Source organism: Micromonospora sp. C51 (genome assembly GCF_018070435.1).
In the GTDB taxonomy this organism is placed as follows: Bacteria; Actinomycetota; Actinomycetes; order Mycobacteriales; family Micromonosporaceae; genus Micromonospora; species Micromonospora sediminimaris.
The window spans coordinates 57672-173014 of record NZ_JAGPXQ010000008.1 but is presented as its reverse complement, the minus strand read 5'-3'; the positions used below and the strand labels follow the sequence as shown (position 1 = coordinate 173014).

Here is a 115343-nt window from a genome sequence, read left to right as displayed (position 1 = left end):
GCCGCGACGCCAGACCAGCATCCGTCACGCCCTGTCCGATGCCCAACTCCGATCCATCAACGAGGTAGCTATCACGACCGGCAACGACCCTGACCTCGACGGCCTGCTCCTGCGGTTCCACGAAGAGACGGCCTGCCGACGCGGTGGAGCGCTCGCCCTGTCCCGAGCCGACCTTGACACAGACCAGTGCGTGGTGGCCCTACGGGAGAAGGGAGACACGCTCCGCTGGCAGCCCATCTCACCGACGCTGTCCGCCCGACTGTCCGAACTCGCCGGTGAACGCGGCGGCGTAAACCCTGCCGACCGACTATTCAGATACCGATCAGGTAAGCCCATCACCCACCGCCGGTACGACCACCTATGGCAGCGCATCGGTAGACACCTGCCGTGGGTGCGCGTGCAACAAATCAGCACCCACTGGCTCCGTCACACCACCCTGACGTGGGTAGAACGGAACTTCGGATACGCGGTCGCCCGGGCGTTCGCCGGACACCAGGGCCGGTCGGACGCGGGCACGACCATCACGTACGTGCGGGCCGACATCTACGACATCGCCCAGGCCCTGTCGGCGCTCACCGGCGAGAATCACCCACTCGCCTGGCAGGCACTGGATGAGACCGCCAGGAAACCAACGCCACCTGCCTGAACGGCCGCACGATGGAAAGAGCGTTGGCGTCGGATGCGCCGGGTACTGAGGCGAATGTTTCGGCCCGTCCGGGGGATTCCACCGATTCATCGGCCGCGCGGACACTGGCGGCGTGAAGTCCGTCGCGTGGTCCGGGGATCCGGCCGGTGAGGTGGAGGGGCTCGTCACGCGGCTGGCGGCGCTTGACGGTGATGCCTATCGCGAGCGGCCGTTCGATCGGGTGAGGGTTGTTGTCGGATCCGACATGCCCGATGCGGAGCGGCGGTTCCAGGCGCTTGTCGGACGAATATCGGTCAGCGCCGATGTGGTGATTAGTGCGTGTCCGCTCGCACGGACGATCCCGGATGCCGACTCGTTGCTGGAGCCGATTCGGCCGATGCCGTCCACCGTCTGTGGTGGGAGCGTGTCAGCAACGACCTGTGGCCGCTGCCGCTGCACTACGACAATGCCGACACGTCTTGCGATCGCTCCTTCGCCTCGGCGTCGGCGTCGGCGTTGTTGGCCTGGTTGCCCGTAGAGCGCGACGCGGTCAACGCGGGCCAAGACCAAGCCACCGGGCACGGCCTGCGCGGCCTCACACCCGACGCGTCGGACCCGTCGAGAGGGGCAGGCGGGGATGTCGCCACGCTCAGGCCGCACATGCCGCCATGGCGCGCGTCGTGCGGTAGGTGCCCCGCGAAATCGGACAGCCCGACTACCGACGTGCAGTCCGTGGCAGCGGCAACCGCCGCAACTATGCCACGGCCAGCGCCGGGAGGAATGCGTCGCCCGCCCCACTGGCCTCGACCACGAACCACTGGGGCCGCTACCCTCCCCGACTATTCGCCACCGCAGTACCCGGCACCGTGCGGCCTCGCCAGCAAGGACCACGTGCGAGGACCGAGGCGATCGCCGCGGCACCACCAGCGGCTCTACCCGATCGAGGTCGAGATATGCGGCAGCTCCAGCCTGGTTCATCAGGAAGGCGCCGGACTCCCAGCCACCGGTCGACGTCAGGAGGCGGCAGAAGATTGCCGATCGAAACCTCGGAGCGCCGACGTCGGCAACCGGCGCTGTTCCTGCTGGCCGCCCAGGCAGGCGCTATCGGGTGATTTGTTCGTTGCTGGGTGTGACGTTGTGGCTGGTGCCGGACATAAACACGGTAGGAGGTGCCATGGACGTCGCGGAGAAGCAGTTCACCGAGTTGTACGAGCGCCATTACGGGGACGTGTGGCGGTACGTCGCTCGGCGGGTCGGCGGGTCGGACGTCGGTGATGTTGTTGCCGAGGTCTTTCTCGTCGCGTGGCGACGTCTGCGTGACGTTCCGGCGGGGTCGGCGTTGCCGTGGCTGTACGGGGTGGCTCGTCTGGTGCTGTCGAACGAGGCCAGGGGCCAGCGGCGTTGGCAGGAACTGGCGCTGAGGGCCGCGGCGGAGCCGGACCGGTCGGTGAGCGTGGATCATGCGGACGAGGTGGTCAGCCAGCGTGACGTCGCGGTGGCGTTCGGCCGGCTGTCCGCCGCGGATCAAGAGATCTTGCGGCTGGTGGCTTGGGAACGGCTGAGTGTCGCTGAGGCTGCGGTCGCTCTCGGTCAGTCCCGAGCGACGTGTGCGATGCGGCTGATGCGGGCTCGCCGCCGGCTTCGAATGCAACTGGACGTGGTGGGTGACGGGGTGCAGCGGGCAACGCGGGCGACGCCGTCGATGTCGAATTGGGGTGCATGAGATGAAGGCCGTCAATGAGGTGCGCCAGCTGCTGGGCGGACTGGATCCAGCACGACACGTGCGTCCAGCCGACGAGAACAGCCGCGTGCGGGATCTGGGCCGCATCCTTGCCTCTGATCGCGTTGTGGGCAGCGTCAGGCTAGGGCATCCGCGGCGCCGTTTCGTGTTGGCGGCGGCCGGGGCGGCGGTCGTGGCGGTGGCGGCTGGCGGGGTGGCGCTGGAGACGTTCCGGCAGCCGCAGCCAGCGTTCGCGGCTACGCCGGCGATCCTGAACTACGGGCCGCCCGTGAGCGAGGAGCCGGCCAGCGCCCGGTTGCGACGCCTGGCCGCGCTGGCGGCGGCACAGCCGGCAGCCCAGCAGCCGGCGGGGACGGTGGAGTACCTGGAGTCGACGAACTGGTTCCTGAACTCGTCGATCTCCGGCGGCCGGACGACGTCTGCTGTGGTGCCGCAGCAGTGGCGGTCCTGGCGAACCGATGACGACGCCGGGCGGATGGTCAAGAAGGAACTGCCGCCGACGTTCCGGACTGACGCCGACCGGCGGGAGTGGCAGCGGGGAGGTGGCCGTATCGACTCCTCAGAGGAGGTGCGCGACTTCACCACCGGTGGCTTCTACAGCCGCTTCCAGGGTTCGGTACCGACGGACGCCGGGGTACTGCGGCAATGGCTGACGGCGGGTGCCTCGGCGCACGAAGCGCCGGTGCAGTATCTGGAGGACGTCGCCGAGCTCGCCGGTGTGCGGTTGCTGAACCCGGCGCAGCGCGCTGCGGTACTCCGGCTGCTCGCTGACCTTCCGGGCGTCACGGTGAGCGGGAGCGTCACGGACCGGGCTGGGCGTCCCGGGGAGGCGTTCTCGATCGTGTCAGACGCTCACGGCCTGCCTGCCCAGTACACCGTGATCGTCGATTCCGGCACCGGCGCGCTGCTGGGGTATGAGGAGATGTTGACCACGACGGCGGGAAAGCTGAACGTGACCATTCCTGCGGTGATCAGTTACCGGTCCTACCTGGTCGCCGAGTACGCCGCAATGCCGCGTTGACAGGGCTCGGGTGGGTGGCGCCGAAGACGCCACCCACCCGAGGGTCGAGGCGGTGCCGCTCAGGTCAGCACGTCAGCCGTGGATGTGCTCGGCCCTGTCGTTGTAGCTGCCGAGGTTCGCCGACGCGGTGCAGGCACCCATATTGCGGTTGTCGCCCGCTCCGTCGCCAAGGGTGGCGTTGTCGCTGCCCGAGCACCCGGTCCAACTGCCGCCCTGATCTCTACAAGATCCGGGCGGTTCACTCAACCCCAGCCCCGCGAGGTGCTCGGAGCCAACAGCTGAAGTCTCCACAGAACCCGGGGCGGTTCAGTGTGCACCACGCCACCAGCCGCTGGTAGGGGGCGTGTGGCGGGTAGCCGGCCATACCGTCGGCGAGGTGGCACGTGATGGTGGTCAGCCCGCGTTGGCGGTGTAGCCGGTCGGCCCAGCTGATCAGGTGCTCGCTGATGTCGATACTGGTCACGCGACCGGACGCTCCGGCCAACGCGGCCAGCAGCGCGCCGGAGTATCCGGTCCCGGTGCCGATCTCCAGCACGCGAGCGCCTTCAACGACGTCGAGGGCGATCAGCTCCCGGTGGATCGACTCGGAGGCAGAGCGGTGCAGAGTCTCACCGCGGTGCTCGTTGTGGACGTAATAACGCTCGGGCACAGCGTGGAATACGACTGCGAGGTCCACCGTCCTGCACTCCCGTTCCTTCCGGCGGAGCGTAGACGAGATCGAGCACAGCAGAAGTCGTGAGAGGCCTTCCGTGACCTGCGCTCACGTGCCATAGCGGCGGATCAGCTCATGGCCCGGGCGTCGTCATCGTCTGGGAAGACGTTAGCGGCAGCCCGAGCTGCTCCGAAAGTCGGACGCGCAAGCATCGAGGCCGCCTCTGACCTGGTGGGTGAACGCCGGATACGCCGTCGGCGCGGACGTGACCTGGGTGGTGCCTCCTACTCGCAGACGGTGCTGCTGTGGGCGTCGATCTGGCCGGTGTGGATATCGCCGTCCTCGTCGGGAGGGATCACGGGTTCGGTACGACTCGCGTGGTCGTCGGACTGGCACCGACAGCGGGGCTGGACGTGCGTTACACCCGGTCCCGCGGTCCGGAGCCGGCCTGTGGTGTCGGTGCGTTCGAGGGCGGTGTTGGTGGTTACGGTCCGGGTGGGCGGCGGGTGTGCCGGTCGGTGACGGCGAGGATGTCGGCGATGGCGTCGCGCCAGTGCATCGACTGGCGTTCGGTGCCGAAGTGGAGGTGTTCGGCGCAGAACCAGTAGGCGCTTTCCGGGTGGCCGACCAAGCGGGAGGCCGCACGTCTGGCGAATGCCGCTTTCTCCTGCTCGTTGACGGCGAAGCGCACCAGGGTGAATTGGGTTGAGCTGCCGGTCAATCCACAGACGAGGCACAGCGGTGGCTTCATAGGGCGAGTCTCCCAGCTTCAATCCAAATCTCTGTACCAGGTTCCTGAGAGGCAGGCGTTTCACCAGGTGATGATTCGTCGGATGGTGGCGATCTGGTTGAGCCAGCCGTCGATGCGGATGATCGTGACGGTGGTGCCGGTCTCAGGCAGTTCGATCACACCTCCGGATTTCATGAATCGAGTCTGAGTCCGGATCGCCGGCGATCGACCATGCCTGCGGTTCGTGTGTCCATCACTGCGCGTGATAGCCATCTGGATCGCGTGACTCGTTCCAGCTTGGGTCGATTCCCTCGCTGGTCCTTGATCAACGTGTGGGAGTCCGAGTTAGCCTCGCAGCCGCCCTGTGTGTGAGGGCTGCGAGCCGAAGGGGCACCCGCGTTGGACGAGCAACGGCTGACTTGCTGGGCGGAAACGATCGAGGCGGCCGTCGAGCGTGCGTTGCGTGACGTCGTGTCGAGGTATCCGTTCGCGCCGGACGAGCACGCTGTGGGTCCGCCGGCATCGGAGTCGGATCTCGCCGCACTTCGGCAGCGGCTGCCGTGGATACCCGACGACCTTCTCGCCGTCGTCAGCTGGGTGGGCGCGGTCTCCTTGCCCGACATCGCCAACGGCTACTTCATGTTCTCGCCGAGCTAGATGCAGGGCGTGCTGTACCACGACGACGGGATCCCGGACCGCATCGGCGAACCGTTCGACGAGGACGTCGACGTGGTCATTTTCGGTGCCGACGGCGGCGGCGCCCTGTACGCCATCGGCGTCGGTGGCATCGGCACCGTCTACCGGCTGCGGGAATGCGGATACGAACAGGGCATCTATACCGGGTCCGCCGACTTCGGCGTCACCGTCGTCGCGGAGGATCTGGACGATTTCCTGGATACGCTGCTGGCCGCCGTGGCTGCCTTCGCCGTCAACGGCAGCATCACTGAACTCTGAATCAACCTCGCGAGCAATCGGACGACGGCTGCAACCCGCACCGTGATCCACGCCTGTCGTTTGAATCAGCGCCCGACTCGACATCCTCTCTTGCGGCTGAACACGCGCGAGGCGGTACCGACTGCTACCGCCTCTGCCTACGGCATTTCCGGAGCAATGCGGTGACCTTGTCCTGGTCGCGGTCACCGTTCAGCTCATCGAGTAACTCATCCGGACACAGCTCATAGAGGTCGCCCCACCACCGACAAGCCTTGTTGTCCCAAATGCGGTACCCGCCTGGGACCCCTCTTGCCACGTATCGCCGCCTGCCCATCGCCGTGCAAGGTAGCAAGCTACCTGCTGGTCCCGCACCGCGCTTCTGGGTTGGTTGGCGACATCCGGATCTACCGGCTGAGAACGCCCGCTCGGCCTCGTTTCTACCGCACCGGGCTCTCCCTCCGGCACCCGCTGTAGTCACCCTTGGGGACGTAGCGGCCTTGACCGCAGCGACACCGGATCTCCCGGGAGGTAAGCGGCAAGCTCAGAGGTCGCTCAGCTACCCGGTGAAGACCCCTGGTGCGACAGTTTGTCCAGGTCACGCTTGCAGAACCGGTGGTGTTCCCATTCCTCGTTGAGCACAGTGCCAAGGCACTGCCGCACTGTCCGCCCCTTGGCGTACGGGGGCCATCTGTCGTCGTCCGGAACCGGCGCGGTCTTCGCGAGCTGATCAGGCGTGACCTCGGCCAGCCATGTCTCGATCTCTGAAGCCTGCCGGACTCGTACGGCGAGCACCTCGTCGAGGCTCGGTTGGGCGGACGGGTCGAGCCCGTCCTCCTGGTTCGAGACCAACGGTGGACCCAGTCCCATGGCCGTGAACGGCTCGGTGAGCCCGAGCACGCAGCGTCGGAACCAAGAGTCGTGCACGAAGACAAGGTGGCGCAGGGTGTCGACCATCGACCACTCGCCGTCGACGCTGCGGTGTTCGCTGTCCTCGGGCATGGACCGAACCCGCTCGGTAGTCCTCGCCCAATCGTCGCCCAGTTGCTGCCAGGCATCTCGCAGATCGTCCGGCTGATTGGAGCGGATCAGCAGCCGTACCGGGTGACGACGGTCGAGTTCCGCCTCGACGTACGACATCACTTCGACCCCGTTGACCACAAGATTGGTGACCAGGCCGTCGATCTCGGCGTCCTGCATGACCACGCCGACCATCCGCGCTCTACTCAGATCGCACTCGCGGAACTCAGCGCCGGTCAGGTCCTCATCCTGGAAGCGTCGCATACATACAGGCTAGGTCGCACCGCACACGCAACGTCCGGACCTGTCGCGGAGCGCTCGTCGCTGGAGGTGACTTCATCGTCGGCCGCTGGTTGCGCGGCTGAGACGCGGATGCCTTTATCAGCAAGCGTCGTTGTTGGCGTCGGGACGGGCAGCGTCCAGAGGCCGGCCGCGGTGATGATGCGTCACTTCGGCTGGCTCAGCCTGCCGCGGTTACGGACTTGCGACGGGCCAGCGCCGTTGCGGCGAGGAAGGCGGCGAGGACGATCGCCGCTTCGGTCCCGATCGCCAGTGGGTGAGCGGGAAGTCGAGCGCCCAGCCGAATGCCGCTGCGGCGGCGATCGCGGCGGCGATCGTGGGTGGCAGCAGCAGTGCCATTCGTCTCCACGAGCCGCGGCACGAGATCCTGTCCGACAACATTCGCCTGGCCCGTACCGCCTGCAAGGGTTGCGGTGGGGAACTCAATCTCGACGCACCAGCGTTTCGGAAGTCGATCGACCTGTTGATGCGGGAGCATGCCCAGCACAAGGACTTCGTGCTCACCGAAGTGAACGCGCAGCGGGCACTGTACGGGCCAGCCGGCTCTACGCCGAGGCTGGCCGGTGCCAACAAGCCACCACCCGACATCTCCTTCCGGGATGCCAGCGGGCGAGTCACTGCGCTCGACCCCGATGCCGCGGGCCATTCGCCCTTGCTGTCGCTGTGTCCCGGCGGCGCGGCTGATACGCCAGCGGTGCTGCCGTCTTCCGGTCGGCTCGCCGGGCACCCTGGCTCAAGGCAGTGTCGTACGGGGGATGCCGACGGATCCAGCCCGCGTGTAAGGGCGGCGTCGGCGCGGTGCGGGTGGATACCCCGCGTTCGGGCGGAGCTTGATCAGCGGACGGACGGCATGCAGCGGTTTGTTGTAGCCCTGCAGCTGTGGCAGTTAGGGAACCTGGGACGAAAGGTGGATGCGGGTGTAGCAGATCCAGTGCTGATCATGCCCGAACATCGACCTCAGACTTTGGAATTGCTCGTCTAGCATGTTGGCTGCCGGGTTCCTTGATCTGATACGGGTCGGAAGGTTGGTTCCAGATGATTCAGCTCGTCGTCGAGGACGGGCCGGGCGTCGACGCCGCCCGTGCTGCGACAATGCTCGGCCGCGAGCTGGCACGCGAAGGAGTTCCGCTTGAGACCGCCGCCGTGGCCGGTCCCGAAGGCAGCAAGAGCGGGACGGCCGTGGCGGCTGGGACGCTGTTACTGGGCGGGGCACTCTCGGTGCCCGTCATGAGGGCAGTCGCTCAGGTAGTCATGGCGGCCATGCGGCGTGGGCTGGCCGGGAGGATCAAGCTGCAGGATGGCAAGCGGTCGATCGAAATCGAGAACGCGAGCCGCGACACCGAGCGGGCGCTCGTCGCGTGGCTGACGAACCCGGAGAGATAGAGACATGGGGCGGTATGCGCTGCTGATCGCGGCGGGAGAGTACGAGGATCCGGGACTCAGCCAGTTGAGGGCGCCGAGCCAGGACGTGAGCCGGCTCGCCGCGTTGCTCGAAGCGCCCGAGGTCGGCGGGTTCGACTCGGTCGAGGTGTTGCAGGACACCACCGATGCGGACGTACGGGCGGGTATCGAGAACATCCTCGCCGACCGGCTCCGGGACGACCTCGTCCTCGTCTACTTCTCCTGCCACGGCATCGTGGACCGGATGCACCGGCTCTACTTCGCGGCGACCAACACCCGGCGGGCGCGGCCGGCCAGCACGGCCGTGTCGCGGTCTTTTGTCAACGAGCAGCTGGAGTCCTCACCTGCCCGGGCAAAGGTTCTCATCCTCGACTGCTGTTTCAGCGGAGCGTTTGCCGAGGGGTTCAAGGCATCCACGCGAAACGCGCTCGACGATCAGCTCGGCAGCGGCTACGTGGTCCTGACCGCATCCGACGCCTACGAGTATTCGTGGGAGGGCGACAGCATCGCCGACTCGTCGCCGCACGCCTCGGTTTTCACCGACGTGCTGATCGAGGGACTGGGTGGTGCGGCCGATCTCGACGGCGACCACCGTATCGGCATCGACGAGCTCTTCCGTTATGTGAAGGATGGCGTCGGCATCCGGCAGCCCAACCAGTCGCCGAGGTTCTGGGCGCATGACGCCGAGCTGAACATCTACCTGGCCAACGTCGAGGAGCGGAAGCTGGCCGGCATACCGGGGCGACCGCAGCCGGCTGCGGTCGCCAAGCGGCCGAGCAACTACAACCGGAACCAGGTCGTTGTGGCCCGCGGGTTGCACCGCGTGTCTGAGCGGCTGCGGCTGATGCTGGGACCGCTGGGCCGCCGCATCGTCTTCGAGGACGAGGAGGGCCGCTTCGCCGAGACCGACGACCCTTCGGTGTTCGTGACCCGGTACAAGGCCGCGGACCCGCGGGACCGGCTCGGCGCCGAGTACGCCACTGAGATCGTCCAACAGGCACACCAGCGGGCCGGCGACGGGGCGGGGACGGCGATCGTGCTTGCGCAGGCCATGGTCGACGGCGCGGTGGAGGCGTTGAAGGACGGAGCCCACCCGATGGCGCTGGCTCGCGGCATCGAGGCGGGGGTCGCCCGGGCAATCGAGGCCCTCGCGCCCCTGGCTCGGCCGGTGGAGTACAAGGAACAGATCGCTGGGGTCGTCGGGTTAGCCGCCGGTGACCCGACAGCTGGCGACATAGTTGCCGAGGCGATGGACAAGGTTGGTGCCAACGGCGTCCTCACGGTCGAGGAGAGCAACACCGGCGGACTGGAGCTGGAGATCACCGAAGGCATGCGCCTCAATCAGGGTTACGTTTCGCCCTACCTGGTGACCGACGTGGACCGGAAGGAGGCGGTTATCGAGGACGCGTACGTGCTGATCGTCGATGGCAACCTGTCCGGCGTACAGATCGTGCTCCCGGTCCTTCAAAAGGTAATGGAGACCAAAAAGCCGCTTCTCCTGATCGCGCACAATATCGATGGGGAGACACTGGCCACGGTCATCGTCAACAAGGTGCGGGGCACGTTCCAGTCGGTCGCCGTTAACGCACCCGAGTCGGGAGCCCAGCGCGAGGCGCTGCTCGGGGACATCGCTGCCTTGACCGGCGGGCAGGTTCTCACGACCGACGCACTGCCGGGCGCGACACTGGAGTCACTCGGCGGCGTTCGCAAGATCGTCGTCACGGCGGACCAGACCTCACTGATAGACGGCGCGGGCGACAGTGGGCGAATCCAGGCCCGCGTCAACCGGATCCGGGCCGACATCTCGCAGGCCGGCCCGGGCTACGACCTGGAGAAGCTGAAGGAGCGGCTGGCCAGGCTCGCCGGCGGTGTGGCCGTCATCAAGGTCGGCGCGCCCACCGAGGCCGCGCTACAGCAGCGTATGGAGTCCTACCGCCGGAGCATCCAGCTCAGCCAAGTCGCGGTCGCCGACGGCCTCCTGCCCGGTGGGGCGACCAGCCTCTGCGTCATCGCCGACGAGGTCGCTGCCGCGGCCGGCACCGGTGACCAGGGCCTCGGCGTGCGGATCGTCGCCCGGTCGCTGAGTGCGCCCTACCGGCAGATTCTGACCAACGCCGGCATCCCGGCCGACGGGCGGCTCGGTACGCAGATCGACGTCACCACCGACCAACCCGCGGACCTGTTCGCGGCCGGCATCTACGACGGCTGCGGCGTGCTGATCTCGGCGCTCGAGGCGGCGATGGCTGCCACCATCCGTTTCCTCAAGATCGCTTGAGGTCGCGGTGCACCGGTAGGCCGTCGGCGACGCCCACTTCAGACCTCCTCCCGAGCCGTACTCGTTGGTTCCTGACGCACTGCCTGCTCGGGCGCTAGCTTCACGATGTGTCGCATTCCGTGACGCCTGGTCGACCGTGTTGTCGGGGGTTCCAATCGGCTGCCGGCGCCGAGGTTCGTCTGGTCAGGAGCAGTCGCATCGGACCGTCTGTCTCTTCCACTCATACCCGGACGCTGTACCGAGCCGACAGCGGTGCAATGCAAAGAGGGACCGGTTGATTACTCGGGTTGGATGGTCGCGCGGCGAGGCGCCGCCCGTCTGATCCACGTCGTCCGAGACAAGGGCTCTGACCTGCCGGAACGTCGGTCAGGCTCGTCACGTGTCGTGTCCCTTGTGGTCGGTTGGGTGCTCGCGTGACGGGCATCCCTCCTGTCCCGGTCGGTGCGGCTGCGTCCCCGCTGGGCGCAATGGCGCGGGTGCGCTGCCGGAGGACGAACGAGTGGATCTGGGTCGGCTGTCACCTGACCCGTGCGGCGGTTGCCGGATCAGGAGCAGGAGGTGTGCCGTGAGCGTCGGCGGCGCGCGGCAGGGCGTCCACTGTTTGTTTGTGCCTGGTAGCTGAGGGTAGCCAGACCCGTCCGGGACGGGAAGGCGGGGGCATGGCTGAGCTGAAGTTCTTCGAGAAAGTAGCAGCACGGGCGGGCGTTACTCCGGACACGGCGCAGTCCCTGACCGTGGCGACTCTGCGTACCCTCACCGAGCGGATCAGCGGCGGCGAGGCGGCGGACCTGGCCGACCGCGTGGCGTACGAGCTACGCCAGTTCATGGTCAAGGGTACGGATGAGCCGGAGGTTTTCGCGTACGACGAGTTCCTGCGGCGGGTGTCGGATCGCGCGGGGGTGGAGCGCGGCGTCGCAGAGCGTGGCGTGCGGGCCGTTCTGCAGACCTTGCACCGCGTGGTCGGGCACGACGAGTTCGAGGATGCGATGGCGCAACTGCCGGAGGACCTCCGGGCTCTGGCCCGGCCGGTGCCCCGCGGACCATGACCGGTGCCGACTCCGGTTGACGGCCGATGTGCGGGGCGTTCCTCGGGTAAGTGGCCCTCGTCGCCTTGTCACGTCATGGGGTGAGGAACAGCAGTCTTGCTCCGCTGCTTCACGGAGAGGGGATGCCCGCGCGGGTGCCTGGGCAGGCGGAGTTGAACAGGGCGCCGGTCGCGGACGTCGCGACATACCTCAACTGGTCGGGAAGGAGGAGCGGTGAACTACGCCGAGTTCCTCGAAGCGGTGAGGAAGCAGGCGGGGCTGCCACCGACGGAGGCGGCGAACGTCATCCGAGCCACGCTCACGACGTTGGCGGAACGGGTCAGTGGCGGCGGGGCCCGCGGTCTCGCCGCGCAGCTTCCCGAGGAGTATCGAGGGTATCTGCGCAAGGAAGTGGACTTCGCCGAACGGCTCGATCTTGTGGAGTTCCTGAGCGAGGTGCGGACGCGGGCGGGATTGGATGACCAGCGGGCGGCCGACGGTGCTCGCGCGGTATTGACGACGCTGCGTGAGGCAATGAGCGCCGACGAATTCGAGAACCTGGAGTCCGAGCTGTCCAAGGACCTTCGGCAGTTGTTCCATCCGGCGGGCCGAGTCTGGGCGTGACGCGAGCCGAACCCTGTCCGAGCGGCCCCGTTGTCTGTCCTGAGCGCCTCGACGGTGCCGGGCGGCCGCCGCCGGCCTCACCACCGGGTACCTGGTCACGGCCGTGCTGCTGGGGCGGGCGGGGCTGGCGCAGCTGCGGGCGGCCGGCGGCACCTCGGCGCGGCTCGCGGACGAGGTGCGGGACATGGTCACGGAGGCCGCTGGGCGGGTGCTGCCCTCCGGCGCCGACGCCTTTCGGGACGGACTGGACCGCTGACGGCGGCCAGGAAACCAGCAGGAGGATGCGATGCTGGACAAGCACGAGCAGGCCGAGGAGAGCTTCGGTGACGGCGAGCGGGCGCACCGCACGGCGTACGCGTCCTTGGGTGAGCTGGTCGAGGCCATCGAGAAGGCCAATGCCCGGGCCACCGCCCGCGCCCGGCGCAGGTGAGCCGCCGCCACCGCGAGCCGGCGCGGTCGGCGAACGACGGGGCGGCGGGTCGGCATGAGGCCCCTCCTGCTCGCCTATGCCCTCGTCGGCGGGCTCGGTGTCCTGCTCGCCTTCTGGTCGAGTGCCATCCGCCGAACCTTGCTGTCCGAGCCGCTGCTGGCCCTGTGCCTGGGGGTGCTGGCGGGCCCGGTGCTCGGTCTTGTCGACGTCGCCGATCAGCTGAACGCCGAGCTGATCCGTGAGGTGAGCCGGGCGTTGCTGGCCGTGTCGCTGATGGCGGTCGCCCTGCGTTTCCCGCTCTCCGACTACCGGGCCGTCCTGCGGCCGGTGCTCGTGCTGCTCTCCGCCGGCATGGTCGGGATGGCGCTGCTCAGCACCGGACTGTCCTGGCTGCTGCTCGGCATACCGCTCAGCCTCGCCGCGCTGCTCGGCAGCTGCCTGACTCCCACCGACCCGGTCCTGGCCTCCAGCATCGTCTCTGGAGGTCCGGCCGAGCGGCAGCTGCCCGACCGGCTCCGACAGGTGATCAGCGGCGAGTCCGGCGGAAACGACGGCCTCGCGTTCCCCCTCGTCGTGCTCGCGCTGGCTGGTTTGGGGGCGAAACCGTGGACTGACCAGGTGACGTCGGCGTTGTGGGGTGTGGTGGGGGCGGTGGTGATGGGCGTCCTGTTCGGATCGCTGGCCGGTCGGGCCGTACGCGCGGCAAGCCGCCGGGAGACCCTCGACAAAGGCTCGCAGGTGATCTTCGCCGTCCTGCTCGGTATCGCCGCACTCGGGGTCGCGCGGGTACTCGACACTGACGGCATCCTGGCCGCCTTCGTCACCGGGCTGGCCTACAACTGGATCATCGGCAATCAGCCGCGCATCGCCGAACAGACGCTCGACGACTCGTTGACCCGCTACCTGGTGCTGCCGCTGTTCTTCCTGCTCGGTGCCGAACTACCCTGGCGCGACTGGCTCGACGTGGGCTGGCGGTTGCCGCTCTTCGCCGTCGCGGTGCTGCTTCTGCGGCGGCTGCCGGTGGTGCTCGCGCTCAAGGTGCCGCTCGGGATGCGCTGGCGGGAACTGGTTTTCCTCGGCTGGTTCGGCCCGATCGGCGTCTCGGCGCTGTTCTACCTGACTTTCAGCATGGACGAGGGCGTCGAGGACCCGCTGCTCTGGGTCGCCGGCAGCTTCGTCGTGGCCCTGAGCGTTCTGGTTCACGGCGTCACGGCGATGCCCGGCCGGCGCTGGTACGCCGCCGTCGGCCGGCGCGTGGAGTGACCAGACCTGGCAGCGCCCGGCGTCCACCCGCCGGTGGCCGGCGGTGAGCAGGCCGACCGTGATCGATTCCCACGGCCTGGACCGCTGAGCCGTTTCGTTGCTGGTGGATCGGGTAGCCGGCGGCTGGTCGGAAGGGGGTGGCGCGTGAATCTCGGCAAGCTTGGTGACGTGGTGGTGGGCACGGCAGGCGACGTTGCCGGCAGCGTGGTGGATCCGAAGGCGGGGGTCGGCAAGCTACGTTCGGCGATCACCCCTCGGGTCGTGGTCACGCTGGCCGCCGGGCTGCTTCTGGGCTACCTGTTGGCCAGGTCCAGGCGCGGTGGTTGAGGCCGTCGAGGCACCGAGCAGCCGACGGATTTCCGTGGCGGCGGGGTGCGTTGGCGGAACGGCGAGGAACCGCCGCAGCGTCGCCGGTGCGTGCGCGGGTCGGGTGATCCGCTGGGCCAACCCTAGAACCAGAAGCCGTCGGGCGGCTCGGGCATGTGGTCGCGGACCTGCCTGGCGGCCTGCTCGACGCCAACGCGTCGTTCCCGCCAGGGTGCCGACCGAGCGGGAGGCGGTGGACCCGACCCAGCTCGCCTACCTCGGCGTCGACCACGTCAGGGTGCCGCGTCCGCCGGCGCCTGCCGCCCTGCGTCAGCGCCGGCAGCGGCACCGCGACACCGGCGGGGATCGGCCACGGCCGCGATGAACGGCGTCAGCGCGCTGATCGGCGATCCGGGTTTGCTGACTCGATGACAGGGTAAGAGCGCCTTCGTCCGTATTCGCCCGGTATGTCCCCGAGTGGTGGGTGGGCCCGCGGGTGAGCGGCGCCGGACGAGGCTGGGCAGCCCGCAACGAGGAGGACGACGTGCAGGAGATCGTGGGCGAGAGCCTGGCCCGACGGCTGGTGGAGTGGGGGGTCGACACCGTGTTCGGCCTGCCCGGTGACGGCATCAACGGTCTGATGGAAGGGTTCCGCCGGCAGCGGGAGAAACTGCGGTTCGTGCTGGTGCACCACGAGGAGGCAGCAGCCTTCATGGCCACCGGCTACGCCAAGGCCACCGGCCGGATCGGGGTGTGCGCGGCCACCTCGGGGCCGGGAGCGATTCACCTGCTCAACGGGCTCTACGACGCCAAGCTCGACCACGTGCCGGTGCTGGCGATCACCGGCATGCAGGAGACCTCGGTGCTGGGCGCGCACTACCAGCAGGAAGTGCACACCACCCAGCTGTACCAGGACGTGGCCGCATACAACCTGATGGTCACCAACCCGCAGCAGATGCCGGCGGTGGTGGATCTGGCGATCCGCACCGCGTTGAGCAGGCGGACGGTGGCGCACCTGACCTTTCCCAACGATGTCCAGGTCGCCCCCGCCGCCCAGGACCCGTACCGGCACGTCAGCCCAGGCAAGCCGCCGATGAGCGCCGCGGTGGTGTGCCGGCCGCAGTTGCCACCGGATCCGCGGGAGTTGGCCAAGGCGGCCGAGGTGCTCAAGGCCGGCCGGAAGGTGGCCATGCTGGTGGGGGTCGGTGCCCGCGGTGCCCGTGACGAGGTGCTCGCGGTGGCCGAGGCTCTGGCCAGCCCGATCGTGAAGACGCTGCCGGGCAAGGTGGTGGTGCCCGACGACCATCCGCTGACCACGGGCGGGCTCGGCCTGCTCGGCACCGCGCCGAGCGAGAAGCTGATGGAGGAGTGCGACACGCTGCTGATGGTGGGCACCTCCTTCCCGTACGGGAAGTATCTGCCTTCGCCCGGCCAGGCGACGGTGGTGCAGATCGACGTCGATCCGAGCCTGCTCGGGATGCGGCTGCCGGTCGAGGCGCCGGTCTGCGCGGACGCCCGGCTGGCACTGCGAGACCTGCTGCCGATGCTCGACTATGGCCCGGACCGCTCGTTCCTGGAGAAGTACCAGCGCGAGATGGCCGCCTGGCGTTCCGACATGACCAGCCTGGTGGACCCGCAGCGGTCGCCGATCGCGCCGCAGTACCTGATCGGCTGCATCGACTCCGCCGCCGCCGACGATGCCATCCTCACCTGCGACTCCGGAACCATTGCCACCTGGTCGGCCCGCCATTGGACGATCCGCGGCGGCCGCGAGTTCTACCTGTCCGGCAACCTGGCGACGATGGCCCCGGGCCTGCCGTACGCCATCGCCATGCAGCACGCCTATCCCGGTCGGCAGGTGATCGCGTACGTCGGTGACGGCGGGTTCGCCATGTTGATGGCCGAGTTCCTCACCGCGGTCCGGCACGAGCTGCCGATCAAGGTGGTGATCAACAACAACAACTCGTACGGGCAGATCCTCTGGGAGCAGATCATCCTCGGCTATCCGGAGTACGCGGTGCGGCACCGGCAGCCGGAGGCGGACTTCTCTGCCTGGGCGCGTGGCTGCGGCGCGTTCGGAATCAAGGTGACCGACGCGAAGTCCGTGCCGGGGGCCGTCCGGGAGGCATTGGCGTATCCCGGTCCGGCGCTGGTGGACTGCGACGTCAACCCGAACGAGCCACCGATGCCCGGCAAGGTCAAGTACGACCAGGCGAAACATTTCACCGAGGCGTTCCTGCGCGGCCAGCCGAACAAGATGGCAACGCTGGCCACCGTGGCCCGGGACAAGATCAACGAGTTGCGGTCATGACCGAGGCGTTGCCCGCACCGGTCCTGCGGCCACCCGAACCGGCCCACGAGGTCGACCTGGCGGCGCTCGCCGCCGACCTGCGGGCGGAGGTCGACGGCGAGATCCGCCTCGACGCCGGCTCCCGCGCCGCCTACTCCACCGACGCCTCCAACTACCGGCAGGCGCCGCTCGGTGTGGTGGTGTCCCGCATGGTGGAAGCGGCGGTGGCCGCCGTGGCCGTCTGCCGTCGGCACGGTGACCCGCTGACCTCCCGTGGCGGTGGCACCAGCCTCGCCGGCGAGTGCACCAACACCGGTGATCCTCGACGGTCCAAGTACTGTCACCGGCCGGCCACCCACGACCACTGCACTTTCGGCGGCATGATCGGCAACAACTCCTGCGGGGCCACCGCCCAACGCGCCGGCAAGGTGGTGGACAACATCGTGGAGCTGGAGGTGTTGCTCCACGACGGCACCCGGATGTGGGTGGGGGAGACCAGCGACGAGGAGTACGCCCGCATCCAGCGCGACGGCGGCCGCAAGGCCCAGATCTACCGGCAGCTGCGCGCCTTGCGTAACGAGTACCTGGTCGACCTCCGCACCCGCTACCCGGACCTCCCCCGGCGGGTCTCCGGCTACAACCTGGACAGTCTGCTGCCGGAGAGGAGCCTGGCTTGCGGGCGGTGCGGCAGGTCACCAAGGTCGGCGGCACCTGGCGCCGCTACCTGGTGGATCGCACCGCCCGCGATGGCAGTGGCATGCTGAGTCCGTGATCGTGCGTGACTGGCTCGTCGGCCTGGGCGTCGCGGTCGTGCTGCTGCTTGCCTCTTGGGCGCTGCTGATCCTGCTCGCCCGTCGCCTGCCACCCGGCATCATGCGCGATCTGGCCGCCTTCGTCCCCGACTGCGTCACCGCCGTCCGTCGCCTGCGTACCGACCCGCGGGTGCCCCGCCGAGCGAAGATCGCCGTGCTGATCGCCGGGATCTGGGTAGCCAGCCCCGTCGATCTGATCCCCGAGTTCCTGCCCGTCATCGGCCCCCTCGACGACATCGTCGTCGTCGCGCTCGCGCTGCGTTACGCCGCACGCCGAGTACCTCGAGATGTCATCCTCGCCGCCTGGCCCGGCGAACCGCGGCTGATCGAACGGCTGCTCGGCACGCCGCCACCCTGACCGACCCGACCACCCTGGCAGGCTGACCTCGTGCCGTTCACCGTGTGCCGGTGTTGCGACGCAGAACGGTCCGACCGAACGGGCAACCTTCTTTTCCCACCGTAAGAGCTGGCACGTCCGCTTGCAGGGCGGCGAGGCCGGGGTGTCAGGTCGTCGGGATGCCGGTGGCGATTCTCGATGGAAGGGGTGGGCCCCTGGTGGTCGCGCTACTGCCGAAGCGCTTCTGCGGCCGTTACTGTCGTCATCGTGGGCGATGACGGCGGGGCTTGGACGCTGCACCGACGCGGCGACAGTGAGGTAGTTGCGGAGCTCGTGGTGAACGGTGGCGACTTCCCGTGGTTGAACGCTCGTGTCGACCCGAGGGAAGGCCTGGCGGAGCTTCGGCCGCTGTTCGCCGAGGAACTGCGGCTGCTCGATAGCATCAATGAGGATGTGAAGTCCTGGGAGCACGCGTACGAGGCCGTCCGGAACGCCGTGACGCTTCGGTACCCGGATGGGCAGGAGGTTCCTGAGTTCCTTCTTCACATCGATGGTGACGAGGCGTGGTGGCGGTGGAGTGACGAGCCGTTCGACGAGCAGAATGCTAACCAGCGGGCCCGCCCGGCGGCAGATCCGGTCGTCTCCGGGTAGCTCACCTGTTGCTCTGCTTTGTCGAAAGACTGGACGTGCCGATCGGCACGAGTGCATGAGGCCGCGATAGCTGGGGAGGACGTCGCTGGAGGTGGACAGCATGACGCCGGCCACGCTCCTCCGTGTCCTCGCCCAGGCAGTTCGCCACTGGGCCAGCCCGCTCGGCCGACCGGAAGGGGCAGGTATGCCTGGAGGGTTCAGCCGCGGCTGGCGTACAGGTAGATGGTGACGGCATCGGGTGCGTCGAGGTCGATCAGGAGCGCTCGGCGTGTGCCGTCTGCAAGTGGCTGCTCCTCATCGAGGCCGGCGATGCTCGTGGCGGTTTCGGGGTCCCATGTGTTGCCGCCACCGACGTTGTGCGTGGCGTCGACTGCCCGAAGCCCTGGTGCGAGAGCCGTCGTGAAATTCGCCGCGGCGACGAAGGCGTCGAGTTCGGTGCGGGGTATGCGGAACTTGACCGAGAGCTGGGTTTCCAGGCCGTTGCGGTACACCGCGAGGAGCAGCACGCTGCCGGGCGGCAGGGTCACCTGAGCGATGGCTTCCACTTGGGCTGCGCTGGCGACCTCCGGCTCGGACTGCACTGGGAGCAGGTCCATGCCGTTGCTGCCGACGGACAGCCCCACCGCGCCGCACGCGATCAGCGACAGCAGCAGACTCACGCACGCGAACACGAGGGCGACCGTGCCTCTCCGATTACGCGTTCTCGGCGCAGCGGCCTCGATCATGGCCAACACGATACGGTGGACGTCCGTCGGCTGGGACCTGGACCGGCTCGGCGGGACGCTGCGGAGCGCGGGGCTGGCGGGCGTGAGCAGAGGAGCCGATCTAGCGATTGAGGGCGCAGCGGATCAGGCTGCCTTGTCTCGATGGTCGAGCCACTGCCGCACGGCCGTGAGGTCGGCGCCGGTCAGTCCCAGATGCGGGTCGACGCGGTGCAGCAGCGTCGGTTGTGGGTGGTGTGCGGCGACCCATCGCCGGTCGGCGTCGGTGATCTCGTCGTCGAGCCAGACGAACGGACGTTCTGTCGCCCACCGCACCAGCGAGGTGGTTTTCCAGTGCACACCGTACGGCGGCTGTTCGTCACCGTCGATCCAGTCGACCACGGGTAGAGCGGGTAGGCCGATCCGAGGTGCCACCACCTCGTTCGCCTCGGCCATCCACGTACTTGCCCAGACCAGTTCACCCGGCAAGGCGAGGAGCCGGCGACCGTCGTCGGGTTCGAGGCGATCCAGCAGAGGATTGCCGCAACACTCAGGACCGTCACCCACGCTGCCGTTGCGTTTACGACCGGCACCGATTGGTCGGGCCCGCAGCGGGATGAGCACGCCGTCGACGTCAATAAAGACCAACGGTCGTCTATCGATGGCAGACACCGCCGAACCGTATCGCTCATCGGCGGTCCGCGGTCAGCGGTCGTCGGCGTCAGCGAGCCGTACGTGACGCACTGCGCCAAGCGCGGCAGACGGGTGCACCTGATATTGGGTCAGGTGGCAGTGAAGATCACTGCACGTTCCGCTGCGGCAGCGCGGTCGTAAAATGCCTGAACATCAACGAAGTTGCGCCAGGTGTACTCGAAGTCTTCGTCGTCCTGGGCGCCGTCGTAGTCGTGATAGTCAACAGCATCGAAGCGGCAACGTAGCCAGGTCCGGTCGACAGTCCGCAGAGCCTCGGCCACATCCCGCACCTCGGCGGCGCTGACGTACACGACGTAGTAGTCATCGTCTAGGTGTCGGCCACCGAGCACCGCGTGGGACAACGGATATACGCCGCCGTCTGGATCGAGCGTGCCATCGGTCAGGCAGCGATGGATGGCGTCCCAGGCTTTGTCGGTGTCGACCTTCGAGGCGTCATCGTCCCAAGACTCCTCGATGTCCTCAAGGAATTCGCGCACCTTGTCGCCGTCGTCGTCTGCCGCTAGCAACGAGCGCTCCTGCTCCGTTGTGATGGCGAAGTGCACCCCCAACATGCCGGCGATCCTACGGGCGGGCCGAGGGACACTCGCAGCCCAACCAGCCTCCCGCCGTCGCTAGGCTGCAGTGGGAGCTTTGGGAAGATCATGCCGGCGGTGCCATCCGCGGCCACCTGGAGAGTAGTCGCGGGCGTAGGAAGAGCACCGGCGAAACCGGCGGCGGCGCAGCCGATCAGGCGGCGTTGTTCTCCGTCGCCCAGGCACAGATAGCGGCGAGTGGTTCCCGCAGCGTCTTGCCGAGGGCGGTCAGCCCGTACTCGACGTGCTGCGGCGGTGTCTCCTTGAGCACACGTCGCTGCACCAGGCCGTCCCGCTCCATGTCGCGCAGCGTCTCGGTCAGGACCTTCTGAGTGATCCCTGCGACGCGGCGACGTAACTCGGCGTGCCGTTGGGGACCGGCGAGCAGCGCGTAGATGAGCAGGACCCGCCACTTCGAGGCGAGCCGCTCGAGCGCCTGCCGGGTCGTGCAGCCCTCTTCGAGCACGTCCGGAACGACCAGCGACATGAGCACTCCCGAGGATTGGACAGCGCCGCCCGAACTCGTCGAAGGGCACCGCAAAGTGCCTTCTGTCCGACGAGCGCCGTGCGACCTAGCGTCGAGCCAACAGTAGACGCCGAAGGGAACACCGCCGACATGTCCGACCGCACGTCCGAGTACCGCATCCACACGTACACCGCCGCCAAAGCGGGTCTGTTCGTCAACAGCTACCTGGTCGAGACGACCGAGGGTGTCGTGCTTGTTGACGCGAACCTGCTGCTGTCCGACGTCCGTGCCCTTGCCGCCCGTATCGCCGCGCTGCACAAACCGCTGCTGGGCGTGTTCGTGACGCACGCGCACCCGGACCACTTCAACGGCCTGCCGGTGCTCGCCTGCGACGAAGTGCCGGTGTACGCGGCGGCTGATGTGGCCGACACGATCGCGCAGATCGCCGACGCGAAACGGGCGCAGTGGCAACCGGTCTACGGCGACGAGTGGCCCGACCGGCACCGGGTCCCGGACCGGCGGCTATCCACTGGGGACGTGGTGGAACTGGGCGGCCTGCGCTTCGCATTGCGTGCCGTCGGCGCAGCGGAGAGCCATGCCGACTCCTACCTCACATTCGACGACCGGGCGTTCATCGGCGACCTGGCCTTCCACGGCACCCACCCGTACACCGCGGACGGGCATATCGGTCAATGGCTCGCGGCGCTGGACACACTTACCGGCGACTTGGAGGGGGCGACGCTGTATCCGGGTCACGGCGCGCCGGGCGACGTCGGCATGCTGGCCGATCAGCGGCGGTACCTCATGATGTACCGCGCGACGGTCCAACGCCTCGCGGCCGGTGCACCGACGCTGACCGACGGGCAACGTGCGGAGCTGACCGCCGTGATGACCCGGTTCCTGCCCGGCGCACCACTCACCTGGATGATCGGCCTCGGTGCCGACGCGGTCGCTGCGGAGCTGGCCGACGAGGCGACCGGCAGCGTCGGCACGGCGGCGAGCACAGAGGCGGTGGCGGCGTGAGCACCGAGCGCGTCACGTTCCACGCCGACGGCATCACGCTGGTCGGAAACCTCGCCGTGGCCGCCGATGGTGCGCCCGCCGTGGTGCTGACCGGGCCGTTCACCGGCGTCAAGGAGCAGGTCGTCGGCACCTATGCCGCCCGGCTCCACGAGCGCGGCCTGACCACACTTGCCTTCGACCACCGCGGATTCGGCGAGAGCGACGGGCGCCGCGCGCACGAGGACAGCCAGGGCAAGCTGGCCGACCTGCGTGCGGCGGTAGGCGTGCTTACCGCACACCCGGCTGTGGACCCCACCCGCGTGGCCGCGGTCGGCATCTGCCTCGGCGGCGGCTACGCGGTTCGCGCGGCTGCCGCCGATCCAAGGATCCGCGCGGTCGTGGGCATCGCGGGTGCCTACAACAGCCCGGTCCGCTTCAGCGCGAGCGACGCCGACGGCTACCGCCGTGCGCTCACCTCTTTCATCGAGCGCTACGACGACGAACTGCCGGCGGTCGCCCCCGACGGCGGTACGGCAGCGATGGGTGGCGACGAGCCGTTCGACTACTACGGCACCCGACGATCCACGGCCGCACACTGGGAGAACCGGGTCACCTACGGCTCCCTACACGCGCTCATGACGTTCGACGCCCTGAGCGCGGCGCGGCTGCTCGCCGCCACCCCGCTGCTGGTCGTACACAGCCGGAGCGATGCCTACTGCGCACCGGAACTCGCCGAGGCGCTCCACACCGACGCGACAGGACCGAAGGAGATCTGCTGGCTCGACGCCAAGCAGCACATCGACCTCTACGACGTGGAGCCGTACGTCAGTCAGGCCGCCGACACGGCCGCGGCCTTCCTGCACCGTCACCTCGGCGGCGCTACCACAGTGCCCTCCGCACCCGCGTCGGCCGCGAACCCATGACGCAGCGAGAGCCGGCACTTCCGGGAGCACGACACCCGCCGCTCGTTCTCCGCTGAGCGCTGCTTCGGTACGCCCGCTCATCAGCGCACATCCGGACGGAACCCAGGCCGGCGGGACGCTGCGTAGCGAGCGGCTCGCGGCAGATCCGCGCACGAGTGGATCTACGCTTACGGCCATGGGTGGCCGCTTCTACCGTCGTCGCTGGGACGAATCGCGCGGCGACGAGTTCGACGCTTGGGGGCACTCGGTCTGGTACTTCGAGGTGGATGACGACGGTTGGCCGGTTCGGCAGGTCCAGGTGTACGACCACGGCCCAGTCCTCCGGTACGGGCCTGGACATGAGGCAGACCGGTACGGCGGCCTCGGGCAGGCGAGCCTGGATGATCCTGAAGAAGACTGGAGCCCGTTCGTCGTCGCACGGGACGGGTTCGAGCACGTCTGGGACTCCGCTGGCGGATAGCCCGAGCATCAAGACCCGCGCGCCTCGGCGGCATTTCCGGACGTCGACGGTTCAGGGCGTCGTCCTTGCAGGACGATCTGCGGGTTGCTGTCGAGGGGCACGATTGCTTGATCCAGGCGGGATGCGAGGCTGGTCGAGTGACTTCCCGCTCGCGCGCCGCGTCTATGACACCTGCCACTTGACCGGACGGTTCCGTCTGCGATCCGGGCAGATCAGCGGGGGAGTACTTCGACAAGTACCTGTTCGAGGGGCAGCCGGACCTGTTGCGTGAGGTCGCCGAAGCGATGGTGGCCCTGCTGCCGGAGTGCGACGTGCTGGCGGGGATGGAGATGGGCGGCATCCCCCTTGCCACGGTGATGTAACAGCTGACCGGACTGCCCACCGTCTTCGTGCGAAAACACGCCAAGGAGTACGGCACCAACAAGGTCGCCGAGGGCGGTCCCGTCAACGGCCGTAGTGTCGTACTGATCGAGGACGTTGTGACCACCGGAGGCGCTCTACTGGCATCGTGCGGGCAACTGCGCTCCATCGGCGCCCAGGTGAAGACGGTCGTCTGCGCCATCGACCGCGAGCAGGGCGGCCGTCAGAATCTGGCGACCGAGGCGCTGCAGCTCCGTGCCGCGCTTACCCGCCGCGACCTGGAAACCTCCGTGATGGCGTGACAGCTTCAGGGGCCGCACGATCGGTGCCAGATGTGCGACTGCTTCTGCAACGCGGTCAGTTGCTGCGGGACTGGGTAGGCTCCCGAGATGCTTCTGCGCGACGTGAAGCCAGCCGACCTCGATGCCTATGTCCGCATGCGCTGCGATCCGGTCATGATGTCGGAGCTCGGCGGCCCGCAGCCGCGCGAGCGCATTGCCGGTCAGCTCAGGCGTGACCTCGAGACGGTCCGCAACGACAGCGCCTGGATCAAAATGATTGTTGCCGGTGACTCCGCGCAGGTGGCGGGGACGGTGACGCTGTACCCCCATGAGGGCATCTCCGAGATCGGTTGGATGGTCCTGCCAGAATTCCAGGGCAGAGGCTTGGCGGGCGAAGCCGTCCGCCACGTTCTCGACCTGGCCCGCGCGAATGGGCGTTGGGGGCTGATCCACGCGTTCCCGAGCACGACGAACGCCGCATCGAACGCCATCTGCCGCTCGGCCGGGTTTTCCCTCATCGGTCAAGAGGAGACGACCTTCGCCGGGCGCATCTTTCAGACCAGCCATTGGGTGTTCGATTCATCTGCGCACGCCTGATCACCTGGCCACTCAGCCTCCCGGCCCCTGTCCAGCACCCGCTCACCGGCACGTCCGGACGGCACCTGGCCGGCTCGGCTGACGCTGCGTAGCGCGCGGCTCGCGGCAAATCCGGTAAACGCACGGGTGCTGCTGCGGACGGCGGTCGATCAAGCGGTGCGGGCTTCGATTTCGCCGACGAATGTTGAGATCGCGACGGCAAGCTGTTCGGAAGAGTCCAAGTGAACGTCGTGGCCGGCCCCGTCGATGACGATCATGGCGGCCATCGGGTTGGTTGCCAGCATCTCGTCCGCTTCGGCCTGCTCCAGGAAACCTCGCTGGCCCTTGACGAGCAGGGTTGGCGTGCTGATGGCCGCCCAATCGGCCCACCGCGCTTCGGCGTTGACTGCATGGATCGCCTCTTGGAGGACCTCGAGCTCGAAGCGGGGCACCAGTCCCGTGGCGGATGGCGCGAGTCCTGCCGCCCAGGCTTCACCTGCCCTCCCCCGCCGAAGTACGTGGCGGCGGCCGTTGTGTCGGCAAACGGGGTCGGCCACGATGCGAACCAGTCGATGACCTCGTTGGTTGCCTCCTGCCCGCCGCCGCCCACGCCGCCCTCGACGAGGATGAGCGCCGACACCAGCTCTGGGCGACTTGCTGCCAGCAGGAGGGCCGTGTGGGCTCCGAAGGACTGGCCGACCACCATGACCGGACCCACATCTACGTTCTCGATCACGGCCACGGCGTCGCTGACGAACGCCGCCCTGCTGAGGTCATCCGGACGCGTGGTGCTCGATCCATGACCACGCTGGTCAAGGCTCACCACCCGGTACTCGTTGCCCAGGCGCGAAGCGACGGCAGAGCACTCCAACGCGTATCCACCAAGCCCATGCAGAAAGAGGATGACTTGCCCGGGCCCGCCTGAGTCGTACACGGCCAGCGCCACCCCCGGCACCGCCAGCTCCCGACTTAGCCAACCGATCTTCTCCTCCGACATGCAAGAACCCTGCCATCCGGCTGGAGCACCAACCGCGCGGGGGGCGGCATGTGCGTGCATCTGATCAAGCGTGGTCCCCGCGCAAGAGGCGGTGGCCGTGTTCCTCGCCGAGGTCGCCGATGTTGAGCCGGTGCGGGCTGCGAGGATCGGCCGGTGGACGGCGATCTGATTGTGGCGGTAGCACGACTCCGGGATGCGTTCGTTCGGTACCCGGACAGTGCGGTGCTCGATGGCTGCCCGCATTGCCGGGGGCAGGTGCCGGTCGACGGTCATGACTTGTTCTCTTTGGCCATCAGCCTCGGCAATACGGTCGGCAGCTGTGACGGCCTGAAGAGTCTGCTGCCCTTGCTGCTGGGGCGCTTGGCCACCTCCACGGAACTCGACCCAGCGATCATTTTGGGCAAGCTGCGTCGCGGGCAGTGGCGCAGCTGGCCCGGAGCCGAGCAGGACGCAATTGACGGCTACCTGGATGCGGTGTGGCGGTCATTGCTGGCGACGTACCCGTCGCAGGTCGGGTCGTTCCTCGACCCGACCACCTTCCTCGACGCGGTCGTCGCCGGCGGTGAAAGCGTCACGCGATTCCTCGGTATCTGGGACGTCACACACAACTCGGCGGCAGACCGCCACCTGGCCGACACTGTGAACGGACTCAACTTCGCGGACAGGAGGCCGGCCACGCTGGTCGCCTGGCTGCGCAGCGAGACGGTCCGCGACCGACTGTATCGGGCGTTCGAGCGTGACCACGCCATGTCGTGGGGTGACGACCTGGCGCGGGCCTACGATCTCGTCCGCTCGTAACGACACTCGGTCTGCGGCTAGATCAGTGCGTCCGGATGACTGCACGGCCACGTGCCCTGGCAAACTCAGCCGCGTGTTGACCACCATCACCCTCCGGAACGTCGGTACCGCCGCTATCGTGGTCGGACTGCTCATCGCCCTGTTGACTCTCGGCACAACCACCGACCGTCCATTTACGCTGGCCTGGCTGCTCGTCCTCGTCGGGACCGGCCTGCGGTTGGAGGCCGCCATCCGTGCCCCGAAACGCCAGGCGTGACAGCCCGACCGCTGACCTTCCCGGCAGGACAGCAGCCAGTACAGCAGCGCAGCTGTCGGTGCGGCAGGGGTGGAGGCTGGCGCAGTCCCATCGGTACGAGCGTGCTCCGACAGGTTGCCCGACAACGTGCCGAATATCGGATGATCTGTGCGTGGAGATCATCCATCTGCTGCAGGCGGGAGTGACCCGGCCGCACCTGGATCCGGCGGCCGGTGCCGCCTGGCTGGCCATGGTGTACGACAGCGCCAGGGCACTGCACGGTGTGGTCACGACGTCGGTCGAGGAACCGACGGTCGGCCGAAACCACTACCGGGTCGGTGTGCGACTGCGTGATGCCAAGCCGTTGAGCATCCTGTTCAACGCTGCGGTCTTCCTGGTCGCCGCAGCCGAACAGCAAGACCCCCACATGATCAACCTGGTGTTCGTTGACGTCCCCGGCGGGGACATCTACCGCCGCACAGGGCTGCGGGTCGCCACCAGGGCAGAGCTGAACCAGCCGCTCCACGAGCGGCACCTGCATCTTCTGACCGAAGACGAACGCCGGGATGTCGCCTACCACCAGCCGAGCCGGCTCGGTGACCTGCTGTTCAACTGGTTCGACTGAGCCGCCCTCCGCGCGCACCATCGGCGGCATAGCGGATGTCCTAATCGGCGCTGCCGGAATGAGCAACGCCAAGATCTTCGAGGCATGCCAGAAGTCCTACGATCTTCAGATCGTGGACAGCGACGAAGACCAGGGTGCAGCCGGACCTGCAGTGATCAGGTGTGTTCGACGCGCCTACCTGAAGGTGGCGCCGGCGGCGGATGCTGATGGGTTGGACTTCGATCCGGCACACGTAACGCGGCTGGTCGGGCTGGAACCCACGCGGGTCCACCGGCGCGGCGAAGCCGTGGGCCAGCGCATTCACAGGTCGAGCGGCTGGTACGTCGACGTGCCGCAGCGGGATGATTACGACACTGAACTCCTTCTCACGGAGTTGCTCGATGTCATCGAGCCTCACGCCGAAGGGCTTGCGCGCGCCCGGCAGATGCTGGCACTCCAGGCGGGCGTCAACGTCGTGATCGAGATGCACTCCGGACAGGACGGGGCCGGTGGCGTCCTGGTGACGACTCCCGCTCTCCACCTCACCGTGGGGACGGTACGGCGACTGGCCACCCTTCATCTGTAGCTCGACTGCGATCAGTACGTCTACCGACAGGCGACGCCCGTCATGCCCACCTTCACCGAAGCCGACGAGATTCGCTGTACCTGCGAGCCCTCAGCGCGGCATGAGCGTGCGTCGGCTCGGCTCGGCTCCAAATCGCGCCTCTTCCAAAACGGGTTGCTGAGCCCTGCAACCTTTGTGCCGCCAAGCCAATTGGGTGGTCGCACACGGATCAGTCGCTGGTGGTTTCTTCCCCGCTCAATTCGAAGCACGTCGCCGACGCCGACGGCGTCGTCCTCGGGTAGTCGCAGGCGGTGCGGGGGTGTTGCCCCCGCACCGCCTGCTATCGCCAGTCGCTGTCCGCAGCCTGCTTGCGGCCGACGGCCATTCGCATCACGATCACGGTGTACGCGCAGAGCACGGCGAGTCCGGCCCACCAGGGAAGTGGGAAGTACCCGGTCGACGGCGAGTAATGCGCGGTGACCTGCGGATACTCCTCCATTGTCTGTTTGACGGCGAAGCCGGCGGCCGGGGTGAGCCGCAGCAGCCACTCGGAGACCGTGTCGGGTAGTAGTGGGAACGCCGTGACGGCGTAGGGCAGGGCGACCAGCGACAGCCCGATGAGGATCGCCGCCGAGCCGCGGCGTAGCCACACGGCGAGCCCGTACGTGAGGACGGCGCAGAGGGCGAGCACCGCCGGAACGCCGACGATCACCCGAGTTCCGGTCAGTATCGGTATCGGTTGCATCGGGATGCTGTTGCCTTTCAGCATCGCGATGGACAGCGGCAGGACGATGCCGACGGCGACCAGACCGGTGACGAAGGTGGCCGCTCCGACGACAGCCGACCGGGTGGCGATCACCCGCCGGGAGGATGCCTGGCGAACTGTGCGAACGCCGTAGCGGACCGCGACGATGAGCACGATGACCAGCGCGACCGTCAGGCCGGGTAGGGCCTTCTCGACGCTACGCGCGCTCTCCTCGCCGAGCGGCCCGATGTCGCCGGTGCCGCTGACTGTGATGACGCCGTTTTTCTCGACGGCTCCCGACGCGTTGTGGTGCTTCTCCCAGTCGGTGTGGTTCATTTCGCCGACCGGGTCGCTGGCCCACCCACCGGTGGTGCCTTCCACGGCGACGTTGTCGAAGACGCCGACGGCCTGAGTGAACCGGACCTCCTCGACCGCACCGCCGAGGCCGACCTTCCGGAGCGTGAGGTCGCCGGGGGAGGTAGCGAAGAGACCGACCTGCACGGTGTCCGGCAGCCCGTCGAGCTTCGCCGTTGCGACGGTGTGCCATTGCTTGCCGTCGGCCGACTCGGAGCCCGTGATGGTGTCGCCCGAGCGGGTCAGGCGCAGCCAGCGCGGGGACTGCTCCGAGACGACTGTGGTTCCGGCGATGTCGTGTCTGTAGTCGTACTGGAACCGCACGCCGTGGCCGCCGGTCATCATCAGCGCCGCGTACTGGGAGCCCTGCCGCACGCCGTCCTTGACGATGATCCCAGCCTTCGCCCACGGCACCAGCCCGGACACGATCTGGTCATGGTTCGGCGGAGGGTAGGTGATCGTCCCGGTCATCGCGGTCAGCCGGACCGTGATGCTGCCCTCCCGGCCCAGGTCGCGATGCAGGAACCAGAACTGGTCGTTGACCGTAGCGCCGTCGCTGGCCACGGGAGCCGCCGGGCACGGCCCGGGGCAGGACGACTGGTTGCCGAAGGCGTACAACAGGCCCAGCGCGATGACCGTGAGGGCTGCGGCGGCCAGGGCGGTCAGGCGGTCCGGGCGGCGGAACGCGGCCCATTCCCGCCGGAGGAGTTCGGTGGTCGACATGCCGTCGGTTCTACGGATCGGCACGTAACGCCGCCCGAACCGCCACTGTCATGCTGTTGTTAGGTGGCCCAGGGCATCCTAAGGGACGTCTCGTAACTCGGTCGGTCGTCCATGGTGGATCATGTCGGGGTGCAGGTGATCTCGGCAGCCCGCCCGGAGTGGATCTTCCCGTTCACCGGGCTGCAGCCCGTCCAGTTCCGCCGGCTGGTCAAGTTGGTCGCTGAGCGGGGCGGTGACGCGATCGCTGATGGTCGGCCGGGGCGGCAGTGGTCGCTCGATCTGGCTGATCGGGTGCTGCTGGTGGCCGTGTACTGGCGGACGAACCTGACGATGCGGCAGATCGGTCCGCTGTTCGGGGTGTCGCACTCCGCCGCGCACAGGGTCATCGACACCCTCGGCCCGCTGCTCGCGTTGGCTCCGGTACGCCGACGTCGAGTTGACCAGATCGCCATCGTCGACGGCACCCTCGTCCCGACCCGCGACCACCGCCTCGCCGCACCGAGCAAGAACTACCGCTACTCGACGAACCTGCAGGTCGCCATCGACGCCCACACCCGTCTCGTCGTGGCCCTGGGCGACCCGCAGCCCGGCAACCGCAACGACACCATCGTCTACCGCACCTCCGGCATCGACGCCAAGCTCGCAGGTAGGCCGGTCATGGCCGACGGCGCCTACCGCGGCAACCCCGACGTGATCATTCCCTACCGCAAACCCACCGACGGCAGCGAGCTACCCGTCTGGAAGAAGGACCTGAACAAGCAGCACCGCACCGTCCGAGCGCAGGTCGAACACGCCCTGGCCCGGATGAAGACATTCAAGATCCTCCGTGACTACCGCCGCGCCGCCCACACATTGACCGACACCGCTTCCGGCATCGCCCACCTCCACAACATCATCCTGCTCGGCTGACACCAGCACCGTTGCCAGGCAACGCCTTCACCGAGTTACGAGACGTCCTTTAGACGACGTCGGGCTGGAGCCAGTGCTGCGGCAGCCCATGAGTGCCTTGGCAGGCTGGTGGACGCTGCCCTACCGGCGCGGGGATCGGACCCCGGCGACGGCCTTCGGCCTCCCATGCGTCACGGGCGACGCCGTGGACCGGGTGGGGCGTTGGGGTGCTGACGGCGAGGAGAATGTGTTGGGCGTGGACGAGGTTGTTGGTGGTGGCGGCCAGGATCATGGCGGCGTCGGCGGTGCCGCTGGCGGTGTTGGCCGGGACGACGAGTAGGTCGACGCGGTCGTTGCCGCAGATCGCGGTCAGTAGGCTGACGGGTTGGCTGGTGAAGTAGCCCAGACGCAGGACGCGGCCGTGCACGCCGAGGCGGCGGGGGTGGCTGTCCCAGCTTTCGGCTGCCAGGACCAGTCGGGTGACTGGTCCGCGGAGCTCGTCGATGGCCAGGACCAGGCCGGGCAGTTCGGCGGCGGGTCGTTGGAGCGGGGCCACCAGGCGCCGTCCAGCAGCGTGCGGCGCGAGCCGGTGGGTTCCATCCGTAGCCGCGGGGTCGATGGCGGGGGTCACCGAGGTGATGGTCATGCGTTCGGTGAAGGTTTCGACTGTCATGGTTGGCTCCTTCCGCCCGTCGCCGGTGTGTCCCCAGCCCGGGTTGGTCTTGCTCCTCGGAACCAAGCAGACTCGAACGATCTTCAGCTGGTCCTGCCTGGATCGCCTCGTCAGCGCTCGACCGGGTCCCGGGTGAGGCAGAGCAGGGCGATGTCGTCGCGCTGCGGCCGCGGACCGACGTCGCGGGCCAGAATGTGGTCCAGGATCTCGGCCGGGTCGAGGCGGGGTGCGCTGTGCACTGCCGCGCACAACTCCTCCAGGCCCCGGTCGAGGGGATGGCTGCGGTCCTCGACGAGTCCGTCGGTGTACAGCACCACGGTGGCGGCGGGCGGGAGGTCGAAGCGGCTCTCGCGGTAGACAACCGAGTCCGAGACACCCAGGGCAGGGTGCGTGGCGAGGCGGACCAGGCCGGTGGTGTGTGCGTCGCGCAGGATCGGGGCCGGATGTCCGGCAAGCACTCCGGTGACGGCACCTTCGGCGACGTCCAGTTGCAGGTAGCAGCAGGTGGCCATGGTGTTCAGCCGCAGCGCGCGGATGAGGTGGTTGACGTTGTTCATGACCACGGACGGCCGCTGCCCGGCGATGGCGTACGCGCGCAGCGCGTCACGGACCTGACCCATTGTCGCCGCGGCCGCGGTGTTATGGCCGGCGACATCCCCGATCACGACGGCGACGACGCCGTCACTTATGGGAATGATGTCGTACCAGTCGCCGCCCACCTCGGCGCCGCGTGTCCACGGCAGGTACCGGGCGGCGTGCCGCAGCCCCGTCGTCTGCGGCAGCGTCGCCGGCAGCAGCGCGTGCTGCAACTCCGAAGCGATCGACACGCTGGTTTCGTACAGCATCGCCCGCTGAAGGGCCTGGGCGCCCAGCCCCGCCAGTGCCGTCAGCGTCGATCTGGTGTCGGGATCGAAGTCGCGTGGTTCCCGATAGCCGACGACGAGCGCCCCCAGCACCTCGCCGGCCACGGTCAGCGGGAGAAAAGCCCACGCCTGGCGGGACCCGGGCGGGACGGCTGTCTCCGGGTCGGGCTGAGCGGTGTGGAACTGCGCCAGTGAGGTCAGGTAACGGGGCTGTCCGGTGTGGGCGACGGCCGCCGCCGGGTAGGGATGCTCGATCGGCAGGTCATGCAGCCGCGCGACGACCTCCGGTTCGTACCCGGCGTGGTAGGCAAGGCGCAGGGACCGTTCCTGGCGCAGAAGCAACGCCAGGGACTGCCCGCCGGCCGAGGGCCGCAGCACCGATCCGAGAGCGGTGTACACCTGCGCTGTCGTACTCGCCGCCACCAACGCCGCGGTCACGCTTTCCAGGCTGCGGGCGCGGGCGGCGGCCTGTTCGGCGCGGGCCACGCTGGCGGCCAGCTGTCGCTGTTTGTCGATCTGCTCAGTGATCTCCCGGAACGACACCGCGACATGACCGCCGCTGGTACGCCCCACCTTGATCTCCCACACCTGGCTGATCTCGGGATAGATGAGCTCCTGCCGCCACGGCTCACCGGTCTCGGCCACCGAGCGGTAGCGATCGAACAGCCCGCTGTCCCAGCTGTGGGCAGCGATCTCGCTGAGCCGGTGACCAATCACGTCCTCGACGCTGCGGCCGGTCATCTTGGCCCCGACCTGGTTGACGTATTCACAGACGAAGTCCACGATCTCTGCACTGACATCCCGCACCGGACGCAGCACCGTGAACCCGTCGAACGCGGTGTCGAGCATGTCGTACAGCCGTACCGCGCCGGCCGACTGCGGAGACACCGTCACCTGGCGCAGGTCCACGCACCGCACCATGATCCCGTCGCGGTACGGACCCACCCGGAACTCGAAATGTCCGGTGATGGACTGCCGCTCGTAGTAAACCGTGCGTAGGGCCGGGTTCCCCGTCTCCACGACCGACCGGTAGAACGGAAGCGTCCCGTCGTGCACGGTCTCCGGCCACAGGTGCCGGTAGCGGCGGCCGACCAACTCGACGCGCGGCCGTCCGACCAAGCCGCAACCCGCGTCGTTGATGTAGACCAGTTCGAAGTCAACGATCAGGCGACCGTCGTGCACCGCCCGGGCCAGCATCCAGCCCTGCGGCTCCAGGTCCAGCATGGCGAGCACCTGGGCATCCGGCAGCCAGTCGTCCACCCCGCCACCTCCCTCACACGCCATCGCCGCGCGCACAGGCATCATCGCCTGCCGCCATCACCTTCACCTAATGTCGTAGTCCGTCCGGCGCTTCCCGTGGCCGTTCGCGCCACGGCTCAATTGTCGTGGCGCGAATGAGCGCGGTCCGGGATAGCCTTGGCGTATATGGCTACCTATCGCAGCGCCTCAGTGCTTGTCTCCTCGGACGGCACCAGGACCCCCGGCACCGCCGCGCTCTTCGCCGAGCCCGCCCGCAAGGGTGGGACCCCGCCGTGGGCAGGTGACTTCCGACCCGCCAACAGCGCCGGCAATGGCCCCAAGAATGCGGTCGGGAAGACCTTTACGTTGGAGCTGCCCGACGGCAGCACCGGCAAGGTCGTGGTCCAGAGCCTCAAGAGCGGGAAGGGCGGCGTCGTGCTGGCGTTGATGGGCGAGGACGTACCCCCCTTCTGATCAGCACATTGATCGCCGCAGCTCATTGGACCCTGGCCAGCAGGATCGCCTGATCGTCTCGCTCCTTGGCCTCCGCACGCCGCAGAAGACGGCACACTTCCCGCAGGCCGACAGCCTCGATCTGGAAAACGACGTCATCCGCCGTGCAGAGATGGCGCTCAAGCTCGATCTCATGGCCGAACTGGCGGTACGCCCGGGACACGTCGCGCGTGCCTTGCCGGACTGGAATCCGACGAGCAGATGACCGGCCGGGCGGAAAACCCGGGCGGCCTCTGCGAATATGCGCGCTTGGCAGGCGGGAGGCGTGTGGATGATCGAGTACCACAGCATCACGCTGGCGAACTGGCCGTCCGGGTACGGCAGCTCGGTCAATGAGCCCACAGTGAACACCAGGCCAGGGTGGTGGCGTCGGGCCATGGCGACCATGCCCGGAGACAGGTCGACACCCTCCACCGAACAACCGCGTTCGGTGAGGTACTGACTCGTCCGGCCGGTGCCACATCCTGCATCAAGGACCCGCGCGTCGTTGCCCGCCGTCACCGCCATGGCGAAGGCGTCGACCATGCGTGCATTCGGTTCCGGAGGGTCGGATGCGTTCAAGGCGTCGTCCGGTGGCCCCTACACTGCCGATCGTGGCTTTGACGGCGTACGAGCAGGGGTTGTTGGCTGTTGAGCGGCGGGAGTACGCGGCGGCTCGGGAGCTGTTGGAGTTGGCTGGCGACGACCCTGACGCGCTGTTGCTGTCAGCTCAGCTTGCTGGAGAAGGGCTCGGCGGGCCGGTGGACACGGCCAGGAAGCTGTCGCTGTACGAGCGTGCCGCCGATCTGGGCTGCGCGGAGGCCGCATACAACCTCGGGGCGATCCACGCGAACGCGCGACGGTACGCGGTCGGGTTGAACTGGTACCGCCGCGCGGCGGATCTCGGCGATTCCGGGGGCCTTCGTATGGCCGGCATCATGTACGCCACCGGGCAGGGTGTCACGGCAGACTTCGTCGAAGCGGAACGGCTACTGCTGGCGGCCGCGGTGACCGACGCAGGTCAGGTCTCGTTCGACCTCGGGACGCTGTACGCCGGTCAGCGGAATGACCCGGTCCTGGCTGCGCAGTGGTTCCTGCGCGCGGTGAAGGAGGGGGACCCGCGAGCGCAGCGGCAACTGGAGTTGCTCGTGCCGCGTCTGCGTGAGCTGTCGGCGGATCAGAGCCGTGCCCGGACCATGCTCGGCGTCATTCTTGCGTTTCACCTCGACGAGCAGGTCGCCGGTGCTGAGCTGCTGGAGGCTGCCGCCGCCGACGGTGACCCGGAGGCGCAGCGCTCGCTGGCGTTTCTGCTTGACGGCGGCGCCGACGGGTTGGGCGACACGACCCGGGCGATGGCGCTGTATCGGGCGGCGGCGCAGGCCGGTGACGGTTACGCGGCCTACAACCTCGGCGTCAAGGAAAGCGATCACCACGAGGCTGTGCGGTGGCTCCGGCGGGCAGCGAGAACCGGAGTGCATGAGGCATACCCGCATCTCGCGAACCACCTCAGCAAGCTTGACATCGATGACGAAGCGTTGCGGTGGTACGTCCGGGGCGCCGAGATCGGGCACCAGGGTTGCATGTTCGCGGCAGCCTGCTGGTACCGCGACGGCTTCGGTGGTCCCGTCGACCTCGTCCAGGCGCTGCGTTGGTACCTCGCCATGCTCAGCGCAGGCAATGGCGACGGCATCCATGAGGCACACAAGATCGTCCCGATGATGACGGACGACCAGATCCACGAGGCCGGTCGCCTCGCTGGACGAATCTCGGAGGCCGACGTCTTCGTCGTTCGCCGACACGCGGTTTGACCGCTGCCCGACGTATGGCCGTCGGCCCACCAGCGATCCCGTCCGGGTGGTGCTGGACGGTGAGCTGATTGTCTGGGAGCGAGGCCGCACCAACTTCGCCCTGCTGGCAGCGGCGCGTCACCGCCGGTCGCGCGCCCCTGCGCTTGGCGCGCGAGTGCCCGAGCCCACTACGTGCTGTTCGACCTGCTCGCCGACGCCGACGGCCGGGTCACCCGGGCGTGAGTCGCAGCTCGCCGCGAGCACTCTCTTACGGTGTCAGCTGGCGACGGCCGTTCGTGGCGAACTCGTCGACGACCAGAAACGCTCTGCCCAGTTCGTTGAGGGTCATCTCCAGGCGATAAAAGTCGACTTCACCAGCTCCGTTACGGTACGGCCGGATTCTCGCCATCTCGCGGCTGGGTCGCCCCTCGCTGAACGGCTCGGCGAAGACTTGATCGCTCTCATCCCAGACCGAGCGCTCCTCCAGGTTCTGGTCGTATTCGGCGTCGTCGTACGTCTCCGCGTGCACGTCGAGGTCAGCCCACGCGAACAGCTGAGGCACCGCTTCGCCGTAATTGACCGGCCCGAAGAGGAACTGCCAGCTGACGAGTTCCTGGATACCGCTCCCGTCTTCACGATCAACTCCCACCGAGACCATGCCCCGGCCGGAGGACTTGTTGATCCACTCCTCGAAGTCGAGAACGAGCCGGGTGCCCTGCGCCAGCATCTCCATCCACGGACGGGCCAGCCGCAGCTCCCGCAGACGTAGCTCGTACGGGCTGCCGTCAGCGGCCGTGCGCCATGCAGGGATGGCGGTCTCGTCGAGCACGTTCGCCTCGGGCACGCGAATCTTCCATCCATCGGACGTAGTCCGCTGCAACGTCGCCTCGGAGACCAGTTGCCAATGGCAGACGGCGGTGGCCGGGTTGTAGAGGACCACGACGACCGGCAGTGCGTGGTTCGTCCAGTAGCGGACGTGGTCGGGGTCTGGCCGGTACCACCATCCGTCGGTCGCCTTTTCGCGGAACCAGCTGCCGCCGCTCTTGATCTGCAGGGCGAGCAGCCGGCCCCGCACGTCGCGGCCGTCGACGACCTCAACGTGGGCGTCGATGCCGTAGTCCTCGTCCAGTTGATCGCGGAAGATCCAGCCCAGGGTCTCCTGAACGTAGAGTTTGGTGCGGGTGACCCCGATGGCGCCGATCTCCGCTGATGGCTTCCGGGTAGGCATATGTCTATTCTTCACCGCCGCCGGCGCCATTGATCGAGGACGGCGAGGCCCCGCTACTGCTGCGGCGGTCCCAAGTGGCTGCGGACTGGTTCAGTCCGCAGCCCCGCACGGCGAGCGCGCGTACGACATTGGGGTGCGGCTGCTGAGGCTGCCTGGTTGAACGCCTTCACGGCAGCAGGCGGCGCGCAAGAAGGCCTGTAGTTCGATGGCGGTGAATCGCCGGGAGTGGTTTTGCTGGGTTCGGAGTCGGTTCTCGGCAGGGGGGTGGTTGATCCGTGTCGAGTGTGGAGGGTATCGCTGGCGAACGGCTACTGGAAAGCCGAAGCCGACGGCGAGGACCGGTGGGAATGGGAACCTGCGGCGTATGTGTCCGTCACCTTCTCCATGCGGGCCGACGACATCGCCGAGAAGGGGATCCCCAACATGGTGGCGGCGGTCGGAAGGGTTCTCGCTGGGCGTGACGAGGACGCGGCGTTAGTGCAGGACGGCAACTACCTTGTCCTGACCCGCACCGACGGTGTCATCCGCACCTACCGCCCGGACTGGTGGCACCACTACCACCTCGACCGGTCCGTCATCGGCTGACCTTCACCGCGTCGGGGACGCGGACGTCCGCAGGTGGGTGCCGTCTCAGCGCGGCCCGGCCTGGCGGTCAGTGCTGCTGTTGGTCTTAAGTCATACCGGGCTGGGCTCCCCGGCTGGGGACGATCAAAAAGGTAACGGGGGGGGGGGTGTGTTCCTGGAGCGGGTTACGGAGGGTGGTGGCGATGACAGTGAGAGCGACGCGCGTTGCCTCAAGTCGGGAGAGGCTCAGGACGCCTCTGTGTGTCGACCCGTGGGCGGGGACGCGAAGGGCGGTCAGGGGCGTTCGATGCGCACGGGATCGCCGCGGACCAGCTCGTCGTGGACGCGCCATCGGGCGGCAACGACTGCCCGCCCGGCCGCCTCGTCACCGGCCGTGAGCCGTTGCCGCAGTAGCCGCAGCGCGATGCTTCGGTTGAGGCCGAACTGCCGCTCGGTGTCGACCACCACGACGGTGCCGGTCGGGCGGTGGGTGGCCCGCACTGCGGTGCTGGCCTTGTTGCGGTGCTGGCCGCCGGGCCCGCCGGTGCGTACGGCCACCACCTTCACGTCGGCCTCGGTGAACGGATTGACCGCGGCGTCGACCTCGCAGCGCCGGGAGGCGACGTACCAGTTTTTCCGGCCGTGGCCGGCACGGTAGGGGCTGGGCGCCTGCCAGCACAACGTCCCGGTCCAGGCGGCGGCGAACGTCTCCGCACCCGCACCGGTGAGCCGGATCAGAACTGACCGGTAGGTGCCGGGCCGGTCGCCGGCGACGCTTTCCAGCCGTACCACGCCCACATCGTGCCGGTTGGCGTCGGCGTCCAGTCGGCGCAGCAGCCGAGCCAGCGCCCATGCGCACTCCTGCGGGCCCCGGCCCGCCGACAGCAGCAGGTGCGGGGTCACCGCCGCCCCCGCCGCCGGCGCTCGGGTCGCCGGTCGCTGCGGGCCGCGGCCCCCACGTCCGGCGTCTTGTAGGTGACCAGTGGGACCGTGGTCGCCACCGGGGTTGCCAGCCCGTGGCCGACCAGGTCGGCGATGACCTGCTCGATTCGCTTGTACGCGGTCGGGGCCTCCTCGAACAGCAGCTGCCGATCGCCGCAGACCACCAGCGAACCCACCGGGGTGCGGCGCAGCTCGTCGACCGTGTGCTTGGCCCGGCCCCGGCGCAGCGCGTCGGCCCGGGACATCTTGCGGCCCGCCCCGTGTGCCACCGAGTGGTTGGCCTGCGCGCCCGCGTGTGCGGCCACCAGGTATGACGGGGTGCCGCGGGTGCCGGCGACGAGCACGTCTCGGCTGTCGCCCGGGGCCGCGCCCTTGCGGTGCAGGTAGTGCCCGTCGCGTACCTCGACCAGGTTGTGGCACTGGTCGACGATCGGTGCTGTCGGCTTGGCGCCCAGCGCGATCGCGGTCCGGGCGGCCAGCAGCCGCCGGTTGAGCGAACCCCAGCGCACAGCGTCGTCGTGTCGGGCCAGGTACCCGGCCGGGTCGTCGGCGGGACCGGTGCCTCGCAGCTCAGTGTGCTCACGCAGGATCCGTTCGCCGAGGCCGCGCGACCCGCTGTGCGCGACGAGAACGGTGTCTCCGGTGGCGAGTTGGAGCCGCGCGGCGTGGCCCGGGTCGAGGATCTCGCCGACGCGGGCCAGCTCGACGAAGTGGTTGCCCCGCCCGACGGTACCGAGACCGTCGAAATGGCCGGCGGGGACGTCACCGTCCAGCACGGACCAGGCCGGGTCGTCGGCGTCCCGAATCGGGTCGAGCGGGCGGTCCAGGTCGGGAAAGCGGGCGGCGAGCCGCTCCGGCACGACCCGCTTCAGCGCGATCGGGAAGACGGCGATGCCGCAGCCGATGTCCGAGCCGATCAGGTGCGGGTAAAGCACCGTCGAGGTCATGGCGGCGCCGATAGGGGCACCCTTGCCGGGGTGCAGGTCCGGCATGCCGGCGACATGGACCATGCCGTCGAGGGTGGCTACCTGGTGGCACTGGTCGACGGCGTCGGACTCGACCCAGCTGGCCGGGGAGGCGAAGACGGTAACGGTGGCAGGAGTAGGTGCCGGCAGGGACTCCTGCCGGAAAGGCTTAACGGACAAGGACGCTCGCTTCTCGCCAAAGGGGGGATGGACGGCCACCGATCGCGAAGGCGTGGCGGCGACGAAGGTGCTCCCTCAGAACGTCATGCCCCCAGCGTCCCGGAACTCATAGTCGCCGGCAACAGACTTTCGGGTCCGTCCAAGCGAACCACCCCGCCGCCCGAGAACGTCCCCGCCCGGCCCAGCTAGGCACGGACGAGCGCGATGGTGCCGAAAATGCGCCGACCGGGTCGCTGCCGCGTCGTGTCGATCCTCGAAGATGAGTCGGGACAGCGGCGCCACCAATCGGCTGACGCGGTTATCTAGACCTGAGTTGCAGTTCGCCACGAACGGCGATCATGGATTCGTGGTCGACGTCGCCCCTCCGACACGAACTCCCATGGCTTGACCATCGGTGTCGTCGGGTCCTCGTGGCCAGTGTTTCGGTCGTTGCGTGGATGGGGTTTTCGGCAGGGCAGCACCGATTACCAGGCGCAGGGTGTGTAGTCCTTGAGGAAGCAGCCGTGCAGGTCTTCGCCCTGTTCGCCGCGGATGATCGGGTCGTAGACCCGGGCCGCGCCGTCGACGAGGTCCAGCGGGGCGTGGAAGCCGGCATCCGCCAGCCGCATCTTCGTCGGGTGTGGCCGCTCATCGGTGATCCAGCCGGTGTCGACGCTGGTCATGAGGATGCCGTCGGCAAGCATCTCCTGGGCGCTGGTGCGGGTCAGCATGTTCAACGCGGCCTTGGCCATGTTGGTGTGCGGGTGCCCTGGCCCTTTGTAGCCGCGGGCGAACTGGCCCTCCATCGCCGACACGTTCACCACGTACTTGCGGCGGGCGGTCGCTGCGGCCATCGCCGGTCGCAGTCGGCTGATCAGTACGAACGGCGCGGTCACGTTGCACAGCTGCACTTCGAGCAGTTCGACCGGGTCCACTTCGTGCACCCGCTGCACCCAGCTGTTGACCGGGTCGAGGTCCGGGACCAGACCGCCGGCGTCGATGGCGCTGGCTGTTGCGATCCGTGCCGGTGAGGCGGAGCCGCTGGTCAGCGCCAGCGCGGTGAGCGCGTGCGGGGTGATGGTGGGCGAGTTCAGTGGGGCTGTCAGGCTGCCCGCCGGGTCGCCCCGGCCGGCCGGTTTGGCGAATGTGATCATTTCCGGCAGTGGGCCGTCCGGCAGGGCCGCCGCCTCCGCGGCGACGAGTTGTGCGTACGCCGCAGGCGTGCGGCGGACGGTCTGCGCCGCGTTGTTGATCAGGATGTCGAGTGGTCCCTGGCCGCTTACCGAGTCAGCGAGGGCGATTACCTGGGCGGGATCGCGCAGGTCGATCCCGACGATCCGCAGGCGGTGGAGCCACTCCCCGCAGTCGGGCATAGCGGCGAATCGGCGGACCGCGTCGTGGGGAAACCGCGTGGTCACCGTGGTGTGCGCGCCGTCGCGCAGCAGCCGCAGCGCGATGTACATGCCGATCTTCGCGCGGCCGCCGGTGAGCAGCGCGCGTCGGCCGGTCAGGTCGGTGCGGGCGTCGCGGCGCTCCCGGTTCAGTGCGGCGCAGGGCGGGCAGAGCTGATGGTAGAAGGCGTCCACCTCGCGGTAGCGCTGCTTGCAGATGTAGCAGCCGCGCGGTTTGTGCAGGACGCCGGCCGTGGCACCTACGGTGGGGGAGGCGAGCGGGTTGCCCTGGGTCTCGTCGTCGATCCGGCCCGGGGCGGCGGTGGCGGTGGCCGCCGTCACCGCGCGGTCGGCCGCCGCGATGGCATCCCGCCGTTCCTCACGTCGCCGCTGCTTGATCATTTTGTAGAGCTTCGCGGTGGCCCGCTGCACCCGCACCACGTCGGGGTGATCGGGAGGTAGGTCCTCCAACGCTTCGAAGACGCTGAGACAGGTCTCCAGCCGGGCCGGTTCAATGCGGTATTGACCGGTTTCCGTAGTTTTGTCCGCCGTCATGCTGTCGCTGTCTCGTCCCGTTCCCTGCGCCGGATCTATCCGGCGCACCCCAAGTCCGACCCGGAACTGTACGCACCGCGCGGCCTCCGACGCATCCCGCGCCTGTTCACCAGCCCGAAGACCGTAGAGGTCACACCTCGACCAGGTCTATATGTTCAGGTCCGGTCCGTCTGTGGCGGATAGTAGGTGACGAGCCAGCACGTCCCATAGGGGAGCCGATCACTGGACCGACCAACTATGTCTACCTGCCCCCTTTCCCGGACGGAGGACCCTCGCTGCCGCCGGCACCGACTCCATCGTGTGGCTGTGGTGATCGTGGCGATCCGAGCAGACCCGAGCGGATCGCCACGATCACCACCCCCACGGCGCGGTCTACTCGGTGGATATCCCCGGACGGCCGGCCTCTCGCCGCCGGGGGCATCACCCAACAGACCTGGATCTACGACATCGATCCCGACGCCGCCGCCCAGAGAATCTGCATCACGACCGGTGACCTGGTGAGCCAAGACGAGTGGTGCTGCCTCGTCGGCGACCATCCGTACCGGAACCCCTGCGCCTGCCTGATCGGTGTCGTGGTGTCGACCGGCTTTTAGACCGTCGCGTGGCTGGTGGGGCTCGGTCCTCGCCGACCACGGCCGGTTGCCGCGGATCGAGGCGATATTCGATCTCCACGTGGGTGTGGTGGCGGGCAGAATGAGCGCCGTGCTCACCGCTACCCATAGCCTGCTGGCGTCGCTTGACCCGTTGCCGTACCGCGCACGGATGAACCGCCTGGCGCTGTGGGCGCGGGTTGCGTCTGATCGGGTGCAGGTGTGTGCCGACTTGCGCGAGCAGGGTCCCTACGAGCGTCATCTCGCGTTGGTCGCGGCGATGGTGGCTGGGGACAGCGATGGCATCGTCGCGGCGACGCGTGATCCTCAGCCGTCGATCAGGGGTGCCGCGCTCACTGCGGCGTTGCGCGCTGGTCTTCCGATCGGTGAGTTCACCGATCGGCCAGCGATGGAGCGGCGGCGGATCTATCGGGCTCTTCGCCGTCGACGCGCGCCGGGGGTCGCCGATGCGCTGATCGGGAAGGTCCGTGCCCAGTTCGGTGATGACGAGGCCGCCGCGTTGTTGCCGGCATGCAGTGCCGCGACGGTGCGGGCGTTGCTGCCCGAACTGGAGCATGCGTTGCGTCTGGAGCGGCTTGTCCGGTGGCATTCCGGTCCGCTCCTGGACCGAGTCCGTGAGCGGTTTGCCGCGGCCTCACCTGTGATGCGGCAGCGGATCTGGGGTGAGGCCGCCGCGGGGGTGTTGACCAGCGGCTACCCAACTACGCAATGACCCTGGATGATCCTGTGTTGGCAACGTGTCATTCCACAGTGGAGTAATTGCTTGGACAACGCGCCGCACGGTGCGATATCAGGTCGCGTCGTGCAGCCAGGTTCGGCAAAGCCACCAGGCGGTCATGGCACCGAAGGTGCCCGCCGGGTCGATGCCGGTGACGGCGGCGAAGCGCCGGACCCGATTGCGAACCGTGTTGGGGTGCACGAAAAGTCTCGCCCCGGCGAGGTCGACATCGCGGTCGCTCTCCAGCCAGGCGAGCACGGCGTGCGCCACCGATTCGGCAGTCGGTCCGAGTGTCGCCCAAGCGGGCGCGTACCGGTCGAGCAGCACCGTTGCCAGGTCTGCCCGCTCGGTCAACGCCGCCAGCCAGGCCACATCGGCAATGTGGATCAGTCCGGTGCGGCCGGTGGACTCGGCGGCGGTCAGGGCCGCGGTGGCGAGCCGCTGCACCGGCGCGAGTTTCTCCGGTTCGGCCGGACCGGCGAGCCCTGCCACGGCCCCGGTCCCCTTCAGGCGGGCGGACGGAGCCCGGGACAGAACTCCGACCATCAGGTCGTCCACGGTTGCGCACAGCACCGGCGGGTGCTCGCGCACCGCTCGCTCGATGCCGGCGGCGGTCTCCCCGGGCCGGGCGACGAGCACCCACAGCCCGTCGGTGACCGGAAGGCCGGCCTCGGCGGCTGCCAGCGTGGCCGCCGAACCACCCTGGAGCAGCCGCCGCAGCAGTGCCGTGTCCCGGCGCCCGGGAAGCGGATCCGTGCTGGCTCCGGTAGCCCGATGCGCGCTGATCAGCCGGGCCCGGACGGCCTCGGCCCAGTCGTCGTAAAGGTCCCGGACGTCCAGCAGTTGCTCGGCGCTGACGCCTTGGTCCCGGGCGAGTTCCCGGGCCCGGGCCCAGATCGCGCGCTCGGCGAAGTGGATCGCGCCCAGCACCGATTCGATCGGCACGCCCTGCCGGGCACGGGTGACACCGAGGTCCGCGACGAACGACAGCTCAGCTTCGGTGGGGCCGCGCCGTGCGACCAGTGCGCGGGTTGCGGCCACCAGCAGAGCGCGGGTGTGCCCGGCGATGTCGGAGGTGGGCAGTGCGGAGACCTCCCGCACGGTGGTACGGACTCCGGCGACCACCGACGGCAGCAGTTCGTCATCGCCCACGACGCGTTCGATCAGGTTCACCACCGTCGTCCAGCCGTCCGGATGCGTCATCCTGTCATGCTCCCCGCCGTTGTGGTGCGCTACAACAAGAACCCGAAACTGCGTAGTCCACGCCATGTATTCGCCCCCGTGCCAGGCCCTACGGTTTGGCGGAAGCTACAACCGTCGAGGAGCACCATGGCCGTTTCTTCGAGTCGGGTGGCGGTGATCGGTGCGGGAGCAGCCGGTCTCGCCACGGTGAAGGCGCTGCTCGACGCCGGCTGTGCGGTGGTGGCGTACGAGAAGGGTGACCGGCCCGGTGGCCTGTGGGTCAGGGACAACAGCAGCGGCCTGTCTCCGGCGTACGCCTCCCTGCACTTGAACACCAGCAAACGCCGCACCGAGTTCGCGGATTTTCCGATGCCCGCGGACTGGCCCGACTATCCGTCGGCCAGTCGCGTCGCCAGTTACCTGGCCGACTATGCGCAGTCGTTCGGGCTCATTCCGCACATCCGGTTCGGGAGCACGGTCACCCGCGTCGAGCGTGACCGGCTCTGGGCGGTGACGACCGAGTCCGGTGACACCGAGCGGTACGACGCCGTGGTGGTCGCGAACGGCCACAACTGGCATCCGCGCTATCCGGATCCGGCTTATCCGGGCACGTTCCACGGCACCCAGATGCACGCCCACGACTACCGCACTCCGGACGTCTTCCGGGATCGGCGGGTGCTGATCGTCGGCATGGGCAACTCGGCCATGGACATCGCGGTGGACGCCTCGCACGTCGCTCGGGGGCCGGTCCTGCTCTCCGCCCGGCGCGGCGTCCACATCGTTCCCAAGTACCTGTTCGGCCGCCCGGCCGACGCGACCGGCGGCGGCCTCGCCGCCCTGCCGTGGCGGCTGCGGCAGCGCATCGCCGAGACCCTGTTGCGGCTCGCCGTCGGGACCCCACAGAGGTACGGCTTACCCGCCCCGGCCGGTGGCCTGTTCCAGAACCATCCGACGATCAGCGACACGATCCTGCACCGGCTCACCCACGGCGAGGTGACCCCACGTCCCGGCATCGAACGGCTGGACGGGGAAGGGGTGATGTTCACCGACGGCAGCGCCGACCCGGTCGACGTGATCGTCTGGGCCACCGGGTACCGGGTGAGTATCCCGTTCCTGTCCCCTCAATGGCTGGGCCCCGACCCCCAGCAGCTGCCGCTGTACCAGCGGGTCTTCCATCTCGACGACCCCAGCCTGGCATTCGTCGGCCTGATGCAGTCCACCGGTGCCGCTCTGCCGGTCGTGGAGGTCCAGGCCAAACTGGTCGCCGCGTATCTCTCCGGCGGCTATGCCCTGCCCGGCATCGACGAACAGCAGCACGCCGTGCAGCGAGCCTTGCGCGCCGCCATCGCGCGGTGGGGCACGAACGCGCGGCCGCACATGCGTATCGATTTCGACCGGTACGTCGCCGACCTGCCCAGGGAGATCGCGGCTGGTCGGAATCGCCTCGCCCGGGGCGGACGCACCTTCACCGCCGAGGAGAGTGTGGTTTGAGCGCCCGAGACCCCCGCGGATTGCGTGTCCTCGTCACCGGTGCCTCCGGCACGTTCGGCCGGGCCATCTGTGCCCGGCTGGACGAACTCGGGGCCGAGGTCGTCGGGTTGGACCTGGCCCCCCGTGCCGATGACCCGGTCCGGGTCCTGGCCTGCGACATCACCGACGACGACGCGGTGCCGGAGGTGGTACGCGAAGCAATTGACCAGCTCGGTGGGCTCGACCTGCTGATCAACAACGCCGGGATCGGTGGGCCCGCCCCGGCCGAACTGGCGCCGGGCGCGGAAGTACGCCGCCAGCTCGACATCAACCTGCTGGGCACCTGGCGGGTCACCGCCGCATGTGTGGACGCGCTGGTCGCCTCTGGTGGCCGGATCGTCATGCTCAGCTCGCGGATGGCCGTCATGCAGTTGCCGCTGGCCGCTGCGTACGGTGCCTCCAAGCGCGCCCTGGTCGCGTACGCGGACGCGCTGCGTCTGGAGCTCGGCACCCATGTCGGCGTCACCTGCGTGTACCCGTCGGCGGTACGAAGCCCGATCCACGACTCGACGGCCGCGGCCGGGCTCTCGCTGGAGGGCATGAGCCAATACGAGCCGCTGGACGGGGTGGTCCGGACCGTGCTGCGCGCCGCGCTCAGTCGTCGTCCTCGCCGTGATCTACCCACCACCCGGCGGGGCGCGGTCGAGTTCTTCCTGGCCCGTCACCTGCCCGCGCTGACCGATCGGATCGTGGCGCGCATCCTCGCCGGCCGGGTCCGCTCCGGCGCGTTCCAGGGCGCCGAGCTGGCTGCGGGTGTGGTCGCACGGCACGAGGCGACCCGATGACGGCGCTGCGCGGGGCGGCGGGCGAGGTGCGGAGCAGGGCAGGTGACCTGATCGCGTACGCCACCGGTTCGGTCGGGATGGGCGTCTGGGTGACCGTTCCCGGCCTGCTGTTGCTCTATTTCCTCACCAATACGCTCGGTGTCTCGCCGTTCCTGGCCGGTCTCACCCTGCTGCTGCCGAAGATCATCGACATCATCGTGCATCCGATGCTGGGCAGCCGATCCGACCGGGAAGCGCGCAGCAGCGGACACCGGCTCGGCATGCTGCGGGTCGGTCTGTTGCTTCCGGTGGCCATGGTGGCGATGTTCTCGGTGCCCGCCGGTTTCTCCGGCGCATCGGCGGCGCTCTGGGTGGGCGGCTGGTTCATCGCCGGCAACCTGTTCTTCGCGTGTTTCCAGGTGCCCTACCTGACCACCCCGTCCGATCTTCGAGTCGGGTACCACGAGCGCACCCGGGTGTTCATGTTCCGGATGCTTTTCCTCACCCTCGGGTTGCTTGGTGCCGGTGTGGCCGCACCGGCGCTGGTGGAGTCGGGACGGCGCGGCGACTACGGCTGGATGGCCCTGCTGCTCTCCGGCGTCATGGTGATCTCCGGGCTGGTCGCACTGACCGGGGTACGGCGTCTCACTGCCCACGCCGGTTTTCGGATGCCCGACCAGCAGGCGGCCCACTCGACCATCGGTGACATCGCGGTCGCCTGGCGGGATCCCGACTTCCGCGCGCTGGTGCTGTCCTACCTGTTCACCGGCACCACTACTCACCTGTTCCTCGCAGCGCTGCCGTTCTACACCAAGTACGTCTTCGAGAACTCTGGGCTAACCGCCCTGTTAATGGGGGCGTTCCTCGGCCCAGCGGTCGTCGCCGGTCCGGTGTGGATGCAGGTGTCCCGGCGCATCGGCAAGCAGCGTGGCCTGCTGATCTGCCAGGCGGTCTTCGTGGCCGGTTCGCTGGCGCCGCTGCTCGGCTACGGCACCGGGCCGGCTGTCGCGGTGGTCGGCGTCCTGGGCATCGCGTTCGCCGGGCTGCAGCTGTTCGCGTTCTCGATGGTCCCGGATGCGGTCGCGGCCGCCGAGCAGCGTGGTACCGTCCGGGCTGGCGCCTACACCGGTGTCTGGACTGCCACCGAAGCCACCGGCACCGCAATCGGCCCGTACGTGTACTCGGCCGTGCTCGCCCTAGGCGGCTTCATCGCCACCACCGAGGGGCAGACCGTGACGCAGCCGGAGTCCGCCCACACCGCCCTGTTGATCGGCTTCACCGTGGTCCCGGCGGTGCTGATGGCCGCGGCGCTGACATTCCAAGTGCGCTGGAAGCTGGATCGGACACGCTACACCGGTTGAGCGTTGCGTGCTCAGGCTGGGCACCGTCGCCGAGCGAAAGCTTGCATGGCCAGCGTCCCGAGCATCGGGCGGGGAGCCAGCAGCCAGAATGGGGGCTGACGTTGCCGGCATCGCGCCGGTTCGGGTTCGGCGATCACGCGGTGCCACCGCTGCCATAGCGTCCCGCACCGCCGCATCGACGGCTGGTCAGTCGGCGACGCGTTCGATGAGGACCGGCGCACGCCGGCGTCGAGCAGCGCCTGGGCGCGGTGCTGGCCGTTGTTGTAGCCCTCCCGGCTCGGCCAGGGCGCATACGGACGGATCGTGTCGACCATGAGCGAGAACAAGGCCTCGTGATCCCAAGGGCTGCGGCCATGATCAGCCAGGGTCGATACAAATCGACCACAGGTTGAAGATCAAGCTAGGAGCGGCGCCGGAGCCAGAAGAACCCGAACGCGGTCAGCAAAATAGACAGGCCGAGGAACATTGACAGTTCGATCCACTGGAACGTCCAGTATCGGTGGCCCGGCTGGTGGAGGTAGTCGAAGTGCAGGTTCTGCGCGGTCGTGCAGGCGTCGCCGGCCTCCCGGTCGTCCGGGATGAGGCAGGGCTTCGCGTCCTCGCCGCGGTACGGCGTATCGTCCGCCTTGTACAGCGGTGACGAGAACTCGAGAGCCCAGCTCCCGTTGGCCGTGTATCCCTGGATGTCGAAGGTGTTGTCTTCCTTCAGATTCATCCCGACGCCGCTGTTGAGCACGTTGGCGTCGACGGCCACGGTGTCGGTGACCGGGGGCATCAGGTTCTGCCGGACAATCGTCGGGATCAGCAGCTGGAGCCCGGCAAAGATGATCAGGGTGATCGCCATGGCCGGCAGCGTGCGCTTGACGATCATGCCGACCACGGTGCCGAGCACGAAGGCGAACAGCGCGTACCCGATCGGTACGATGTTGCGGGAGCCGAAGCTCAGCGCCGCGAACCGCTCACCAATCACCTCGTCGTACCGGCTTGCGCTCCACGTCAGCAGCAGGCTGAACAGGCCGGCCACCGCAATGCTGGCCAGGCCGATCACGGTGAGCTTGACTGCCAACCACTTGGTGCGGGTGACGCTCTGGTTCCACACCAGCCGATCAGTGCGCTGCTCCAGTTCCTGGGTTACCAGCGGGGCGCCCCAGAAGACCCCGATCAGGCCGGGTACGGCGATGAGCAGCACCACCATGACCGAGATCGCGTCGTCGTAGGTGGCCCGCAGGTCCAGCCGTGCGAGATAGCACGCCTGCTGGGTGCAGTTGGCGATCCTCGTGTCGTAGAAGTTGCGGATCTCGCTGCCCAGGTAGATCAGGTAGATCGCGAGGAGCGCGAGCGCCCCCGCGGCCACCAGTGTCTGGGCGCGGAACTGCCTCCAGGCCAGCCAGATCATCGGTCGGCTCCCGTCATTGCTGCGGTCGGCCCGACCGGGCCGGTGGTGGTGGCCCGGGTCAGATAGGCGAGGGTCATGTCCTCGAGGTCCACGGCCTCCGCCCCGGGAATTGGCGAGGTGGACCGTACGATCACCGACGACTCGTCGCGGCTGTTCTCGGCGTGGATCAGCTCGGCGTCGGCTGGCAGCAGCCGGCAGGGGTCGCCCGCACGGCCGGTGATCCGGTAGTGGACGGCGAGCAGGTCCGACACGTCGCCGGAGACATGCACCCGGCCGTTGGCCAGCACGATCAGGTGATCGCAGACCTGCTCCAGGTCGCCGAGCAGGTGCGACGAGAGAATCACGCTCACCTCGAGCTCGTCGACGAAGTCGAGCAGGTCCCGCATGAACCCGCGCCGGGCCAGCGGGTCGAGCGCCGCCACCGGCTCGTCGAGGACGAGCAGTTCGCCCCGCTTGGCCGCGGCGACGGTCAGCGCGAGCTGGGCCCGCTGACCGCCGGAGAGCGAACCGGCCTTCTGCTTGAGGTCGAGCCCACGCTCGCGGATTCGCCGCTCGGCGAACGCTTGATCCCACTTCGGGTTCAGCCGGGCGCCCAGCTTGAGGTGGTCGGTAACGGTCAGCCGGCTGTAGACCGGCGCGTCCTGAGCGACGAATCCGACCCGAGCCAGCTGTTCCGCGCTGACCGCCGGCCGCTGACCGAGCACCTCGATGCTTCCGCTGGTCGGCGCGATCATGCCGGACACCAACCCGAGAAGGGTTGACTTACCGGCGCCGTTGGGACCGACCAGACCGACGATCCGTCCGTCTGGAATCGCCAGCGTGCAGTCGTCGAGCGCGAGGTGGCGGCGGTAGCGCTTACTGAGAGATTCAGTATGGATGGCCAGGGTCATCACATCCTCCTGCCTTGTTTCCGGGACTCTTTGCTGTCAGTGAGAAGTTGTAGACAGCGGGCGGTCACAGCACGGTCCGTGCCGTTGTGACCGGCTTGTGACAGGAGCCTTATTAGCGTCAGTCCGGAACCGTCGTCGACAGTTGAGTCACACAGACAGGAACGCGTGTCATGCGGGTACTCGTGGTTGAAGATCAGCCGGACTTGGCCGACTCGGTCGCTCGGGTGCTGCGGCGCGAGGGCATGGCCGTCGACGTCGCATACGACGGCGGGTCGGCGCTGGAGCGGGCGACGGTGGTCCCGTACGACGTGATTGTCCTCGACCGCGACCTGCCCGTGGTGCACGGCGACGACGTGTGCCGCACGCTGGTCAGCCAGAGATCGCTGAGCCGGGTGCTGATGCTGACCGCCTCGGGCACCATCGCGAACCGGGTGGAGGGACTGGGTATCGGTGCCGACGACTACCTCCCCAAACCTTTCGCATACGCGGAACTGGTGGCCCGGATCCGGGCGGTGGCCCGGCGCTCGCAGCCCGCAGCGCCGCCCGTGCTGGAGCACGGTGACCTGCGCCTCGACCCGGCGCAGCGCACCGCAACCCGAGCCGGGGCTCGGCTTAACTTGAGTCCTAAGGAGTTTGCTGTGCTGGAATATCTGCTGACCTGTGGCAGCCGGGTGGTGTCTGCCGAGGAGCTGCTCGACCGCGTCTGGGACGAGGCGACCGACCCCTTCACCACCACGGTGAAGGCCACCGTGAACCGGCTGCGGACCAAGCTCGGCGATCCGCCGCTGATCGAGACGGTGCCCCGCGCCGGATACCGGATCTGATCATGCGACTCGGACAACACCCTCTCCGCCTGCGGCTGACGCTGCTGTACGTCCTCGTCTCCGTGATGTCGAGCACCGTCCTGCTGGTGATCATGTGGGCGCTGGCCAAGAGCCTCAATCCCGTGACGCCGCCGCCGCTCCCGTCCGGCCCGATGTCCGGCCCGCCGTTGCCCGGCCCGGCCGACGACGGCACGCTGCCCGCTATCGACGCGGCCGACACGGCCGGAAGCGGGCTGCTCCAGCCGCTGATCGCGCTGGCCATCATGGCCTTGATCTCGCTGTTCCTTGGCTGGCTGATCGCCGGCCGAGTGCTGCGCCCGGTGCTGACGATGACCGAGCGCCTGCGCCAGATCTCCGATCGCAACGTGCACGAGCGGCTGGCCCTGCCCGGCAACCGCAACGAGCTGAAGGATCTGGCCGACACCGTCGACGGCCTGCTCGGCCGGTTGGAGACCGCGCTCGACGCCCACAGGGGATTCGTCGCCAACGCCGCCCATGAGATGCGCACCCCGCTGACCGTGGAACGGGCGCTGCTCGAGGAGCCGCTCATCGATCCGGATGCCAGCTTGGAATCGTTCCGGCACAATTTCGAGCGGCTCCTGGTGATCAGCGATCAGCGGGGCCAGCTTCTCGAGTCGCTGCTCACCCTCTCCAGCAGCGAGCACGGTCGGGCCGCGGACGAGATGGTTGACCTGACCGGACTGGTCGAGCTGGCGCTGCGCGAGCGGGCGCTGGAGGCCGAACGGCGCGGGGTGCAGGTGGTGACCTCGCTGCGGCCGGTGTCGGTGCTGGGCGATCCGGTGCTGCTCGGCCGGTTGCTGGTCAACCTCTGCGACAACGCCATCCACCACAACGTGCCCGGCGGCACGGTCGCGGTCAGCATGCACCGGACGATCGGCCGGGTGGTGCTCACCGTGGCCAACACTGGCGAGGTCATCTCCGCGGATCAGGTGGACCGTCTCTTCGAGCCGTTCCAGCGGCTGCACCGCACGGCTGACGGCGGGCATCACGGCCTCGGGCTGTCCATCGTCCGCGCGATCGCCCGGGCGCACGGCGCGGAGCTCACCGCGCACCCGCGGCCGCACGGCGGTCTCGTCGTCGAGGTGGTGTTCTCGATGGTGGGCACCGGCGAGCTGGCGACGGCGGAGCAGCACTCCCTCGCCCGCCACCGGATCCGCCGGATCGTTTCCTAGTTGTCATCGCAGCGAGTACTCGTGGCAGATGGTCCGGGCCGCCACGCCTTACTGATAAGCCAGGGTGACTGGCAGGTTCTCGTATTCGTTTGGTGCGAGTGCTCCAACGCTCAGCGCGCTCGGTCACGGTCCGTTGCCGTTGGCTCGCCATCGATACGGTTGTTAGATGGGTAGCGACCCCCACTACACGGTTCGGTACCCGGGGCTGTCGGTGTAAGGAACGTGTCACCAGCCCGCAAACGGCGGCCATCACATTTGTTCGACGTAGTTGGCCGCGATGTCGTGGGGTCCTACGCCGACCTGCGCGAAACCAGAGGCCTCACGGCGTCTCAACTATCGGTAGCGTTACTCAGTCGAAGCGCTCAGCGGCCGACCCAGCTCGGACGCAGTTGAACCGAGGGACACTTCGGGCCTTCACCTCACCGGACGACGTCCAGGTCGGATTCCGCTCGGGGGGAAGAGCTTTTTAATCCGGGTACGGTATCGTCCGGAGCGCAACGCATGGTGAGCCATTGAGCGATTGCTGCGCCGGTGAACAGACAGCATGCTGGCGGCATGTCTTCGTCGATCCTCGCCACGTTCCGCCGAAGCCGATCCGGGCGACTCGCGGTATCGGGGTTGGCCACAGTGCTCGGCGGATCCGCGGCCGCGCTGGCCAACTTCGTGCCCGCGCCGGTAGCGGCCGGATTCGGGCTGGTCGCCGGTATGGCCACCTTCACTGGAGCGGTGGTGTGGGAGCGGCGCGCCCGCGCCAGCGACTTCGACCGCCGCTGGGCCGATCTGACCACCACCGGTCCGGGCGGCGAAAACTGGCCCGACGACCACGCCACGCTGCTCGCACTACACCCCGAACAGCGCGTTGTGCCGTACAACCTTTCGCACGACCGGCTGGTCCGTGCCACGCTGCGCTGGTGTCTCGGTGCAGACGAGATTCCGGTAATGTGCGTCGTGGGCCGGGCGGGAACTGGCAAGACCCGGCTGGCGATCGAGTTGACCGAGCATCTGCAGGACGCGAGCAGGCTTACCGGATGGCCGCGCAGCCGGGCCGCCGTGGCGGCGGTGGAGTGCACGGCCACGGCCACGGCACCAGCCGTGCTCATCATCGACGACGCGAACACCCGTACCGATCTGCCCGCGGCCCTGGCGACGCTGGCGGCGCTGAGCCCGCAGCAACGGCCGAGGGTGATTCTGCTTGCCCGCGACTTCGGAAAGTGGTGGCGGCGACTGCGCGCCGAAGCCGACCATGAGGTGGCCCAGCTGCTGCCGGCCATCCCAGCGATCGAGGTGGGCCCACTGGCGCAGAGCCCGAAAAGTGTTCAGCAGGTGTTTCAGCGGGCGGTCAAAGCGTACGCGGCCTGGTCCGACACGACGCCCCCGACCGTGCGCGTGGACGAGGACCCGCGGCATAGCGCGATGCTGCTGAGCGCGGCCGCCTTCGTCGCGGTCGAGAACGAGCTGAACGGGCTCATCGCAGCGCGCACCGCCGTCCGCGAGGTCTTCCAGCTCGAGGAGCAACGCTGGCTGACCCGAGCAACCGAGGCGAACCTCGCGGACCTCGGGCTCCCCGTGCTACGCGCGTCGGTGATCGCCGCGGCCCTGTTCGGCGCGGCCGGGCCGCCGCAAGCGGCACGGTTGATGCGGCGCATTCCCATGCTCGACAGCGCACCCGACGCTCTGATCGACGACCTGGCACTGTGGGTCCGCAACCTGTACCCGCAAGAGGCCGGCGACCGGTGGTTACGGCCGCACCTGCCCGCTCGGCTGGTCGAGGGCTACGTGGTGGACAGCATCCGCGAACACCCGGGCCTTCTGGAAGCGATGATCGCCGATGCTGACGTTGACGACGTCACCGAGGCGTTGACCTTCCTATGTGCGGCGAGCAGCCACACACCGGCTGCAGCACACGTGCTGCTGCAGGTGGTCGGTCGCGATCCGGCACGATTCCTGCCGACGGTGATCGAACGGGCCGATCTCGGCGAAGTCGATACCGCCCTGGCCAATTTCGCTGCGCAGTGCCCACTCAGCGATCAAGATCTCGCGGACATACAAGCGATTCTTCCTAATCCGGCGTCATCGTGTGCGGCCACCGCGGCCGTGTTGTGCCGCCGGTGGGCCGACACCGCGGCCAACGACGAGGAGCGCGCCGCGCGGCTGTTCACTGTCAGCCACCGTCTGTGGGAGGCGGGGAACCGCACCGAAGCGATCAACGTGATCGGGACCGTCTGCGACGTCTTTGAGGCCGCGGCGGACCGGGACCCGGACCGTTACCTGCCCCTGCTGGCCCGATCGCTGCACAAACGCGCGATGCAGCTGCACATGACCAATCGTCTCGGCGAGGGTATGGCGGCCGCGCAAAAGGTGGTGAAGGCTTACGACACGCTGATGTCAGCGGATCCCGACCGCTATCTCGGCGAGTACACCGCGACCCTGGACGACTTGGGCACCTTTCTGTTCGCGGCGAACCAGTACGACGAGGCCATAAAGACCTCACGCCTCGCTGTCGATCTGCGGCGGCGCTCATTCAGAGGAGGCGGGACAGCATCCGATGTCTTCTCGCTCAGCATTGCGCTGACCAACCTGGCGACCCGGCTCGGGGCGACAGGGCAACTCGTCGAGTCCATCTCGGTGGGCCGAGAATCCCAGGAGCTGCTACAGCGGCTGGTGCGCATCGACCCTCGCGCCTACCTCGAGGAGTACGCCAAATCCCACACGAACATGAGCCTCCGCTACCGGCGCGTCCGCAACTTCGACGCGGCACTTAGCTCAGCTCAGGAGGGAGTTGACCTGCACCGCCAGCTGGTCAAGGCCAGCGGCCAGGAACTCACGCCGGCACTCGGCAAGGCACTGCACTGCTTGAGCTCCGCACAGGCCGACGTCGGCCGCATCCAGGAAGCGATCGCCACCGGAGAGGAGGCCGTCGCACTGCTGCGAGATCACGCGACCCGGAGAGACGCGGACGAGGTCCAGCCGGTCCTCGCGGAGGCTCTGAACTCCCTCGGTGTCCGCCTCTCGGCTGCCAACCGGGATCAGGAGGCCGTCCACGCGGTCCACGCGGCCGTCCGGATCGTGGCGAAGCTTTCCGAGTCGTCCGACGCCTTCCTTCGTGACTTCGCTAAATATCTTGGCAACCAGGGCCTGTTCCTCGGCTATCTCGGCCGCCACGACGAGGCGGAGCCGGCCTGCCGGGCCTGCGTGAAGGTGTGGGAGCAACTCGAGGCGAAGAACCCCGGCGCATTCCGTTCAGAGATTGCAGCAGCGCTGGACAACCTGGGTCTGAGCCTGCGCGCTCTCGGCCGCCACCAGGAAGCGCTGGAGGTGACCGAACGTTCCGTGGCGCTGTTCGAGGAACTCCAAAAGGCGCTGCCCATGGTGTACGACCACGATCTCGGCATCGCGCGCAGCAACCTGGCCAAGTGCCGCGCGGCCGCTTCGACGGCAGCGCCTTCTCCGTCGCCGACCGATCCCGGCCACGTGCCGACCGACACGGCGGACTCAGAGCGCCGGGGGGCTACCTGAAGGCCACGGTCCTGCCTTCAGAGCGCTTCCGCGGTCGCTCGTGATTCTCGTGGCCCACACTCAAAGCCGTCTCAACGGCAGCCAGACAGCATTTACGTTCTGTGCGCCCACGCCTACCTCGCCGTCACCGCCGCACAGGCCAAAAGGAAGCGCTGGATCCGATGACGGCCTCATTCCCTCACCCTCGGCGAGGTCCGACGTCTCCTGGCACACCTGATCGCCACCGCCCGACCCTTCGACCACATCCATCGATGGTCACGATGGCGACGACGACACCAATACTGCGCTAGAACAGCCCACTACCAGCGAAGACTCCAACTCCACCAGGTGCGGCTGGAGTATCAACTACGCGGCGAATGTTCGGCGGATGATCGCTGAGGCGGAATGGAACGTCACGAGAGTTGATTACCTGGGTATCCTGCGGCCAGAGCTCGCCGCCGCGAGCGCTCATGTCGAGCGTCAGGCGATACTGTATCGATCCGATGTGCTGTGGGCGCTGTTTGCCGGTACGGATCTGCCGGCCGGTGCGCACTTGTCTTCGCCGATGCAACTGGTCGACGCCCGCTGGGCCGAGCAGCGGGAGAGGCGGATCGGTGGTCACAAACTCCATCCTGCCGCGCTCGGCACGCTGCCGGGCCAGGGCATCCATGATCAGCGGCGCTGCCGTGAGTGCCCTGGCCCGGAGTTTGTCAGCTACCCGCTACTGGGTAGCCATGCCACGACCCGTAGTAGTTGCTGCTGCTGCCCGGTTTGTCCTCAACGACCCGGAGGTTCGTCAGCACGTGGGAGAGTTCGTACGTGGTGCAGTCAACGCCCGACGTGTTGCTGCCGTAGATTACAGGTGCGGTCTGGTACGAGTTCGAGGCGCTGGTGTAGTACCCCGCCCAGACCCGGTGCCCGTCGTTTTCCGCGTCACAGATGGTGAGGACTCTACCGTTGTACGAATGTAGGGCGTAGTCGTTGCCCTGGCTCACCCCGTAGGCGCTCGCCGGGGTCGGTGCGGCCAATAGAGCCGCCGTGCCGATGCCGATTGCGGCCAGTAGTGCGATGATCCTGCGTCGCATAGTCTCCTCCGATCCAAGTTTCGATTGACAGATTTCATCGATGTGCTGGGCTTCACCTCCCCTGGTCGGACGGGACGTGCGAGCTGAGAGCCATGGTGACGTTGTGCGCCCCGACGGTGAGCGACTGCTTCACCCGATCCAGCTCGTCAACGTAAGACTCAATGAGGGTTCGCTGGGACTCGGCGGTGGCCTCCACTATGGTGTCCAGATAGCCGACCGCTGTCTTGCAGGCGACGTCCGCTCCGGCCACAGCGATCTCCTGGGGCGACGGTTTCGGGGCGCGGCGCCATTGTTGGTCCCGGGCGGCACTCATTGGTGTCGAGTAGTGGTAGCCGGCCTCCGCCATGCAGGCGCTCCACGCCTCGAACATCGCGGTAACCCGGTCATCGGTGGCGGCCTCCCGCGCCGCCTCCTCCTCCAGGCGCGTGACAAGCGAAATGGTGGCCAGCGGACGGGTGTTGGCCGAAAGTTGGCGCGAGGCCTCACCCCGGCACCCCTGCGCCGGCACCGAATCGCCATCTATAGTGGATCTTTGTCCGAACAGCACCTCGGCCACATCCGCCGGAGGCTCGTGGTGGTGAGCGTGCTCCCGCGAGGCGATCAACCCCCGTGCGCTCCAGCGCGGCGGGTGGTAGCCATGCGCGACTGCCTGTGCCTCATCGACGAGCCCAAACCGTTCGGCCAGCCCTGCGGCGAGTATCGCCCGTCCGGCCAACAGGTCCGGCTCGTCCGGCCCGGACCAGGTCAGGCCGAACCGGCTCAGACACGACACCTCCAGTGCCGCCTGGGCTCGATCCGCCCGCTCCTGCTCCTCCGGGCTGATCACATAGTCGTCCAGTGGCAGGACAATTGAGGTGGCTGCCCCGGGTGGCGGCAGGTCCGGCACTCCATGGGAGTGGTCCGCCTCCGCGGCGGTCCCCGAACATCCGGACGCCAACAATGCGGCAGTCAGGGTCAAGCCGGTCCACGGAAGTGCTGTCACCCGACCTCGTCGTCCCATCCTCGCCTCCTCCGGTGAGTGGCTGTGGCTGGGAACGAAGGTATGAAATCATGCCGTGTCACATCATCCATCCATCGATTGATGTATTGCTACCAGTGGTTGAACAAAGAGCACGTCCGGTAAACCCTCGTCGTAGGCGCCGCCGCGCGCCCGTTAACCTTCGCGGGCATGCGAGCGGTGGCGCACCTGAGGCAACTGTCGGACCGGCATCCGCTGCTGGTAGATGTGGCGTTGGCGGGGGCGACCGCCGCGGTCAGCCTGGTGCTCGGCCGGCAGGATCCGCCGGAGCAGTTCCGCGAGCTCGACGGCGTGGGTTACGCACTGACATGCCTGGTCAACGCGACTCTGGTGGCGCGCCGGCGGGCTCCCAGCTCCGTGCTGCTCCTGTACTGCACACTCTGGGTGGGGTATATCGCCACCGGCTACTGGCCGGTGGTGAACAGCGCGGGAGCTCTGCTGGCGCTGTACACGGTGGCCGCCCACCGGCCATCCCGGATAAGCGTGACCGCCGCCGTTGTGGTGGCCACGGTATGGCTATACGGTGGACTCGCCCTCGGCGCCGGCTTCGCGTGGGCTGCCTTGGCGCAGAGCGTGGTCTGGACTGCTGTCGTATGGCACTTCGGGAACCGCGCCCAGCAACTGGCGGAGCGCAACCGGCGCCTCGCCGTACTCGCGGAGCGGTTGCGCCGCGACCGCGAGGAGCGGGCCCGCCGTGCGGTCACCGAGGAGCGGGTGCACATCGCGCGAGAGCTGCATGACGTGGTCGCGCACCACATGTCGGTCATCTCCGTGCAGGCGGGGCTGGCCAGGTACGTACTCGAGTCCGATCCGGTAACCTCGCGCACCGCGCTGGAAACGGTCCTGCGGACGAGTGGTGAGGCGTTGCGGGAGATGCGTCGGGTGCTGGCGGTGCTGCACGTCGACGCGGACGAGGTCGACGGTGCGCCCGACGGCGAGACATACCAACCCTCACCGGGCATCGACCGCCTCGACGAGCTGGTGGAGCGGGTACGTGGGGCGGGCGTTCCGGTCGAGGTGGTGGTGGTCGGCGTGCCACGCCCCCTCGCGGCCGGCCTTGACCTGTGCGCGTACCGCGTGATCCAGGAGTGCCTGACCAACGTCCTGCGGCACGCCGGCCCGACCTGCGCCACAGTGACTCTGCATTACGACGCCGACCGATTCGTGGTTCGGGTAAGCGATGCGGGTCGCGGCATGGCCGAATCACGAGACGACGCCAAGCCCGGGCACGGACTAATCGGGATGCGGGAACGCGCCCGAGTCTATGGTGGAACTCTCGTCACCGGCAGCCGGCCACATGGTGGATTCGAGGTCTTGCTCACGTTACCCACGCCGGCCGCGGAAGCGGAGTGGGCTGAGCCAGGGGAGGGCCGTGCATGACCAGCGTGCTCGTCGTCGATGACCAGGTGCTGATTCGCGCCGGGCTGGCCGCGTTGATCCATGCCGCACCGGGTCTCACCGTGGCTGGTGAGGCCGAGGACGGCCAGACGGCGGTGATCCAGGCGGAGGCTCGCCGTCCGGACGTGATCCTGATGGACATCCGGATGCCACGCCTGAACGGGGTGACCGCCACCGAACGCATCCTCGCCGACGCGACGCACCGTCCACGGGTCCTCGTGCTGACCACGTTCGACCTGGACGAGTACGTCTACGCCGCTCTGCGCGCCGGCGCCAGCGGATTTCTCCTCAAGGACACGCCACCGGATCGCCTCATCGCGGCCATCCAGACCGTGGCAGCCGGTGACATGCTCTTCGCCCCCACGGTCACCCGACGCCTGATCGAGGCATACACCCGAGACTCCCACCTCCCCGAAACGCCACTACCTGACCTGCGGGGGCTCACCGCTCGCGAGATCGAGGTGCTGCGGCTGGTCGGCACCGGCATGACCAACGGCGACATCGCACGCGGACTGGTGGTCAGCGAGGCGACGGTCAAGACCCACCTACATCGGGCGATGACCAAGCTTAGCCTCGCCAGCCGAGCACAGGCCGTCGTGGTCGCGTACGAGAGTGGCCTGGTCACCCCGGGACGCGACGCCACGCCCGGCTCCCGGTCATGAACTCACGGGCGCCGCTCGCGTGCGATCGCCGCGGCCAGGCCGGCGAGCACGGCCACCGCCGCCACCAGTACCATCCGGCCGACCGGGACGGCGGTGGTACGTCATCGGCCGCCGCCGAGAGCAGGGCGCGCTCGTGTGCTCGTTCGACCTGCTCGCCGACGCCGGCGGCCGGGTTACCTGGGCGTGAGTCGCAGCTCGCCGCGAACGGGATTATGGATTCGTGGTCGACGTCGCCCCACCGACACGAACCCCCATGCCTGCGGCGGGCGTGCAGCGATGGGTAGGAGCGCGCCGCTCCCTTGGTGACGGGTGTTCTGCTGGTAGGGGAGCGGGACGCGATGGACTGGCGCGCCCTGTCGGCCCCCCGTTTACCCCCCGAAAACCCCCGCCCGTGGGTGACAACCAGTGACAAGTAGCGATCATCGCTTGAATCAGCGTCGCTGAGGGCATCGTTGGACAGCTTGACAGTGGACGATTCTTGGCAAAAAGGATGTGGTTGTCCCGGCGGACGCTCCTAGCTAGGTGCCAACCGCTGGTGACCTTGACTGGTGCCGGTCTGCACCCAGCTACGCCTCGCCTGGGGCGCGGTCTCCCGCCCACCCAGCGCTGGGAACTCTCAGCATGGTCGCTCCCAGCGTTGATCGACAAGAATTTCGACGCTGGAGGATCGGGCTGTATTACTCTCGGTGCGCGTCGCCGTCACATCGCGACGCAGTGACGTCGCGAGGCTGAGCCGGCGTAGCCGCCCCTGGGTCGACTCACTGAACGCGGCGGTCCTGCGGTCACCCCCTCAGCGTCCGGCAGCCACCGGCCTGGCCATTGACGCCACGTCAGACGTAGCGGTGAGGAGCAGCCTCAGGGTTGGTCGGGGCCGGACGTTACGAGGGCCCGGCCGAGGAAGTCGTTGATGAGCTCCGCCACTGTCCGCCCTTCGCTCTCCAGCAGAAAGTGCCCGCCGTCCAACAGGTGAATCTCCGCGTTGGGCAGGTCGTCCCGGAATGCCTCCGCCCCCTCCGCGGAGAAGACCTCGTCGTTGCGGCCCCATACCGCGAGGAGGGGGATCTGGCTGTCGCGCAGATACTCCTGCAGCCGAGGGTAGAGCTCACGGTTGGTGTGGTAGTCGCCGAACAGCCGCAGCTGCACCGCGTCGTTGCCGGGCCGCTGCAGCAGTGCGTGATCGAGCGTCCAGGTGTCGGGGGCGACCACGCTTGGGTCCGGTACGCCGTGGGTGTACTGCCAAACGATCGCGTCGAGGCTGAGGGCGGGTCGGAGGGCGGCTTCGTTCTGCGCGTTCGGGTTGTCGCCGTACGCCCAGATCGGGGCCCAGAATTCGGGCACGAAGCCGGCCTCGTAGCCGTTGCCGTTCTGGCTGATGATGGCGGTCACCGGGGCGGCCGGCTGAAGCGCGAGGCGCCATCCGATCGGCGCGCCGTAGTCCTGGACGTAGATGGCGTAGCGGTCGACCCCGAGGTGGCCGAGCAGTCCGGCGGTGAGCCGCGCAAGGGTGTCGAAGCTGTAGTCGAACTCGTCAACCGTCGGGGCGTCCGACTGGCCGAAGCCAAGGTAGTCCGGCGCGATCACGTGGTAGCGGTCGGCCAGCCTCGGGATGAGGTCGCGGAACATCAACGAGCTGGTTGGGTAGCCGTGCAGCAGTACGACGGCAGGGGCACCGGCAGCGCCCGCCTCGCGGTAGAACAGTCGCCGCCCCTCGATGGTGGCGTACCGGTGATGGACCCGCATTTCTAACCCCCGTAACCTGGCAAGGTGGTTAGGAGCCTACTGATAGACTTCTACCCTGTCAAACTCGTGAAGATGGTTAGGCGGTGTAATGCCGGTCTCCACTGGCGAGGAACTCCTCCTGTTCATTCTGAACAGCACCCCGCTGGTCAACGGCGATTCACAGGATTTGCTCGCCGATCCGACCGGCGCCCCGCCAGTGCTGCGGCGATTCGGCGGTACCGGCTCGCCCGAGGAGTTGGAGGCCGTACGCGCCGTTCGTCCCCTACTGCAACAGGCGGTCCGCGGCGACATCCCGGCCAACGCTCTCGCTTCAACCCTGACCGGTGTCCACCAGACCCCGCGACTGACCGCGACCGGCCTCACCTGGACGCTGGTGGTCGCGCCGGACCGCAGGCTCGCCGTCGAGGCCGTGCTCGCCTGGGCCGAGATGCGCGAAAGCGCCCCCGGACGGCTACGCCCCTGCGCCAACGACGAGTGTCGCCTGTTCCTGGTCGACCGCAGCCGGGCGAACACCGCCCGGTGGTGCTCGATGGCGACGTGCGGCAACCGACTCAAGGCTCGACGTCACTACCGCCGCTCGGTGAGCCCGGACGCCTGACGCTCCCGTTCGGTCCAGCCGGGGTCGTCTACCTCCACGCAGTAGACATCGTCCGACATGCTTTTCCACCCTGGGCCGATCGCTTCAAGTGCCTCGCCCTCTCGCTCGTGCAGCGTCGTAGGCGGCGGCCACCACCCCGCCGTAGGAGTGCCCCACGACCAGGGGGTGTCCCTATGGGTTTGTCAGGAATCGCCGTCAGTCATCGTCGGGTCAACAGATCCGCACCCGTGGCGACAGTTCGCGTCAGTGGAAGCTACTGAGATCCCCGGCCGGTCGCGCCGTGCCCGTGCCTATGCCAAGATCACGGCGCTGCTTCGGAAGTACCGAGCGCAGAAGCGGTAACGGCGTACATCGCCGGCCGGAGGGACATCGGCCGCCGTCGTGTAGGAGTTGCCTGCCCTGACTTTCCGTCACACAAGCTGCGACCGTAGCTTCTGTAAGCGGCCGCGCCACTGCGCAACACCCCTCAAGCAGGGCGAGGCCTGGCCGGGCGCGGCCGGTGCTACGCAGGGGTGTCGTCTTGCCGGGCCGGCCCGAAGAGAGTCATGACGAGCGCCACGGTGCTGAAGAAGCCAGATCCCAAGGCCAGCAGAAGGGAGGGAACGAAGGCGGATGGCGGTGGCACCCAGCCACCGAGCACCCAGGGCAGCGTGACGAGGACGACGACCGCTACCGTGGAGATGACTTCGTTGACAACGAACGCGGTCGAGATGGCTGAGCTGCCGCGAGCGACAATACGGTAGGTCGTGTCGACAGTTGAGGCAACCAGCAGGGCCGAGAGCGCGATGAAAGTAAGAGCGCCCCATATCGGCTCCAGGCCGGCGAGTGTGAGGGACACGATGAGCGGCACGGCCAAGACCAGGAAGACCCACCGCACTCCAGAGCGGAGGTAACGGTCGGCCGCAGCTGCGCCCTTGCGGGTCTTGTGCAGGTCGGAGTCGAGGTAGAAGAAGATTCCAATGAGGAATGTGCCGACGAGCGTACCAGCAACTTCAGCCATAGTCACAAAGAAATCGGCGCTGGTTTCTCGCATCGCGACCGACTCCACTTCAGCCTGGAAGATGTCCCGACAGCAGTCTCTCGGTCACCATACGGCCGACCGAGGAGGGCGTGTGCGTAATCGCCGTCTCGGCATTTGGAGGTGCCAGGTCCATGCGTTCAGGCGCGAGGTGGACCCGAGCTGCTCACCGCAGCCGGCAGCTACTGAACAAAATGGGCATTAGTTACTGCACTCGGTGTAAAGCCAGGCGACGACCGAACAGTTCGGGGTCGAGTGCCCGGCCCCGGACGGCAAGCCGCGGATCCGCACTCCCGTAGGCTGCTTCAGCTGCCGGTCACCCGCGATGGGGCCGTGGCGAAGACACCGATGTGCATGTGCCGCCGCGTCGAGGACGATTACCGCGAACTCGAGTCCGCCCTCGGGTTTGACCACGTCGAAGGACGCTCCTGGATCGGCTGGCACCGCAGCGTCATCGTCCGGGACTTCGCCCGACGCCACCCGAAAGGTTCACCGGAAACTGGGCGGTGAAGCCTGGCTGGCGCAGCGTCAGCATGCTCGGAGTCTGCGTGACTGAGCGTGAAGGCTGCACCCGTCAGAGGTTGATGACGGTGCGCTGTGGTGGTGACTGAGATGTCGACCCCGAGGGTAAGCGGCTCGCGGAGGTGGCTCGGGACGCCGCGCGTTCGGGGCAGGTTGTCTATCTGACCGATCGTGGTGAGCGGTTGGCGGCTACCGTACCGGCCTGCCAGGCGGCGCTGCTGGAACGCGGCGGTGTGCCCGGGGCCGGCGTGCCTGGGAACCAAACCTGCCGACCAGGACGCACGCCAGCGGCCGCGCGGTCACCTCAGGACGTGCCGCCGCCGACGACACTGGCCTGCACCTTCATACAGCGTCAAGGACCAGATGCGCTGCGGCTTCCTGCCGATCCTGGATCGAGAAGCGCGCTGGTTGGATACGGAGACGCTCAACGGACGTCTGAGGTGACGTGGTGTCACTGGGTCATGCCGGTGGCGTTATCCGTGTTGGCAGTTCGTCCATCGAGCTACCTGTATCACAGCGCGGGTGGCGGCATCCTCCGGGCGTCTGAGCCACACTGCGAGAATTCGGATCAGCACCCAGGTGGCCTGCGCCGCGTCGACGCCGCCTGCTGCCCCCGCCCGGCCTCGCAGCCGTCGGGCTGGATCCATGGGCGCTGACCTGGGTCGAAGCGCTTCAGTGACCTACATCCCAGATGTTTGCGGAAACGTGCCCTTGAGTTGAGACTTCAACTCAGCGGTGAGGCGCACCGCCTCAGAACGGAAGGACATGTCTTGACCAGGCAACTGATAGGCCGTAGCTACCGCTTCGACCTGGGCGATCTGAAGGTGCGGTTCACCTTTGATTCGCCGACCCAGGGCAGCTTCGTCGTAGTGCAGGGCGCGGGGCTCGCCCCCGACGGTCACGCGGAGACGGTGGTTCTGGACCTGCGGGAGATCCGTGAGGGCCTCTACTTGAACTCCTGGACCGAGGCGAGCGGGGCCACCGTCACGCACCTGGAGGACTTCGAGAACGGGACGGTCTATTCCAACGTGACCGTCGACGGCAAGCTCTACAACTTCGTCGGAACGATCAAGGAGGCCTGAACATGACCCAGTACCCCACCGCCCAGGACGATCAGGCAAAGCGAAACACTGACATCGTGCTCACCGCGATGCGGGAGTTGTTCGCGGAGAAGGATCTGACCGCCATTGACCGCTACTGGGCGGAACCCTACGTCCAGCACAGCCCGCAGATGCCCAACGGGCTCGACACCTTGCGCAACGTCGTCCCGGGGCTGGAAGGCTTTTCGTGGGAGCCGCAGCGGGTTGCCGCGCAGGGCGACCTGGTCTTTACCCACAGCATCGTGCATGGCTGGGCCCCGAACCCTGTGGCCATCGTCGACATCTTCCGACTGCAGAACGGACGCATCGTGGAACACTGGGACGTCGTCCAGGACATCGTTCCAGCCGAAGACTCCGCCAACGGCAACCCTATGGTGTAGGCCCGGCAGGTCGACATGCCGGTTCGTCGACCGCAAAAATGGGCACCGTGACGGTGCGACGTGACGATGACCTCGACCGGACCGCAGTATGGCACGCCTTCGTGCTGGCGGCCCACCTCCTCGAGGCCGCGTTGGAGCGACAGTCCCAGCGCGACGGGAATATCTCCCACGGGCATTTCAAGTTGCTGGTTCTGCTCAGCGCCGCGGAGAACCAGACGCTGGGCTTGAAAGCGCTCGCCGGCATGCTGCGCTTCTCGCCCAGCCGCGTCAGCCACACGCTGAACGTGCTGGAACGCGAGGGTCTGGTTACCCGGGGTCGGGTACCAACGGGGCGGCGTGCCTACGAGGCCGCCTTGACCTCTCAAGGTCGGCTACTCGTGGTGCGCGTGCTACGCGCACAACGAGCAGAAATTCGAGACGTCCTTTTCGATACCCTGGGCGCAGCTGATACCGCCGCCCTCGGCAAGATCAGCGCGCGTGTTATTGAAGTGCTCGACCAGGCAGGCACCTAGTACGGATACCGCGGCACGGTCTGAGGGGCTCAGTGCTGTCCAATTCCTCTCCGCCGGGTGTGCCGGAGCCTCCTGGATCTTGGAGTGTGGATCGGCTGTCAACGTCTATGGTGAGTGGGCGGTTCGAGCGTGGCGGGACGTGCCGGCACGGTACGGGCCGTGGAAGAGCTGGACGAGCGGTCACGGGCCGCTCGTCTGGGTAGCGGTAGATCAGGCCGTGCAGTCGGCCGCAGGCCGCCCGTCCTCGCGCAGACCGTCTGGTCCCCACCTGGTCCTGCTGGCTGCCTCGGCTTGTCCACTGCGGTCGCTTCTCCTGGCCGTCAACCGGTCGGAGCTGGGCGGTGGCTGTACTGCTTGCGCGACCGTCAGTGTGCGGGCCACACCACGATCATGGTTGGGATGGGAGCACCCGTTGTTTCGGGGTTCACGGCTGGCAGCGGGACCCAGTCCACCGACACCAGGCTCGGGCAATCGCAGGGCAGTTCGTCGTGGCCGACCTGGGGCTCACCGTCGGCCACAGTCACCGCGAAGCATGCCGTGAGCCCTGACGGATAAGGCACATCGATGAGGTAGCGAGTACTGAGTGGGGTCAGTCCGACCTCTTCCTCAACCTCGCGTCGCACGGCTTCCTCGGGGGTCTCTCCGTCCGCAATGCCACCGCCTGGGAGCGTCCAGTACTCCAGGCTGTCGTGTCGCCCGGACGGTCCGAGGCTTCGCTCCCGAACCATCAGTACGCAACCATCGCGAACGATCACCGCTGCCGCTCGTCTGCGTTCCGTCACCCGTGGATCATCCACCGCATCCGTCTCTCTGCCGGCTTCGATGCCTCCGACGAAGGGTTTCTGACCTGCGGACGCTGCCCGGAGCGGCTGGCCCTCGGCCGGGTGTTGCGGGATCGCACGGGTGCTCCGTTGCTGTTTCGTGCGGGCGACCGGAGTGAGGCAGCAAATTCCCAGCAACCCGCCTGACGACACGTAACACCTGCTCAGCAGGACGGCGTGGGACTCGGCGTCAGGTGGCAGGCCGGTCGTTATTGCTGCTCGAGGGTGAGGACGCCTCGGGCCCGGTCCCCGGTCCAGGCCGCTTCGAGAATCGCGGTCAGGCTGGCGGTGTCGGTCGGGCCTGGATGGTTCTGGATCAGGCGGGTGACGCCACTTGCCATCTGCGCGAAGCGGGGAAGGTCGGCGCGGGCCACGCCGATGTCCGCCAAGGTGGGCGGGATGCCGATGTCGGCAAGGAGTCTGTCGAGCCAGGTGAGGAACGTGTCCGCGGCCTCGGCGTCCGAGGCGTCGGTCACGTCGAGCCCGCACACCCCGGCGAGGGTGGCCAACCGGTCGGCGATGGCATCCTTGGCCGCGTCCAGCGCGTACGGCAGTAGCAGCCCGACGCCCAGGCCGTGCGGCGTGTGCGTGGCTGCGCCGATGGGGTACTGGAGGGCGTGCGGGGCCGCGTTGCCCGCGTGGGAGAAGGCGATTCCGGCGAGCATCGACCCGTAGGACATGTCTGCCCGCGCGTCCGTGTCGCCTCCGTCCCTGACCGCACGATGCAGGCTACGGGCGATCCGCTCCGCGGCCAGGAGCGCGTAGTGGTCGGTGATCGGGTTGCGGCCGAGGAACACCTGCTCCACCGGGTCGCGTGGTCCGTGGGCCCGGGGGCGCGCGGTGTAGCTTTCCACCGCGTGACAGAACGCGTCGATGCCGGAGTGGGCGGTGACGGTCGCCGGGCAGGTGTACGTGAGTTCGGGGTCGACGATGGCGAAGTCGGGCACGATGTGGACGCTGGACACCCCTACCTTGAGCTCGCGGTCCGGGTCGGTCAACACCGAGACGGGGGTGAGTTCGGAGCCGGTGCCTGACGTTGTCGGGACCGCGACGAGGGGAATCGTCGGCCCCGGCACCTTCGACTCGCCGTAGAAGTCGCGCGGCGTCCCACCGTGGCGCCGGATGACGCCGACGATCTTGGCGAGGTCGATGACCGTGCCACCCCCGATGGCGAGGATCACGTCGGCGTCCACCTCGGCCGCGGCCGAGACGGCCAGATCGACATCGGCGAGTGGCACGTCCGGAGTCGCCTCGGAGAACACCTTGACGATCTCGACCTTCTCCTGCACGGCGGCCACGATCTCGGCCACCCGCGGCTGCCGCAGAAGAACCTGGTCGGTCAAGATGAGCACGCGTGAGCCACTCTCGGCCACCACTCGTGGGATGTTCTGTGCGACCCCTTCGCCCACTATCAGCTGGCGTGGTCCGCGGACGGTCTCAAGCATGTCAGTGCCTTTCCGCAACGTCGGCGGCGATGTGCTGGGCGGACGTCCAGGCCACCTGGACGGCGTCGGCGAGGGTGGCCGCCCGGGTGTCGCAGGCGCGCGCGCCGGGTGCCCGGACCAGCGGCCGCGGCGGTGGTTGGCACGCCGGCGGGGTGGCCGGCGCCCCGGGTGTCAGCGGGTTCGTGCCGGCCATGGCCCGGGTTCCGTCCGCCGGGCGGCGACCGGTCAGGTCGTACGTGTGCAGGGCGCGATGATTCTCGGCGGGTGCCCGGAGCGGCGGGTCGGTCACGGTAGGTCGATCGCCGCGTAGGTGAGGTCGAGGTACTCGAGGATGCCCTCGTGCGACCCCTCCTTGCCGACCCCGGACTGCTTGACGCCGCCGAACGGAGCCGACGGGTCCGATATCAGACCACGGTTGATGCCGATCATCCCCGTATCCAGCCCCTCGGTGAACCGGAGCGCCCGCTGGAGGTCACGGGTGAAGATGTATCCGACCAGGCCGTGCTCGGTGTCGTTGGCCTTGGCCATCACCTCGTCGTCGGACGTGAACGAGATGATCGGCGCGACCGGGCCGAAGATCTCGGCCTTGAGCATCCGCGCGTCTTCGGGCACGTCGACCAGGACTGTGGGCGGGTAGAAGTGGCCCGGCCCGTTCGGGCGCTCGCCGCCCACCAGGACCCGGGCGCCGCGATCGACCGCGTCGGCGACGAGCTCGTCGATCGTGGCGACCGAGGTCTCGTCGATCAACGCCCCGACGTCCACGCCGTCGTCGAGACCATGGCCCACCGACAGCGCGCCCATCCGTTCGGCGAAGCGCGCCGTGAACTCCTCGCGCACCGGCTCCTCGACGTAGATCCTGTTGGCCGCGATGCAGGACTCCCCGATGTTGCGCATCTTGGCCACCATGGCGCCGTCGACCGCGACATCCAGGTCCGCGTCGGCACACACGATCAAGGCCGCGTTGCCGCCCAGTTCCATGGAGGTACGCAGTACGTTGTCGGCAGCCTGTCGTAGCAGCACGCGCCCGACCTCGGTCGACCCGGTGAACGAGAGCTTGCGGGTCCGGCTGTCGGCGAGCAGTGCGGAGACCACCTCGCCGGACCGCTTGGTGGTCACCACGTTGACGACGCCCGGGGGGACGCCGATCTCCTCCATGATGCGGGCCAGGAGCAGCATGGTGAGTGGGGTCTGGGCTGCGGGCTTGGTGATCGTCGTGCAGCCCGCGGCCAGCGCAGGAGCGATCTTGCGGGCGCCCATGGCCAACGGGAAGTTCCAGGGCGTCACGAAGACGCACGGGCCGACCGGCTTCGGCACGGTGAGGATGCGATATCCACCTGCGGGAGCGGTGCTGTAGCGCCCTTCGATCCGCACCGCCTCCTCGGCGAACCAGCGGAAGAACTCGGCGCCGTAGGCCACCTCTGCCCGGGCCTCGGCGAGCGGCTTGCCCATCTCGAGCGTTATCAGTCGGGCGATCTCCTCGGATCGCTCGGTCAGTGCCCGGTACGTCGCCGTCAACAACTCTGATCGTTTCCGGGGCGGGGTCGCCGCCCACTCCGCCATCGCCTTGCTCGCCTCGTTCAGTGCGGCGAGCCCGTCGACGACGTCGGCGTCCGCCACCTCGGCGATGGTCTTGCCGGTGGCCGGGTCCTCGACGGCAAAGGTGGCTCCGCTCGCGGCGTCGCGCCAGGCGTCGCCGATCCGAAGCCTCCGGTGCTCGGGAGCCAGGACGCTCATCGGGTCGCTCATCGCGCCGCCTCCTCTGATCTTCTTGGTGTTGTCTGGCGTGCCTCAGCGACCACGCCGGACAGGGTCCAGCCTCGTCCGGGGGGGTGCCGAGCGGATCGGATGTGGCGGTGGCCTGGGTTACCGCCCAGCCTTGGACAGCGACAGTCCGGTGCCCGCATCGAACAGGTGCGCACGGTCCAGGTCGACCGTCACATGCAGCCGCTCGCCCGGCGTTCCGGTGACGGTGGGTCGTGCCTTGACCTTGAGGATCTCCGTTCCCACTCGTACGTCGACCACCGTTCGGTCACCGAGCGGCTCAAGCCCGTAGAGCTCCCCGGACAACGACGCGTGCCCACGCTGCTCGACGGACAGGTCCTCCGCGCGCAGGCCCAGCAGCAGCGCACGACCGTCCTCAGCCGTGGTCCAGTGGGGCCGAGGCAGCGTCCAGCCTTGCGCACCGACCAGACGATCTCCCTCGGCGCGGCAGGCGAGCAGACTGATCGGCGGGCTCCCGACGAATCCCGCGACCCACTGGTTGGCGGGACGCTCGTACACCTCGGTCGGCGTTCCGACCTGTTGCACCTGCCCCTCCTTGAGCACCGCGACCTGGTCGGCCATGGACAGGGCCTCGACCTGGTCGTTGGTCACGTAGATGAAGGTTGCTCCGAGGCTGCGGTGGATGCGGGTGAGCTCGGTACGCATCTCGACGCGGAGCTTGAGATCGAGGTTCGTCAGCGGCTCGTCCATGAGAAACGCGCGCGGGCTACGGACCAGCGCCCGGGCCAGGGCAACCCGCTGCATCTCACCACCGGACAGCTGCGCGGGACGGCGCTGCAGCAGCCGTTCGATGTGCAGCAGGCGCGACATCTGCTCGACGGCAGCGGCGATCTCGCTGGACGAACAGCGCCGGGCCAGCAGCGGCGACGCGATGTTCTCGTACACTGTGTGTCGCGGGTAGAGGGCGTAGCTCTGGAAGACCATGGCCAGGTCGCGTTCGGCCGGGGCGTCACGGGTCGCGTCCGCGCCGTCCAGGTGCACCGACCCGGCGTCGAGCTTCTCCAGGCCGGCGATCGCCCGCAGCGTCGTCGTCTTGCCTGCCCCGGAGGGCCCGAGCACGACGAAGAAGGCACCGTCCGGCACGTCCAGGGTCACCCCGTCCAGGGCCTGAACCTTGCCGAAGGACTTGCACAGCCCCTGTACTGCCACCGTTCCCATCAGGCCACCAGCTCTTCCGTGCTCACGTCGTACACCACCGGGGTCCCGCCGGTGTGCCGTAGCCCGACCTGTGCGTCAGCTGCGAAACGGACAGTCGGTGGCATCCGCACCCGCACGTCGTGCTGGCCGCCGTGGTCGACGACGTAGATGATCTCGTCGCCCAGCCACTCCGCCGAGACCACACGGGCCGGGACCGAACGCTCCGCCCCCGGTGCGGTGACCTCCAGCGCTTCCGGCCGCACACCTGCGACCAGGTGACAGTCGCGGGACAGACCGGGCGGTGGGGTGAGGGCCAGCCCGCCCTGAGCGCGCAACGCCCCGTCGGCCACCTCCACCTCGATCAGGTTCATCGGCGGCGAGCCGATGAAGGCAGCGCAGAAGAGACTCGCCGGACGGTCGTAGACCTCCAGCGGCGTGCCGATCTGCTCGACGCGGCCCTTGTTGAGAATGGCGATCCGGTGACCGAGCGACATCGCCTCGACCTGGTCGTGGGTGACGTAGACCATCGTCGCCCCCAACTCTCCCTGCAGGTGCTTGATCTCGGTACGCATGTCCGCCCTCAACTCCGCGTCCAGGTTGGTGAGCGGCTCGTCCATCAGGAATGCGCGCGGCCGTCGCACCAGGGCGCGGGCGAGCGCAACACGCTGCTGCTCCCCGCCGGACAGTTGACGCGGTCGCCGATCCATCAGCGGACCGAGCCGCATCAGCCGGGCGGCCTCGTCGACCCGCTTGAGCACCTCCGACTTGGGCAGCCCCTCGGCCCGCAGGGGGAACGCCAGGTTGTCGCGGGTCTTCAGATGCGGGTAGAGGGCGTAGAACTGGAACACCATGGCGATGTCGCGCTCGGCCGGCGGCAGGTCGTTGACAAGCGTGTCGCCGATGTTGATGTCGCCCGTCGTCTGCCGCTCCAGGCCGGCTATGGCCCGCAGCGTGGTCGTCTTGCCACAACCCGAAGGGCCGAGCATCACGAACAGCTCGCCGTCGTCGATGGACAGGTCCACGTGATCGACGGCAACCGTGCCGTCCGGGTAGCGCTTGTGCAGCGCGGTCACCTCGATGCCCGCCATCAGCGTCGCACCGCCCCGAGCGTCACACCGGCGATGAGGTGCTTGCGCACCAGGTAGGCGAAGACCAGCACCGGTAGGGCGAAGACCACGGAGGCGGCGGCCACGAGACCCCAGTCCGTGGTGGTGCCACCGATGAGGCCGGCGATGGCGGGTGGAGCCGTCCGCACGTCGTCGCTGGAGGTGAGGAAGATGGCGAACACGAACTCGTTCCACGAGAAGATGAGGGCGAAGACCGCCGTCGCGGCGATGCCGGGCACGAGCAGCGGAAGGGTGTATCGCCAGAACGCCTGCAAACGGGTGTAGCCGTCGAGCATGGCGGCATCCTCGTATTCCGCGGGCACCTCGTCGACGAACCCCTTCATCATCCAGATCGTGAACGGGACGTTGAACGCGGTGTAGATGAGGATCAGGCCGAGCTTGCTGTCGATGAGTCCGACCTGGCGGTACATGAGGAAGATCGGGATCACGACCACCACGGGCGGCATGAAGCGGGTGGACAGGATGAAGAACAGCTGGTCCTTCTTGGCCTTCACGCCGAAGCGGGAATAGGCCCACGCCGCCGGGACCCCCAGCACAGTGGCCAGCGCCGTGGAGACCCCGGCGACCACGGCGGAGTTGAGGAACGCGACGGACAAGGCCGAGCGTCCGCCGTCGGGGCCGACGAACACGTCCTTGAAATGGTCCATCGTGACCGTGAAGCCGAAGAACTCGGCCGGGATGGCGTAGACGTCGCGGTTTTCCTTGATGGACGTCTCGATCATCCACAGCACCGGGAAGAGCATCACGACGGCCAGCACGGTCAGCAGCGCGACCTCCAGCACGGAGCGGCCTCGGCCGCCGAGGCGACGCGCGGGGGGCGTGCGATTCCGGTCAGGACCTGTGGACACGGCCTCATCGACGGAGACGGCCATCAGCCCTCCTTGAGCTTGTTCAGGTAGCGCAGGTAGAGCTGCGTGAGGACGATGACGACGAGGACCATGAGAATCCCGTACGCCGAGGCGGTTCCGGTGTTGAAGCCCAGGAACGCGACCTTGTAGACGTGGAACGACAACGTCTCGGTGGAGACACCCGGGCCGCCGTTGGTCAGGATGTAGACGAGGTCGAACAGTCGGAAAGCCTCGATGGCCCGGAACAGCACGGCGATGAGGAGCAGCGGCCACACCAACGGAAGCGTGATGGTGCGGAACCGGAACCACTCGGACGCCCGGTCGATCGAGGCGGCCTCGTACAGGTATTTGGGAACGGCGCTCAGGCCGGCAAGTGCGATGAGCATGATGAACGGCGTCCATTGCCAGGTGTCGACCACGATCAGGGAGAGCAATGCCGTGCGCTGCCGGGTGAGCCACTCGACCTGCCCCAGGCCGAGCGAGCCGAGCATGCTGTTGATCACACCGAACTGCGCGTCGAGCATGAATCGCCAGAACAGCCCGACCACCACCGGCGACAGCATCATCGGTACCAGGAACAGAGTGGTCAGCACTCCTCGCCCGTGCGTGCGGCGCGAGATCAGGTAGGCGATGCCGAAACCGAGCACGGTCTGCAGGGTGACCGCGCCGACGACGTAGATCAACGTCGTCAAGGCCCGCTGGTGGACCTGCGCCGACGTCAGGACGGCGGTGTAGTTCCCGAACCCGACGAAACGGGCGGGCCCCCCGCGGGTGGCCGAGTAGTCGGTGAAGGACAGGTACAACGCCCAGAGCAACGGAAACACCGACATCGCGAGCAACAGCAGCATCGCGGGGGAGATGAAGGCCACGGCGAGCCCCCGGTCGCTCAGCCGGCGGGACCGACCCGGCGCAGGTGGCGTCACGGACGCCACCTGCCCGGGGTCTTCGGTCGTCAGAGGTACGGGGTCACTCACAGCCCGCCGCCGCCCTTGCGGTTGCTGGAGTCGAGCACGGCCTGCTGCTCCTTGGCGATGTCGTCGAGCGCATCCTTCGGGTTCTTCGCGCCGTTCAGGGCGGCGTTGACGTTGGTGTTCTCGATGTCCACGAGGCGCGCGTACTCGGGCACGTTCCACATGTCCCGCATCCGTGGAACCGAGTCGGTGTACACCTGGTTGAACGGCCCGGCATTGAGGAACTCGGGCGATTCCAGGGCGTCCGTACGCGATGGCACGCCACCGGCCGCGGCCCACTTCTTCTGGACGTCAGCCCGCTGGAACCACTTCATGAAGTTCAGGGCCTCCACCTGGTTCGCCTCGGCGGAGTAGGCCGACACGTGCATCCCCATGCCGCCGAGCGGGACCAGGTTGGTCTTCTGGCTCGGCAGGGTGGCGAAACCCAGCTTGTCGAGGATCTGCTCCCGGGTGGTGCCGAGCGTCGACTGCTTTGGATCGAGCAGGCCGCCGCTCGCGGCGATCCAGTTGAACGCGATGCAGGCCTTGCCCTGGGCGACCGCCGCGTTCACCTCGTCGATGAACCAGTTGCCGGAGCCCCGGGCGGTCAGCGGCTTCATCCTGTTGACCAGGACGTCCATCGCCTCCTGGCCCGCGGCGTCGTTGAGAACGCCGTCGATCTTGCGGGTCTTGGAGTCCCAGAGGTTGCCGCCGTAGACGCCGTTGACCGTGTTGTAGGTTACGGCCGCGGCGTCGGAGCCGTTGGCCTGGTGGAAAGCCAGCCCGCTGACGCCGGGGTTGTCCGCCTGGCACTTCTCGGCGACCGAGATCATCTCGTCCCAGGTCTGCGGCGGCTGGTCGCCGATCAGGTCCTTGCGGTAGATCATCGTCCAGGTGTCGCCGAGCAGCGGCAGCCCGTACAGGCTGGCGTTCTCGTCGCGCTTGCCGGTCTCCGCCTGGGGGAACTGGCCGTAGGCCGCCAGGAGGTACGGGTTGTAGGCCTCGACGTCGATGTTGTTCTTGACGAAGTCGGTGATGTCGAGGATGTTGCCGTTCGTCACGGCCTCGCCGATGTGTTGCGAGTCCAGGATCGCGATGTCGAAGTCGGTCTTGCGCGCGGCGAACTGGGTGAACATCGCGTCGTGCCAGTTCGCATTCGGCACGGTGTTCACCTTGATGGTGGCGTTCGGCCGCTCCTTCTTGTACTCCGCGTTCGCGAAGTCTTCGAGTGCCTGGGCGGGGGGCCAGTCGAACCAGATGAAGCTGAGGGTCAGCGGGTCCGTGGTGAGCTCCGGGATGGTCGCCGGCGCCTTGGGGGCATTCGCCTGCTCGCCGTCGTCCTGGCCACCGCCGCAAGCCGCCATGGTCGTGGCCACCAGCAGCATGGCCGCCGTCGCCAGCTGCACCTTTCGCCCGGGAACGGATGTTCGTCCTATTCGCTGTTGATACCGCATATCCTTGCCTGCTTTCTGGGTGGGGACCTCTAGAACCTCGCTAGGTGCTTCGCCGAGCAGTTGCCGGGTTGGTTTCAGGCGGTTGGCGGGCTGTCGCGGAGGTTGACCCGCGGACCGGCGTCACGAGTGCGGCGTGATGTACTGGATCTTCGTGCCGTCGAGCAGTCCTCCCGTCCTTCTGCGGCCCGGGGACGAACCGCGCAGAACGTCGAGCACGCTCACGGGAGCTCCAGGTGATCGAAGTAGAGCGATCGCGGGTGGTTCCGCGACGGTGCAGGATGGCGGTCGTACGCCACTTTTCCTATACGATCCGGCTGGGGCGTCAGCATGTCGCAGAGTTGTGACTGATGTCAACAGGTTCCGGAAGACGCAAAGAAGGGCCTCACGTCACGATGGACGACGAAGGAATGATCGCGCGGGGCCGTCGGGCCGTGACGGGCGGCACGTCGTCGGGAAGATCTGGTGGCCGGCTCGCCGACGAGGTGTACGACACGCTGCTCGGACAGCTGATGTCGCTCCGGATCGAGCCCGGCTCCCGGGTCACGATCGACGTTCTGGCGCGGGAGCTGGGGGTCTCGCAGACGCCGATCCGGGACGCCCTGAACCGCATGGAGGCTGAGGGCCTGGTCGTGCGGGTGCCCCATGCCGGCTACCGCATTCCACCCCAGATCACCCGTCGCCGATTCGAGGACATGCTCGAGGTCCGCCTGCTCCTCGAGCCGGCAGCAGCACGCAGATCCGCCGAACGGGCATCGCTGGAGCAGGTGGCCGGTCTGCGGGCGATGCTGGAGGAGATGGCGGAGCTGGAGGGGGGCACCGGGCCCACGGCCTATGGCGCCTTCGGTCTACGCGACGCCGCCTTTCACGACCTGGTCGCACTGAGCGCGGAGAACCAGGTCATCCGGGAAGCGCTCGCTCGCCTGCACAGCCACGTGCACCTCTTTCGGCTGCACCACGACACCCAGGTCACTCACTTGGCCATGGCCGAGCACGAGGAGATTGTGGCCGCCATCGCCGCGCGTGACCCCGACGCCGCCGCCTACGCGATGCGTCGGCACATCCTGCGGTCCGGCGAGCGTTTCCGACGATTGTTCGACGAGGCCAAGGACGCGGACGGAGTGGCGGTGGAGGGTTGACGGGCGGCCTGGGCCGGGGAATGCTAACGGAATCGGATCGGATCGGATCGGATCTACCCCCACCCGCCCCAGGATGCGAGGAGAAGCAGGTGCCCAGAGCGCTGCTCCTGACCGGCGACGCCGCCGAGGAACTCGACACCATGTATCCCTACTATCGCGTGCAGGAGGGCGGCTGGGACGTCGACGTCTCGTCACGGACGAGGCGTGACGTGCAACTGGTCATCCACGAGTTCGACCCCAACTCCGACGCCTACGTGGAGAAGAACGGCCGGAAGCTGCCGGTCGACGTGCCCTGGGCCGAGGTCGACGTCGAGCGCTACGACGCCCTCATCATCCCCGGGGGACGTGCCCCCGAGTGGATCAGGGTCGACGCCGACGTCAGGCGCATCACCGAGCACTTCTTCGCGCGCAACCTGCCCATCGCGCTGGTGTGCCACGGTGCCCAGGTACCAGCGGTGTACGGGCTATTGAAGGGTCGAAAGACGGCCTGCTTCCCACCCATCACCGGTGACATGGAAAACGCGGGCGCGACAGTCATCGACGCTCCCGACGTCGTGGACGGCAACCTCGTCTCCTGCCGGGGCTGGCCCGACATGCCGCAGTTCGGCAGGGCGATGATGGAGCTCTTCTCGAAGTCCGTCGACCCCGCATCGGCATGAGCACACCTGGCCCGCCCCGGTGACGACACGTCGGACCATCACAGTCGACGGCTCTCCCGTCCACGTCCTGGAGGGCGGCACCGGGCCTGCGGTGCTGATGCTGCACGGCTCCGGACCCGGCACGACCGGGTCCGGCGCTTGGGCAACGACGGCGCAGGCGCTGGGCACGTCCTGTCACCTGGTGGCTCCTGACCAGGCGGGGTTCGGTCGTACACCTGTCCCGGCGGGTGCCCGGGGTGGGCTCCGGCTGTGGACGGACCAGGCCGCGGGCCTGATGGCTGCCCTCGGCATCGACCACTACGCCGTGGTGGGTCACTCGATGGGCGGCGCGGTGGCGTTGGCATTGGCGGCCGCGCACCCCCAGCAGGTCACCCGGGTCGTGGCGGTCGCGACGATGGGCGCCCCGGGAGCGCCGCTGTCCGCCGACCTCGACGCGCTCTGGGCCGCCCCCGCCGGTCCCCTGGGCGCACGAGACATGCTGAGTCGCCTCGTCCACGACCAAGCGCTCGTGACCGATTCGGCCGTCGACGCCCGTGCCGCGGCGATGCGAGCGGGGGCAGCCGCATACGCGTCGTTGTTCCCTCCACCGAGGGCACGATGGGTCGACGAACTCACCCTCTCGGCGCAAACGCTGGCAGCGATCCGCGCGCCTGTACTGCTCGTGCACGGCGCCGAGGACCGGATCACCCCGCTCAGGACCGCAGCCCAACCCCTGCTTGAGCTCCTGGCCGATGTGCGTCTGCACGTGTTCGGCCGATGCGGGCACGTGCCGGCTATCGAGCACCCGCACGAGTTCAGCCAACTGCTGTCCTGCTTCCTCCGCCAGGACCGCCGTCCCTGATCATTCAGGGACTCGACGACGAGAACGCCCCCGTCCGCGATGGACGAGGGCAACTCGATGGACGGATCGGGCGGCTACTCGGAACAGATGTGGTCCGGGCCCTCGCCGACCGGGAGTACGAAGATGTCGACCGTCTGCCCCTGACCGTCGATTTCCAAGGGGAAGCTGGCCACGCACCGGTCGCCGAGGGTCGCCGTTACGGTGTAGACGCCGGGCGCTAGGCCGTGTTTCGTAGGGCACGAAGCCATTGGTTGATGGCGGCGATGGTGAGGGTGGCTTCGTAGCGTACGGCGAGTTTGTCGTAGCGGGTGGCCATGGCGCGGTGTTGTTTGAGCTGGTTGATGCCGCATTCCACGGCGTGGCGTAGGCGGTAGAGGTCGGGGTCGAAGGCGGGTGGGCGTCCGCCTTGGGATCCTTTGGCCTTGCGGTGGCACGTCCTGGTCGGCCTTGTTTGGGATGCCCGCGCGGATGCCGCGGGATCGCAGGTGGGCGCGGTTGGCCTTGGACGTGTACGCCTTGTCGGCCAATACGGTGTCGGGGCGGGTCCGTGGCCGGCCACCACCGGCTCGCATGACGCGGATCTTGGCCAGTACGGGGATGAACTGTGGGCTGTCGCCGCGCTGTCCGGCGGTCACCACCAGGGCCATCAGTTTGCGGCCCTGCTCGCAGGCCAGATGGCTTTTGGTGGTCCAGCCGCCCCTCGATCGGCCGAGCCCGTGATCTGCCGGCTCGGCCTGCACACCACGAGGAGGCTCCTTCTGCGCTTGGCCGTCGCGGCGGGCTCCCGCGGCGTGCTGGTGGGCGCGGCTGATGGTCGAGTCCACGCTTACCGTCCAGCCAAGCAACCCCGCCGCGTCCGCTCGGGCCTGCAACGAGGTGAGAATCCGGGCCCAGACACCGTCACGCTGCCACCGCCGAAACCATCGATACAAGGTCTGCCACGGCGGGTAGGGCGCGGGCACGTCACGCCACGGCGATCCGGTCCGGACCCGCCACCGGATCCCGTCGATGATCAGTCTCATGGTCCATCTGCGCGGCCGAGCATGCCCCATTCCGGCAGGCAGCAACGGCTCCAGCGCCGCCCACTGCACGTCGGTCAGGTCATGTCGCCTCACTGCCGTTACGCTCGGCACGAGGTCTCCGGTGTGAAGTTCTAGCTTGGTCGCTGAACCAACTACCGGAGACCTCTCCCATTAGCGACCACCGCCACGCCCAACAACGACGCCCTACGAAACACGGCCTAGGCCGGTGAAGGCGTAGCCGCCGTCGGCGCCGGAGGTGGCCTGATGATCGCCGGGTTGCAAGGTGATGACGGCACCGGCCTGTGGCAGGAAGTACGCGTCCCACACCGTGCCAGCCAGGCTCGTCGCCGGCGGCACGGTGAACTCGCTCTGGCTCAGGCCACTGACCCGATTGCCGATGTCGTCCACTGCAACCGCGTAGATCGGCCGTGAACCGCTGACATTGCCGACGTCGAGGGTGACGGTGGCCGAGCCACCGGCGCTGATGGCAGGCACGGTGCTGCCCAGCCCAGTGCCATCGATGCTGTATCGGAAACTGGTGACGTCGGTGTCACCCCCCCGCGTCGAACTTCACCGTGAGCTGACCGCCTGCGGAGACGTCGCTGCCGTTGGGGAACGTGATCGCCGGCGGCAGCGGCACGACGGGATCGCCCGGCCCGGAGCTGGCCCGGACAGTGAACGTGTAGGTCACCGGAGCCGAGATGCGACCCGCGTGGTCCCGCGACCACACCCGCAGCACGTTGACGCCGTCATGCGTCGGGGACACGCTGATCGTCGATCCGCGGTCAGACGTCCGCGCCGGGACGGTCTCCGCCGCGATCAGCACACCGGAGTCCAGGCTGTAGGCGTACTCCTTCACCTTGCCTGGCCGGACGGCCGGCGCGGTCACCTCGAACGTGCCAGGCACGCCCACCCCTCCGCTCGGGGTGCCGTCACTGGGATAGTCGTCGGACCTGACGCTCGACGGCGGCGATGGCGGTGCGATGCCGGACGGCGCCGCCGTGGCCGGGCCCGGCATGATCACCCCCGCAACGAGCACGGCCGCCGCGACCGCGACGGTCCACCAACGCCGCGACACTTGTACGCACACACCAGCCATCCGGCGCCCCCGTGATCCACGTCGGTTCGGGCAACTCTACGGATAGCTATCGCTGCATGTAAATGGCCAACTGTGACTGCGGGGGCACCAGCCACCCGAGGACTGCCGCGGCCGGGGGTCGAAGGACCGCAACGAGGCGTGCGTTTGCTCAGAGACTCAGATGACGACGCATCGCCGTCGCGGCCTCGGCCAGATGGGCGAGTTGCGCCGGAGTGAACGCGTCGACGAACACTTCCTTGATCGCCTGCAGGTGGGGGAAGGTGCTGGCGCGGAAAGCGCGCTCGCCGTCCTCGGTGAGGAGGACCCGTGACCCGCGGGCGTCTTCTTCGCAGGGCTCGCGGCGCACCAGGCCGCGCTTCTCCATTCTGCCCAGCTGCCCGGACAGGCGGCTGCGTTCCCACCCGATCTGGTTGGCGAGCTCCGAGGACCGCAACGCCTTCCCTTGCGCCTCGTTCAGTGCGAGCAACACTCGGTAGTCTCCGCTCGACAGCTGCGAGTCCTGGTGCAGGCGGGACTCGATGCGGGAGCGGACGATCTCGAACGTCTCGATGTGCGCCCGCCATATCGCGAGCTCTTCGCTGGTGGGGAGTCGCCGACGCCTCGTTGTGCCCATCGCTCTCCTCGGTGTTTGCGGTCGCAACAATATCGGTGCATGATTCACATGTCAACTAAATTTCGAGGCCGCCGATGGCCGAATCAGTCGGGCGAAAGGGACACGCCGGTCCGGGAGCAGACGAAGGGCCCGCTCGTGGCTCCTTCTGCGCCCGCCGGGCGCAGAAGGGACGAAGACCGTGAAGGAGTCGCACACGATGGATGTATCGCAGCTCGAGTTTGGTGTCGACAGCTTCGGAGACCGTCCCCGTGATGACCGGGGGGAGATCGTCTCGCACGCGCAGGCGATCCGCGCGGTGGTGGCCGAGGCGGTGCTGGCTGACCAGGTCGGCATCGACGTGGTGGCATTGGGTGAGCACCACCGGCCGGAGTACGCGATCTCCAGTCCGGAGACGGTGCTGGCCGGCATCGCGACCGCCACGAAACGTATTCGGCTCGCGTCGGGGGTGACGGTGCTGTCCTCTGATGATCCGGTGCGGGTGTTCCAGCGCTTCGCCACGGTCGATGCGCTTTCCAGGGGTCGCGCCGAGGTGATTCTCGGGCGAGGGTCGTTCACCGAGTCGTTCCCGCTGTTCGGGTACGACCTGAAGGACTACGAGGTACTGTTCGAGGAGAAGATCGATCTATTCCACCGACTGCTTGACGAGAAGCCGGTGACCTGGCAGGGCACCACTCGCGCCTCCCTGCAGGAGGCGGACGTCTATCCGAAGACGGACTCGGGCCGTCTGAACACTTGGGTGGGAGTGGGTGGGACGCCGCAGTCGGTGCTGCGCACCGCGCACTACGGGTTCCGGCTGATGCTCGCCATCATCGGTGGCGCACCCGATCGCTTCGCTCCGTACGTGGACCTGTACCGACGCGCGCACCAGCAGCTTGGCACGACCGCTGCGCCGGTCGGGATGCACTCGCCCGGCTTTGTCGCCGCGACCGACGAGGAGGCCAAGGAGCTGTTCTACCCCGGCTACCGGGAGATCCGTGATCGGATCGGCGCGTTGCGCGGTTGGCCGCCGCTCCGGCGGAGGGAGTTCGATGCCGACGTGGAACACGGCTCGCTGTACGTCGGGTCGGTCGAGACCGTCGCGGCGAGGATCGCCCGCGCGATCCGGGTGCTGGACGTGGGTCGTTTCGACATGATCTATTCCGCCGCCGGGGCGGTCTCCGCCTCGGCTCGGATGCGGTCGGTCGAGCTGTACGGCACGCAGGTCATCCCACGGGTGCGCGAGCTGCTCGCCGAGCAGTCCACGGTCACGGCGCGGGCGACACGATGACCTCTCAGGCCACCACTATCGGCATCCTGGGCGCCGGGAAGGTCGGCACCGTCCTGGCCCGCCTGGCCGTCGCCGCAGGTTACCGTGTCCTGATCTCCGGATCCGGAGATCCGGCGAGGATCGCCTTGACCACCGAGGTGCTGACCCCCGGCGCTACTGCCGGGTGGCCGACCGAGGTCGCGACAGCCGCGGATGTCGTGATCCTCGCGCTTCCGCTCGGCAAGCACCGCGAGCTCCCGGCAGACGAGCTGAAGGGGAAGCTCGTCGTGGATGCGATGAACCACTGGTGGGAGATCGACGGCCCGCGCGACACGATCGTCCCGCCCGGCGTGTCGTCGAGCGATGCCGTGCAGCGGTTCCTGACCGGCGCGCATGTCGTGAAGGCCCTGAACCACATGGGCTATCACGACCTCGAAGACGGGGCGCGTCCGGCAGGGCGGCCCGGGCGCAAGGCGATCGCGATCGCCGGCGACGCTCCCGACGACGTCGCGGCGGTGGCGCAGCTGATCGACGCGCTCGGGTTCGACCCGGTTGCGATCGGTCCCCTCATGGCCGGCACTTACCTGGAGCCTGGGACCGCCGCATTCGGAGCGAACGTCGAGGCCGCCGAGCTGCGAACCCTCGTCGCCGCAACGGCTGAGCAGCATGCCTTCCGCCAGACGCAGGTGGCCGAGCCCACACCTGCCGAGCGCATGAGTACGGGCAGGCGAACTACTGCCAAGGAGGACGGATGCGGTCAGTCGTTCCCGACTATCTGACTGAGGCACTTGGAGATGTCGAATCGGACACCTCCGGAGCGCCGGCCGGGTACATTCCCGAACTCGCGACAGCTGATCCTGACCGTCTCGCAGCGGTCTTCGCCACGGTCGACGGCACGGTCCACGGTGCCGGCGACGTCGATGTCGCGTTCACGATCCAGTCGATCTCGAAGCCCTTCGTGTACGCGATGGCACTCTCCGATCGCGGCTTCGATCGAGTGCTCGCCAAGGTCGGGGTCGAGCCGTCCGGGGAGGCGTTCAACGAGATATCCCTGGAAAGCGAGACGGGGCGTCCCCGCAATCCGATGATCAACGCTGGCGCGATCACCGCTCACTCACTCGCCGGACCGGAGGACCTGAAGCCCGTCGAGCGGGTCGACCGCGTCGTTCAGGGGCTTTCGGCGTTCGCGGGCCGTCAGCTGACCGTCGATGAGACGGTGTGCGCATCCGAGATGGAGAACGCGCACCGCAACCTCGCCATCGCGCACATGCTCCGCAGCCACGACATCCTCACCGAGGATCCCCGGACCGTCGTCGACGGTTACATCCGTCAGTGCTCGGTGCTCGTGACCACCCGGGATCTGGCGATGATGGCGGCGACGCTGGCCAACAGTGGCGTGAATCCCCTCTCGAACGAGCAGGTGGTGGACGGGGCGGTGGTGCGCCAGGTCCTGAGCGTCATGGCCACCTGCGGAATGTACGACGCCGCTGGCGACTGGGCCACGCAGGTCGGCATTCCGGCGAAGAGCGGTGTGGCCGGGGGACTGATCGGTGCCCTCCCTGGTCAACTCGGCATCGCCACCTTCTCGCCGCGACTGGACCGGCACGGCAACAGCGTGCGCGGAGTGTCGCTGTTCGAGCGGTTCTCGTACGACATGGGGTTGCATGTGATGGAGGTTCCTCCCGCAGCGCGCGCGGTGGTGCGGTCCAACCGAGTACGAGGCGGTGGAGCGGACGCGACCCGGGTTCTCCGGTTGCAGGGCGGAATCCGCTTCGCGGGAGCCGAGCGGATCGTTCGGGAGCTCGTGGAAAGTTCGCCTGCGGAGCCCCGAGTGGTTCTCGACGTCTCGCTGGTGCACTCCATCGACGATGTGGCCCGACGGATGCTCCTGGAGGTCGCGCGTCGGCTCACGCTTGACGGTCACGAGGTCTATCTCGTTGATCCGGAGACGATGATCCCGGACCCGGATCCCGGCGATGGTGGTCGTCTCACGGTCGTCGACGCAGTTGATCACTTGTGATCGCCTGCCCGCCTGCCCGCCCGCCTGCCTGCCTGCCTGAGCAGGACCGACCGATTGACCGGCCGATCCGGCGCGGGCCGCAGCGTCCGACACTCGTTACGTGGGCCCAGCGTGCGCACCGCTGCGCTGGGCAGCCAGGCCCTGTCCTGCCGGATCCTGCGCCTGGACCGACCGACGTCGAGGTGCGAGGGCCTTCGAGTCGACCGACGGGCCGACGGCACGACCGATACCAGGAGAGGACCCCATGACCGCGACGGGGATCGAGCAGCCCGACTTCACCGGGCTGCGCGCGACATACATCAACTGCACCCTCAACCGTTCCCCCGGCCGTAGCCACACCCAGGGGGTGGTCGACCGCAGTGTGGCGATCATGGAGGCGAACGGCGTCAGCGTGGACCAGATTCGCGCCGTCGACCACGACATCGCCACCGGCGTCCGACCCGATATGACCGAGTACGGGTGGGAGACCGACGAATGGCCCGCGCTGCTGGCCCGGGTGCTGGCCGCAGACATCCTGGTCATCGCCGGACCGATCTGGCTGGGCGACAACAGCTCGGTGACCCGTCGGGTGATCGAGCGGCTCTACGGCTACTCCGGCGTCCTCAACGACCAGGGCCAGTACGCTTACTACGGGCGGGTCGGTGGGTGCCTGCTCACCGGCAACGAGGACGGCCTGAAGCACTGCGCGATGAGCATCCTCTACAGCTTGCAGCACATCGGCTTCACTGTCCCGCCACAGGCCGATGCGGGTTGGCTCGGTGAGGTCGGGCCCGGGCCGTCCTACCTTGACGAGGGTTCCGGTGGGCCGGAGAACGACTTCACCAACCGCAATACCGCGTTCATGACCTACAACCTGCTTCACCTCGCGTCGATGATGCGTCGTGCCGGCGGGTTCCCGGCGTACGGCAACCAGCGCACTGCCTGGGACGCCGGAGTCCATCCGGATGCCGCCAACCCCGAGTACCGCTGACGCGTCGGCCGGCCGAACCGGGGACCCGACCACGACGACCGTCACCCTCCCGTGACAGCGCCAAGGATGTGAGTAGCGATGACAAGCCCGGCAACGACGAGCTGGCCGAGCCTGCGGGTCTCGGACTGGACCCCCACCCGCGAGACCCTGCACATGTGGACCCAGATCGTGGGCAAGATCCGTATGGCGCACGCTCCGCTGCTCAACCACTGGTGGCAGGTGCCGCTGTACGTGAGCCCTCGCGGGTTGACGACGTCCGCCATCCCGTACGGCACGGGGGCCTTCGAGATCGAGTTCGACTTCATCGGCCATCGGCTCGACGTTCGTAGCAGCAACGGCGGCGCGCGGAGCCTCCCGCTCCGGCCGATGGCGGTCGCCGAGTTCTACTCGCGGGTCATGGCCATGCTCGACGAACTCGGTATCGAGGCACCGATCCGGCCGCGCCCCAACGAGGTCGATCCGGCGATTCCCTTCGCGGAGGACCACGAACACGCCTCCTACGACGGCGAGGCGGCCGCCCTGTTCTGGCGACAGCTGCTGCAGGCGAACCGGGTGATCGGCGAGTTCCGGTCGCACTTCGTGGGCAAGGTCAGTCCGGTGCACTTCTTCTGGGGTGGGATGGACCTCGCCTGCACCCGCTTCTCCGGCCGGTCGGCCCCACCGCACCCGGGCGGCGTGCCCAACTGCGGGGACTGGGTGATGGTCGAGGGCTACTCCCGGGAACTGTCCAGCTGCGGATTCTGGCCCGGCGGCGGCGAGGAAGGCGCCTTCTACTCCTACGCCTATCCCGAGCCCGACGGGTTCGCCGAGCAGCAGGTGCGCCCCGAAGGCGCGTACTTCAGTGCCGAGTTCAAGCAGTTCCTGCTGCCGTACGAGGTCGCCCGCAGCGCACCGGACCCGGACCGTGCGGTCGCCGAGTTCCTCCAGAGCACCTACGAAGCCGCTGCGGACCGGGGGCACTGGGACCGCGCCGCGTTGGAGGACGACCCGTCGCGGTGGGAGCAGAACTCTGCTCGGTGAGAATCGCCGACGGGCGGGTGCCAGCCGGTGCCCGACGACCGACGGCGCACGGTCGGACCGGTCGTCGCCCGCTAGCTGAGCCGCAGGTCTCCATCAAAGTTGATCCTGGCCAGCTCGGTACGGGAGGTGATGCCCAGCTTGGGGTAGACGTTGGCCAGGTGGTGGCCGACCGTGCGCGGGCTGATCAACAGCTGTGCCGCGATCTCCCGGTTCGTCAGACGGACCGCGGCCAACCGCGCGACCCGGAGCTCCTGCGCGGTCAGCCCGGCAGCGGTAGGAGGATCGGCCACGTGGAGGGCGGCCCGCCGGTCAGTCAGGGCCTGCTCGCGCAGCGCCCGCACCCGCAGTGGGCCCGCGCCCAGGCGATCGAAGGTCTCGGCCGCGGCGGCGAGTTGTGTGCTGGCGTCGGCCCGGCGACGCGCCCGCCGCAGCCACTCCCCGTACAGCAGCCGGGTGCGGGCGTACTCGAACGGCTGTGTCCCCGCTCCCGCGACGTCCAGGGCGGCTCGGAACGAGGCCTCGGCCGCCGATCCACCCTGAACGAGCGCGCTGAGCCGATGGCCGGCCGTGCGAGCCCAGGTGGCGCCGGTACGCTGTGCCCACTCCTGCACCATGGCGAGCTGAGACCCGGCGGCGTCGCTGTTGCCGACCTGCACCGCCGCCTCAACGGTGTCCGGGGCGGCGAGCAGTGCGAAGGTGCTGTGGGCGGCCTCGTGGCCGGGCTCGACGAGGCACAGCAGGTCGCTCAGCGCCTCCTGCGGACGACCGTCGAAGAGCGCCGCCCGTCCACGGATCCAGTACGCCGATGCGCTGAGCGCCCGCACTCCGCGTGGCACCGAGACCTGCAACATCCGCGTGGTCTGCTCCTCGACGGCGCGATGCTCGCCGCGGGCGGCAGCCAACAAGCCGAGGCAGCTTCGGCTCTGCGTGGCGAGGTGATCCGCTTCGACCTCCTCGGCCAGTCGCAGGCCCTCGGTCGCCGCCAGCTCGGCGGCGGCCCACCGGCCCGCGGCGGTGTCGAGGACCGCGATCTGGGCCAGCACCAGTGCCAGCGCGGTGAGCTCGTGCCGACGCCGCAGCTGCACGGCCTGCATGCGCAGCACGTCGAGCAGTCCACCCTCGATGCCCCAGGCCTGGACCAACGGCACGGGCGGGAGCAACTCCCACGCGACCGTACCGAGCCGACCGACGACGTCGCTGGCCAGATCCCGGGTCGTCGGGGTGGCCTCGCCGGTCACGTCGTAGCAGGACCACCAGTTCTCCAGCACGGGCATCAGTCCCGACACCGCGGAGTCAGCGGCGGTGTCCACGGCCCGCACGCGTCGTAGCGCCTCCTGCTGGAGATCGGACCGCCCGGCCGACCAGGCGGCGCGGACGGCCACCGTGCCCAGTTCCAGGGCGCGGCGGGTCTCGGGTACCGCGGCCATGTCGCTGGTCAGGTAATGGTGGGCGCGCTCGGGCATGCCGTACGCGAATTCGAGGATCCCGCGCAGCCCGCCGCTCTGCCGGACGACGGGAAGCACACCGCTCAGGCGTTCAGCCTCCTCGAGCAACTGCCGCGCCGCCTCAGCGTTGCCGGCGTGCCAGGCGGCGCGGGCGGCGGCGGCCAGCCGGCGCGTGGCGTCCGCTGGCTTCGGGGACAGCTCGGCGGCCCGACCCAGGGCGCGAGCCGCCATCGGACCCGCGCTGCGTCGCAGGCACTCCTCGGCGGCGTGCTCCAGCAGTGTGGCGACGTCCTCGTCCGGCCCGTCGGCAGCGGCTGCCAGGTGCCAGGCCCGCTCCATGGTGGCGTCCCGCGGCAGGGCGGCCGCCAGCGCCTGATGCACAGCCTGCCGCTCCGCGAAGGGGGAACCGTCGTAGATGGCTGTCGGAATCAGTGGGTGCCGGAACTCCAGGCGGCTTCCCGAGGCATGGAGCAGGCCCGAACGCAGGGCTTCGTCCCAGGCGGAGGTGTCGATGCCCCAGGCGGCGCCGGCACGGTGCACGACGTGCCGGTCGCCCCGGCCCTCGGCGGCAGCCAGCAGGAGTAACGCCCGGGTCGACGGTTTCAGGGCCTCGGCCCGTGCGCAGAATGCCCGCCGCAACCGTGGGCCCACCGGCACCGGGTTCCCGGAGTGCGGGAGGGTCGCCCCGCCGTCGGTCTCGCGATCGAGGGTGGGCAGTTCGTGCAGCGCCAGCGGGTTGCCACCCGCCGCCTGTACCGTCCGATCGACCAGCGCCGTGTCGATCCCCGGCACGACAGCGGTCAGAAGCTGGTACGCGTCCTCGTCGGCCAGACCTCCGACCGCCAGGGCCGGCAACCCCTCCCACGGCCCCGATGCGGGATCCTCGTGTCCGGTCAGCAGCATCGCGACCCGCTCCGTCGCCACCCGCCGGGCGACGAACCCCAGGCACAGCGCGCTCGCCTCATCGACCCACTGAGCGTCGTCCACCACGACCAGCACCGGTCGCTCCTGGGCGAGACCCGAGAGCAGCGACAGCACGGCAGCGCCGATGAGGAATCGGTTGGCCGGCTCTCGGCTCATTCCCAGCGCGCCCCGCAACGCTGCACCCTGCGGGGCGGGGAGCGTCTCCAGTCGGTCCAACACCGGCCACAGCAACTCGTGCAGTGCGGCGAACGCGAGCCCGGTCTCCATCCGAATGCCCCGACACCGCAACACCGTCGCGTCGGACGCCGTCTCGACGGCGTACTCAAGCAGAGCGGTCTTGCCGATGCCCGGCTCACCCCACAGCACGAGCCCGGAACCGGCGCGATCCGCCGCCCGATCCAGCAGCCGGTCCAGTACCGCGGTCTCGGCGTGCCGTCCGAAAAGTTCCATGTCTCCCCCCGCTGGCCGCGATGGCACAGCCGCCTCAACGCTATAGCCCAGCCTGCTCCGTCGTGCGACGACCGATTGGCCGGGTGATCCGCGCCGGTCATGGTGCCGCACACTCGACCCGGTGACCCGCACCAGTCCGTACTGCCGAGGCTCCCGGTGCTTTGGTTCGTCCGAGCACGGCCGCGTCGCGGTCAGCGGAACAGGGCGGTCGGCCGTTGGCGTGGCAGCCGTGACGCTCGCGATGTCGCACGCAGGTGGCCTGCTGGTCCACGACGAGCGTGTCCCCATGACAGCGCGGACGCGCCGGAGACGTCAGTGACGCGGTGTCACCACCGCTTGTGACGTGGTGTCACTGTCGCCGACGGCGCTGAGACGATCGGCTCTCTCCTACGCCGTAGGCTCGCGTCGTGAACCATCCCGATGTCGATGCGTGGGAGGCCTGGCAGCCGGTCCAGATGGCCGAACGCCTTCGCGACCTGCCGATCCCCTGGTACGTCGCGGCCGGCTGGGCGGTGGATCTGTTCCGCAGCGAGCAGACCCGGGCCCACGGGGACCTGGAGGTCGCCGTGCCTGGGGCGCACTTCGCGCTCCTGCCGCCGCTCTTTCCCGAGCTCGACTTCTGGGTGCCGGCGGGTGAGGGCACGCTGGTGCCGTTGACGGCCGACGCCTTGGCCGGCGACTCGCATCAGACGTGGGCCTGGGATCCGGCGGCAGGCAGGTGGCGCTTCGACGTCTTCCGGGAGCCGCACGACGGCGACGTCTGGCTCTGCCGCCGCGACGAACGGCGGATCCGGCGGCCGTATCGCGAGATCATCCGGCGCAGCGACGACGGGATCCCGTACCTGGCTATCGAGGTCGTACTGCTGTTCAAGGCAAAGCACCCGCGCGACAAGGATGAGGCCGACTTCACCGGCGTGCTGCCGCTGCTGTCCCGCGCGGAACGCGGCTGGTTGGACGCGACGCTCGGCCTGGTCCACCCGGATCATCCATGGCGAGCCCGGCTGCGGTCGGGTTGACCCGCCTCGGCTCGTTGCGTCGCCGTGGTGCCTGTCCTGATCGGCCGGCATGCCGGCCGATCAGGACAGGTGATGTTCAGCTGGCGGTGCACACCGGGGTCAGGCCGGTGGCGGTCCCGGTGCCCTGGAAACCGAACTCGGTGGACTGGCCGGCGTTCACCGAGCCGTTGTAACTGACGTTGCTGAACTGCACGGTGCCGCTGCTGCCGGAGCGGTTGGCGTTCCAGGCGTTGGTGACGGTGGCCCCGGAGGGCAGGGTGAGTTGGACGCTCCAGCCACTGATCGGCGCGGTGCCGGCGGTGACCCTGACGGTGGCGACGAACCCACCGGTCCAGGAGTTCAGCGAGACCGTCGCGGAGCATCCGGTGGTCGGCGGCGTGGTCGGTGGCGGTGGGGTGGTCGGATCGACAGGCGGCGTGGTCGGCGGGACGGACGGCGTCACCGGCGGCGTGGTCGGCGGTGGGGTGGAGTTGCGGCCCTTGTTCAGCTCGTCGAGAACCGCGTGGTAGGCGGCTTTCTTCTGGTAGCTGCCGTTGCCGCCGGTGAACAGCAGGCCCCGCTCCGAGGAGCGCCACGACTCGCTGTCGGAGATGCCCCAGACGGTGATGCCGGTGCACTGGGCGACGTTGAGGCAGGCCCGTACGACCTTGCGGTAGTTCTCCGCCTGGCCCGCGCCGATGTCGTTGTTGCTCAGGTCGTCGTCGATGTCCAGCTCGGTGATGTGTACCTCGACGCCGAGGTCGGCGAAGCGTTGGATGTTGGCCTGCAGGTCGTCGGTGATGATGCTGTTCGGGTTGTCGTTGAAGTGCGCCTGGAACCCGACGCAGTCGATGTACTGCCGGTAGTTGCGGACGATGTCGTACAGCGCGTTGGCCTTGCGGTTCGGGGTGCCGCCCTGCACCGTCAGGCCATCGACGTCGTAGTCGTTGATGCAGAGCTTGGTGCTCAGCCCGCCGGCCTGCACGACCTGCTTGGCCCGGATGAACGAGTCCCGGATGACGTCGGTGTCGCCGGCGTCGAAGAAGTCACCGTCGCCGTTGGCGTCCCGATTCATGGTGTGCGGCCACTGGTTGCGCCGCCGGCCGGTGTTGTTGTCCTCCAGCGCTTCGTTGACCACGTCCCAGTACGCGATCCTGCTGCCCCAGCGGTTGATGGCGTTGCCGATGAAGGTGTTGAGCGTCGCCTGGCTGGCGCCCTGCAACGCGCCGGCCTGCGAGTGCCAGACCAGCGTGTGGCCACGGACCAGCATGTTGTTGCTCTGGGCGTGGTTGACCAAGGTGTCCGCACCGCTGGTGTTCTGCAGCCCGCCGCTGGAGGTGGCGATCCTGTCCGGCTTCATGTCGTTCTCAGGCGTCAGCTGGCTGAACTCCTGACCGACGATCGGGTAGAGCCGGTTGGGGGAGGCGGCGACGCCGAAGAACAGCCCGGCGTTGGCGGCAGCGGCCCGCAGCGTGGTCTCGGCCGCCGCGGCCGGGGCGCTCGACTGGACCGCGACAGCGCTGCTTATCAGCAACAACACCGCCGTCGGCACAGCTGTTCGAGCAACCCTTTTTCGCTGGCGCAGGTCGCTGTTCACGGGCCCTCCTTGACGCTGGACGTTCTCGATCGACGGGTGTGCATGTCCCCGAACGGTCAGTCTCGATATCGCCCCGACGCACTGTCAACAACTTCCGGAAACGTTCCGGAAATCTGCGGAGCGTCGGCGGTCGAGGCGTAGGCGTTACGCAGCCGGGCGACGTACCGGCTCATGGCTCCCGTCGATGCGGGCGAGCCGACCAGCGCGGGCCGCCCGGCTGAACCAGGCCCGTTTCGTAGGCAACGATGACCAGTTGCGCCCGATCACGTACCGCCAGCTTGGTCAACAACCGTCCGACATGCGTCTTGACCGTGGTCGGGCTGAGATTGAGATATGTGGCCAGTTCCGCGTTGGACAGGCCGCGGGCGATCAGCGTGAGCACTTCCCGTTCCCGCTCGGTCACCGCATCCAGCCGCCGGGGCAGCGGCCGGGCCGGCTCGGGCCGACGCGCGAACTCGTCGATCAGCCGGCGGGTCACCGTCGGTGCCAGCAGCCCTTCGCCGGCGGCCACCACCCGGATGCCGGCCAGCAGGTCCGCCGGCGGGGTGTCCTTGAGCAGGAACCCGCTGGCTCCGGCGCGCAGTGCCCCGTAGACGTACTCGTCCAGGTCGAAGGTGGTCAGGATGATGATCCGGGTGCCGGCACCCGCCGGATCGCCGCAGATCCGTCGAGTCGCCTCGATGCCGTCCATCTCCGGCATCCGCACGTCCATCAGCACCACGTCCGGCCGGTGCTCGGCCGACAGCGCCACGGCCGCCGCGCCGGTGCCCGCCTCGGCGACGGTGATGAAATCCGGTGTCGAATCGACCAACAGCCGAAAACTGCCACGCAGCAGCGCCTGGTCGTCGGCGATCAGCACCCGGATCACGCGGCCGCCCGGTAGGGCAGGCTGGCCGTGACGATGAAGCCGCCGCTGGAGCGTGGACCGGCGTGGAACTCGCCACCGTGCACCGCCACCCGTTCCCGCATCCCGACAATCCCGTGTCCCTCCCCGACGGGGAAGACCGGGCGGCGGCCGTCGTCGATCACCTCGACCCTGACCTCGCCGGGCGTGACGGTCACCGTCGCCCAGCAGTTGGCCGGCGCCGCGTGCTTCACCACGTTCGTCACCGCCTCCTGCACGATCCGGTACACCGCCAGACCCACCGACTCCGGCACCGCTGCGGCGGCCGGTTCCTCCCGTCGCACGTCGAGCCGTACGTCGACACCGCCGATCGCGGCCTGCCGGGCGAGCGCGGGCAACTCGTCCAGCCCGGGGTTCGGGGCGTACGGGGTGCCCTCGCGCAGCACGCCGAGCACCCGGCGGACGTCGGTCAACGCGTTGCGACCGGTCTCTTCGATCACCCGCAGGGCGGCTCCCGCCTCGCGGGGGTCGGCCTCGGCGACGTGGTTGGCGACGGCTGCCTTCACCACGATGAGGCTCAGCGTGTGCGCGACCACGTCATGCACGTCCCGCGCCACCCGTAACCGCTCGTCGGTGGCGGCCTGGCGGACCAGGTGCTCGCCCTGACGGACGGCGAGGGCGCGGCGCTCCCGGACCAGCCAGCCGATCATCCCGGCAGGCACGATCATGAAGGCGGCGTAGCCGACCGCACCGGTCCGCGACCAGAGATCACTCTCGCTGAACACCAGGGCGACGCTCACCAGAGCGAGACAACCGGCGACGCAGAGCACCGACCGGTGCATGCTCGTCGACACGGCCACCGTGTAGACGGACAGACCGACGGCGAGCCCTGGCGCGGCGGCGGCATAGCTGGGAACCACGCCGGTGATCAGGGCGACGGCGGCGACACAGCTGATCACGACGGCGACCGTGACCGGCCACCGTCGGCGGACGGCCAACGGCAACCCGAGGGCCATCCCGACGAGCACCGACACCCACAGCGGTTCGTGCACGCCACCACGCAGCGGCGATTCCAGCGCCGCGTACGGACCGAGCAGCCCACCGACCGACACGGCGAGCACGGCGTCCACGGTGGCCAGTTCCACCGGCCGCAGCCGCCGGGTCAGCAGGAAGGCGGTCACCTGCCCGAGCGTATCGGCCGGCCGGACCCGGCGCGTCCACCTGTGGGTGGTCATCCTCAGGCAGGACTTCGGCCGCGTTCCGGCACCCGGTTCCACTCAGAGGCGGACCGGAAACTGTCCGCTGCGGCACGACGCCCGACACCTGCTCGAGCCGGCACGCTGGCGGACATGACCACACAGACGGTGACCCTGACCAGGCTACGGGCGGTGTACGGCACCGGAGCGCGGCGGGTGACGGCGCTCGACGACGTGACGACAAGCTTCGCCAGCGGCACGTTCACCGCGGTGATGGGTCCGTCGGGCTCGGGCAAGTCCACCCTGTTGCACTGCGCGGCCGGGTTGGACAGGCCCACCGAGGGGACCGTCGTCATCGGCGGCAGTCGCCTCAACGACCTGGGCGAGGACGAGGTGACTCGGCTGCGTCGCGAGCGGATCGGCTTCGTGTTCCAGGCGTTCAACCTGGTGTCCACGCTGACCGCGGCGCAGAACGTCGAGTTGCCGCTGCGCCTGGCCGGGCGCCGCCCCCCGGCCCGGGACGTCACTGCCGCGCTCGACGCCGTGGGGCTGGCCGATCGGGCCGGCCACCGGCCGAGCGAACTGTCCGGCGGCGAGCAGCAGCGCGTCGCCGTGGCGCGGGCGTTGATCACCCGTCCCGCGGTGGTCTTCGCCGACGAACCGACCGGGGCGCTGGACAGCGCGGCGTCTCGGCAGATCCTTCGGCTGCTGCGCGCACTCGTCGACGACCACCGGCAGACCGTCGTGATGGTGACCCACGATCCGATCGCCGCCGCGTACGCCGATCGGGTCCTGCTGCTCGCCGATGGCCGCATCGTCGACGACATGACCGGCGGGATCACCGCTACGGTCGTCGCCGCGCGGATCGCCGAGCAGGAGACCGCCCCGGCGGAGATCGCCGGGGAGCGGTCGTGCTGAGCCTCCGAAGGTCGGTGAGCGCGTTCGTGGTCGTCGCCGTCGGCGTGGCACTGGTAGCGGCAGCCACCCTGCTGCTCGCCTCCGGACGCCCGCAGGTGCCCGACCGGCTGGCGTACGCGGCAGTCGTCGTCCAGAGCCCCGAGGCCGGTGCGTCGGCCGACTCGTTCGCGCCGACCCGGCCCTGGTCGGCCGCCAGGGCGGCGGAACTCACCAGCAGGCTGACCGAGGTGCCGGGGGTCACGGCCGCGGTGCCGGACCGGACCTTCTACGCCCAGGCGCTGGTCGACGGCCGGCCCCCGGCCACCGACGGCCAGCGAGAGGACGCCCACCAGGGGCACGGCTGGTCCAGCACCCGGCTGGGTGGATTCCGTCTCACCGCCGGCGAGGCGCCCCGGCAGGCCGGCGAGGTGGTCGTCGACCGTGCGCTGGGGCTGCGTCCGGGCAGGCCGCTCACCCTGCTCACGGCAGCAGGGCCGCAGTCGTACACCGTCACCGGTCTGGTCGATGCGCCCGGCGTCTACGTCGCGGACGAGGTTGCCGCCGCGCTCGCGCCCGGCGTCCGGGCCATCGGTCTGCTTGTCGCGTCGGGGGTCGATGCCGAGGACGTCGCCGCGGCGGCCCGCGGTGTCGTCGGCGACGACGGACGGGCGCTGACCGGCGACGGACGCGGAGCGTTGGAGCCTCGGGGCGACGCCCGTACCCGCTGGATCGGTATGCAGGTGCTCACCGCCACGGCGGTTCTCGCCGGTTTCGTCACGGTCTTCGTGGTCGCCTCCGCCTTCGCGTTCACGGTCGCGCAGCGCCGCCGTGAGTTGGGCTTGTTGCGCGCCGTCGGCGCGACGAGTGGCCAGATCCGCCGCATGGTGTACGTCGAGGCGCTCGTCGTCGGTGTCACGGCGGGACTCGCCGGGCTCCTGGCCGGCGCGGCGCTCGCTCCGGTGCTGGGTCGACTGCTTGTCGACGTCGGATTCCAGCCGGCGACCTTCCGGGTCCGCTACGAGCACTGGCCGGTCACGGTGTCGCTCGCCGCCGGGCCGCTGATCGCGCTGCTGGCCGTCTGGTCGGCGTCGCGCCGAGCAGCACGCGTTCGCCCACTGGAGGCGTTGCGTGAGGCGGCCGTGGAGCAACGGCCGATCGGACGGCTACGAACCGCCACCGGGGCGCTCCTCGTCGCGGTGGGGGTCGCCCTCAGCCTCGGTACCGCGACGTCCGACGACGCCCGCAGTGCCGCCACGTTCGCCCTCTACGCGGTGATGGCCCTGGTGGCCGGTGTCGCGGTGCTGGCCCCGACGGTCGTCGGCCCGGTGGTGCGGATGCTGCGTGTGCCGGTGCGTCGACCGGGCGGTGCGATCGGGATGCTGGTCCGGGCCGGGGCGTTGACCGCGACCCGGCGGACGGCCTCGATCGCCGCCCCGGTGCTGCTCACTGTGGCGTTCGCGGTGCTGGTCTCCGGCATGGTGCGCACCACGACGGCCGCCTACGCGGCGGGCCGGGCCGACAACGTGAACGCCGGCTGGATCGTCGTGCCCGACCGCACACCTGGCCTGTCGGACCAGGCCGTCGCGGCGACCGGGGGCACCGCCCTGCTACCGACGACGGTGTTCGTGAGCGACCCGGCCAGGCCGCCGGTGAACCGGCCACTGACCGCGCTCGGCGTGGACCCGGCGGGTTTCGCCGCCGCGAACCGCGCGCTCACCGTCACCGCCGGCTCCCTCAGCGACCTCAGCGGCGGTGACACGGTGGTTGTCACCGCATCGGCGAACCGTCAGCCAACCGATCGGTACGCGTTGGTCTTCGCCGACGGGGAACTGGTGTCGCTGCGCGTCGTCGCTGTCGTCACCGACGACTCGATCCCGGGCGATCTGCTCCTGCCCCGGTCCATGGTGCGGGAGCACGACCCGTCGGCGCTCTCCTCCGCGGTGTACGTCCAGGAGCGGATCGATCCGCCGGCCGGAGCGCGGATCATCGACGTCGAAGGGTGGGCGGCCGAGGCGGATCGTGCGGGGGATCGCCTCGTCTGGCTCGCCACGCTGCTGCTGATCGGTGTCTCGGCCGGCTACGGGGCTGTCGCGGTGGCGAACACGCTGCTGATGGCCGCTGCCGGCCGGGTGCCGGACCTGCGGCTGATCCGGCTGGCCGGAGCGACCCGCCGGCAGGTCATCTGGCTGGTCACGGCCGAGTCCGCCCTGGTGGTGCTGATCGGGGCGCTGCTCGGAGGCGCTGTCGCGTTCGTCGGTCTGCTGAGCATCCGTGCCGGACTCGCCGAGCAGGCCGGTGTGCCGGTCGACCTGGTGGTGCCATGGTCGGTGGTCGGCGGGGTGGTGGGCCTCTGCCTGCTGCTGGCGGTGCTGGCGAGCGCGCTGCCGACCTGGCGGTCACTACGCCACCAACCCGCGCGGTCTCCCGTCAGCGTCGTGGCGTGAACCCCTACCGCCGTCCGCGTCACCAGGCTCGGGTCGGGCGGTGCCACGCACAGCCGGACCGGCCGCATTCATGCAGACCAGGGCCGTGACACGGGTCGATATCATTGAGTAATGAGGTGGCGACTGTTGGTAATCGTCGCGATTCTGCTCGTGGTCCTCGGTGTCGAGGGCTTCCTGGCGTGGCTGTTTCTGCGCATCGGTCTCGGACAGAGTGATCAGGTCGCCTCCGTGCTGAGCCTGCTGTTGGCGGTCGTCACCACCACGGCGACGGTGACCGGAGCGCTGCGGTACCGGGACCGAGGCGCGAACGCGAACGCCGCCCCGATGCCCGCGCAGCTGGAGGCGAGCACCCGGTACTTCACCGGCCGGGCCGCCGAGGTCGCGCGGCTCGGCCGGCAGCGGCGTCGATCGGCCACCACGCCCGCCGTGGTGCTGATCTGCGGGACCGCGGGGGTGGGCAAGACCGCGCTCGCCATGCACTGGGCCCATCGGAGTCGCGCGCACTTCCCCGACGGGCAACTGCATGTCAACCTGCAGGGCTACCATCCCGGACAGGCCGTACCGCCTCGGGAGGCCCTGGCCGTGTTCCTCGCCGGCCTCGGTGTCGCCGGCCCGTCGATTCCGGAGGGCCTCGACGAGCGCACCGCGCAGTACCGCACTCTGGTCGCCGGCCGTCGGATGCTCGTCGTGCTCGACAACGCGGCCTCGGCGGACCAGGTCCGTCCGCTGCTCCCTGGCACCGGGCCGACCATGGTCCTGATCACCAGCCGGGACACTCTCGCCGGTCTGTCGACCACCACCGACGTCACCCGCATCAACCTGCCCCGGATGCCGGACGCGGAATCACTGGCCCTGCTCACCAAACTGGTCGGCCCGCGCGCCGAGGCCGAGCCGGACGCTCTGCGCGCGGTGGTCGACAACTGCGCTGGTCTGCCGCTCGCCCTACGCATCGCCGCGCGGCGGCTGGCCGAGTATCCCGGCGAGCCCTTGGGCCAACTTGTTCAGCAACTCGTCGAGACCACGGCGATGACCGTACTGAGCCCTTCCGGGGATCCGTTGAGCGCGATCCGAACGGTCTTCTCCTGGTCGTACCGCCGGCTTCCCGGCGAAGCCGAACGGCGCGCGCTGCGCATGGTGGGGGTGCATCCCGGGCCTGACATCGACGCGTACGCCCTGGCGGCGATGACGTCCGCCACGCCGGACACGTCGCGGCACCTGCTGGACGAACTCGCACGCGCGAGTCTCGTCGAGCCACGGGGCGGTGGACGTTTCGCCCTGCACGACCTGCTCCGCCAATATGCACTGGACCTCGCCAACCAGGAGGACGCGGTGGACGAGACGCGCCGCCTCCTGTTCGACCACTACCGCGTGAGCGCCGCGGTCGCCGTCGGCGTGTCGTACCCGTCGCTACGCGCCACGCTGCCCGCGGTCCCCTCGTCCAGCGTCAGGATCCCTGACCTGATCGCGCCCGGAACGGCCCGGGCCTGGCTGGATCGGGAGATGCCGGTGCTGGCGCGCGTGGTCGCCACCGCGGAACGCAACCTGCCCCGACACACCGTCGACCTGGCCGCGATTCTCAGCCGGCACCTGGACACGACCGGCATGCTGCCGACGGCAGCCGTCATCCATGAGGCGGCAGCGCGGGCCGCGACGTCCGTCGACGATCAGGCTGCGCTGGGCGTCGCGCTACACGATCTGGCGGCCGTCGAACTACGGCGCAGTCGATACGCCCCCGCGCGGGCATACGGCGAACGGGCGCTGGCCGCCGCGCGCAGGGCGCGCGACCGCCGCTGCCAGGCGAGGGCGCTGCTGCTGCTCGGCATGGTCACCTTCTGGCAGGGTGAGCGGGCGCGGGCCATGCCGTTCTACCGTGCGGCACTCGACCAGTCGGTGAGGGCAGCTGACGAGCCACTACAGGGAAGAATCTGGTACGGCATCGGCACTGTCCTGCATGAACAACGGCAGTACGCCGAGGCAGCCGGCGCCTACCGGAAGGCCCTCGACGTGGCCCTCCGGTACGGCGATGCCCAGGCCGAGGCAGCCGCACACTCAGGGTTGGGTGGCATCGCCGCGGCAGAGCGACGGGTCGAGGAGGCGACCGAGCACCACCAGCGCACCATCGACACGCTGACCCGGCTGGGAGACCGGACACTCCTGGCGGGCGCATTCTGGGAGTACGCGGACTCCCTGCGGGACCTGGGCCGGCTCGCGCCCGCCCGGGACCGGTACGAGCAGGCGCTCGATCTGGCCCGGAAGTTGGGTGATCCGGGCAGTTGTGCGTTGATCCTCAACGCGCTGGCGGAGACGCTCCTGCGCCAGGGCCGGCGTCTCGCCGCGCGGCGGACATTCCGGCAGGCGGCTGCGGCGGCTGCCAGCTGTCCCGACGACATCGCGCTCGCCGCGGCGTACCACGGCCTGGCACGCGTCAGCGTGACTCTTCACCGGCGGGCGTCCGCCCGCCGGCACGCCGCCGAGGCCCGACGACTCTATGCTCTGCACAATCACTCCGCAGCATCGACACTCGACGACTTCCTCCGGCAGCGACCGCAAGGAAGCTCCACCAAGGACCCAGCGTCCAGAGCCGAAGCGTCTTGACCGTCGCCAGGGGAGTTCAGTGGAACGTGCAGCGCAGCTGCCGGATCACGTCCTGGTCGTCGGCCTCGGTGGTCAGCTACCGGCGGAGGCCTGCCATCAGTGTGCTATCGCCGGGCGGCGGCGGCCCGCTGGCGTGCCGATTCGTACAGCACGACAGTCGCGGCGGTCGCCGCGTTCAGTGAGCTGGCGGACCCGGACATGGGGATCCGGACGAGTTGGTCGCAGGCTTCACGCCAGCCGGAACTGAGACCGGTGGTCTCGTTGCCGATCAACGTCAGGGTGGGTTGTGTGAAGTCGTACTCGGCGGCTTCAAGGACGCCGCGCTCATCGGTGCCCATGATGCTCATGCCGATGCCGTCGGCACGGATGTCAGCGACCCAGGAAAGAACGGCCTGGTGGGAGGGGACCCGGACCACGGGCAGGGCGAACAGTGAGCCGGTGCTCGCCCGGACCGCCTTCGGGTCGTACACGTCGGCGGCGTGGCCGGTGACGATGACGCCGTCGGCGCCGAAGGCGTCCGCCGACCGAACGAGGGTCCCGATATTGCCCGGGCTGGTGGGCCGATCGAACACGACCGTGAGCATGGTCGGAGACACCGGGATCCGGCGGAGGTCGTCCTCCGGCAACGCGACCACGGCCAGCAGCTCTGGCACCGTTTCTGCCTTACCTCCGAGTTCGTGCATCAGGTCACGCGAGACGGCGAACGTCTCGGCCCGGACTGTGTCCAGGGTCTGGCGTGCCCAGCCGGACAGGTGAGCGCTCGCGTCGTAGAGCAGTTCCCGGACCTGCCAGCCGTGTGCGACGGCCATGGTGATCGGGCGCACGCCCTGCACGAGGAACTCGCCGCGTCGCTGCCGCTTGGTGCGATTGCCGAGGAGAGCTTCCCACTGCTGAAACCGAGCATTGCGGCCACTCACTCGCAGCACCACTGCCAACCTCGCCTCCGTCGACGTTGCCCGCCCAAGCCCTGTCCTCCCACACGTTCACCGGCCACGGGACCGGATGCCGGCCGGGACGGCCACGGGTCCCGAACCCGGGCACGTCTCCTGCAAGACCTTCCGGCAGCTCTCAGGAACGGGTTATGTCGCCCTGGCCTCGCGGTCGGTGTCGTCCCCGTCCGAAGCGAGGGCGTCCTGTCCGAGACCCCGACGGATCGCGATCTCCACGGGTGAGTATGCGCCATCGGCCCGCTTCAACTCGTACGGTGCTGCTGGCATCAGCGGTGGTTGGGCCATGAAGCGAGGCCGCGTCCCGTGGTGCGGTTGCGCCGCGTGCACCAGGAACGGGTGGCACAGGAAGACATCACCCGGAGATCCGGTGGCGAGGGCGAGCGGCCGGTGCTCGGACGCCGCCACCAGGTCGGGTGCAAGGGCCAGCCCGCTCGCGCCGTCCTCCCCGTACTTCTCCAGCACCTTCGGCACGTCGAGGTGGGAGCCGACCCGGATCCGGGTCGGGGCGTCCTGCTCACCGACCTCACTGAACAGGAACAGCATCAGCAGTGCCCGGCCCCGGGAGCGCACGTTGGTGAAGTACCAGCGCTCGCCCTCCGGCAGATAGCTCCCCTCGATGTGCCAGCCCGCGTCGTCCGGCTCCTCTTCGTGCGGGAAACGCAGCGGAAACGTGCCCAGCGAGTAGCGCGGCTCCCAGCGTCCCGCACCGACGAGCAGGTCGTACGCGCGATGGAGGAACGGAGAGTTGGGAGCGGCGGCGAACGGCCCCTGCGCCATTTCGGATACCCAGTGCACGGGCCGCGTCCACGTCGCTGGATCGTCCGGGTCGCAGCCTGTCTCCCGCCACAGCAGCCGTGCGCAGTCCGCTGCCACGCGCGGCGCGACCGCGCCCTTCAGCTTGACGAAGCCGTCGCGAAGAAAGCGGGATACCAAGGTCGTGTCATCCATGCCTCATTGTGCGGCGGTGGCGGTCCCGGTCACGCGACACTTTCCGCGTCGCTGTTGTCAGGTCCCGGCCGGTGCGCTGCTCCCAAGGTCGACCTCGAACGAGGGCTCGATGATCCCGGTCCGGTGTCTGACGGGCGGGATCGAGTGGTACGTGGGCCTCTCCGGCTTGGAGCACACCAAGCTGAGCAACGACCAGGTCGCCGTCGAACTCGGGAAGTCGTCAATTTCGTACGCACCAGTCGAGCCCGAGCGCTTCAGGTCAGCAACTGGAGACAATGCCGGTAGAAGTCCTCCTGCTTCACCGTGATCGCACATCGCACGACGCGTCCGTCGTCGGCGCGTACCGTGCGCCCCTCGCTTGCGCCATCCACCACGACATCGCACCGTATCTGGTCGAAGGTGAACAGCTCAGGTGCGGCGAGATACGACGTGGCCAGGCTGTCCCAGCAGCAGTATGGCGAGCCAACCGTCTCGACGGTGCCAAAGGTCATGGCGAGCAACGAACCTGCTAGATCGCTAGCCGGATTGCCGTAGTGCGCCCCGAACGCGCGGACGAATTCATCGGTGACCGGTACCTGGTTTGTCACGTCGAGCGGGAAGAGGGTGATAGGTATCTGGGTGGCGAAGACTCGCTGGACCGCCTTCGGGTCGCAGTAGACGTTCCACTCTGCGGAACCGTCGTGTCCCGGTTCGTCCACGTTGCCTTCCACGTCGAACGCGCCTCCCATGAAGACGATTTCGCTGATCGCCTGTTCAAGCCATGGATGCTTGTCCAAGCACCAGGCGAGGTTGGTGAGCGGCCCGGTGACGAGAATGGTCAGCGGCGTGGCCGCCTGCTCGATCCACTTCACGAGTTGTTCGTGCGCCGGGAGGTCCGGCCCGGGCGTACGCGCCCGCGGCGGAAAGCGGTTGAGCACGGGCAGCGCCTCCACCCGCAGCGCGTCTGTTCGCCATGCCATCGGGAACGGGTGGGGGCCGGCGAGACTACCGGGCGCTACCTGCACGTGTGGGAGGTCGGCCAAGTCGAGAATCCGGTGAGTGACTGACAACGCGGGCGCCAGCAGACAGTCGGCCGGGGTGACGGCGACCCCCTTCAGGTCCACGTCGTAGCGGGTCAGCAGCAGTAACGACAGCAGATCGTCAAGGGAGCCGTCGTGATCCATGATCACGGTGCGGGCAGGTGTCCGGGTCTCAGTCACAAGGGTCCTCCGATTCAAATGGCAAGCCAATGCCGAATACCGTTCGCAGGTGACACAGGGCCTAGCCCTGTCGCGGACTCAGTGGGGCATGGCTCAACTCGCTCGCACGGGGGTAGCTCGGTATGCAGAATCGCCGCGTCACCGACACCGCGGCGGCGCGGCAGGCCAGCGTCACCGCTTCCGCGAGCGGCATGCCCGCCGCAATGCCGGTGGCCAGCGCGCCGACGAAGCCGTCGCCAGCGCCGGTCGTATCGACCACCTGCACCTCAGGCGCTGGCACGTGCAGCTCACTGCCCTCGCGGATGACCAGCGCTCCCTGAGCGCCCACGGTCACCACCGCGGTCGGGGTCCTGATCTGTCGGCGCAACTGCGCGGCCTCGGCGGAGAGGCCGCTGGGCGCGCTACCGGCGCGCTTGCCGATCAGCCGTCGACACTCGGCGGCGTTGAGCACCACCAGGTCCGCGCGAGCCAGCAGACGAGCGACGTCTGGATCGGACTCTCGCTGAGTGAAGGGCTCGACCGGGCTCGGATTGAGCACCACGGTGACGCCGGGCACCGCGGCTGCGGCTGCTGCTGCCGATACCGCCACCGGGATCTCGCCCTGTAGCACCAGGACCGCGCCCGGTCGCAACAGCGCGGCTTCTGCGGCGGCGATGTCAGCTGTGAGAGCGTCCGCGGCACCGGCCCAGGTCATGATGTACTGCTGCCCACGGGAATCCAGGCAGATGAAACTGCGTGCGGTGGGCGAATCTGTGCGTGGGCAAGCGGATACGTCCACCCCGTCGCGGGCCAGTGTGGCCAGCGCTTCGGCACCTTCCTGGTCTCCGCCCACCGCGCCGATGAAGCGTGCTCGCCCGCCGAGCCGTGCCGCGGCCACCGCGACGTTGGCAGCCTTGCCACCGTGCGCGGACGCGGTGCCGGTCGCCGCCACAGTCTCGCCCACCGACGGCAGTCGATCACCGAAGATGTAGACGTCGACGGTGTAGGCGCCGACCGCGAGGACTGTCACGGCAGGGGCCCGCTCATGGCGTGATTCCCAGTGCACACGGTGCGATGCTGCTCGCGTCGACCGTGACCTCGACATGGGGATGCCGATGGGCGAGCGTGACCGGCATCGACACGTCCGGCTCCGTGGTCAGGAGCAGCACTCGTACGATGTAGCGTTTCCAGGCGCCGCCATCGGTGATCAGGTGCAGCCGTCGCGCGGACAGGATCTCGGCCATCCCCACAGTCACCGCCATCCGGGGGATGGCCTGTGTGTAACCACCGGTGGTGCGGTGTGAGTGCGCGACGATCGTGTCCTCCAGCAAGGTGACCACGCGGGTGGTGGACTCGGCGAACTCGTCCACGCTGTAGTGGTGCCAGCGGCTCGACGGCGGCTCGTTGAAGGCCAGGTGACCCCGGTATCCGAAGCCGGCGAAGCACGTGTCAGCGCCGCCGACCTCTGCCAGCCGGGCGGCGAACTGATCCGGGGCGAACACGTCCGGGAAGATGATCTGGTCAGGATCCGGCCGCAGGTCCGGTCTGAGCAGGTCGTACAGATTGCGGTCGCAGAAGCCACGGAAGCTGAACGGATGGGTGGACGGCAGTGGCCGGCCCTGCCAGTCCAGGAACTCGTCCATGTGGAACGCGAAAACGTTGGCCCAGCTGATCCCCTCGGCATTGCAGATATTCGCCAAGATGGGGTATTGCGCTTTCGGGCCGACCGGCAGTATCCACCGGGTGGGTGCGCCGCGATCGTTGTTGGTGCGTAGCTCATCCGCCATGTCCCGGGCAAGCCGCTCATACAGGTCGGTCGTGTCTTGGTGGATTGTCAGCGGGTAGCGGGACACCTTTGCCAGCTCTTCGGTTGTCATCGTCAGGTTTTCATCGGTCAGCTCGTGCGCGTACCGGGGATACCGAAACATATCACACTCCTCGCCAGATAAAATATCCGAGATCGGCTCCGGGATCAATGATCGTCTACGTTTCCGATAAGGCAAGAAAATCACGGCGAATCACGCCGATTCGCCCAAGCCCCACTTATGCGTATCAACGAGCCCGGTGGCAGCCCAGGCTGCGGCCGGAAACCACTGAGGCGAAGTTCAAATGCGATAAAAACCACCCGTATGGTATCGATCCACAACCATTTTCGAACGTTGACATCAGGCGATGATTCCACTAGCGTCACGCCCCAGTAACCGTACGTTAACCTGATTCGGTGTCGTGGTCACGTAACGATCTTGAGCCCACCGATACCTCGATTGAAACGTGGATCGTTTCACTTGCGGAGGAGTCGCACAGTCGTGAGCCAACGAATTGCCCATTCGAAGATCACCAAGAAATTTCGGTCCCACAACAAGCAGCTCCTGTTTTCTGGAGGAAAGGGGGGCGAGGTCGAGGATGTCAATGGAGCGACCTACCTTGACTTCGTCATGGGCTACGGGCCAGTGATTCTCGGCCACGCGACACCCGAATTCACCGAGCGGTTCAGCCGCTACCTGAGCAACGGTGTCATGATGCCCGGGTATTCGCGCTTTCATGAAGAATATCTGGATCGCCTGCTCGCGCCACGACCGGGTGCGCGGGGGGCCTTCTTCAAGACCGCTTCGGAGGCGATAACGGGCGCACTGCGTATCGCCGCGATGGAAACCGGTCGGCTCGGTGTCATCCGCAGTGGGTACATAGGCTGGCACGACTCACAGGTCGCGAATTCGCTCAAGTGGCATGAGCCGCTGCACTCACCGTTTCGCCAGAAGCTCCGCTACGTCGACGGGATGCGCGGAGTCAGTGGTGACGAGGCCGTGCACAACTGGGTCGACCTGCGACTGGAATCCCTCGCCGAGATCATCGACACGCACCGGGACCGGCTGGGCTGCTTCGTCTTCGATGCCTACCTGGCGTCGTTCACGACTCCCTCGGTGCTTGCCCAGGCACTCGCGATGTGCCACGAAGCGGGACTTCTCACCGTCTTCGACGAGACCAAGACCGGTGGCCGGATCTCCCCGCTTGGGTACGCGCACGATCTCGGGCTGGAAACAGACCTCATCGTCATCGGCAAGGCGCTGGCGAACGGAGCGCCGGTCAGCGTCCTGATCGGACGGCCCGAACTACTCATCCACGCTGAACGCGCCCGGCTCAGTGGCACCTTCTCCAAGGAGATGCTCGCAGCCTACGCCGCCCTGGCCACCCGGGACATCCTGGAGCAGCCGATCGGCGATTCCCCGGACGGCTGGGCCGAACTGGGACGAATCGGCACCAGAGTAGCGGAGACGTTCTCCCAGGCGGCCAAGTCGGCGGGCGTGGCCGGTTCGGTGTGGGCCCAGCCGGTGCTCGGCGGAGGCATGTTCGAGTTGGTCTATTCCGACGACGTTCTCGGGGACAAGACCCGCCGGGAGAACCTGCTCGCCGCGTTCGCGGCCAACGGAATCCTGCTGCTGGAGGGGCATCCGTCCTTCGTCTGCCTCGCCCACGGCCAGACCGACTGGGCCGACCTCGAGGACCGAGCCGCTCGCGCGCTGCGCCAGTGGTCGACCGATGGCGAGGAAGACGATGAGTGACCCGCTGCGTCTCGCGCTGGTCGGCTGCGGCCGCCAGATGCGCCAGAATCTCCAACCGTTTCTGCATCGCCTGCCCGCCCACCAGACGGTGGCCTGCGTCGACCCGGATCCCGACCTGGCTGCGTCGATGGGCGCCGTCACCCGCGCGACCGTCCTGGCCGGTGCGGTCGAGGAACTCGATCTGGGCACCATCGACGCCGCCCTGATCGCGGTCCCCCCGATACCGTCCTTCCAGATCACCGACTACCTCGTGCGGCGGGGCGTCCACTGCTTCGTGGAGAAGCCGGCGGCTCCATCGACCCCCGCCCTGAGGCAGCTCGACGAGGTGATCCAAGGTTCCGGTCTGCACGTCCAGGTGGGTTTCAACTTCCGGTATGCCGAAACCCTGCAGCATCTGCACGCGCTCACCGCCGCGGCGCGGCGCACGCCGGTCGAGACGACCATCGACTTCTACAGTCGGCATCCGTCCGCGCCCCAATGGGGGTGCGACACGACCCTGGAATCCTGGCTCCGGCAAAACGGGGTGCACGCTTTCGACCTGGCTCGCTGGTTCTCGCCCGCGCAGGTACGGCGGGTGGACGCGCACGCGATCCGCAACGGCGAGCATCGCTTCCTCATCAACGTCACCCTGCGACACGAGGACGGTTCGCTGACCACCTTGCGGATGGGCAACCACACCAAGAGTTTCCTGATGGGGCTCAGTGTGCACACGGTCGACGGCAGCCGGTTCACCGCCGGATCGCTGGAGCAGATCCGGCTCGACGTCGATGCCGGACGTCCTGCCGGAACGTTGCTGCACAGCACACGCAATCTCGACGACGGCTGGGCGCGCAGCGGCTTCGGGCCAGAACTCGCCGCCTTCCTCGACAACTGCCGCGGCGAGGCGCCGACGGACAAGCCCGCGCCGCTCATCGGTGACGCGCTCGGTGCTTCGATTCTCATCGACCAGGCTCTGGCGCAGCTCGGTTCAGCGCCGCACCTGACTGCTCCGGCAGGCGGAAACGGAAAGAGCCGTCGAACCGATCGTGTGGAGGTGCGCTAGCATGGCCGACCGGACCGGCAGGGCTGGCACTCTGGGCTGGCTGTCGGTCCATCTTCGGCCGCAGGGCTGGTTGCTGCTGCTCTTCACCGTTGCCACGGTGGCCGCGCACCTACTCGCCACCCTGATACCGCTGTACGTGGGCCGTGCCTTCGACGAGCTGACTCGTCAAGATCCGGCCCTCACAGTGGTGGTGAACGCTGCGTTGGTGATCGCCGCGCTGGGCGTCGGACGGTTCCTGGCGGACCTGCTCTCCGCCGGATCGATGGAGATCGTCGCGCAGCGGGTCAAGCGGGACGCCCGCGATCAGCTCTTCCGCAGCCTGCTGGACAAGGGCCAGGCATTCCACGACCGGCAGCGGATCGGGGACATCCTGGCCCGCACCATCAACGACGCCCGACTCGTCGACTACCTGATCAGTCCCGGCGTCGCGACCGCCTTCAACGGAGTGATCGCGCTCGTAATCCCGATCATCTTCATCGCCACGATGCGCGCTGAGCTGCTGCTGGCACCAGCGCTGCTCGTCACCGTGTTCGCCTTCGCGCTTTGGCGGCACGTGCGCCGGTTGCATCCGTTGACCCGCAGGCTGCGACGGAGGTTCACCGATCTCAATGAACAGTTCTCCGAAACTCTGACCGGTATGGCCACGGTGCAGGCATCCGGCCAGGAGCGGAACGAGCTCGCAAAGTTCGACACCGCAGCCACGGCGTATCGAGACGCCTATGTCCGGCGCGGTTACGCACAGGCCGTGTACCTGCCGGCCTTGGGTTTCGGGCTGGGTATGGCGGCAGGATCGGTGCACTCGCTGGCACTCTTCTCCGCCGGTGAGCTGGCCCTTGCCCAAGTGATCACCTACCTCGGTTGGCTGGGCCTGTTCGCGGTGCCTATCTCGATGTCGGAGCAGTCCGTCCCGGTGATCCAGGAGGGATACGTGGCCTGCGCCCGGATGCACGAGTTGACCGATGCCGACTCCGACCAGCGTGAGCCAACCGGCGGCACCACCGCGATGGTGACCGGCAGCGTGACCTTCGACCGAGTGAGCTTCACCTACCAGGGCCGGGTGATCCTGCGGGACGTGTCCTTCCATCTGCCTGCTGGCCGGACACTCGCCGTGGTCGGCCCGACGGGCAGCGGAAAGACCATGCTCACGAAGCTCGTCAACCGCACCTACGACGTCACCGGCGGGCGGGTTCTCATCGACGGGCGAGACATCTCGGACTGGCAGCCCGGTGCGCTGCGGCGGCAGATCGGAAACGTGCACCAGGACGCGTTCCTGTTCTCCAAGAGCGTGTTCGACAACGTCGCCTTCGGTGTCCACCGACCAGTCAGCTCCGAGGAGGTGTCCGAGGTCGCTCAACTTGCCCGCGCGGACGGATTCATCCGCCAGCTGCCGCAGGGCTACGACACCGTACTCAACGAGGGTGGTAACACCCTTTCCGGTGGTCAGCGGCAACGTATGGTGATCAGCCGGGCATTGATCGCCGACCCACCCATCCTCACGCTGGACGACGCGACCAGCGCGATCGACGCGCGGACCGCTCAAGAGATCACCGACGCGATCGACGCTCTGACCACCGGGCGGACCACCATCCTCGTGTCGCACCGCCCTGACCAGATCCGGCGGGCCGACCTGATCCTGGTGCTCGACCGGGGAGCGGTGGCCGGCCTTGGCAGCCACGCCGAGCTGATCGATCACTGTGCGTTGTATCGGGAGATATACCGATGAGCGACCTCTTCGCCGGTTTGCATCCTGACGACTACGACCGGGTCTACCGTAACCGCGAGTTGATCGCCCGGATCGGCCACCGGCTGCGCCCGGGTTCACGGCGTATCGCGCTCGCCGTCGTCCTGACAGTGGGTGCCTCGATACTGACCTCAGCGGTTCCGGTGGCCATCGCCCGGATGATCGACCAGGTCCGTGATGGCAGCCAGCTCACTTGGTCGATCAGCGCGTTCGTTATCGTCGCCGCGGCGGCGGCGTGGGCCATGAACTGGGGCCGGCAGCGGCTCATCGCCTGGCTGGTCGGTGACCTCGTGCTGCGATTGCAACGGGAGGTGGCCGAGGCGGCGCTGGCTCGGGACGCCTCATTCCACGACCGGCATTCAGTGGGCAAGGTGCTGAGCCGGGTGACCGGCGACACCGAGTCCTTCAGTGCGGTCATGACGCTCACGCTGAATTTCTTCAGCCAGATGGTGCTGGTAGTGGTACTCGGGTCGGTGGTGTTCGCCGTCGACCCTCGTCTCGGCCTGATCCTGCTGGTCGTGACGCCCCTCCTGGTAGGCGTCGCGCTGCTGTTCCGCCGAATCGCCCGCGTCGCCGCCCTGCGCACCCGGCAGGTCATGGCCCAGGTCAACTCGACCGTGCACGAGTCGATGGTGGGCATCCTGATAGCCAAGAGCTTCGGCCGGGAGGAGAGCCTCTACCAGGATTTCCGGCAGGTGAACCGACTGTCGTATCTGGTCTACGTCCGGCAGGGCCTGATCTACACCGTCATCCTGCCGGTGCTAACCATGATCTCGGTGCTGGGCACCGCCGCGCTACTCGTCGGCGGCGGCAGCCTTGCCATCGATGGGAGCCTCTCCGCCGGGGACTGGTACTTCGCGCTGCACGCGCTCGGGTTGTTGTGGCTGCCGCTCACCCAGGCCGCCTCGTTCTGGAGCCTGTTCCAGCAGGGGCTGGCCGCCAGCGAACGGGTCTTCGCGCTCATCGACAGCGAGGACAGCGTCCGGCAGACCGCCGCCGAGCCAGCCGCCAACCTGCGCGGCGAGATCGAGATCCGCGATCTGCGATTCGGGTACGGCGTCGGGGCACCCGTTTTCGACCGGCTCAACCTGCACATAGCCGCAGGCGAGACGGTGGCCGTCGTGGGACGCACCGGCGCGGGCAAATCCACCCTCTCCAAACTGATCCTTCGCGGGTACGAGTTTCAGCAGGGCGCGTTGCTCATCGACGGCCGCGACATCCGCCGACTGGACCTGGCCGAGTATCGGCACCGGCTGGGCGTGGTGCCACAACTCCCGTTCATCTTCGCCGGCACCCTCGCCGAGAACATCGCCTACGCCCGGCCCGGCGCCGACCGCGCCGACGTGCAACAGGCGGTTGACCAGCTCGGTGAAGTCTGGGCCCGCTGCATACCCTTCGCTCTGGACGATCAGATGGCCAGCCTCGGACGGGAGCTGTCCACCGGCCAGCGCCAGCTCATTGCGCTGGCCCGCATCTTCCTCAAACAACCGGCGATCCTCCTGCTCGACGAGCCGACCGCGAGCATCGATCCGCTGACCGAGGCTGGAATCCAGCAGGCGCTGACGCGGCTCATGGCCGACCGGACGGTTCTGGTGATCGCGCACCGGCTCGCCACCATCCGTCACGTGGACCGGCTACTGGTGCTCGACCACGGGCGGGTGGTCGAGGAAGGTGATTTCGACACGCTACTTGCCGCGGGCGGCCACTTCACCGACTTGTACGCCAGCTACTACGCCCATCAGCAGACCGGACGAGAGGCGGGACTACGCCAATGGACGCGATCCTGACCAGCCTTGACCAACTGGGCAGAACTGCTGAGCGAGAAGGCCTTACCTGTGTCGTCGGCGCGGTCATCACCGATCCACGCGGGCGGGTGTACCTGCAACGCCGCGCGCCTCACGTCCGTCTCTTTCCGGGTTGCTGGGACATCGTCGGCGGCCACGTAGAACCGGGAGAGACGTTACCCGCTGCGTTGGCTCGCGAGGTCACCGAGGAGACTGGCTGGCGGCTCGGCCGGATCACCGATGTGGTTCACGTGTTCGACTGGACCGGTGCTGACGGACAACGCCGCAGGGAAATCGACGTCCTGGCGACCGCCGATGGCGACCTTGGCCAGCCCCGCCTGGAAGCCCGCAAATTCACCGAGGGACGCTGGTTCGACGAGCAAGGTCTGCAAGAACTGTTGACGATGGAAGAGGCCAGCGGCGATACCGCCATGATCAAATTGGCTCTTCACGCACTGACTTCGCCTCAAGCCCGACCGGGGGAACCGTCCTGACCGTGACGTCGCGATGAGACGCGGCCTGTCGATCACCCGGCTGGCTGCGTCCGGCGTCGTTGGTACCGCGGATCGTTCCGCTCGGTCGGACACGCCGGTCACCGCCATTCGGCGTGCTGCCTGGTCGCGGGGCCGATCCGCTGGGAGCGGTACCAGCGGGGCGACGATCTACACCGTCCGATCGCTACACTCCCGGACAAGGTCCGGGGCCACGCACAGACCCGGCGCTGATCAGAATCGGATGGAGATGCCATTGACCCGCGACGAGGCCGCACCCCCCGGAATCGACCTCACCGTTCCCAGCGTGGCGCGGGTCTACGACTACTTCCTGGGCGGTAAGGACAACTTCGAGGTCGACCGGAAGGTCGCCGAGCACGCCCTGCGGATCACTCCGGACGGGCCGGCCGCCGGCCAGGCGAACCGGGCCTTCCTGCGCCGGGTGATCCGTTTCCTCGTCGCCGAGGCCGGCATCGATCAGTTCCTCGACATCGGTTCGGGGCTACCCACCCAGGGCAACGTGCACGAGGTCGCCGCCGAGCACAACCCGAACGCCCGGGTGGTGTACGTGGACAACGATCCGATCGTCCTGGCGCACGGGCGGGCCCTGCTCGCCGCCGAGGGCACGGCGACGGTGATCCAGGCCGACATCCGGCGACCGCGGGAGATCCTCACCCATCCGGACGTCCGCCAGTTCCTCGACCTTGACCGGCCGATCGGGTTGCTGCTCTTCGCGATCCTGCACCACCTCGGCGACGACGAGGAGCCCCGAACGGTGTCGGCAGAGCTGATCGAAGCGCTACCGTCGGGCAGCTACGTGGCGATCTCACACTTCCGTGATCCGGGCGAGCGGGACCCGGAGGGCTCCCGTAAGGCCCGTGAGGTCGAACGGGTCTTCAACGAGTCGCTTGGCACCGGCCGCTGGCGAACCGATGAGGAGATCCTCTCCTTCGCCGACGGGCTGACGCTGCTGGAGCCGGGGTTGGTGCCGCTGGCTGAGTGGCGTCCCGATCCCGGCACGCACGCGCCGAAACAGACCGACACCTACCACACCTTCGTCGGACTACTCGCCCGCAAGCCGTAGGCCGTGGCGACGGAGCCGCCGATCATCGCCGCCCGCGACGGTGGATGGTCGGTGGTTCCGCGCCTGTCCACCGACCGGCAGCGGCAGTTGCGACCTCGATCCGGTACGGCCGCCGGGCCAATGGGCACTCGACAGAGCACGCCTGCGATGGCGCATGATGCGAGAAGACGAAGCCTTGATAGGCAAGCGCCGGATTGCCTATGGTTGACGGGTGCAGGTGCTCTACCGAGCGCTGGCCGACCTGACGCGGCGGCGGATCATGGACGAGCTCGCCCTCGCCGACGGTCTGAGCCTGTTCGAGATCCATAGCCGCTTGTTCGCGGAGCATGGCACCACCTCGACCCGACAGGCGATCTCCCAGCATCTGGCCGTACTGGAAGAGGCTGGCCTGGTCTGGTCCGAACGGGTCGGCCGCACCAAGGTCCATCATCTCGACACCGCACCACTGCGCTCGATCATCGAGCGGTGGCCACTGAGCGAATAGGAGAACGCACGTGAGTACCCCACCGACTCCGGACGAGAAGGACGCGCAGGGCCGCAAGACGGGCCTCTGGACCGACCCGGATCCGCACGGCGGTGTGATGGTCGGCGAGTATGTCGAGGGCGAGCGGCAGGGCACCTGGAAGCACTTCTTCGCCGACGGCAGGTTGCGTGCGGAGGGCGGCTTCGACAACGGGACCGTGCACGGCGAGTGGGTGTGGTATCGCTCGTCCGGCGGGATCATGCAGCGAGGTGGATTCGACCACGGACGCAAGCACGGCACGTGGACGAGGTGGAACGCCGCCGGTGAGCTGATCGACCGGGGTGACTACGCCAGCAACAAGAAGGTCGGTGAGTGGACGACCTTCAACCCTGACGGCACGGTGAAGCGTACGGTGACCCACGGCGCCCGCCGCTGACGGCCAGGCCCGGATCGGCATCGTGCCGCTGCTGGAGATCCCGGCCGACAACTTCGGCGAGAGTGCGGCCTCCCGCTGCCGGCAGGCCGCACTCTCGCCGAAGTTGCACACCCGTACCGCGTGGGCCGGCGGGCCTGATCATGCCCGGGACTGGTCCAGGTACCTCTCGATCCGGTCGGCTGCGGCTGGCGGGCCGCCGGCCGTCAGGATCTCGTGTCGCATCCGATCGACCCGCTCGCGCAGCGCCGGGTCGTCGTGGAACCGTTGCACGGTAGCCCGGATCGTTGCCGGCTCGACCTGCTCCGGCGTCAGTTCGTAACCGAGCCCCAGCTCGACGACGCGGCGCGCCGACGGCGCGGCCTCGGTCGCGAAGTGCGGCACCAGGACCAGCGGTACGCCGGCCGCCAGGGATTCCAGCACGGCGCCGGTCGTACCGTGGGTGACGCAGGCCTCCGCGTGCGGCAGGACCTCGTGGAACGGGATCCACGGGTGGGCCTCCGCGTTCGGCGGCAGTGGCTCCAGCACGGTGGGGTCGAGAAAGGTGCCGATCGCCAACACGGTCTGCCACCGGGTACCGGCGAACGCCTCGGCGCAGGTCCGGAAGAACTCGGGATGCTCGTTGAACTGGTTTCCGAGCGACACCAGGATCACCGGAGTGTCCGGAGTGGGAGGCTGCCAGCCGGTGCGGACCGGCCGGTCGGTAAGCGTCGGTCCGACGAAGGCGAACCGGTCGTCGTCGAAGGTTTCCGAGAAGGGTTGGAAGGACTTCGGCAGGAACGTGATGTTGAGATCTTCGATCTCGTTCCAGAATTGTCGGACCGGGGTGTGCACCCCGTAGCGGGCGAGCAGATCGACGATCACGTCGTTGACCTCCGGCACGTCCGCGGGGTGGCGCTGGCCGTGGCTCTTCCACAGTTCCTCGAAGAACGAGTAGTGCTCGTTGGCGGTGAAACCGGCGCTGAGCCGGACGGCCGGACGACGCCACCGGGTCGCCAGCAACCGGCCGGCGATGAACGGGAAGACGTCGTAGACCACGAGATCCGGGATGTCGTCGGCGAGCCCGTCCTCGGCGGCGCGCAGGATGGCCTCGTTCTCCCGGACGTACACCAGGTGCAACTGGGTTTCCGCGTCCGCCTTGGTGACGGCGTCGGGTACGTGGAACGTGTCGAACTCGGACTTGTACGGCACCACGGTGGCACCGGCCGCGGTGACCACGTCGGCGAAGAGCGGGGTGGTGACGTAGCTGATCCGATGGCCACGCCGAACCAACTCGCTCACCAGGCCGAGCGAGGGGTAGACGTGTCCGTGGCCCTGGACGTTGGCGAAGAGAATGTGCCGCCGTTGGTGCATCTGCTCACTCCCGCTATCCGGTGAGCTTTCAATGTATATAGCTACGTTGTCGGGCGGGCTAGCCCCCGGGTCTGTCCCGCGCATAGACGGCAAGCTCAGAGACATGCGGCGACGATGAGCTTCCTAAGGTGTCTGTAGACGGCTTTCGCTGGGGAATGGAGGATCCGTGACACCTGCCGCGAGAACCAGATGGTCCGGCCTGATCTCCTCCCTGAACGGCCGATACCATCGGATAGCGCTTGCGATTTATATGGCGGTGGTGGTCGCGCACTGGGCGGAGCACCTTGTGCAGGCGTACCAGATCTGGGTTCTCGGTTGGGCGCGGCCGGAGGCACGCGGCGTGCTGGGGATGCCGTTCCCCTGGCTGGTCAGCTCCGAGTGGCTGCACTACGGGTACGCCATCGTGATGCTGGTCGGGCTCTTCCTGCTGCTGCCGGGCTTCACCGGCCGCGCGAAGGCGTGGTGGACGGTGGCCCTCGCCCTGCAGTTCTGGCACCACATCGAGCACGCGCTGCTGCTGATCCAGGCGCACAGCAGTTTCCGGATCGCCGGCGAGGAAGGGCCGGTCAGCATCCTGCAACTGGTGGTGCCCCGGGTGGAACTGCACCTGTTCTACAACTCGGTCGTCTTCATCCCGATGCTGATCGCGATGTACCTGCACCTGCGTCCCAACGCGACCGAGCGGGCGGCGATGCGCTGCTCGTGCGCCGGTCGCTTGGTCAATCCGCGTCAGCCCGCAGTCGTCGGACGCTGATCGGGCGGGATGTCCACCACCGGCCGCATCTACGTCGGCTCCGCCATCTGCCTGGCGGCGCTGGTGGCCGTGCTGGCACTGGTCGGCCGGGCCGGCACCGACGCGGAAGCGGGGCGGGCGGTCGAGGTGCTCGCGATGGAACCGGCCGACGGGGCGGTCCTGCCGGACCTGCCGACCACGGTACGCATCCGGGTCGCCGGTGAGCCTGACCCCGGTCGTTCGCACATCGTGGTCTACGACGCCGATCGGATCCGGTTGGACACCGGGCCGGTCGTGCCCGACGGCGACGACGGTCTGCGGCAGCAGGTCGCCGTGACCCGGCCCGGTCAACTCGCGGTGGCGTACCACGTGGTGACCGTCGACGGGCGTACCGCCTCGGGCATCGCCCGCCTCACCGTCGGCTCTCCGAACGCTGCGGCGCCCGCCGGGCCGGCGGACGCGACCGACGACGGGGCACACGCCCACGGGGTGGACCCGATGGGCGCCGCCCTGCTCGCGCTGGACGGCCTCGTGCTGCTCGCCGTGGTGATCCTGCTCCTGCGCCGCCCCACGCATGGCGCCGCCTGACCGTCCGCCGCCCGGCATGCGCCTGGGCGGAGCGGAACCGCGCGGCGGATGACGCCCTCAGGCGGCATGGGCCGGCACGACTCGTGGCCGTCGCCCCGGTCCAGAATGGGACATTGCGCGAGTTCTGGCTGCTAAAGTCCTCGGGTGCCGCCGGATCGAGTCCGGT

Annotated in this window: 108 protein-coding genes and 5 pseudogenes (1 of these 113 only partly in view); 67 read left to right on the top strand and 46 right to left on the bottom strand. The window is 68.3% G+C overall.

Annotation, left to right across the window (positions count from 1 at the left end; all coding sequences use genetic code 11):
* From KBX50_RS12430 to KBX50_RS12420, 3 genes are all read left to right on the top strand, one after another.
* Positions 1-646, top strand: the 3' portion of a protein-coding gene (locus KBX50_RS12430) for a tyrosine-type recombinase/integrase (RefSeq protein ID WP_307870931.1). It extends 419 nt beyond the left edge of the window; the window shows 646 of its 1065 coding nt (coding positions 420-1065); its start codon lies off the left edge, out of view; the stop codon is at positions 644-646.
* 1153 nt (positions 647-1799) lie between these two features.
* Entirely contained in the window at positions 1800-2348 is a 549-nt protein-coding gene (locus tag KBX50_RS12425; protein WP_093408102.1) for an RNA polymerase sigma factor, read from the top strand.
* A gap of 1 nt (position 2349) precedes the next feature.
* A complete protein-coding gene (locus tag KBX50_RS12420) occupies positions 2350-3387 on the top strand; it encodes a CU044_5270 family protein (protein ID WP_210937176.1) in 1038 nt (345 codons plus the stop codon).
* Between the two features lie 238 nt (positions 3388-3625).
* Here the strand turns inward: KBX50_RS12420 and KBX50_RS12415 are convergent, their stop codons facing one another.
* The gene (locus tag KBX50_RS12415; protein ID WP_374224615.1) at positions 3626-4063 is read right to left on the bottom strand and encodes a methyltransferase domain-containing protein; all 438 of its coding nucleotides are present in this window, start codon (positions 4061-4063) and stop codon (positions 3626-3628) included.
* Between the two features lie 460 nt (positions 4064-4523).
* Positions 4524-4790 carry a hypothetical protein gene (locus KBX50_RS12410; RefSeq protein ID WP_210937175.1) on the bottom strand — a complete coding sequence of 89 codons (267 nt, stop codon included), beginning with the start codon at positions 4788-4790 and terminating at the stop codon, positions 4524-4526.
* A 378-nt stretch (positions 4791-5168) separates the two neighbouring features.
* On the opposite strand from KBX50_RS12410, the gene KBX50_RS12405 reads away from it, so the two are divergent.
* Both KBX50_RS12405 and KBX50_RS12400 read left to right on the top strand, forming a co-directional pair.
* Positions 5169-5426, top strand: a complete 258-nt coding sequence (locus KBX50_RS12405; RefSeq protein WP_210937174.1) for a hypothetical protein — start codon at positions 5169-5171, stop codon at positions 5424-5426.
* Between the two features lie 9 nt (positions 5427-5435).
* Entirely contained in the window at positions 5436-5723 is a 288-nt protein-coding gene (locus KBX50_RS12400) for a hypothetical protein (protein WP_210937173.1), read from the top strand.
* Positions 5724-6254: 531 nt separating this feature from the next.
* On the opposite strand, the gene KBX50_RS12395 is transcribed toward KBX50_RS12400, so the two are convergent.
* Positions 6255-6983, bottom strand: coding sequence for a DinB family protein (locus KBX50_RS12395; RefSeq protein ID WP_210937172.1), 729 nt, complete (start codon positions 6981-6983; stop codon positions 6255-6257).
* Between the two features lie 292 nt (positions 6984-7275).
* Here KBX50_RS12395 and KBX50_RS12390 point away from each other — a divergent pair, with 292 nt between their 5' ends.
* From KBX50_RS12390 to KBX50_RS12330, 13 genes and pseudogenes are all read left to right on the top strand, one after another.
* Positions 7276-8001 (top strand): hypothetical protein, encoded by a 726-nt coding sequence (locus KBX50_RS12390; protein WP_210937171.1) that lies wholly within the window; start codon positions 7276-7278, stop codon positions 7999-8001.
* A 53-nt stretch (positions 8002-8054) separates the two neighbouring features.
* The gene (locus KBX50_RS12385; protein WP_210937170.1) at positions 8055-8402 is read left to right on the top strand and encodes a hypothetical protein; all 348 of its coding nucleotides are present in this window, start codon (positions 8055-8057) and stop codon (positions 8400-8402) included.
* A gap of 4 nt (positions 8403-8406) precedes the next feature.
* The gene (gene groEL / locus KBX50_RS12380) at positions 8407-10695 is read left to right on the top strand and encodes a chaperonin GroEL (RefSeq protein ID WP_210937169.1); all 2289 of its coding nucleotides are present in this window, start codon (positions 8407-8409) and stop codon (positions 10693-10695) included.
* Between the two features lie 659 nt (positions 10696-11354).
* Positions 11355-11741, top strand: a complete 387-nt coding sequence (locus KBX50_RS12375) for a DUF2267 domain-containing protein (protein ID WP_210937168.1) — start codon at positions 11355-11357, stop codon at positions 11739-11741.
* Between the two features lie 213 nt (positions 11742-11954).
* Complete coding sequence (locus KBX50_RS12370) at positions 11955-12344, top strand: DUF2267 domain-containing protein (RefSeq protein ID WP_210937167.1); 390 nt, start codon at positions 11955-11957, stop codon at positions 12342-12344.
* A 103-nt stretch (positions 12345-12447) separates the two neighbouring features.
* Positions 12448-12600: a hypothetical protein gene (locus tag KBX50_RS12365; protein ID WP_210937166.1), complete on the top strand. Its 153-nt coding sequence runs from the start codon at positions 12448-12450 to the stop codon at positions 12598-12600.
* Positions 12601-12630: 30 nt separating this feature from the next.
* Positions 12631-12774 (top strand): hypothetical protein, encoded by a 144-nt coding sequence (locus tag KBX50_RS12360; RefSeq protein WP_210937165.1) that lies wholly within the window; start codon positions 12631-12633, stop codon positions 12772-12774.
* Positions 12775-12828: 54 nt separating this feature from the next.
* Entirely contained in the window at positions 12829-14037 is a 1209-nt protein-coding gene (locus KBX50_RS12355) for a sodium:proton antiporter (protein ID WP_210937164.1), read from the top strand.
* 144 nt (positions 14038-14181) lie between these two features.
* Positions 14182-14364, top strand: coding sequence for a hypothetical protein (locus KBX50_RS12350; RefSeq protein ID WP_210937163.1), 183 nt, complete (start codon positions 14182-14184; stop codon positions 14362-14364).
* A 523-nt stretch (positions 14365-14887) separates the two neighbouring features.
* Positions 14888-16654 (top strand): thiamine pyrophosphate-binding protein, encoded by a 1767-nt coding sequence (locus KBX50_RS12345; RefSeq protein ID WP_307870929.1) that lies wholly within the window; start codon positions 14888-14890, stop codon positions 16652-16654.
* Positions 16651-17298: pseudogene (locus tag KBX50_RS12340) on the top strand (FAD-binding oxidoreductase); the annotation flags it as partial. The gene KBX50_RS12345 and the pseudogene KBX50_RS12340, both read left to right, overlap by 4 nt.
* Before the next feature lie 109 nt (positions 17299-17407).
* Positions 17408-17803 (top strand): DUF1232 domain-containing protein, encoded by a 396-nt coding sequence (locus tag KBX50_RS12335; RefSeq protein ID WP_210937213.1) that lies wholly within the window; start codon positions 17408-17410, stop codon positions 17801-17803.
* Between the two features lie 246 nt (positions 17804-18049).
* Positions 18050-18433 carry a hypothetical protein gene (locus KBX50_RS12330; protein WP_307870928.1) on the top strand — a complete coding sequence of 128 codons (384 nt, stop codon included), beginning with the start codon at positions 18050-18052 and terminating at the stop codon, positions 18431-18433.
* 197 nt (positions 18434-18630) lie between these two features.
* Here the strand turns inward: KBX50_RS12330 and KBX50_RS12325 are convergent, their stop codons facing one another.
* The 4 genes from KBX50_RS12325 to KBX50_RS12310 all read right to left on the bottom strand — a co-directional run bounded on the left by KBX50_RS12325 (position 18631) and on the right by KBX50_RS12310 (position 20907).
* The gene (locus tag KBX50_RS12325) at positions 18631-19158 is read right to left on the bottom strand and encodes a hypothetical protein (RefSeq protein ID WP_210937162.1); all 528 of its coding nucleotides are present in this window, start codon (positions 19156-19158) and stop codon (positions 18631-18633) included.
* Positions 19159-19281: 123 nt separating this feature from the next.
* The gene (locus KBX50_RS12320; RefSeq protein ID WP_307870937.1) at positions 19282-19797 is read right to left on the bottom strand and encodes an HAD domain-containing protein; all 516 of its coding nucleotides are present in this window, start codon (positions 19795-19797) and stop codon (positions 19282-19284) included.
* A 119-nt stretch (positions 19798-19916) separates the two neighbouring features.
* Positions 19917-20399 (bottom strand): YfbM family protein, encoded by a 483-nt coding sequence (locus KBX50_RS12315; protein ID WP_210937161.1) that lies wholly within the window; start codon positions 20397-20399, stop codon positions 19917-19919.
* Between the two features lie 175 nt (positions 20400-20574).
* Positions 20575-20907 carry a helix-turn-helix domain-containing protein gene (locus KBX50_RS12310; protein ID WP_210937160.1) on the bottom strand — a complete coding sequence of 111 codons (333 nt, stop codon included), beginning with the start codon at positions 20905-20907 and terminating at the stop codon, positions 20575-20577.
* A gap of 15 nt (positions 20908-20922) precedes the next feature.
* Here KBX50_RS12310 and KBX50_RS32780 point away from each other — a divergent pair, with 15 nt between their 5' ends.
* The 5 genes and pseudogenes from KBX50_RS32780 (at position 20923) to KBX50_RS12290 (ending at position 24509) form a co-directional block, all read left to right on the top strand.
* On the top strand, positions 20923-21909 hold the full coding sequence (locus tag KBX50_RS32780; RefSeq protein WP_247673557.1) for an MBL fold metallo-hydrolase: 987 nt from the start codon (positions 20923-20925) through the stop codon (positions 21907-21909).
* Entirely contained in the window at positions 21906-22811 is a 906-nt protein-coding gene (locus tag KBX50_RS12305; RefSeq protein ID WP_307870927.1) for an alpha/beta hydrolase, read from the top strand. Before KBX50_RS32780 ends, KBX50_RS12305 begins: the two co-directional genes overlap by 4 nt.
* A 175-nt stretch (positions 22812-22986) precedes the next feature.
* A complete protein-coding gene (locus KBX50_RS12300) occupies positions 22987-23271 on the top strand; it encodes a hypothetical protein (protein ID WP_210937158.1) in 285 nt (94 codons plus the stop codon).
* 121 nt (positions 23272-23392) lie between these two features.
* Positions 23393-23933, top strand: a pseudogene (pyrE, locus tag KBX50_RS12295) (orotate phosphoribosyltransferase).
* Between the two features lie 87 nt (positions 23934-24020).
* A complete protein-coding gene (locus tag KBX50_RS12290) occupies positions 24021-24509 on the top strand; it encodes a GNAT family N-acetyltransferase (protein ID WP_210937157.1) in 489 nt (162 codons plus the stop codon).
* Between the two features lie 149 nt (positions 24510-24658).
* Here the strand turns inward: KBX50_RS12290 and KBX50_RS12285 are convergent.
* Positions 24659-25485 (bottom strand): annotated as a pseudogene (locus KBX50_RS12285) (alpha/beta fold hydrolase).
* 153 nt (positions 25486-25638) lie between these two features.
* On the opposite strand from KBX50_RS12285, the gene KBX50_RS12280 reads away from it, so the two are divergent.
* The 4 genes from KBX50_RS12280 (at position 25639) to KBX50_RS12265 (ending at position 27708) form a co-directional block, all read left to right on the top strand.
* On the top strand, positions 25639-26283 hold the full coding sequence (locus KBX50_RS12280; RefSeq protein ID WP_210937155.1) for a hypothetical protein: 645 nt from the start codon (positions 25639-25641) through the stop codon (positions 26281-26283).
* Between the two features lie 73 nt (positions 26284-26356).
* On the top strand, positions 26357-26539 hold the full coding sequence (locus KBX50_RS12275) for a hypothetical protein (RefSeq protein ID WP_210937154.1): 183 nt from the start codon (positions 26357-26359) through the stop codon (positions 26537-26539).
* Positions 26540-26690: 151 nt separating this feature from the next.
* Complete coding sequence (locus KBX50_RS12270) at positions 26691-27143, top strand: hypothetical protein (protein WP_307870926.1); 453 nt, start codon at positions 26691-26693, stop codon at positions 27141-27143.
* A gap of 58 nt (positions 27144-27201) precedes the next feature.
* A complete protein-coding gene (locus tag KBX50_RS12265) occupies positions 27202-27708 on the top strand; it encodes a DUF4279 domain-containing protein (RefSeq protein WP_210937153.1) in 507 nt (168 codons plus the stop codon).
* 319 nt (positions 27709-28027) lie between these two features.
* Here the strand turns inward: KBX50_RS12265 and KBX50_RS12260 are convergent, their stop codons facing one another.
* The gene (locus tag KBX50_RS12260; RefSeq protein ID WP_210937152.1) at positions 28028-29509 is read right to left on the bottom strand and encodes a hypothetical protein; all 1482 of its coding nucleotides are present in this window, start codon (positions 29507-29509) and stop codon (positions 28028-28030) included.
* A 129-nt stretch (positions 29510-29638) separates the two neighbouring features.
* Between KBX50_RS12260 and KBX50_RS12255 the strand changes: the two genes are divergently transcribed.
* On the top strand, positions 29639-30418 hold the full coding sequence (locus tag KBX50_RS12255) for a transposase family protein (protein ID WP_210935105.1): 780 nt from the start codon (positions 29639-29641) through the stop codon (positions 30416-30418).
* Positions 30419-30467: 49 nt separating this feature from the next.
* On the opposite strand, the pseudogene KBX50_RS12250 reads toward KBX50_RS12255, so the two are convergent.
* A pseudogene (locus tag KBX50_RS12250) lies at positions 30468-30997 on the bottom strand (DUF5994 family protein).
* Between the two features lie 183 nt (positions 30998-31180).
* Positions 31181-33193 (bottom strand): SpoIIE family protein phosphatase, encoded by a 2013-nt coding sequence (locus KBX50_RS12245; protein ID WP_210937150.1) that lies wholly within the window; start codon positions 33191-33193, stop codon positions 31181-31183.
* Positions 33194-33358: 165 nt separating this feature from the next.
* On the opposite strand from KBX50_RS12245, the gene KBX50_RS12240 reads away from it, so the two are divergent.
* On the top strand, positions 33359-33646 hold the full coding sequence (locus tag KBX50_RS12240; RefSeq protein WP_247673556.1) for a hypothetical protein: 288 nt from the start codon (positions 33359-33361) through the stop codon (positions 33644-33646).
* Positions 33647-33671: 25 nt separating this feature from the next.
* The gene (locus tag KBX50_RS32775) at positions 33672-33890 is read left to right on the top strand and encodes a hypothetical protein (RefSeq protein ID WP_247673596.1); all 219 of its coding nucleotides are present in this window, start codon (positions 33672-33674) and stop codon (positions 33888-33890) included.
* A gap of 47 nt (positions 33891-33937) precedes the next feature.
* Here KBX50_RS32775 and KBX50_RS32770 read toward each other — a convergent pair.
* Positions 33938-34192, bottom strand: a pseudogene (locus tag KBX50_RS32770) (class I SAM-dependent methyltransferase); the annotation flags it as partial.
* An 86-nt stretch (positions 34193-34278) separates the two neighbouring features.
* Here KBX50_RS32770 and KBX50_RS12230 point away from each other — a divergent pair.
* Positions 34279-35472: a tetratricopeptide repeat protein gene (locus KBX50_RS12230; protein WP_210937149.1), complete on the top strand. Its 1194-nt coding sequence runs from the start codon at positions 34279-34281 to the stop codon at positions 35470-35472.
* A gap of 247 nt (positions 35473-35719) precedes the next feature.
* Here the strand turns inward: KBX50_RS12230 and KBX50_RS12225 are convergent, their stop codons facing one another.
* Entirely contained in the window at positions 35720-36709 is a 990-nt protein-coding gene (locus KBX50_RS12225) for a DUF4365 domain-containing protein (protein WP_210937148.1), read from the bottom strand.
* Positions 36710-36904: 195 nt separating this feature from the next.
* Between KBX50_RS12225 and KBX50_RS32765 the strand changes: the two genes are divergently transcribed.
* Positions 36905-37264 (top strand): SitI3 family protein, encoded by a 360-nt coding sequence (locus tag KBX50_RS32765; RefSeq protein WP_307870925.1) that lies wholly within the window; start codon positions 36905-36907, stop codon positions 37262-37264.
* A gap of 273 nt (positions 37265-37537) precedes the next feature.
* Here the strand turns inward: KBX50_RS32765 and prfH are convergent, their stop codons facing one another.
* The 3 genes from prfH to KBX50_RS12205 all read right to left on the bottom strand — a co-directional run bounded on the left by prfH (position 37538) and on the right by KBX50_RS12205 (position 41255).
* Positions 37538-38146 (bottom strand): peptide chain release factor H, encoded by a 609-nt coding sequence (gene prfH, locus KBX50_RS12215; protein WP_210937146.1) that lies wholly within the window; start codon positions 38144-38146, stop codon positions 37538-37540.
* The gene (locus tag KBX50_RS12210) at positions 38143-39330 is read right to left on the bottom strand and encodes an RNA ligase RtcB family protein (protein WP_210937145.1); all 1188 of its coding nucleotides are present in this window, start codon (positions 39328-39330) and stop codon (positions 38143-38145) included. Before KBX50_RS12210 ends, prfH begins: the two co-directional genes overlap by 4 nt.
* Before the next feature lie 464 nt (positions 39331-39794).
* Positions 39795-41255 carry an SDR family oxidoreductase gene (locus KBX50_RS12205; RefSeq protein ID WP_210937144.1) on the bottom strand — a complete coding sequence of 487 codons (1461 nt, stop codon included), beginning with the start codon at positions 41253-41255 and terminating at the stop codon, positions 39795-39797.
* A 693-nt stretch (positions 41256-41948) separates the two neighbouring features.
* Here KBX50_RS12205 and KBX50_RS12200 point away from each other — a divergent pair.
* The gene (locus KBX50_RS12200; RefSeq protein WP_210937143.1) at positions 41949-42578 is read left to right on the top strand and encodes a hypothetical protein; all 630 of its coding nucleotides are present in this window, start codon (positions 41949-41951) and stop codon (positions 42576-42578) included.
* Between the two features lie 78 nt (positions 42579-42656).
* On the opposite strand, the gene KBX50_RS12195 is transcribed toward KBX50_RS12200, so the two are convergent.
* Positions 42657-43787 (bottom strand): helix-turn-helix domain-containing protein, encoded by a 1131-nt coding sequence (locus tag KBX50_RS12195; RefSeq protein WP_210937142.1) that lies wholly within the window; start codon positions 43785-43787, stop codon positions 42657-42659.
* 126 nt (positions 43788-43913) lie between these two features.
* Here KBX50_RS12195 and KBX50_RS12190 point away from each other — a divergent pair, with 126 nt between their 5' ends.
* The 3 genes from KBX50_RS12190 to KBX50_RS12180 are packed head-to-tail and all read left to right on the top strand — an operon-like array spanning position 43914 to position 47421.
* Positions 43914-45257 carry an NAD(P)/FAD-dependent oxidoreductase gene (locus tag KBX50_RS12190; RefSeq protein ID WP_210937141.1) on the top strand — a complete coding sequence of 448 codons (1344 nt, stop codon included), beginning with the start codon at positions 43914-43916 and terminating at the stop codon, positions 45255-45257.
* Complete coding sequence (locus KBX50_RS12185; RefSeq protein ID WP_247673554.1) at positions 45254-46081, top strand: SDR family oxidoreductase; 828 nt, start codon at positions 45254-45256, stop codon at positions 46079-46081. Before KBX50_RS12190 ends, KBX50_RS12185 begins: the two co-directional genes overlap by 4 nt.
* Positions 46078-47421 (top strand): MFS transporter, encoded by a 1344-nt coding sequence (locus tag KBX50_RS12180; protein WP_210937140.1) that lies wholly within the window; start codon positions 46078-46080, stop codon positions 47419-47421. The genes KBX50_RS12185 and KBX50_RS12180 overlap by 4 nt, the downstream gene beginning before the upstream one ends.
* Positions 47422-47821: 400 nt before the next feature.
* On the opposite strand, the gene KBX50_RS12175 is transcribed toward KBX50_RS12180, so the two are convergent.
* The gene (locus KBX50_RS12175) at positions 47822-48817 is read right to left on the bottom strand and encodes an ABC transporter permease subunit (protein ID WP_210937139.1); all 996 of its coding nucleotides are present in this window, start codon (positions 48815-48817) and stop codon (positions 47822-47824) included.
* Positions 48814-49707, bottom strand: coding sequence for an ABC transporter ATP-binding protein (locus tag KBX50_RS12170; protein ID WP_210937138.1), 894 nt, complete (start codon positions 49705-49707; stop codon positions 48814-48816). The genes KBX50_RS12175 and KBX50_RS12170 overlap by 4 nt, the downstream gene beginning before the upstream one ends.
* Positions 49708-49877: 170 nt before the next feature.
* Here KBX50_RS12170 and KBX50_RS12165 point away from each other — a divergent pair, with 170 nt between their 5' ends.
* The 3 genes from KBX50_RS12165 to KBX50_RS12155 all read left to right on the top strand — a co-directional run bounded on the left by KBX50_RS12165 (position 49878) and on the right by KBX50_RS12155 (position 55240).
* The gene (locus KBX50_RS12165) at positions 49878-50531 is read left to right on the top strand and encodes a response regulator transcription factor (RefSeq protein ID WP_210937137.1); all 654 of its coding nucleotides are present in this window, start codon (positions 49878-49880) and stop codon (positions 50529-50531) included.
* 2 nt (positions 50532-50533) lie between these two features.
* A complete protein-coding gene (locus KBX50_RS12160) occupies positions 50534-51724 on the top strand; it encodes a HAMP domain-containing sensor histidine kinase (protein ID WP_210937136.1) in 1191 nt (396 codons plus the stop codon).
* Between the two features lie 555 nt (positions 51725-52279).
* Complete coding sequence (locus KBX50_RS12155) at positions 52280-55240, top strand: tetratricopeptide repeat protein (RefSeq protein ID WP_210937135.1); 2961 nt, start codon at positions 52280-52282, stop codon at positions 55238-55240.
* 689 nt (positions 55241-55929) lie between these two features.
* Here KBX50_RS12155 and KBX50_RS12150 read toward each other — a convergent pair.
* Positions 55930-56304: a hypothetical protein gene (locus KBX50_RS12150; protein ID WP_210937134.1), complete on the bottom strand. Its 375-nt coding sequence runs from the start codon at positions 56302-56304 to the stop codon at positions 55930-55932.
* A 52-nt stretch (positions 56305-56356) separates the two neighbouring features.
* Complete coding sequence (locus KBX50_RS12145) at positions 56357-57130, bottom strand: hypothetical protein (RefSeq protein ID WP_210937133.1); 774 nt, start codon at positions 57128-57130, stop codon at positions 56357-56359.
* Positions 57131-57472: 342 nt separating this feature from the next.
* Between KBX50_RS12145 and KBX50_RS12140 the strand changes: the two genes are divergently transcribed.
* A complete protein-coding gene (locus KBX50_RS12140; RefSeq protein WP_210937132.1) occupies positions 57473-58702 on the top strand; it encodes a sensor histidine kinase in 1230 nt (409 codons plus the stop codon).
* Positions 58699-59382 (top strand): response regulator transcription factor, encoded by a 684-nt coding sequence (locus KBX50_RS12135; protein ID WP_093409652.1) that lies wholly within the window; start codon positions 58699-58701, stop codon positions 59380-59382. The genes KBX50_RS12140 and KBX50_RS12135 overlap by 4 nt, the downstream gene beginning before the upstream one ends.
* An 855-nt stretch (positions 59383-60237) precedes the next feature.
* On the opposite strand, the gene KBX50_RS12130 is transcribed toward KBX50_RS12135, so the two are convergent.
* On the bottom strand, positions 60238-61122 hold the full coding sequence (locus tag KBX50_RS12130) for an alpha/beta fold hydrolase (protein ID WP_210937131.1): 885 nt from the start codon (positions 61120-61122) through the stop codon (positions 60238-60240).
* A gap of 88 nt (positions 61123-61210) precedes the next feature.
* Between KBX50_RS12130 and KBX50_RS12125 the strand changes: the two genes are divergently transcribed.
* On the top strand, positions 61211-61720 hold the full coding sequence (locus tag KBX50_RS12125) for a CGNR zinc finger domain-containing protein (protein ID WP_210937130.1): 510 nt from the start codon (positions 61211-61213) through the stop codon (positions 61718-61720).
* A 502-nt stretch (positions 61721-62222) separates the two neighbouring features.
* On the opposite strand, the gene KBX50_RS12120 is transcribed toward KBX50_RS12125, so the two are convergent.
* Positions 62223-62753, bottom strand: a complete 531-nt coding sequence (locus tag KBX50_RS12120) for a hypothetical protein (RefSeq protein WP_210937129.1) — start codon at positions 62751-62753, stop codon at positions 62223-62225.
* 1277 nt (positions 62754-64030) lie between these two features.
* Between KBX50_RS12120 and KBX50_RS12115 the strand changes: the two genes are divergently transcribed.
* From KBX50_RS12115 to KBX50_RS12105, 3 genes are read left to right on the top strand one after another with little or no spacing between them, the layout of a single operon-like run.
* Positions 64031-64342, top strand: coding sequence for a hypothetical protein (locus KBX50_RS12115; protein WP_199172159.1), 312 nt, complete (start codon positions 64031-64033; stop codon positions 64340-64342).
* Positions 64343-64344: 2 nt separating this feature from the next.
* Positions 64345-64740 (top strand): nuclear transport factor 2 family protein, encoded by a 396-nt coding sequence (locus KBX50_RS12110; RefSeq protein WP_210937128.1) that lies wholly within the window; start codon positions 64345-64347, stop codon positions 64738-64740.
* A gap of 47 nt (positions 64741-64787) precedes the next feature.
* Positions 64788-65252 (top strand): MarR family transcriptional regulator, encoded by a 465-nt coding sequence (locus KBX50_RS12105; RefSeq protein ID WP_210937127.1) that lies wholly within the window; start codon positions 64788-64790, stop codon positions 65250-65252.
* 365 nt (positions 65253-65617) lie between these two features.
* On the opposite strand, the gene KBX50_RS33325 is transcribed toward KBX50_RS12105, so the two are convergent.
* The 9 genes from KBX50_RS33325 to KBX50_RS12060 all read right to left on the bottom strand — a co-directional run bounded on the left by KBX50_RS33325 (position 65618) and on the right by KBX50_RS12060 (position 74768).
* Positions 65618-66034 carry an NUDIX domain-containing protein gene (locus tag KBX50_RS33325; RefSeq protein ID WP_210937126.1) on the bottom strand — a complete coding sequence of 139 codons (417 nt, stop codon included), beginning with the start codon at positions 66032-66034 and terminating at the stop codon, positions 65618-65620.
* A gap of 248 nt (positions 66035-66282) precedes the next feature.
* Positions 66283-67518 carry an iron-containing alcohol dehydrogenase gene (locus tag KBX50_RS12095; protein WP_210937125.1) on the bottom strand — a complete coding sequence of 412 codons (1236 nt, stop codon included), beginning with the start codon at positions 67516-67518 and terminating at the stop codon, positions 66283-66285.
* Between the two features lies 1 nt (position 67519).
* Positions 67520-67807, bottom strand: coding sequence for a hypothetical protein (locus tag KBX50_RS12090; protein ID WP_210937124.1), 288 nt, complete (start codon positions 67805-67807; stop codon positions 67520-67522).
* The gene (locus KBX50_RS12085) at positions 67804-69264 is read right to left on the bottom strand and encodes an NAD-dependent succinate-semialdehyde dehydrogenase (RefSeq protein ID WP_210937123.1); all 1461 of its coding nucleotides are present in this window, start codon (positions 69262-69264) and stop codon (positions 67804-67806) included. The genes KBX50_RS12090 and KBX50_RS12085 overlap by 4 nt, the downstream gene beginning before the upstream one ends.
* Before the next feature lie 117 nt (positions 69265-69381).
* Complete coding sequence (locus KBX50_RS12080) at positions 69382-70458, bottom strand: ABC transporter ATP-binding protein (protein ID WP_210937122.1); 1077 nt, start codon at positions 70456-70458, stop codon at positions 69382-69384.
* Entirely contained in the window at positions 70458-71525 is a 1068-nt protein-coding gene (locus tag KBX50_RS12075; RefSeq protein WP_210937121.1) for an ABC transporter ATP-binding protein, read from the bottom strand. The genes KBX50_RS12080 and KBX50_RS12075 overlap by 1 nt, the downstream gene beginning before the upstream one ends.
* Positions 71525-72436 (bottom strand): carbohydrate ABC transporter permease, encoded by a 912-nt coding sequence (locus tag KBX50_RS12070; RefSeq protein ID WP_210937120.1) that lies wholly within the window; start codon positions 72434-72436, stop codon positions 71525-71527. Before KBX50_RS12070 ends, KBX50_RS12075 begins: the two co-directional genes overlap by 1 nt.
* Positions 72436-73335: a sugar ABC transporter permease gene (locus tag KBX50_RS12065; protein WP_307870924.1), complete on the bottom strand. Its 900-nt coding sequence runs from the start codon at positions 73333-73335 to the stop codon at positions 72436-72438. Before KBX50_RS12065 ends, KBX50_RS12070 begins: the two co-directional genes overlap by 1 nt.
* Positions 73336-73382: 47 nt before the next feature.
* A complete protein-coding gene (locus tag KBX50_RS12060) occupies positions 73383-74768 on the bottom strand; it encodes an extracellular solute-binding protein (protein ID WP_307870923.1) in 1386 nt (461 codons plus the stop codon).
* A 440-nt stretch (positions 74769-75208) separates the two neighbouring features.
* Here KBX50_RS12060 and KBX50_RS12055 point away from each other — a divergent pair, with 440 nt between their 5' ends.
* From KBX50_RS12055 to KBX50_RS12045, 3 genes are all read left to right on the top strand, one after another.
* Positions 75209-75952: a GntR family transcriptional regulator gene (locus KBX50_RS12055; RefSeq protein ID WP_247673552.1), complete on the top strand. Its 744-nt coding sequence runs from the start codon at positions 75209-75211 to the stop codon at positions 75950-75952.
* Between the two features lie 89 nt (positions 75953-76041).
* On the top strand, positions 76042-76611 hold the full coding sequence (locus tag KBX50_RS12050) for a DJ-1/PfpI family protein (RefSeq protein WP_092383698.1): 570 nt from the start codon (positions 76042-76044) through the stop codon (positions 76609-76611).
* A gap of 19 nt (positions 76612-76630) precedes the next feature.
* Positions 76631-77452, top strand: a complete 822-nt coding sequence (locus tag KBX50_RS12045; protein WP_210937116.1) for an alpha/beta fold hydrolase — start codon at positions 76631-76633, stop codon at positions 77450-77452.
* 217 nt (positions 77453-77669) lie between these two features.
* Here KBX50_RS12045 and KBX50_RS12040 read toward each other — a convergent pair.
* The 4 genes from KBX50_RS12040 to KBX50_RS12025 all read right to left on the bottom strand — a co-directional run bounded on the left by KBX50_RS12040 (position 77670) and on the right by KBX50_RS12025 (position 80186).
* A protein-coding gene (locus KBX50_RS12040) for an IS5 family transposase (RefSeq protein ID WP_210937115.1) occupies positions 77670-78567 on the bottom strand; the annotation gives its coding sequence in 2 pieces (ribosomal slippage) (positions 77670-77888 and positions 77890-78567; 897 coding nt in all).
* 111 nt (positions 78568-78678) lie between these two features.
* Positions 78679-78969, bottom strand: coding sequence for a hypothetical protein (locus tag KBX50_RS12035; RefSeq protein ID WP_210937114.1), 291 nt, complete (start codon positions 78967-78969; stop codon positions 78679-78681).
* Between the two features lie 55 nt (positions 78970-79024).
* A complete protein-coding gene (locus tag KBX50_RS12030; protein ID WP_210937113.1) occupies positions 79025-79381 on the bottom strand; it encodes a hypothetical protein in 357 nt (118 codons plus the stop codon).
* Between the two features lie 340 nt (positions 79382-79721).
* On the bottom strand, positions 79722-80186 hold the full coding sequence (locus KBX50_RS12025; RefSeq protein WP_210937112.1) for a MarR family winged helix-turn-helix transcriptional regulator: 465 nt from the start codon (positions 80184-80186) through the stop codon (positions 79722-79724).
* Positions 80187-80382: 196 nt separating this feature from the next.
* Here KBX50_RS12025 and KBX50_RS12020 point away from each other — a divergent pair, with 196 nt between their 5' ends.
* From KBX50_RS12020 to KBX50_RS12000, 5 genes are all read left to right on the top strand, one after another.
* A complete protein-coding gene (locus KBX50_RS12020; RefSeq protein ID WP_210937111.1) occupies positions 80383-81453 on the top strand; it encodes an LLM class flavin-dependent oxidoreductase in 1071 nt (356 codons plus the stop codon).
* Entirely contained in the window at positions 81450-82211 is a 762-nt protein-coding gene (locus tag KBX50_RS12015; protein ID WP_210937110.1) for an NADPH-dependent F420 reductase, read from the top strand. Before KBX50_RS12020 ends, KBX50_RS12015 begins: the two co-directional genes overlap by 4 nt.
* Positions 82184-83452 carry a glutaminase gene (locus tag KBX50_RS12010; RefSeq protein WP_210937109.1) on the top strand — a complete coding sequence of 423 codons (1269 nt, stop codon included), beginning with the start codon at positions 82184-82186 and terminating at the stop codon, positions 83450-83452. Before KBX50_RS12015 ends, KBX50_RS12010 begins: the two co-directional genes overlap by 28 nt.
* A 244-nt stretch (positions 83453-83696) precedes the next feature.
* Positions 83697-84422: a flavodoxin family protein gene (locus KBX50_RS12005; protein WP_210937108.1), complete on the top strand. Its 726-nt coding sequence runs from the start codon at positions 83697-83699 to the stop codon at positions 84420-84422.
* Between the two features lie 78 nt (positions 84423-84500).
* On the top strand, positions 84501-85442 hold the full coding sequence (locus KBX50_RS12000) for a DUF5996 family protein (RefSeq protein WP_210937107.1): 942 nt from the start codon (positions 84501-84503) through the stop codon (positions 85440-85442).
* Positions 85443-85513: 71 nt separating this feature from the next.
* Here KBX50_RS12000 and KBX50_RS11995 read toward each other — a convergent pair whose 3' ends face one another.
* Complete coding sequence (locus KBX50_RS11995; RefSeq protein WP_210937106.1) at positions 85514-88261, bottom strand: helix-turn-helix transcriptional regulator; 2748 nt, start codon at positions 88259-88261, stop codon at positions 85514-85516.
* A 407-nt stretch (positions 88262-88668) separates the two neighbouring features.
* Here KBX50_RS11995 and KBX50_RS11990 point away from each other — a divergent pair, with 407 nt between their 5' ends.
* On the top strand, positions 88669-89277 hold the full coding sequence (locus tag KBX50_RS11990; protein WP_210937105.1) for a nucleotidyltransferase domain-containing protein: 609 nt from the start codon (positions 88669-88671) through the stop codon (positions 89275-89277).
* A gap of 76 nt (positions 89278-89353) precedes the next feature.
* Here the strand turns inward: KBX50_RS11990 and KBX50_RS11985 are convergent, their stop codons facing one another.
* From KBX50_RS11985 to KBX50_RS11975, 3 genes are all read right to left on the bottom strand, one after another.
* Complete coding sequence (locus KBX50_RS11985) at positions 89354-90853, bottom strand: endo-1,4-beta-xylanase (RefSeq protein ID WP_210937104.1); 1500 nt, start codon at positions 90851-90853, stop codon at positions 89354-89356.
* Positions 90854-91022: 169 nt separating this feature from the next.
* Entirely contained in the window at positions 91023-91721 is a 699-nt protein-coding gene (locus KBX50_RS11980) for a response regulator transcription factor (RefSeq protein ID WP_210937103.1), read from the bottom strand.
* Positions 91718-92878 carry a sensor histidine kinase gene (locus KBX50_RS11975; RefSeq protein WP_307870922.1) on the bottom strand — a complete coding sequence of 387 codons (1161 nt, stop codon included), beginning with the start codon at positions 92876-92878 and terminating at the stop codon, positions 91718-91720. Before KBX50_RS11975 ends, KBX50_RS11980 begins: the two co-directional genes overlap by 4 nt.
* A 168-nt stretch (positions 92879-93046) precedes the next feature.
* Here KBX50_RS11975 and KBX50_RS11970 point away from each other — a divergent pair, with 168 nt between their 5' ends.
* From KBX50_RS11970 to KBX50_RS11960, 3 genes are all read left to right on the top strand, one after another.
* On the top strand, positions 93047-93811 hold the full coding sequence (locus tag KBX50_RS11970) for an ABC transporter ATP-binding protein (protein WP_210937101.1): 765 nt from the start codon (positions 93047-93049) through the stop codon (positions 93809-93811).
* A complete protein-coding gene (locus KBX50_RS11965) occupies positions 93805-96234 on the top strand; it encodes an ABC transporter permease (protein ID WP_210937100.1) in 2430 nt (809 codons plus the stop codon). The genes KBX50_RS11970 and KBX50_RS11965 overlap by 7 nt, the downstream gene beginning before the upstream one ends.
* A 111-nt stretch (positions 96235-96345) precedes the next feature.
* Complete coding sequence (locus KBX50_RS11960) at positions 96346-98829, top strand: tetratricopeptide repeat protein (RefSeq protein WP_210937099.1); 2484 nt, start codon at positions 96346-96348, stop codon at positions 98827-98829.
* Between the two features lie 104 nt (positions 98830-98933).
* Here the strand turns inward: KBX50_RS11960 and KBX50_RS11955 are convergent, their stop codons facing one another.
* The 5 genes from KBX50_RS11955 to KBX50_RS11935 form a co-directional block, all read right to left on the bottom strand.
* A complete protein-coding gene (locus tag KBX50_RS11955) occupies positions 98934-99764 on the bottom strand; it encodes an RNA methyltransferase (protein ID WP_210937098.1) in 831 nt (276 codons plus the stop codon).
* A 144-nt stretch (positions 99765-99908) separates the two neighbouring features.
* Complete coding sequence (locus tag KBX50_RS11950; protein WP_210937097.1) at positions 99909-100727, bottom strand: phytanoyl-CoA dioxygenase family protein; 819 nt, start codon at positions 100725-100727, stop codon at positions 99909-99911.
* Positions 100728-100981: 254 nt separating this feature from the next.
* Positions 100982-101926 carry a nucleoside hydrolase gene (locus KBX50_RS11945; RefSeq protein ID WP_210937096.1) on the bottom strand — a complete coding sequence of 315 codons (945 nt, stop codon included), beginning with the start codon at positions 101924-101926 and terminating at the stop codon, positions 100982-100984.
* A gap of 61 nt (positions 101927-101987) precedes the next feature.
* Positions 101988-102935 (bottom strand): PfkB family carbohydrate kinase, encoded by a 948-nt coding sequence (locus KBX50_RS11940; RefSeq protein WP_210937095.1) that lies wholly within the window; start codon positions 102933-102935, stop codon positions 101988-101990.
* Positions 102936-102948: 13 nt separating this feature from the next.
* Positions 102949-103917 carry a hypothetical protein gene (locus KBX50_RS11935; protein ID WP_210937094.1) on the bottom strand — a complete coding sequence of 323 codons (969 nt, stop codon included), beginning with the start codon at positions 103915-103917 and terminating at the stop codon, positions 102949-102951.
* A gap of 294 nt (positions 103918-104211) precedes the next feature.
* Here KBX50_RS11935 and KBX50_RS11930 point away from each other — a divergent pair, with 294 nt between their 5' ends.
* The 8 genes from KBX50_RS11930 (at position 104212) to KBX50_RS11895 (ending at position 112506) form a co-directional block, all read left to right on the top strand.
* Complete coding sequence (locus KBX50_RS11930; RefSeq protein WP_210937093.1) at positions 104212-105465, top strand: aminotransferase class III-fold pyridoxal phosphate-dependent enzyme; 1254 nt, start codon at positions 104212-104214, stop codon at positions 105463-105465.
* A complete protein-coding gene (locus tag KBX50_RS11925; protein WP_210937092.1) occupies positions 105458-106507 on the top strand; it encodes a Gfo/Idh/MocA family protein in 1050 nt (349 codons plus the stop codon). The genes KBX50_RS11930 and KBX50_RS11925 overlap by 8 nt, the downstream gene beginning before the upstream one ends.
* A gap of 1 nt (position 106508) precedes the next feature.
* On the top strand, positions 106509-108230 hold the full coding sequence (locus KBX50_RS11920; RefSeq protein ID WP_210937091.1) for an ABC transporter ATP-binding protein: 1722 nt from the start codon (positions 106509-106511) through the stop codon (positions 108228-108230).
* Positions 108227-110035: an ABC transporter ATP-binding protein gene (locus tag KBX50_RS11915; protein ID WP_210937090.1), complete on the top strand. Its 1809-nt coding sequence runs from the start codon at positions 108227-108229 to the stop codon at positions 110033-110035. The genes KBX50_RS11920 and KBX50_RS11915 overlap by 4 nt, the downstream gene beginning before the upstream one ends.
* The gene (locus tag KBX50_RS11910) at positions 110020-110526 is read left to right on the top strand and encodes an NUDIX hydrolase (RefSeq protein ID WP_210937089.1); all 507 of its coding nucleotides are present in this window, start codon (positions 110020-110022) and stop codon (positions 110524-110526) included. Before KBX50_RS11915 ends, KBX50_RS11910 begins: the two co-directional genes overlap by 16 nt.
* Before the next feature lie 241 nt (positions 110527-110767).
* Positions 110768-111607: an SAM-dependent methyltransferase gene (locus KBX50_RS11905; protein WP_247673548.1), complete on the top strand. Its 840-nt coding sequence runs from the start codon at positions 110768-110770 to the stop codon at positions 111605-111607.
* A 211-nt stretch (positions 111608-111818) separates the two neighbouring features.
* Entirely contained in the window at positions 111819-112091 is a 273-nt protein-coding gene (locus KBX50_RS11900) for a helix-turn-helix transcriptional regulator (protein WP_093409579.1), read from the top strand.
* Between the two features lie 10 nt (positions 112092-112101).
* Complete coding sequence (locus KBX50_RS11895) at positions 112102-112506, top strand: toxin-antitoxin system YwqK family antitoxin (protein ID WP_210937088.1); 405 nt, start codon at positions 112102-112104, stop codon at positions 112504-112506.
* Positions 112507-112644: 138 nt separating this feature from the next.
* Here KBX50_RS11895 and KBX50_RS11890 read toward each other — a convergent pair whose 3' ends face one another.
* Positions 112645-113856, bottom strand: a complete 1212-nt coding sequence (locus KBX50_RS11890; protein ID WP_210937087.1) for a macrolide family glycosyltransferase — start codon at positions 113854-113856, stop codon at positions 112645-112647.
* A 250-nt stretch (positions 113857-114106) separates the two neighbouring features.
* On the opposite strand from KBX50_RS11890, the gene KBX50_RS11885 reads away from it, so the two are divergent.
* Together KBX50_RS11885 and KBX50_RS11880 are read left to right on the top strand one after the other, a co-directional pair.
* A complete protein-coding gene (locus tag KBX50_RS11885; RefSeq protein ID WP_247673547.1) occupies positions 114107-114610 on the top strand; it encodes a hypothetical protein in 504 nt (167 codons plus the stop codon).
* A gap of 9 nt (positions 114611-114619) precedes the next feature.
* Positions 114620-115177 carry a copper resistance protein CopC gene (locus tag KBX50_RS11880; protein ID WP_210937086.1) on the top strand — a complete coding sequence of 186 codons (558 nt, stop codon included), beginning with the start codon at positions 114620-114622 and terminating at the stop codon, positions 115175-115177.
* Positions 115178-115343 lie beyond the last annotated feature (166 nt).

Bases quoted from the DNA above. Each gene is read 5' to 3' on its own strand.
- KBX50_RS12155 (WP_210937135.1), top strand. From the start codon at position 52,280: ATGTCTTCGTCGATCCTCGCCACGTTCCGCCGAAGCCGATCCGGGCGA.
- KBX50_RS12385 (WP_210937170.1), top strand. From the start codon at position 8,055: ATGATTCAGCTCGTCGTCGAGGACGGGCCGGGCGTCGACGCCGCCCGT.
- KBX50_RS12195 (WP_210937142.1), bottom strand. From the start codon at position 43,787: ATGACGCATCCGGACGGCTGGACGACGGTGGTGAACCTGATCGAACGC.
- KBX50_RS11905 (WP_247673548.1), top strand. From the start codon at position 110,768: ATGGAGATGCCATTGACCCGCGACGAGGCCGCACCCCCCGGAATCGAC.
- KBX50_RS11950 (WP_210937097.1), bottom strand. From the start codon at position 100,727: ATGGATGACACGACCTTGGTATCCCGCTTTCTTCGCGACGGCTTCGTC.
- KBX50_RS12360 (WP_210937165.1), top strand. From the start codon at position 12,631: ATGCTGGACAAGCACGAGCAGGCCGAGGAGAGCTTCGGTGACGGCGAG.
- KBX50_RS12000 (WP_210937107.1), top strand. From the start codon at position 84,501: ATGACAAGCCCGGCAACGACGAGCTGGCCGAGCCTGCGGGTCTCGGAC.
- KBX50_RS12300 (WP_210937158.1), top strand. From the start codon at position 22,987: ATGGGTGGCCGCTTCTACCGTCGTCGCTGGGACGAATCGCGCGGCGAC.
- KBX50_RS12015 (WP_210937110.1), top strand. From the start codon at position 81,450: ATGACCTCTCAGGCCACCACTATCGGCATCCTGGGCGCCGGGAAGGTC.
- KBX50_RS12395 (WP_210937172.1), bottom strand. From the start codon at position 6,983: ATGCGACGCTTCCAGGATGAGGACCTGACCGGCGCTGAGTTCCGCGAG.
- groEL (WP_210937169.1), top strand. From the start codon at position 8,407: ATGGGGCGGTATGCGCTGCTGATCGCGGCGGGAGAGTACGAGGATCCG.
- KBX50_RS11910 (WP_210937089.1), top strand. From the start codon at position 110,020: ATGGACGCGATCCTGACCAGCCTTGACCAACTGGGCAGAACTGCTGAG.
- KBX50_RS12160 (WP_210937136.1), top strand. From the start codon at position 50,534: ATGCGACTCGGACAACACCCTCTCCGCCTGCGGCTGACGCTGCTGTAC.
- KBX50_RS12190 (WP_210937141.1), top strand. From the start codon at position 43,914: ATGGCCGTTTCTTCGAGTCGGGTGGCGGTGATCGGTGCGGGAGCAGCC.
- KBX50_RS12135 (WP_093409652.1), top strand. From the start codon at position 58,699: ATGACCAGCGTGCTCGTCGTCGATGACCAGGTGCTGATTCGCGCCGGG.
- KBX50_RS12425 (WP_093408102.1), top strand. From the start codon at position 1,800: ATGGACGTCGCGGAGAAGCAGTTCACCGAGTTGTACGAGCGCCATTAC.
- KBX50_RS12095 (WP_210937125.1), bottom strand. From the start codon at position 67,518: ATGCTTGAGACCGTCCGCGGACCACGCCAGCTGATAGTGGGCGAAGGG.
- KBX50_RS11970 (WP_210937101.1), top strand. From the start codon at position 93,047: ATGACCACACAGACGGTGACCCTGACCAGGCTACGGGCGGTGTACGGC.
- KBX50_RS12170 (WP_210937138.1), bottom strand. From the start codon at position 49,707: ATGACCCTGGCCATCCATACTGAATCTCTCAGTAAGCGCTACCGCCGC.
- KBX50_RS12260 (WP_210937152.1), bottom strand. From the start codon at position 29,509: ATGTCGACCACCGAACTCCTCCGGCGGGAATGGGCCGCGTTCCGCCGC.
- KBX50_RS12420 (WP_210937176.1), top strand. From the start codon at position 2,350: ATGAAGGCCGTCAATGAGGTGCGCCAGCTGCTGGGCGGACTGGATCCA.
- KBX50_RS11925 (WP_210937092.1), top strand. From the start codon at position 105,458: ATGAGTGACCCGCTGCGTCTCGCGCTGGTCGGCTGCGGCCGCCAGATG.
- KBX50_RS12070 (WP_210937120.1), bottom strand. From the start codon at position 72,436: ATGGCCGTCTCCGTCGATGAGGCCGTGTCCACAGGTCCTGACCGGAAT.
- KBX50_RS11915 (WP_210937090.1), top strand. From the start codon at position 108,227: ATGAGCGACCTCTTCGCCGGTTTGCATCCTGACGACTACGACCGGGTC.
- KBX50_RS12120 (WP_210937129.1), bottom strand. From the start codon at position 62,753: ATGCGAGAAACCAGCGCCGATTTCTTTGTGACTATGGCTGAAGTTGCT.
- KBX50_RS11960 (WP_210937099.1), top strand. From the start codon at position 96,346: ATGAGGTGGCGACTGTTGGTAATCGTCGCGATTCTGCTCGTGGTCCTC.
- KBX50_RS12165 (WP_210937137.1), top strand. From the start codon at position 49,878: ATGCGGGTACTCGTGGTTGAAGATCAGCCGGACTTGGCCGACTCGGTC.
- KBX50_RS12240 (WP_247673556.1), top strand. From the start codon at position 33,359: ATGGCTACCTATCGCAGCGCCTCAGTGCTTGTCTCCTCGGACGGCACC.
- KBX50_RS12265 (WP_210937153.1), top strand. From the start codon at position 27,202: ATGAGCAACGCCAAGATCTTCGAGGCATGCCAGAAGTCCTACGATCTT.
- KBX50_RS12010 (WP_210937109.1), top strand. From the start codon at position 82,184: ATGCGGTCAGTCGTTCCCGACTATCTGACTGAGGCACTTGGAGATGTC.
- KBX50_RS12225 (WP_210937148.1), bottom strand. From the start codon at position 36,709: ATGGCGCCGGCGGCGGTGAAGAATAGACATATGCCTACCCGGAAGCCA.
- KBX50_RS11880 (WP_210937086.1), top strand. From the start codon at position 114,620: ATGTCCACCACCGGCCGCATCTACGTCGGCTCCGCCATCTGCCTGGCG.
- KBX50_RS12110 (WP_210937128.1), top strand. From the start codon at position 64,345: ATGACCCAGTACCCCACCGCCCAGGACGATCAGGCAAAGCGAAACACT.
- KBX50_RS12200 (WP_210937143.1), top strand. From the start codon at position 41,949: ATGAGCGCCGTGCTCACCGCTACCCATAGCCTGCTGGCGTCGCTTGAC.
- KBX50_RS12080 (WP_210937122.1), bottom strand. From the start codon at position 70,458: ATGGGAACGGTGGCAGTACAGGGGCTGTGCAAGTCCTTCGGCAAGGTT.
- KBX50_RS12325 (WP_210937162.1), bottom strand. From the start codon at position 19,158: ATGATCGAGGCCGCTGCGCCGAGAACGCGTAATCGGAGAGGCACGGTC.
- KBX50_RS11890 (WP_210937087.1), bottom strand. From the start codon at position 113,856: ATGCACCAACGGCGGCACATTCTCTTCGCCAACGTCCAGGGCCACGGA.
- KBX50_RS12025 (WP_210937112.1), bottom strand. From the start codon at position 80,186: ATGGGCACAACGAGGCGTCGGCGACTCCCCACCAGCGAAGAGCTCGCG.
- KBX50_RS12130 (WP_210937131.1), bottom strand. From the start codon at position 61,122: ATGCGGGTCCATCACCGGTACGCCACCATCGAGGGGCGGCGACTGTTC.
- KBX50_RS12175 (WP_210937139.1), bottom strand. From the start codon at position 48,817: ATGATCTGGCTGGCCTGGAGGCAGTTCCGCGCCCAGACACTGGTGGCC.
- KBX50_RS12205 (WP_210937144.1), bottom strand. From the start codon at position 41,255: ATGACGGCGGACAAAACTACGGAAACCGGTCAATACCGCATTGAACCG.
- KBX50_RS12020 (WP_210937111.1), top strand. From the start codon at position 80,383: ATGGATGTATCGCAGCTCGAGTTTGGTGTCGACAGCTTCGGAGACCGT.
- KBX50_RS12150 (WP_210937134.1), bottom strand. From the start codon at position 56,304: ATGCGACGCAGGATCATCGCACTACTGGCCGCAATCGGCATCGGCACG.
- KBX50_RS12290 (WP_210937157.1), top strand. From the start codon at position 24,021: ATGCTTCTGCGCGACGTGAAGCCAGCCGACCTCGATGCCTATGTCCGC.
- KBX50_RS12085 (WP_210937123.1), bottom strand. From the start codon at position 69,264: ATGAGCGACCCGATGAGCGTCCTGGCTCCCGAGCACCGGAGGCTTCGG.
- KBX50_RS12055 (WP_247673552.1), top strand. From the start codon at position 75,209: ATGGACGACGAAGGAATGATCGCGCGGGGCCGTCGGGCCGTGACGGGC.
- KBX50_RS12355 (WP_210937164.1), top strand. From the start codon at position 12,829: ATGAGGCCCCTCCTGCTCGCCTATGCCCTCGTCGGCGGGCTCGGTGTC.
- KBX50_RS11920 (WP_210937091.1), top strand. From the start codon at position 106,509: ATGGCCGACCGGACCGGCAGGGCTGGCACTCTGGGCTGGCTGTCGGTC.
- KBX50_RS12375 (WP_210937168.1), top strand. From the start codon at position 11,355: ATGGCTGAGCTGAAGTTCTTCGAGAAAGTAGCAGCACGGGCGGGCGTT.
- KBX50_RS12005 (WP_210937108.1), top strand. From the start codon at position 83,697: ATGACCGCGACGGGGATCGAGCAGCCCGACTTCACCGGGCTGCGCGCG.
- KBX50_RS12140 (WP_210937132.1), top strand. From the start codon at position 57,473: ATGCGAGCGGTGGCGCACCTGAGGCAACTGTCGGACCGGCATCCGCTG.
- KBX50_RS12075 (WP_210937121.1), bottom strand. From the start codon at position 71,525: ATGGCGGGCATCGAGGTGACCGCGCTGCACAAGCGCTACCCGGACGGC.
- KBX50_RS12315 (WP_210937161.1), bottom strand. From the start codon at position 20,399: ATGTTGGGGGTGCACTTCGCCATCACAACGGAGCAGGAGCGCTCGTTG.
- KBX50_RS12310 (WP_210937160.1), bottom strand. From the start codon at position 20,907: ATGTCGCTGGTCGTTCCGGACGTGCTCGAAGAGGGCTGCACGACCCGG.
- KBX50_RS12125 (WP_210937130.1), top strand. From the start codon at position 61,211: ATGCCGGTCTCCACTGGCGAGGAACTCCTCCTGTTCATTCTGAACAGC.
- KBX50_RS12180 (WP_210937140.1), top strand. From the start codon at position 46,078: ATGACGGCGCTGCGCGGGGCGGCGGGCGAGGTGCGGAGCAGGGCAGGT.
- KBX50_RS11995 (WP_210937106.1), bottom strand. From the start codon at position 88,261: ATGGAACTTTTCGGACGGCACGCCGAGACCGCGGTACTGGACCGGCTG.
- KBX50_RS12410 (WP_210937175.1), bottom strand. From the start codon at position 4,790: ATGAAGCCACCGCTGTGCCTCGTCTGTGGATTGACCGGCAGCTCAACC.
- KBX50_RS11885 (WP_247673547.1), top strand. From the start codon at position 114,107: ATGGCGGTGGTGGTCGCGCACTGGGCGGAGCACCTTGTGCAGGCGTAC.